75 protein-coding genes, 1 tRNA gene, 3 rRNA genes and 1 other annotated feature are annotated in these 86,415 nt (G+C 42.4%); of the genes, 18 read left to right on the top strand and 61 right to left on the bottom strand.

Going from position 1 to position 86,415, the window contains the following annotated elements; all coding sequences use genetic code 11:
• Positions 1-3: 3 nt before the first annotated feature.
• Together rrf (CZ434_RS18535) and CZ434_RS18530 are read right to left on the bottom strand one after the other, a co-directional pair.
• Positions 4-119, bottom strand: a 5S ribosomal RNA gene (gene rrf / locus CZ434_RS18535).
• A gap of 199 nt (positions 120-318) precedes the next feature.
• Positions 319-3,226: ribosomal RNA gene (locus tag CZ434_RS18530) — 23S ribosomal RNA — on the bottom strand.
• Between the two features lie 549 nt (positions 3,227-3,775).
• Between CZ434_RS18530 and CZ434_RS18525 the strand changes: the two genes are divergently transcribed.
• The 3 genes from CZ434_RS18525 (at position 3,776) to CZ434_RS18515 (ending at position 6,618) form a co-directional block, all read left to right on the top strand.
• On the top strand, positions 3,776-4,468 hold the full coding sequence (locus CZ434_RS18525; RefSeq protein ID WP_077624487.1) for an ABC transporter ATP-binding protein: 693 nt from the start codon (positions 3,776-3,778) through the stop codon (positions 4,466-4,468).
• On the top strand, positions 4,465-5,892 hold the full coding sequence (locus tag CZ434_RS18520; protein ID WP_077624486.1) for a hypothetical protein: 1,428 nt from the start codon (positions 4,465-4,467) through the stop codon (positions 5,890-5,892). The genes CZ434_RS18525 and CZ434_RS18520 overlap by 4 nt, the downstream gene beginning before the upstream one ends.
• Before the next feature lie 216 nt (positions 5,893-6,108).
• On the top strand, positions 6,109-6,618 hold the full coding sequence (locus tag CZ434_RS18515) for a DoxX family protein (RefSeq protein ID WP_077624485.1): 510 nt from the start codon (positions 6,109-6,111) through the stop codon (positions 6,616-6,618).
• Between the two features lie 262 nt (positions 6,619-6,880).
• Here CZ434_RS18515 and CZ434_RS18510 read toward each other — a convergent pair whose 3' ends face one another.
• From CZ434_RS18510 to CZ434_RS18475, 9 genes are all read right to left on the bottom strand, one after another.
• Positions 6,881-7,360, bottom strand: a complete 480-nt coding sequence (locus CZ434_RS18510) for a DUF4188 domain-containing protein (protein ID WP_077624484.1) — start codon at positions 7,358-7,360, stop codon at positions 6,881-6,883.
• Between the two features lie 19 nt (positions 7,361-7,379).
• Positions 7,380-7,925, bottom strand: coding sequence for a PadR family transcriptional regulator (locus tag CZ434_RS18505; RefSeq protein ID WP_077624483.1), 546 nt, complete (start codon positions 7,923-7,925; stop codon positions 7,380-7,382).
• 128 nt (positions 7,926-8,053) lie between these two features.
• Positions 8,054-8,299 (bottom strand): DUF4190 domain-containing protein, encoded by a 246-nt coding sequence (locus CZ434_RS18500; protein WP_077624482.1) that lies wholly within the window; start codon positions 8,297-8,299, stop codon positions 8,054-8,056.
• Positions 8,300-8,518: 219 nt separating this feature from the next.
• Positions 8,519-8,641, bottom strand: a complete 123-nt coding sequence (locus CZ434_RS22750; RefSeq protein ID WP_425442101.1) for a DUF6366 family protein — start codon at positions 8,639-8,641, stop codon at positions 8,519-8,521.
• 142 nt (positions 8,642-8,783) lie between these two features.
• Positions 8,784-9,980: a chromate efflux transporter gene (gene chrA / locus CZ434_RS18495; RefSeq protein WP_077624481.1), complete on the bottom strand. Its 1,197-nt coding sequence runs from the start codon at positions 9,978-9,980 to the stop codon at positions 8,784-8,786.
• Positions 9,981-9,994: 14 nt separating this feature from the next.
• On the bottom strand, positions 9,995-10,300 hold the full coding sequence (locus CZ434_RS18490) for a PadR family transcriptional regulator (protein ID WP_077624480.1): 306 nt from the start codon (positions 10,298-10,300) through the stop codon (positions 9,995-9,997).
• Between the two features lie 266 nt (positions 10,301-10,566).
• A 5S ribosomal RNA gene (gene rrf / locus CZ434_RS18485) occupies positions 10,567-10,682 on the bottom strand.
• A 199-nt stretch (positions 10,683-10,881) separates the two neighbouring features.
• Positions 10,882-12,380 (bottom strand) — a sequence feature (most likely nonfunctional fraction of RNA operon).
• Between the two features lie 364 nt (positions 12,381-12,744).
• Complete coding sequence (locus CZ434_RS18480) at positions 12,745-13,047, bottom strand: MGMT family protein (RefSeq protein ID WP_077624479.1); 303 nt, start codon at positions 13,045-13,047, stop codon at positions 12,745-12,747.
• Positions 13,048-13,124: 77 nt separating this feature from the next.
• A complete protein-coding gene (locus CZ434_RS18475) occupies positions 13,125-13,634 on the bottom strand; it encodes a DUF421 domain-containing protein (protein ID WP_077624478.1) in 510 nt (169 codons plus the stop codon).
• Between the two features lie 159 nt (positions 13,635-13,793).
• On the opposite strand from CZ434_RS18475, the gene CZ434_RS18470 reads away from it, so the two are divergent.
• Positions 13,794-15,188: an alanine/glycine:cation symporter family protein gene (locus tag CZ434_RS18470; RefSeq protein WP_077624477.1), complete on the top strand. Its 1,395-nt coding sequence runs from the start codon at positions 13,794-13,796 to the stop codon at positions 15,186-15,188.
• A 39-nt stretch (positions 15,189-15,227) separates the two neighbouring features.
• On the opposite strand, the gene CZ434_RS18465 is transcribed toward CZ434_RS18470, so the two are convergent.
• A complete protein-coding gene (locus CZ434_RS18465; RefSeq protein WP_245831083.1) occupies positions 15,228-15,740 on the bottom strand; it encodes a GNAT family N-acetyltransferase in 513 nt (170 codons plus the stop codon).
• A 155-nt stretch (positions 15,741-15,895) separates the two neighbouring features.
• Here CZ434_RS18465 and CZ434_RS18460 point away from each other — a divergent pair, with 155 nt between their 5' ends.
• Both CZ434_RS18460 and CZ434_RS18455 read left to right on the top strand, forming a co-directional pair.
• A complete protein-coding gene (locus CZ434_RS18460; RefSeq protein WP_077624475.1) occupies positions 15,896-16,645 on the top strand; it encodes a glucose 1-dehydrogenase in 750 nt (249 codons plus the stop codon).
• A gap of 279 nt (positions 16,646-16,924) precedes the next feature.
• Complete coding sequence (locus CZ434_RS18455) at positions 16,925-17,422, top strand: metallophosphoesterase family protein (RefSeq protein ID WP_077624474.1); 498 nt, start codon at positions 16,925-16,927, stop codon at positions 17,420-17,422.
• A gap of 62 nt (positions 17,423-17,484) precedes the next feature.
• On the opposite strand, the gene CZ434_RS18450 is transcribed toward CZ434_RS18455, so the two are convergent.
• Positions 17,485-17,862 carry a VOC family protein gene (locus tag CZ434_RS18450; RefSeq protein WP_077624473.1) on the bottom strand — a complete coding sequence of 126 codons (378 nt, stop codon included), beginning with the start codon at positions 17,860-17,862 and terminating at the stop codon, positions 17,485-17,487.
• 222 nt (positions 17,863-18,084) lie between these two features.
• Between CZ434_RS18450 and CZ434_RS18445 the strand changes: the two genes are divergently transcribed.
• Positions 18,085-19,095 (top strand): TIGR00341 family protein, encoded by a 1,011-nt coding sequence (locus CZ434_RS18445; protein ID WP_077624472.1) that lies wholly within the window; start codon positions 18,085-18,087, stop codon positions 19,093-19,095.
• Positions 19,096-19,136: 41 nt separating this feature from the next.
• Here CZ434_RS18445 and CZ434_RS22310 read toward each other — a convergent pair whose 3' ends face one another.
• Positions 19,137-19,547, bottom strand: coding sequence for a hypothetical protein (locus CZ434_RS22310; protein ID WP_245831025.1), 411 nt, complete (start codon positions 19,545-19,547; stop codon positions 19,137-19,139).
• Between the two features lie 151 nt (positions 19,548-19,698).
• Here CZ434_RS22310 and CZ434_RS18435 point away from each other — a divergent pair, with 151 nt between their 5' ends.
• Positions 19,699-20,280: a YitT family protein gene (locus CZ434_RS18435; protein WP_077624470.1), complete on the top strand. Its 582-nt coding sequence runs from the start codon at positions 19,699-19,701 to the stop codon at positions 20,278-20,280.
• A 44-nt stretch (positions 20,281-20,324) separates the two neighbouring features.
• Positions 20,325-21,221 carry a DMT family transporter gene (locus CZ434_RS18430; protein ID WP_077624469.1) on the top strand — a complete coding sequence of 299 codons (897 nt, stop codon included), beginning with the start codon at positions 20,325-20,327 and terminating at the stop codon, positions 21,219-21,221.
• On the opposite strand, the gene CZ434_RS18425 is transcribed toward CZ434_RS18430, so the two are convergent.
• The 5 genes from CZ434_RS18425 to CZ434_RS18405 all read right to left on the bottom strand — a co-directional run bounded on the left by CZ434_RS18425 (position 21,209) and on the right by CZ434_RS18405 (position 26,896).
• Entirely contained in the window at positions 21,209-22,270 is a 1,062-nt protein-coding gene (locus tag CZ434_RS18425; protein WP_143262144.1) for an ATP-binding protein, read from the bottom strand. The two genes, CZ434_RS18430 and CZ434_RS18425, sit on opposite strands and share 13 nt — an antisense overlap.
• A 126-nt stretch (positions 22,271-22,396) precedes the next feature.
• A complete protein-coding gene (locus CZ434_RS18420; RefSeq protein ID WP_077624467.1) occupies positions 22,397-23,239 on the bottom strand; it encodes an STAS domain-containing protein in 843 nt (280 codons plus the stop codon).
• 150 nt (positions 23,240-23,389) lie between these two features.
• Positions 23,390-24,802, bottom strand: coding sequence for a SpoVR family protein (locus tag CZ434_RS18415; protein WP_077624466.1), 1,413 nt, complete (start codon positions 24,800-24,802; stop codon positions 23,390-23,392).
• 119 nt (positions 24,803-24,921) lie between these two features.
• Positions 24,922-25,389: a PCYCGC motif-containing (lipo)protein gene (locus CZ434_RS18410; protein ID WP_077624465.1), complete on the bottom strand. Its 468-nt coding sequence runs from the start codon at positions 25,387-25,389 to the stop codon at positions 24,922-24,924.
• Between the two features lie 133 nt (positions 25,390-25,522).
• Complete coding sequence (locus CZ434_RS18405) at positions 25,523-26,896, bottom strand: dipeptidase (protein WP_077624464.1); 1,374 nt, start codon at positions 26,894-26,896, stop codon at positions 25,523-25,525.
• A gap of 301 nt (positions 26,897-27,197) precedes the next feature.
• On the opposite strand from CZ434_RS18405, the gene CZ434_RS21675 reads away from it, so the two are divergent.
• A protein-coding gene (locus CZ434_RS21675; protein ID WP_095742934.1) for an IS3 family transposase occupies positions 27,198-28,555 on the top strand; the annotation gives its coding sequence in 2 pieces (ribosomal slippage) (positions 27,198-27,666 and positions 27,666-28,555; 1,359 coding nt in all).
• Between the two features lie 235 nt (positions 28,556-28,790).
• Here the strand turns inward: CZ434_RS21675 and CZ434_RS18385 are convergent.
• The 5 genes from CZ434_RS18385 to CZ434_RS18365 form a co-directional block, all read right to left on the bottom strand.
• Positions 28,791-29,924 (bottom strand): bifunctional cystathionine gamma-lyase/homocysteine desulfhydrase, encoded by a 1,134-nt coding sequence (locus tag CZ434_RS18385; RefSeq protein ID WP_077624461.1) that lies wholly within the window; start codon positions 29,922-29,924, stop codon positions 28,791-28,793.
• Entirely contained in the window at positions 29,924-30,847 is a 924-nt protein-coding gene (gene cysK / locus CZ434_RS18380; protein ID WP_077624460.1) for a cysteine synthase A, read from the bottom strand. The genes CZ434_RS18385 and cysK overlap by 1 nt, the downstream gene beginning before the upstream one ends.
• Before the next feature lie 21 nt (positions 30,848-30,868).
• Positions 30,869-31,336, bottom strand: coding sequence for an S-ribosylhomocysteine lyase (locus tag CZ434_RS18375; RefSeq protein ID WP_077624459.1), 468 nt, complete (start codon positions 31,334-31,336; stop codon positions 30,869-30,871).
• Positions 31,337-31,384: 48 nt separating this feature from the next.
• Positions 31,385-32,020, bottom strand: a complete 636-nt coding sequence (locus tag CZ434_RS18370) for a class I SAM-dependent DNA methyltransferase (RefSeq protein ID WP_077624458.1) — start codon at positions 32,018-32,020, stop codon at positions 31,385-31,387.
• Between the two features lie 222 nt (positions 32,021-32,242).
• Positions 32,243-32,917, bottom strand: coding sequence for a YhcN/YlaJ family sporulation lipoprotein (locus CZ434_RS18365; RefSeq protein WP_077624457.1), 675 nt, complete (start codon positions 32,915-32,917; stop codon positions 32,243-32,245).
• A gap of 198 nt (positions 32,918-33,115) precedes the next feature.
• Between CZ434_RS18365 and CZ434_RS18360 the strand changes: the two genes are divergently transcribed.
• Positions 33,116-33,352 (top strand): YhdB family protein, encoded by a 237-nt coding sequence (locus CZ434_RS18360; protein WP_077624456.1) that lies wholly within the window; start codon positions 33,116-33,118, stop codon positions 33,350-33,352.
• A gap of 286 nt (positions 33,353-33,638) precedes the next feature.
• On the opposite strand, the gene CZ434_RS18355 is transcribed toward CZ434_RS18360, so the two are convergent.
• The 11 genes from CZ434_RS18355 to CZ434_RS18305 form a co-directional block, all read right to left on the bottom strand.
• Positions 33,639-34,280, bottom strand: coding sequence for a response regulator (locus CZ434_RS18355; protein ID WP_077624455.1), 642 nt, complete (start codon positions 34,278-34,280; stop codon positions 33,639-33,641).
• On the bottom strand, positions 34,277-35,701 hold the full coding sequence (locus tag CZ434_RS18350; protein WP_179107315.1) for a GAF domain-containing sensor histidine kinase: 1,425 nt from the start codon (positions 35,699-35,701) through the stop codon (positions 34,277-34,279). The genes CZ434_RS18355 and CZ434_RS18350 overlap by 4 nt, the downstream gene beginning before the upstream one ends.
• A gap of 80 nt (positions 35,702-35,781) precedes the next feature.
• The gene (locus tag CZ434_RS18345; RefSeq protein ID WP_077624453.1) at positions 35,782-36,507 is read right to left on the bottom strand and encodes an SDR family oxidoreductase; all 726 of its coding nucleotides are present in this window, start codon (positions 36,505-36,507) and stop codon (positions 35,782-35,784) included.
• A 10-nt stretch (positions 36,508-36,517) separates the two neighbouring features.
• A complete protein-coding gene (locus tag CZ434_RS18340) occupies positions 36,518-38,086 on the bottom strand; it encodes a bifunctional GNAT family N-acetyltransferase/carbon-nitrogen hydrolase family protein (RefSeq protein ID WP_077624452.1) in 1,569 nt (522 codons plus the stop codon).
• A gap of 32 nt (positions 38,087-38,118) precedes the next feature.
• The gene (locus tag CZ434_RS18335) at positions 38,119-39,036 is read right to left on the bottom strand and encodes a Gfo/Idh/MocA family protein (protein ID WP_077625252.1); all 918 of its coding nucleotides are present in this window, start codon (positions 39,034-39,036) and stop codon (positions 38,119-38,121) included.
• A gap of 198 nt (positions 39,037-39,234) precedes the next feature.
• Entirely contained in the window at positions 39,235-40,539 is a 1,305-nt protein-coding gene (locus CZ434_RS18330) for an anti-sigma-I factor RsgI family protein (RefSeq protein ID WP_077624451.1), read from the bottom strand.
• Positions 40,536-41,276 (bottom strand): RNA polymerase sigma factor SigI, encoded by a 741-nt coding sequence (gene sigI, locus CZ434_RS18325; protein ID WP_077624450.1) that lies wholly within the window; start codon positions 41,274-41,276, stop codon positions 40,536-40,538. Before sigI ends, CZ434_RS18330 begins: the two co-directional genes overlap by 4 nt.
• A gap of 309 nt (positions 41,277-41,585) precedes the next feature.
• Positions 41,586-42,356 carry a PRC-barrel domain-containing protein gene (locus tag CZ434_RS18320; RefSeq protein WP_077624449.1) on the bottom strand — a complete coding sequence of 257 codons (771 nt, stop codon included), beginning with the start codon at positions 42,354-42,356 and terminating at the stop codon, positions 41,586-41,588.
• 111 nt (positions 42,357-42,467) lie between these two features.
• Positions 42,468-43,280, bottom strand: a complete 813-nt coding sequence (locus tag CZ434_RS18315) for a S1C family serine protease (protein ID WP_077624448.1) — start codon at positions 43,278-43,280, stop codon at positions 42,468-42,470.
• 35 nt (positions 43,281-43,315) lie between these two features.
• The gene (locus CZ434_RS18310; RefSeq protein WP_077624447.1) at positions 43,316-45,343 is read right to left on the bottom strand and encodes an ABC transporter ATP-binding protein; all 2,028 of its coding nucleotides are present in this window, start codon (positions 45,341-45,343) and stop codon (positions 43,316-43,318) included.
• Positions 45,343-47,091 (bottom strand): ABC transporter ATP-binding protein, encoded by a 1,749-nt coding sequence (locus tag CZ434_RS18305; RefSeq protein WP_077624446.1) that lies wholly within the window; start codon positions 47,089-47,091, stop codon positions 45,343-45,345. Before CZ434_RS18305 ends, CZ434_RS18310 begins: the two co-directional genes overlap by 1 nt.
• A 1,009-nt stretch (positions 47,092-48,100) precedes the next feature.
• On the opposite strand from CZ434_RS18305, the gene CZ434_RS18295 reads away from it, so the two are divergent.
• The 4 genes from CZ434_RS18295 to CZ434_RS18280 all read left to right on the top strand — a co-directional run bounded on the left by CZ434_RS18295 (position 48,101) and on the right by CZ434_RS18280 (position 52,529).
• Positions 48,101-48,655 carry a beta-class carbonic anhydrase gene (locus tag CZ434_RS18295; protein ID WP_077624444.1) on the top strand — a complete coding sequence of 185 codons (555 nt, stop codon included), beginning with the start codon at positions 48,101-48,103 and terminating at the stop codon, positions 48,653-48,655.
• Between the two features lie 135 nt (positions 48,656-48,790).
• Positions 48,791-50,287 (top strand): spore germination protein, encoded by a 1,497-nt coding sequence (locus tag CZ434_RS18290; RefSeq protein ID WP_077624443.1) that lies wholly within the window; start codon positions 48,791-48,793, stop codon positions 50,285-50,287.
• 11 nt (positions 50,288-50,298) lie between these two features.
• Positions 50,299-51,411, top strand: a complete 1,113-nt coding sequence (locus CZ434_RS18285; RefSeq protein WP_077624442.1) for a GerAB/ArcD/ProY family transporter — start codon at positions 50,299-50,301, stop codon at positions 51,409-51,411.
• Positions 51,408-52,529 carry a Ger(x)C family spore germination protein gene (locus CZ434_RS18280; RefSeq protein WP_077624441.1) on the top strand — a complete coding sequence of 374 codons (1,122 nt, stop codon included), beginning with the start codon at positions 51,408-51,410 and terminating at the stop codon, positions 52,527-52,529. The genes CZ434_RS18285 and CZ434_RS18280 overlap by 4 nt, the downstream gene beginning before the upstream one ends.
• A gap of 36 nt (positions 52,530-52,565) precedes the next feature.
• Here the strand turns inward: CZ434_RS18280 and CZ434_RS18275 are convergent, their stop codons facing one another.
• The 3 genes from CZ434_RS18275 to CZ434_RS18265 form a co-directional block, all read right to left on the bottom strand.
• Positions 52,566-53,381 (bottom strand): aldo/keto reductase, encoded by an 816-nt coding sequence (locus tag CZ434_RS18275; protein WP_245831024.1) that lies wholly within the window; start codon positions 53,379-53,381, stop codon positions 52,566-52,568.
• 107 nt (positions 53,382-53,488) lie between these two features.
• Positions 53,489-53,821, bottom strand: coding sequence for a hypothetical protein (locus tag CZ434_RS18270; protein WP_077624440.1), 333 nt, complete (start codon positions 53,819-53,821; stop codon positions 53,489-53,491).
• Positions 53,822-53,891: 70 nt separating this feature from the next.
• Positions 53,892-54,962, bottom strand: a complete 1,071-nt coding sequence (locus tag CZ434_RS18265; RefSeq protein ID WP_077624439.1) for an undecaprenyldiphospho-muramoylpentapeptide beta-N-acetylglucosaminyltransferase — start codon at positions 54,960-54,962, stop codon at positions 53,892-53,894.
• Between the two features lie 115 nt (positions 54,963-55,077).
• Between CZ434_RS18265 and CZ434_RS18260 the strand changes: the two genes are divergently transcribed.
• Together CZ434_RS18260 and CZ434_RS18255 are read left to right on the top strand one after the other, a co-directional pair.
• On the top strand, positions 55,078-56,442 hold the full coding sequence (locus CZ434_RS18260) for an MATE family efflux transporter (protein ID WP_077624438.1): 1,365 nt from the start codon (positions 55,078-55,080) through the stop codon (positions 56,440-56,442).
• 262 nt (positions 56,443-56,704) lie between these two features.
• A complete protein-coding gene (locus tag CZ434_RS18255; protein ID WP_077624437.1) occupies positions 56,705-57,766 on the top strand; it encodes an MATE family efflux transporter in 1,062 nt (353 codons plus the stop codon).
• 703 nt (positions 57,767-58,469) lie between these two features.
• On the opposite strand, the gene CZ434_RS18250 is transcribed toward CZ434_RS18255, so the two are convergent.
• The 22 genes from CZ434_RS18250 to CZ434_RS18145 all read right to left on the bottom strand — a co-directional run bounded on the left by CZ434_RS18250 (position 58,470) and on the right by CZ434_RS18145 (position 84,944).
• Positions 58,470-59,048, bottom strand: coding sequence for a YIP1 family protein (locus CZ434_RS18250; protein WP_077624436.1), 579 nt, complete (start codon positions 59,046-59,048; stop codon positions 58,470-58,472).
• An 89-nt stretch (positions 59,049-59,137) separates the two neighbouring features.
• On the bottom strand, positions 59,138-60,565 hold the full coding sequence (locus tag CZ434_RS18245; RefSeq protein ID WP_077624435.1) for an aldehyde dehydrogenase family protein: 1,428 nt from the start codon (positions 60,563-60,565) through the stop codon (positions 59,138-59,140).
• Positions 60,566-60,696: 131 nt separating this feature from the next.
• Positions 60,697-61,887, bottom strand: a complete 1,191-nt coding sequence (locus CZ434_RS18240; protein ID WP_077624434.1) for a NupC/NupG family nucleoside CNT transporter — start codon at positions 61,885-61,887, stop codon at positions 60,697-60,699.
• Positions 61,888-62,132: 245 nt separating this feature from the next.
• On the bottom strand, positions 62,133-62,639 hold the full coding sequence (locus CZ434_RS18235) for a hypothetical protein (protein ID WP_077624433.1): 507 nt from the start codon (positions 62,637-62,639) through the stop codon (positions 62,133-62,135).
• A gap of 664 nt (positions 62,640-63,303) precedes the next feature.
• The gene (locus CZ434_RS18230; RefSeq protein ID WP_077624432.1) at positions 63,304-64,095 is read right to left on the bottom strand and encodes an alpha/beta hydrolase; all 792 of its coding nucleotides are present in this window, start codon (positions 64,093-64,095) and stop codon (positions 63,304-63,306) included.
• Between the two features lie 24 nt (positions 64,096-64,119).
• The gene (locus CZ434_RS18225) at positions 64,120-65,013 is read right to left on the bottom strand and encodes an ROK family protein (protein WP_077624431.1); all 894 of its coding nucleotides are present in this window, start codon (positions 65,011-65,013) and stop codon (positions 64,120-64,122) included.
• A gap of 116 nt (positions 65,014-65,129) precedes the next feature.
• Positions 65,130-66,290, bottom strand: a complete 1,161-nt coding sequence (gene yhbH / locus CZ434_RS18220; RefSeq protein ID WP_077624430.1) for a sporulation protein YhbH — start codon at positions 66,288-66,290, stop codon at positions 65,130-65,132.
• Between the two features lie 168 nt (positions 66,291-66,458).
• A complete protein-coding gene (locus tag CZ434_RS18215) occupies positions 66,459-67,583 on the bottom strand; it encodes a Ger(x)C family spore germination protein (RefSeq protein WP_077624429.1) in 1,125 nt (374 codons plus the stop codon).
• Positions 67,580-68,683: a GerAB/ArcD/ProY family transporter gene (locus tag CZ434_RS18210; protein WP_179107314.1), complete on the bottom strand. Its 1,104-nt coding sequence runs from the start codon at positions 68,681-68,683 to the stop codon at positions 67,580-67,582. Before CZ434_RS18210 ends, CZ434_RS18215 begins: the two co-directional genes overlap by 4 nt.
• Positions 68,680-70,188 (bottom strand): spore germination protein, encoded by a 1,509-nt coding sequence (locus CZ434_RS18205; protein ID WP_077624427.1) that lies wholly within the window; start codon positions 70,186-70,188, stop codon positions 68,680-68,682. The genes CZ434_RS18210 and CZ434_RS18205 overlap by 4 nt, the downstream gene beginning before the upstream one ends.
• A 126-nt stretch (positions 70,189-70,314) precedes the next feature.
• Positions 70,315-71,595: a 2-oxoglutarate dehydrogenase complex dihydrolipoyllysine-residue succinyltransferase gene (gene odhB / locus CZ434_RS18200; protein ID WP_077624426.1), complete on the bottom strand. Its 1,281-nt coding sequence runs from the start codon at positions 71,593-71,595 to the stop codon at positions 70,315-70,317.
• The gene (locus tag CZ434_RS18195; RefSeq protein ID WP_077624425.1) at positions 71,582-74,443 is read right to left on the bottom strand and encodes a 2-oxoglutarate dehydrogenase E1 component; all 2,862 of its coding nucleotides are present in this window, start codon (positions 74,441-74,443) and stop codon (positions 71,582-71,584) included. The genes odhB and CZ434_RS18195 overlap by 14 nt, the downstream gene beginning before the upstream one ends.
• Before the next feature lie 264 nt (positions 74,444-74,707).
• Positions 74,708-75,319 (bottom strand): DedA family protein, encoded by a 612-nt coding sequence (locus CZ434_RS18190; RefSeq protein ID WP_077624423.1) that lies wholly within the window; start codon positions 75,317-75,319, stop codon positions 74,708-74,710.
• A gap of 216 nt (positions 75,320-75,535) precedes the next feature.
• Positions 75,536-75,709 carry a 2-oxoglutarate dehydrogenase E1 subunit family protein gene (locus CZ434_RS18185; protein ID WP_425442100.1) on the bottom strand — a complete coding sequence of 58 codons (174 nt, stop codon included), beginning with the start codon at positions 75,707-75,709 and terminating at the stop codon, positions 75,536-75,538.
• A 318-nt stretch (positions 75,710-76,027) separates the two neighbouring features.
• Positions 76,028-76,639, bottom strand: a complete 612-nt coding sequence (locus CZ434_RS18180; protein ID WP_077624423.1) for a DedA family protein — start codon at positions 76,637-76,639, stop codon at positions 76,028-76,030.
• Positions 76,640-77,323: 684 nt separating this feature from the next.
• The gene (locus tag CZ434_RS18175) at positions 77,324-79,222 is read right to left on the bottom strand and encodes a PrkA family serine protein kinase (protein WP_077624422.1); all 1,899 of its coding nucleotides are present in this window, start codon (positions 79,220-79,222) and stop codon (positions 77,324-77,326) included.
• Between the two features lie 476 nt (positions 79,223-79,698).
• Positions 79,699-80,172 (bottom strand): tRNA (uridine(34)/cytosine(34)/5-carboxymethylaminomethyluridine(34)-2'-O)-methyltransferase TrmL, encoded by a 474-nt coding sequence (gene trmL, locus CZ434_RS18170; protein ID WP_077624421.1) that lies wholly within the window; start codon positions 80,170-80,172, stop codon positions 79,699-79,701.
• 91 nt (positions 80,173-80,263) lie between these two features.
• A complete protein-coding gene (locus CZ434_RS18165) occupies positions 80,264-81,127 on the bottom strand; it encodes an amidase domain-containing protein (protein ID WP_077624420.1) in 864 nt (287 codons plus the stop codon).
• A gap of 70 nt (positions 81,128-81,197) precedes the next feature.
• Positions 81,198-81,767 carry a methylated-DNA--[protein]-cysteine S-methyltransferase gene (locus CZ434_RS18160; protein ID WP_245831022.1) on the bottom strand — a complete coding sequence of 190 codons (570 nt, stop codon included), beginning with the start codon at positions 81,765-81,767 and terminating at the stop codon, positions 81,198-81,200.
• Positions 81,768-81,809: 42 nt separating this feature from the next.
• Positions 81,810-82,940 (bottom strand): tRNA epoxyqueuosine(34) reductase QueG, encoded by a 1,131-nt coding sequence (queG, locus tag CZ434_RS18155; RefSeq protein ID WP_077624419.1) that lies wholly within the window; start codon positions 82,938-82,940, stop codon positions 81,810-81,812.
• Between the two features lie 43 nt (positions 82,941-82,983).
• Positions 82,984-84,693: an ABC-ATPase domain-containing protein gene (locus tag CZ434_RS18150; protein ID WP_077624418.1), complete on the bottom strand. Its 1,710-nt coding sequence runs from the start codon at positions 84,691-84,693 to the stop codon at positions 82,984-82,986.
• A 177-nt stretch (positions 84,694-84,870) separates the two neighbouring features.
• A tRNA-Gly gene (locus tag CZ434_RS18145) sits at positions 84,871-84,944 on the bottom strand.
• A gap of 300 nt (positions 84,945-85,244) precedes the next feature.
• Between CZ434_RS18145 and dat the strand changes: the two genes are divergently transcribed.
• A complete protein-coding gene (gene dat, locus CZ434_RS18140; protein ID WP_077624417.1) occupies positions 85,245-86,123 on the top strand; it encodes a D-amino-acid transaminase in 879 nt (292 codons plus the stop codon).
• Positions 86,124-86,125: 2 nt separating this feature from the next.
• Here dat and CZ434_RS22405 read toward each other — a convergent pair.
• Positions 86,126-86,415: hypothetical protein (locus tag CZ434_RS22405; protein ID WP_218668314.1), on the bottom strand; the 290-nt coding region annotated here is incomplete at its 5' end.

The following is an 86,415-nucleotide window of genomic DNA, read 5'->3' as shown; positions in this document are numbered from 1 at the left end:
TTTGCCTGGCGGCGTCCTACTCTCGCAGGGGCAATGCCCCAACTACCATGGGCGCTGGAAAGCTTAACTGCTGTGTTCGGCATGGGAACAGGTGTGACCTTTCCGCTATTGCCACCAGACCTTAATTTTAAAGGATGTACCTTCAAAACTAGATAAGAGGGTGGAGACATCTAAAGGTGTTTTCATGTTTGTGTAGTCCAGCTACGGCTCCTAACAGCTAGTGTATAGTTCATCCATCACCAGGACTCCAAAAGCAGAGTCCTTTGTGCTGGCTGATCTATCCATACGCTGTTGGACAGTCGCCTTCACTTTCTTTTTATAGTTAAGTCCTCGATCGATTAGTATCCGTCAGCTGCACGTGTCACCACGCTTCCACCTCGGACCTATCAACCTCATCGTCTCTGAGGGATCTTACTCATTTAAAATGATGGGAAGTCTCATCTAGAGGGGGGCTTCATGCTTAGATGCTTTCAGCACTTATCCCTTCCACACGTAGCTACCCAGCTATGCTCCTGGCGGAACAACTGGTACACCAGCGGTGTGTCCATCCCGGTCCTCTCGTACTAAGGACAGCTCCTCTCAAACTTCCAACGCCCACGACGGATAGGGACCGAACTGTCTCACGACGTTCTGAACCCAGCTCGCGTACCGCTTTAATGGGCGAACAGCCCAACCCTTGGGACCGACTACAGCCCCAGGATGCGATGAGCCGACATCGAGGTGCCAAACCTCCCCGTCGATGTGGACTCTTGGGGGAGATAAGCCTGTTATCCCCGGGGTAGCTTTTATCCGTTGAGCGACGGCCCTTCCATACGGCACCGCCGGATCACTAAGCCCGACTTTCGTCCCTGCTCGACTTGTAGGTCTCGCAGTCAAGCTCCCTTCTGCCTTTACACTCTGCGAATGATTTCCAACCATTCTGAGGGAACCTTTGGGCGCCTCCGTTACTCTTTAGGAGGCGACCGCCCCAGTCAAACTGCCCACCTGACACTGTCTCCGGACCGGATCACGGTCCTGGGTTAGAATGTCCGTACAGCCAGGGTGGTATCCCACCGACGCCTCCACCGAAGCTAGCGCTCCGGCTTCTAAGGCTCCCACCTATCCTGTACAAGCTGTACCAACATGCAATATCAGGCTACAGTAAAGCTCCACGGGGTCTTTCCGTCCTGTCGCGGGTAATGCGCATCTTCACGCATAGTATAATTTCACCGGGTCTCTCGTTGAGACAGTGCCCAAGTCGTTGCACCTTTCGTGCGGGTCGGAACTTACCCGACAAGGAATTTCGCTACCTTAGGACCGTTATAGTTACGGCCGCCGTTTACTGGGGCTTCGGTTCAACGCTTCGCCTTGCGGCTAACGCGTCCCCTTAACCTTCCAGCACCGGGCAGGTGTCAGCCCCTATACTTCGCCTTACGGCTTCGCAGAGACCTGTGTTTTTGCTAAACAGTCGCTTGGGCCTTTTCACTGCGGCTTCTCGCAAAAGAAGCACCCCTTCTCCCGAAGTTACGGGGTCATTTTGCCGAGTTCCTTAACGAGAGTTCTCCCGCTCACCTTAGGATTCTCTCCTCGCCTACCTGTGTCGGTTTGCGGTACGGGCACCTCTTTCCTCACTAGAGGCTTTTCTTGGCAGTATGAAATCCGGAGCTTCGGTACTTATGTTCCCTCCCCGTCACAGCTTGAGATTGTTGGACGGATTTGCCTATTCCAACTCTCTTACTGCTTGGACGCACATTTCCAATCGTGCGCTCTCCTTATCCTCCTGCGTCCCCCCGTCGTTCAAACGGAAAGGAGGTGGTACAGGAATATCCACCTGTTGTCCATCGCCTACGCCTTTCGGCCTCGGCTTAGGTCCCGACTAACCCTGAGCGGACGAGCCTTCCTCAGGAAACCTTAGGCTTTCGGTGAAAGAGATTCTCACTCTTTTTTCGCTACTCATACCGGCATTCTCACTTCTAAGCGCTCCACCAGTCCTCACGGTCTGACTTCGCTGCACTTAGAACGCTCTCCTACCATTGTTCGCAAGAACAATCCGCAGCTTCGGTGATACGTTTAGCCCCGGTATATTTTCGGCGCAGAGTCACTCGACCAGTGAGCTATTACGCACTCTTTAAATGATGGCTGCTTCTAAGCCAACATCCTGGTTGTCTAAGCAACTCCACATCCTTTTCCACTTAACGTATACTTTGGGACCTTAGCTGGCGGTCTGGGCTGTTTCCCTTTCGACTATGAACCTTATCACCCATAGTCTGACTCCCAAGATCGAGTAGCTGGCATTCGGAGTTTGACTGAATTCGGTAACCCGATGAGGGCCCCTAGTCCAATCAGTGCTCTACCTCCAGTACTCAACTCTTGAGGCTAGCCCTAAAGCTATTTCGGAGAGAACCAGCTATCTCCGTGTTCGATTGGCATTTCACCCCTACCCACACCTCATCCCCGCGTTTTTCAACACGCGTGGGTTCGGGCCTCCAGTCAGTGTTACCTGACCTTCACCCTGGACATGGGTAGATCACACGGTTTCGGGTCTACGACCAACTACTACAGGCGCCCTGTTCAGACTCGCTTTCGCTGCGGCTCCGTCTATGCGACTTAACCTTGCAGGTGATCGTAACTCGCCGGTTCATTCTACAAAAGGCACGCCGTTACCCATTAACGGGCTTCGACTACTTGTAGGCACACGGTTTCAGGTTCTATTTCACTCCCCTCCCGGGGTGCTTTTCACCTTTCCCTCACGGTACTGGTTCACTATCGGTCACTAGGGAGTATTTAGCCTTGGGAGATGGTCCTCCCGGATTCCGACGGAATTCCTCGTGTTCCGCCGTACTCAGGATCCACTCCGGAGGAAACGGCTTTTCAACTACAGGGCTCTTACCTTCTTCGGCTGATCGTTCCAGATCGATTCGTTTAAACCATTTCTTGGTAACTCCGATGGAGTGTCCTACAACCCCAGAAAGCAAGCTTTCTGGTTTGGGCTGTTTCCGTTTCGCTCGCCGCTACTTGGGAAATCGCATTTGCTTTCTCTTCCTCCGGGTACTGAGATGTTTCAGTTCCCCGGGTCTGCCTCGGTTATCCTATGAATTCAGATAACCGTACTGCTCCATTACGAACAGTGGGTTCCCCCATTCGGAAATTCCCGGANCCATGCAGAGAAAAGTGTTATCCGGTATTAGCCCCGGTTTCCCGGGGTTATCCCAGTCTTACAGGCAGGTTGCCCACGTGTTACTCACCCGTCCGCCGCTCGTTCCACAAGCGCACACCCCGAAGGGTGATTGCTTGCTTCCCGCGCTCGACTTGCATGTATTAGGCACGCCGCCAGCGTTCGTCCTGAGCCAAGATCAAACTCTCCATAAAATGTGAGCTTGCTTGCTCGAAAACTTGACTAGCATTTCTTGCTTGACATAATGATTGTTTTGTTCAGTTTTCAAAGATCAAATTTCGTTGTTGTCGTTTTGACAGCGACTTTACTATTATAACATTTAACGAAATGCCTGTCAACAACTTTTTAAATTGTTTAATTGCCGTTTTTTTGGCGACTCAATTAATATATCATACTATCAAAATAAAAGTCAATATTTTTTCAAAGAAGTTATTTTTGCATCTGTATTCTCCCTCTGTTCTTGCGAGGGATTTATAATATACCATGTATAATGGAGGAACACAACACAACTGAAGTATGTAAAATCTTCCAAAACAAATGGCAATTCTATATTCTTATAATCCTGAAACCTCACAAGCATTCCTTCGTAGAAAATCTATACCTAATGAAGGGGGAAATTTAATGGATGGATTAACAATACACGACTTGACTGTCAGCATTAAAGACAATGTCATCCTGGATAATATATCTTTCTACATAGAGCCAGGTTCCATTCATGCACTAGTCGGTCATAATGGAGCAGGAAAATCGACAGTTATGAAAACAGTCATGGGATGGCAAGAAAAGCAAAGCGGCAGAATCTCCATCGGTTCTGCTGACCAAGATAAGGACTTTCTTATTTTCAAACAGAACCTCTCCTACATACCGGAAGAACCGTTTCTGTTGTCAGAACTTACGGCAATGCAGCATTTTCAACTATACGGTCAAAGTTATCAAATGCGAGAAGAAGAACTGAACAGCCGGGTTTCTTATTACATAGAACAATTTGAGATTAGCGACAAACTTCACGAATACCCTGAATCCCTCTCAAAGGGAATGAGACAAAAAGTGCAAACGATCTGTGCCCTTTTACCAGACACTTCCTTATTGTTAATCGATGAACCTTTTATGGGGCTTGATATTCATGCTTCAGATTTTCTTCAAGAAGTACTTATAGAAAAAGCCAAAAACGGAACTTCGATTTTGCTTACCTCGCATCAATTAGAACGCACTAAACAGCTGGCAAATCAATTCATCATGCTAAAACAGGGAAGAATCGAAAATCAGGGAGAGATCTCCAATTTTGAAGAATTGGCAAGGAGATTCGCCCCATGAGCCAAAATCCTTCCACATTGTCTGCGTACAGGTTTATAAAGAAAAGCAGATTTCAAAAAAAGAAGAAACTGTATAAGATGGCCCTGGGTGTAAGTTTCGATGTAGTTATTTGCGTTTATCTTGGAGCTTTTCTAGTATTGGGGGGATTTATTGCATATGACGCCCTTCAACAGTACCAAAATCTATTTGTGACAGCAGAACAGTTTCTCTCAAGCAATTATCTGCTCATAGTTCTTGCAATGATTGTCCGATCCTTGTTTCAATCCATCACCAAACCAGGCGTATTGTTTACAAGTGCCGAATTGAAGCTAAGCTCTCTTCCATATTCACGGGAGTATTTATGGTTATATTGTTTATTGGAAAAAGAGCTAAGCTTCATCTTTGCAGGATCAGTTGTTGCCATTATCGCTTGGCTGTTAACACCACTCTCTGCCATGTTCTTATTTACAACACTATCACTTGTGATCTTATTGCGGTTTGTACTTGCAATTCCACAATGGATTCTCTTTCAAATGAAAATGTGGCACAAATTAGTAGTTATCTACCTGGCAGCCGCCATATGTGCGGGGGGCCGTTTTATGATTTCCCTAATAACCAATCAGATCACAGGGCTGTATTTATTTTTTGGAATCCTTCTGATCATTAATCTTCTCCTGTGGAATAGGGCGTTCAAACAAGTTGACTGGATGAGAGTCATTCAAACAAACGACCTTTTAATATGGAACATGTTTTTCATTAATAAGATGTCCAAAATGGAAATAAAACCAGAAAAAAGAAATGGTTGGGCACAACAATTATTTCAAAGGAAGAAATACAGAAAACCCTTCGACTACCGCAAGAGAACCGTCATCTATAAGCGACTGTGGAGAAGATCGCTTTGGGAAGGAAAAGAACTGGTATTACAGACCATTGGCAGCATTTTAGTGTTGCTTGTCATGCTAAGCTTTCATGGCCCATGGGTACTCGGTGTTGCTGTTACTCTGGCTGTGTTCTTATATGGAAAAATGTCTGCAAGCTTTTTCGCCGCTGGTTTTGGAGAAAAATTGGTCCATAGTCTGCCATGGGATTTACATTCATGGAAAAGATCATTTCTTAGCTGGGCATACCTTGCGGGAATCTTCCTTCTAATTGTATTGTCTATTGTTTTATTACTTGTCAATCCGTCCATCTGGGTTCCTTTTCAGATCATCCTATATATTTGTGTAACCGACGCCTATCTTCAAGAACAATTGGAAAATCGAATGGCTCTGCTATCCAAGACACCGAGGAATTTGCCCATCTATGAAGAGCTCTTTCCATTCGCATGGTTCTGTTTGCTCTTCCTTAGCATTCCTTATCCGATTGTCTCGGTTGTTTCGATATTATTTTTCCTGAAGAAGACACGAAAAAAGCAAACAAAAGCCCCTATCCTCAGTCAAGGATAGGGGCTCTACCTACCATAAGATGATTTTCTACCTTGATACGATAATGTTCACAATACCGCCATGGATTTGTTTCTAATTTGTGAAACAGTGAACAAAGTTCTTTTTTAGAATTATATTCATGATAAGATATAAGTGTAGTAAGACAAAGGATCCTTTTAAGAAACAACATGTGAAATATTGAGCAATATTATACTACTATTAGAGGAGATGAGTAACATGTTTGTAGAATTTTTAAGAAAGAATAACATTGTTGCAGGTGTATTGGCGGTCATCCGGATTTATCTAGGGTATGCCTGGCTAACAGCAGGCTGGCATAAACTAGCTGATGGATTTGACGCCACCGGTTTCCTTCAAGGTGCTGTAGCAAGTGCCACTGGTGATCATCCAGCAGTCCAAGGATGGTGGGCAGCATTTTTAGAAACAGTTGCTATCCCAAACGCTGGGTTGTTCAGTTTCCTTGTTGCATGGGGCGAGATTCTTGTCGGTATCGCACTTATACTAGGGATCTTCACTAATTTCGCAGCATTCATGGGTATTACCATGAACTTCGCCTTCCTGTTCAGTGGTACAGTAAGTACAAACGCACAAATGGTTCTATTAACAGCATTCCTTTTGGTAGCAGGATTTAATGCAGGCAAATATGGTTTAGACAGATGGGTGATTCCTTTCTTAAAAGCACACAATCCTAAACGCCATCGCAAAACGAAGGAAATTGCTGCAGTATAAGAAAGGTCTTGAAACCGGCAATCGATTGATTGCCGGTTTCTTTTTCCCCCTGGGATAATCAGTCCTCCCAGTCTGTTCCGAAATAACCCAAACTGCTAAATAATCGAGTCCAAACTTCATTTTTCTGCAAAGCAATAGGTACCCATTTGGTGTATGCCCAATTCTTTGAAAGAATAACGCCCCACTTCCTTCACTGCTTTTGAATTTTCTGGTCTGAAGATGCATGTGAAGTTAACCGTATAAATAGGTACAAACTGAAAATTCAGTGTGCCCCTTTCCTTAAACGTTGACGCGCAGTCCTAGTTGAAGCCTTTACTGGCTCTTGGCCAAAAGCCTTAGCAAGTCCGAAAGTTGGCATATTGCCATAAAAACATTCAAAATTACTTTCCGTAACATTATACATTTCATGGTAGATTCCCACTGCATCGTTGTTTCCCACTTTTAGATTAAAATTTTTCCAGGCCTTTAAATGTTGAGCGTTCCTAGCATATGTTAATAAATCTTGTTCTGATTTCCAGTATTGAACCATTAACGTGGTACGAAAGCTGAAAAAGTTTTCTAAAGACAAACACCCTAAGTCCTTGTTTACATAAAGTTCTTTTATCATGGGAGGCATAGCGATCAATACCGGCAGCCACTTATGGACGGCCCACCATTTATTGATTCGCATACCAATAATAAATACCGTAAAATCCTGTTCTTGCTCAACGGTAAACTTCCCCGGAAACACCTGCACTCCCATCCCCATTCCTCCTTGAAGATTATTTAGTTAACTTTTCTTTTGCACTTTCACACCAATCGATAGCTGCGTTTGTCGTTAACAAGCCATAATCCAAAGTCATAATCCAATAAACCGCGTCTTCTCCATCACTTAAACGGGATTCAATCATTTCTTTTATTCCTTTATAAGTGTTATAGCGCTGTTCGAGTTTCTCTTTATGATTATCAAGAAGTTCCAAAGTCCTTACTTTGCCTTGATGACGGCTGAAAAATAATTTTAGAAGCGTTTCGTTCTTCTCTGTTGGAAGTTCTAATACTGGCATTTGGAGCCAGTCCTGCAAAAGTTGGATTCCGGCGGAAGTTATTTGGTATTCTTTTTTATCGGGTCTAGCCTCTTGTTCCGTAATCCGCACTGAAGCATATCCCTCCTCCACCAAGGATTTCAATGTTGGATAGATTTGACCGTAACTGATTTTCCAAAAGTGGCTCAAACTATTATCAATCATTTGTTTAATGGAATAACCAGTATTGCAGCCCGTAGTAAGAAGACCCAAAATGGCATATCGGGTATGATTATCTTTTTTCAATTTTCTTCACCTGTATCTTTTTGATATATATCTTAATGATATAATACTATTGACTGAAATATGTGTAAAGATATTTCCTGATAAAAACAAAAAAATAAACGTGTCCACACAACACGTTTATCCTTACCCTACCAAAAAAAGAAACGAGAAAAAACAATAAATAGACCGATTACTTCCAGAATGATTCCGGCTATGCAGCAAACAATCCCGGCAGAAGCAAACCCTTTTCCTCCCTCGTTCGTCTGTTCTATTTCATTCAATGCCTTTCTATAATAAATGATGCCCGCAATTCCAAATGCCAATCCAATGAAAGGAATGACAATACAAAGGATACCAAGTATTAAGGCGATCACCGCGTTACTGTTTGTTTTCATCGTGCCGATCAGCACTCCTCCCGGGAACCCATTTTAATACCATTATATAAAAATTGATGGAATAATATTTACGATTCAATTCTCTTTTAATAAGGTGAAGCATTATAGAGGAATTAAATGAAAGGAAAAATCATAGGACTCTTTATTCTTTGTGAATTTTAAGTTAAAACCAATTCCGCTAACGAAAGAAAATCGCAGATATCATTATTATTCCTAATATTACGAGCCTACAACCTTCCAGCCTAAACCACCCAATAAATCAGAAAGATTGCTCCCGTGCACACTACATGAAGGATTATTTAACTCCTTTTGTCTCAGCCTTTCTCTTCTTTCTTCCGGTATTTCTCTGTTTTTTGCAATTCCCCCCTCCTATCAGTTCAATTATATACTTTTCTAAAACTGAACCGATTGGTTAACACTTGAATTTTCTTTTCATTACAAAGAAGGGCATGTGATGTCACATGCCCTTCTTCTGAACTATAACCTATAACCCTAATACGCTGAGAACATAGCCGCCAGCAACTCCCAAAATAACGATCATCCATGCTGGCACTTTCCAAATATTCAATAATGCAAACAGAATTACAGCCAAAGCAAAATCTGAAGCATCAAAGATGGAGCTGCTGATCACAGGATCATAAAACGCCGCAAGCAAGATACCAACAACACTCGCATTGACCCCCATCAAGATGCCCTGGAAGGCCGAGCGTTTTCGTAGTTCATTTAAGAATGGAAGAGCAGCAACGATAAGCAGAAACGATGGCAAGAATATTCCCGCAGTCGCCACGACTGCACCAATCACTCCTTCCATCATCGTACCTAGATAGCTGGAAAAAGTGAATAAAGGTCCCGGTACTGCTTGCGCCATCCCATACCCGGCCAGAAACTCATCCGGTGTTAGTAAGCCTTGAGGAACAACTTCCCTTTCGATCATTGGCAGGACTACATGCCCGCCACCAAAGACTAAGGAACCAACCCGGAAAAACATATCAAAAATGCTAAGCAGTGGGTTGTCGGCTGCCTTCGCGAGAATAGGCAGAACGACAAGCAGGGTTACCAGTGTTACAAGAGACAAGACACCTGCCTTCTTGGAAATATTAATGGAGAATGGTTCCACTTTGGATTCCGCTCTATCTTTAAACATTTTCAAGCCGAATAGACCTGCGGCAAGGATAATCAAAATCTGCATCCATGCTGAAGGGTACAACAACATAATGGAAGCAGCAATAATTGCTACAGCGATTCTTGATTTGTCTGGGGTCAGCTTCCTTCCCAGCCCAATTAAGGCATGCAGTACAACAGCTGCAGCAACTATTTTAAGACTATGAATAAATCCGGCATCTCCCAGTGAGAATGTTTGGTATAACATCGCAAACACAACCAACACTATGATTGATGGCACCGTAAATCCAAACCAGGACACGATTCCTCCCAATAGCCCTCCACGAAGCATACCGATTGAAATACCCACCTGACTGCTGGCAGGTCCGGGCAGGAACTGACACAATGCAATAATATCTGCATAAGTTTTCTCCGTAAGCCATTTCCGTCGGTCGATATATTCATCTTTGAAATACGCCAGATGCGCTACTGGACCACCAAAGGAAGTCAAACCCAATTTGGTGGAAGCAACCAAAATTTCAAGTAATGACTGCCATCGTTTTTTATTTTCTTTTGCCACAAACTCACCCGCCTTTACTTTATCTCTTTGAAAAGTTCATAGGCTTTGGCACGGGCCTCTTGCAGGACAGCATCTCCCTTGGAAGTTATTCGATAATATTTTCTTATTTTTCCCCCTACCTTCACATCTTCTTTCTCCAATAATTCATCCTTTTCCATATTGTGAAGGATCGGATAGAGGGTGCCTGCACTTATATCGTATCCATGCTCATGCAATTCCTCCAGCATCCATGCTCCGTAAATGGCTTCTTCCTTCGCATGATGCAATACATGAATTTGAATAAAGCCTAAAAACAATTTTCGCAATACTTTGTTGTCCAAAAGTATTCCTCCTTTCCGATATCGAATGACAATATCGGAATTCGATATCGATTCTACAAGTTAATGATTATATTAGCAAGGCTATTTTACCGAATTTACAATTTCTTAATAAAATTTACATATGTGTAATCGTTATGATGTAATTCTTTTTCTTCTCTGCAAGGGTTGAGAATAAAGACCTATAATAATTCATTTATCTATAGGCTTTTTTAAATTTATTAACAAAAAATCCCCGAGAAGAAACATCTTCTCGGGGATTTCATTTTGCCTGGCGGCGTCCTACTCTCGCAGGGGCAATGCCCCAACTACCATGGGCGCTGGAAAGCTTAACTGCTGTGTTCGGCATGGGAACAGGTGTGACCTTTCCGCTATTGCCACCAGACCTTAATTTTAAAGGATGTACCTTCAAAACTAGATAAGAGGGTGGAGACATCTAAAGGTGTTTTCATGTTTGTGCAGTCCAGTTACGGCTCCTAACAGCTAGTGTATAGTTCATCCATCACCAGGACTCCAAAAGCAGAGTCCTTTGTGCTGGCTGATCTATCCATACGCTGTTGGACAGTCGCCTTCACTTTCTTTTTATAGTTAAGTCCTCGATCGATTAGTATCCGTCAGCTGCACGTGTCACCACGCTTCCACCTCGGACCTATCAACCTCATCGTCTCTGAGGGATCTTACTCATTTAAAATGATGGGAAGTCTCATCTAGAGGGGGGCTTCATGCTTAGATGCTTTCAGCACTTATCCCTTCCACACGTAGCTACCCAGCTATGCTCCTGGCGGAACAACTGGTACACCAGCGGTGTGTCCATCCCGGTCCTCTCGTACTAAGGACAGCTCCTCTCAAACTTCCAACGCCCACGACGGATAGGGACCGAACTGTCTCACGACGTTCTGAACCCAGCTCGCGTACCGCTTTAATGGGCGAACAGCCCAACCCTTGGGACCGACTACAGCCCCAGGATGCGATGAGCCGACATCGAGGTGCCAAACCTCCCCGTCGATGTGGACTCTTGGGGGAGATAAGCCTGTTATCCCCGGGGTAGCTTTTATCCGTTGAGCGACGGCCCTTCCATACGGCACCGCCGGATCACTAAGCCCGACTTTCGTCCCTGCTCGACTTGTAGGTCTCGCAGTCAAGCTCCCTTCTGCCTTTACACTCTGCGAATGATTTCCAACCATTCTGAGGGAACCTTTGGGCGCCTCCGTTACTCTTTAGGAGGCGACCGCCCCAGTCAAACTGCCCACCTGACACTGTCTCCGGACCGGATCACGGTCCTGGGTTAGAATGTCCGTACAGCCAGGGTGGTATCCCACCGACGCCTCCACCGAAGCTAGCGCTCCGGCTTCTAAGGCTCCCACCTATCCTGTACAAGCTGTACCAACATGCAATATCAGGCTACAGTAAAGCTCCACGGGGTCTTTCCGTCCTGTCGCGGGTAATGCGCATCTTCACGCATAGTATAATTTCACCGGGTCTCTCGTTGAGACAGTGCCCAAGTCGTTGCACCTTTCGTGCGGGTCGGAACTTACCCGACAAGGAATTTCGCTACCTTAGGACCGTTATAGTTACGGCCGCCGTTTACTGGGGCTTCGGTTCAACGCTTCGCCTTGCGGCTAACGCGTCCCCTTAACCTTCCAGCACCGGGCAGGTGTCAGCCCCTATACTTCGCCTTACGGCTTCGCAGAGACCTGTGTTTTTGCTAAACAGTCGCTTGGGCCTTTTCACTGCGGCTTCTCGCAAAAGAAGCACCCCTTCTCCCGAAGTTACGGGGTCATTTTGCCGAGTTCCTTAACGAGAGTTCTCCCGCTCACCTTAGGATTCTCTCCTCGCCTACNCCATGCAGAGAAAAGTGTTATCCGGTATTAGCCCCGGTTTCCCGGGGTTATCCCAGTCTTACAGGCAGGTTGCCCACGTGTTACTCACCCGTCCGCCGCTCGTTCCACAAGCGCACACCCCGAAGGGTGATTGCTTGCTTCCCGCGCTCGACTTGCATGTATTAGGCACGCCGCCAGCGTTCGTCCTGAGCCAAGATCAAACTCTCCATAAAATGTGAGCTTGCTTGCTCGAAAACTTGACTAGCATTTCTTGCTTGACATAATGATTGTTTTGTTCAGTTTTCAAAGATCAAATTTTCGTTGTTGTCGTTTTGACAGCGACTTTACTATCATAACATTTACCGAAATGCCTGTCAACAACTTTTTTGTTTTGTTTAAGCGCCGTTTTTTTGGCGACCAAAACAATGTAACATTTTCTTTCTGACCGAGTCAACATTTTTTTATTGACTGTTTGTTTTTAACGCCGCCGTTTGAAGCAACTCAAATAATATACCATGCATATAAACCAAATGCAACACTTTATGCCGAAAAAGTTTTAAAAAGAACTTTGTCCTTCCATATTGTTAGTTAAGCGAGTTCAACATCATTTGATTTCATCCTTTTTTGTCACGGGTGATACTGATATATTCCTAAATCAATCTTACTTCCAGACAAGCATACGCCTTCCATTTCCAGCAGAATTTTTTGTTCCTCATGTGATCCTTCCTCTTTTATAGCAACTTCGCCCTTGGCGTTGACAACCCGGTGCCATGGAAGGTTATGCTTTCCACTCATTGAATGAAGAATTCGAGCCACTTGCCTTGCAGACCGGGGGCTTCCGGCCAATGCGGCGATTTGACCATATGTCATCACTGATCCCTCTGGTATTATCTTAATAATATTGATCACGGTATTGGTGAACGGCTTCATGAACTGAACTCCCTAATCATCTAAGTAATAGTAGTTGTATTATATCAAAGAGCAGGAACAGACCGAAACCAAATCATCTAATAGCCTTTGACATTACTAAGCGTATCATGTTGCTTCCCTTCAGACTTTTGGATTACTGACATACTTCCATCAGTTTCAAGAATCACCGCTTCCACTTTATCCAGGGAATCTATTCCCTGTGAACGGACAGACTGAAGTATTTCTATTCTTTGAATGCGTTCCTTTTTCATCGCTCCTCTAAAATAGCGTCCATCCAAAAACAACAGCTTAGGTTCGGATTTAATCAACTTGTTAACAAATCCAATTCTTATGGAAGTCCAGGCAAAGATAAATTGCAATGAAATCAATGTCGCCAGAGCTGTGATTCCTTCCGCTAACGAAACATTCTTATTAAGTAAGATTGTTGCCAAGGTCGAACCTATCGCGACGGTGATAACCAAGTCAAAAGCATTCAGCTTGGTCAGTGTCCTCTTTCCAGAAATACGAAGCAGAATAATCAAAGCTATATATGCAAGCAATCCAATCAATGCTACCCTTCCAATATTGTTCCAATCAACTGCAAACATACTGAACACCTCCTAAGTCAGCAGGATTTTTTTAATGCTTAATATCCCCTTTCCACACATCTACCTATATATAAACCATAAGCAAGAAGCTTAGAAAGTAAGCGCACAGGGTAATAACAAACATACTGGCAAATAAACTAAAGATTGGGATGAAGAGGAATGGATCTTATCGAAGAACTAGTTGCACAAATATCTGACTTTTTATGGACTTACTTGCTGTCGGTCCTGTTAATCTTCACAGGCCTGTTTCTGACAATCAGGCTTAAATTTTTTCAATTCCGCTTTTTCGGACATGTGCTGAAAAACACGGTAGGAAAAATCTTTAAAAAGAACAAACAAAAAGGGTCGATCACCCCTTTCCAAGCGTTCACTTCAGCTCTTGCCTCTACAGCAGGTGCCACAAATATTGTGGGTGTTCCTGTTGCAATTTCGTTCGGTGGCCCCGGAGCACTATTCTGGATGTGGGTGGTTGCGTTAATTGGAATGGCAACAAAATACGCAGAAATCGCCCTCGGATTGAAATACCGCGAACAGAACAAAGAAGGAGAATGGGTCGGCGGCCCCCAATACTATATAAAGAAGGCTCTTGGCTGGAACAAAGTTGCTGCCATGTTCGCTTTCTTCCTCATGATTGAAGCCATACCGAGTACAATGGTTCAATCCAACTCCATCTCGACACAAGTTGAGGGAGCTTTCGGATGGCCGACGTGGTTGACGGGAGGAGTCATCACAATTCTGGTAGCCCTGATTGTTTTCGGGGGAATTAAACGGATCGGAAAAATAACAGATAAATTAATACCAGGAATGATACTCATATATATATCGATTGCCCTTATCGTAATTTTTGCACATATCGATCAACTTCCACATGTGTTCGGGTTGATATTCACACACGCCTTCACACCTATTTCAGCTGCAGGCGGGTTTGCCGGGGCAATGATAGCCGATGCGTTGAGATGGGGAATAGCTAGAGGCTTATACTCCAACGAGGCCGGTGTGGGTACTGCTCCGATTGCCCACGCAGCTGCGCAGACCGATCATCCAACCAAACAGGCAATGTGGGGAATCTTCAGTGTTTTTGTAGACACCATTATTATATGCACTATTTCCGGATTGACTGTATTGGTGACTGGCGCATGGCAGGATGTAGGACCCGATAATGCCTCCAATATGATTAATGTCGCCCTTTCCACAGTGTTTGGCGATTACTTCGGAGGACTGTTCATCACAATATTCCTTTTGTTCTTTGTGCTTACAACTACTGGTGTTCTCGTCTTTTATGGAGAGAAGCAAGCGGAGTATTTGTTTAATTTAAAGGTTTCAAAAGGGATGAGAATCGTCTATATTATCGCTATCTATGTAGGCGCGATTGGCGGTTTGCAATTCGTATGGCAATTTTTGGATCTGACGCTCGCTTTCGTAGTTTTGGCCAATATATTCCCGTTATTGTTCTTGAACAAAGAAGTAAAAGCTATTACGGAGGATTACATCGAGCGCATCTATAAAGGCAAAGGCGGGAAACCGTCCATTGAGCTTTTTGTCCACAAAAAATAGGAAAAGAGTCAGCCTGTAACCATCGGGCTGACTCTTTTTTTATATCAAATCTATCCAGAACCGGTTAACAACGTTACCGTCTTCTTCTATATGATCGTCGTCCCGGATTCCCCCGTTTCTGAGAATCGTTTTCTTGGATCCGACGTTGGTATCATCACAAACTACCAGGGCCCGGTCAATTCCCAGTTCTTTTGCCTTTTCCAATGATAAAGCAAGCAATTTAACCGCAAAGCCTTTCCGGCGTTCACTGGGTCGTATTCCATAACCGATGTGGCCGCCTTCATATAACAACTTTTCTGTCAAAGCATGGCGGATATTGGCAACACCAATAACCTTTTTCCTTTTATCCACAAGCCAATAGGTGGAATCGGGCACCCATCCATCTGGCAGGTTTTCCCCTCTAGCTTGTTCATGCAATGAATCGACCATCTGGGAAAAATCAGTTGGATCTTTAGCGATAACCCATGGGATCATTTCTTCTCCACTGGCCTTCCACTTCTGATAGAATTCTTTATATGAATTTCCAACTCTGCAACCGGTGCAGAAAGATATATTTCTTCCTCCATCCAATGCTCCCCCTTTATCTATAAAGTTCCATCATTCTATCATACATTCAGCAAACTTAATACGATTATTGTGCTGATTGATTAAAGTCAATATCAAGCTGTGGTATGTTAGTATCAATAAATCGAAGGAAGGTGCAGCCATTGGATTTCAAAGATAAAGTTGTCATCGTCACAGGCGGAGGTCATGGAATCGGAGAAGCTGTTGCAAAAGCATTCGCCAGTGCAAGTGCTAAAGTAATCATAGCCGACATGGACAGAGAAGCCGCTGATAAAGTAGTCAAGGAGATAAAGAAAAGTGCCGGAGAGGCAACTTCTGTAGAGACGGATATCCGTTTTCCGGATCAGATAACCACCTTGGTGAACTCTGCCATCGACACTTACGGCAAAATCGATATCTTGATTAACAATGCAGGGGTCTCCAGATTCAAACCTGTTTTCGACTTAACAGTGGAAGAATGGGATGATGTCATCAACACAAATTTGCGAGGTACCTTTTTGTGCGCCCGGGAAGCTGCAAAGAGGATGAGGGAAAATCCAAACGGCGGATCGATCGTCAATATAGCGTCGACCCGGGCATTCATGTCAGAAAAGGATTCAGAAGCATATGCAGCGACAAAGGGCGGAATCTCTGCACTTACCCACGCTCTTTCTATGTCGTTAAGTGATGATCGAATTACGGTCAACGCTATCAGTCCAGGTTGGATTGACACAGGTGATTATCAGAAGCTTCGTGAAATTGACCATGAACAGCACCCATCCAAACGGGTCGGCAAGCCGGATGATATTGCTCGTACTTGTTTATTTTTAACCAATCCGGAAAATGATTTTATAACTGGGGAGAATATTATCGTGGACGGCGGAATGACGAGAAAGATGATTTATGAACATTAAAAAAGCCTCTCCCCCTGTACCGAGGAAAGGCTCTAAAGCAATAGGTTGATGCTCATCGGCTAAACTCCTTTGCAATTAAAATTTGTACAGGTTATCTAGGTCGGCGAGCATCAATGATTTGTTGGATTTCATATTCGTTTAACATGTAGATCCCTCCTTTGTCTTTCATGTCTTCATTATAGACGGAGGAGGTTTCTTTCATAACAGCTGACGGAATGAAATTCGCTCAGCCTTTAGTCTGAGTAATACTAAGACCGATAAAATGAAGGGGGATAATTGATGCTGGTTGTGATTATAGCCGATACCCACATGCCGAGACGGGCTAAAAAACTTCCGGAAAAACTGAAAGAAGATTTAAGGACGGCAGATTTGATCCTGCATGCGGGCGACTGGCAGACCTTGGATGTTCTGGAAGAATTGAAATCCTTCGCCCCTGTCGACGGGGTGGCCGGAAATGTAGATAACGAAGAAATTACCAACAAGTTCGGAAAAAAGAAGATTTTCGATTTGGATGGAACGCTTGTCGGACTTACACATGGGGATGGAAAAGGGAAGACAACAGAGAAGCGGGCAATCGAACAATTCGCCGGAGACGAAATAGATATATTGATATACGGGCATTCCCACATTCCGGTAAAAAAAGAAATGGACAATTTCATCCTTTTCAACCCGGGGTCTCCTACAGACAAGAGAAGGCAAGATCAATATTCTTATGGGTTGCTGAAAACGGGAAACAACCCTACATTAGAGCATGTATTTTTCCAAGACAAATCATGAGATGACAAAAAGCGATGCCGAATAGTCGGAATCGCTTTTTTATAAATAATAAATGAATAATTTCATTGGCAGGCGCCTAAAGGATTCCCATCGGGGTCAAAAAAAGTAAAGAACCTTGTTTCACCTTCTCCGCCTATAGGCATGACTGTGACATCATGCTTCTTCAAAAACTGATGAGCTTTATCAATATCTTCCGGAATAAAATTATAATACTTTCCAACCCCGAATTCATTCTCCGGAAAAACCATCGGGTGATGATTTGGTGTCCTGACAAGGGTGATTACCGTCTGGGCTTTATCTGAAATCTTCATGGTGACAGCTTCTTCATCCACATAAAGCTGCTTAAACCCCAATATCCTTTCATACCATTCTGCAGACTTGCGCGGATTCCTTACCGGAATGAAAGCTCCTTCCATCCCTTTTAAGAGTGGTGCTGTCATAATATTCGTCATACCTCCATCCAGGATAAGATTATATAGTCTATTTCGATAAAAAGAACAAAATATCCTGCTGCCCAGGGCCCATTTCAACAGAAACATTTCGACACAAACCGCTTTCTGAAGGGATTTTTTGTCGGAATTCCCCAGCAGATAAACGCATAAAATTCAATTGATTATGCACATTAACAACGAACAGGCTTTTTTAAACCGGAGGAATATCTGATGAAATTACAATTGATAGAGGTTTACCTGCCAAAAGATAAAATAGAAGAATTCCATGAGAGCCTCCTCGACCTTCCAACGGTAACCCACTGGCATTCTGATGAATCGGAACAATATTCGCTGCTGAGAATTCTGGTGGAAGCAAAAGATTCGGAAGCACTCCTGAATTTTCTTGAAATGAAGGCAAAATATAACGAGCATTTTAAAGCACTTCTGTTTAACTTACAAACATATATCCCCCATATTTCCAAAGAGGACGAGGAAAAAGATGAAACAAAGGAAGAAGAGGAACCTAAGAAAGCAGAATTAGTACGAGCAAGCCGCCAGGAATTATACAATGTCGTCCATACATCAAGCCAAATTTCCAGAAGTTTTACCTGGTTTCTGTTCTTATCTTCCATTGTCGCCACAGCAGGAATTATAAAAAACAGTCCCGCAATCGTTATCGGGGCTATGGTGATTGCTCCCTTGATCGGCCCGGTCACATCGACTGCTTTTGCTTCCGTTCTGGGGGACTTTAAACTCATGCGGCAATCGGTGATCACTTCTTTGTATGGCCTTTCTATTCCTTTATTAATTGCGGCAGCCTTCGGTTTCTTTTTCCCCCTCCCTTTAAGCAGCCAGGAATTTTTGTCCAGGACGGATATACAAATAATCGATATTGCCGTTGCTCTTGCAGCCGGGGCAGCAGGAGCCATCTCTTTCGTCAAAAGAGCTTCCGAAGCACTAGTGGGTGTGATGGTTTCCGTTGCACTTTTGCCGCCCGCCGTCGTTCTAGGAATGATAGCCGGTTCCTTCGAATGGGAGAATACAGTTACACCGCTGCTTTTGCTGTTAGTGAACGTCAATTCGATCATTCTTTCAGCGATATTAGTCTTCTGGTTCAGCGGTATAAAGCCGATAAACTGGCGGGAAATCCAAGCAGCCAATACGTCAAGAAAATACTCCTTGATTTTTGTTAGCATTGTCATTCTCGTCCTATTCATCGTCATTTATTTCATTCGCTTTTAGGTAAAAAAAGGGACCTATCTTTTATGATAGGTCTCTTTCGTTTATACACATTGAAAAGATTCAATCCTGTTCAAGTCAATCCCGAAATAAACCCAATTGAACCCGGTCCAACGATATCCGGCTATTGATTGCCTGCCGACAAATGTCGGATAAAACCAGAAAGACTGGAAACGGCTTAGCCAAACATACGTAAAGCGGAATAAACACCCTCTAATGCCGCCTGGATCTACTGCAAAGGTTTGCAGTTGTTGTTGTGGTACGTAAGAAGGTGGCGGACTTGTCGGCGGGCCAGTTGGAGCTCCTCCTCCGGGCTGCCCTGGCGGAGGGCCGGCAGGAGGTCCGGGGAACCCGGGTATGCCTGGAACTCCAGGTATGCCCGGTTGTGTCCCCGCCTGTCCCCTATATTGTCCAAACGCATGAAAATACGGTGATTGAAAATAATAATCTTCCAAAATATCTCCCCCTTTACTTCTTCCCTATCACTATATGTCAATCGTCCCAAGTAGTAACTTGTCTGATGGAAGTCTGGTTTAATCCCTTTTTCATGAAGGGGGCTTTCTTGGCATAAACTGTTATATGTGTCTTTAATTGGGGGATCCGTCTATGTTTTTTCTAAAAAAAGCCGTCATTATACTTCTTGGCAGCCTGCTGTTATCGATCGGGATTAATCTTTTTTTAGTACCATACGAAGTACTTGACGGAGGGATAATTGGCATTGGTCTGATTTCAAGCTACATATGGGGGTTTCAGGCCGGCCTTGTTATTATCTTCGTCAGCATTCCTATCTTTCTAATTGCCTGGTATCATTACCGTAACTATTTTTACAACAGCCTGCACGGTATGCTTGTTTCTTCCTTTTTTATCGATTTGCTGAAACCCCTGGCCCATCTCCTCGAATTACCGGAAATATTCAGTGCAGTGACAGGCGGCACGCTGATAGGGATCGGAATCGGAATAATGCTCAGATATCGGACAAGCACCGGTGGGACAGACCTTCTGGCACAATTCATTTCAGAAAAGACTGGATGGAATGTCGGTTTGTTGATATTTTCCATTGATGCTATTATTATAATTTCAGGTGGTATATTTATATCGACCGAAACCATATTCTTGTCTGTCATTGCAATTTTATTTGTCGGTATTGCCACCAGCTGTATCACGAGGAAAGTCAAGCCAGTAACTTAACCGGCAAATCATGCTGTAGGAGACAAAACATTAGGGGGATAAAATTGGACAGCAGACTAGCCTATATATATATAATTTCAGGGGCTTCTTTATGGGGAATTATCGGAATATTCGCAACATACCTTTACCAGTTTGGCTTCACTCCGATTCAGGTGGTTGCCATCCGGACAACCACAGCAGCGCTTGCTTTGTTCCTTTACCTGCTCGCTACCAATCCAGCATTATTAAGGATAAAAGCCGCTGACAGCAAATATTTTGTCGGGACAGGAATTATCAGTATTGTATTTTTTAATTGGTGTATGTTCAGTACCATTCAGGAAACATCCGTCTCGATTGCGGCGATATTATTATATACGGCCCCGGCATTTGTAACGATCCTTTCAAGGATAATTTTCAAGGAAAAACTGACAGCAAGGAAGCTTGCGGCCCTGGCGATCACGTTTGCCGGCTGTACATTGGTTGTCGGCATATTTCCGGACCCAAATGGCTCCATTTCTTTTTATGGACTGCTATTAGGAATAGGCTCTGGATTGTTCTATGGTCTTTACAGTATATTTGGCAAATTTGCCCTTCAGAAATATCACTCGATGACAGTTATCGTATATACCTTCCTGTTCGCAGCTGTCGCCATTGTTCCGTTCAGCGGGTTATGGCATGCAGGTATATCTTTTGCCAATAGTCAAATTTGGTTCCACATTTCCGGTTTGGGGTTGATGTCCACAGTTTTTGCCTTTGCCTTATACACAAGGGGACTGCAAGCAATGGAGTCAAGTAAAGCGTCCATTTTAGCCACAGTGGAACCAGTGACAGCAACCATTTTAAGTTTCATTGTTTTCAAGGAATTGTTGAGTATCTGGCAGTATATTGGAATCATAATGGTAGTGACGGCCGTGATTCTTGTCCAAAGGCCGGCAAGGTCCCGTAGACATCAACTAACTTGATACGGTAAGTCAATGGTGAAAGTGGTGCCTTCATTAAGCTTGCTCTCGACAGAAATGGAACCATGATGACTTTTGATAATATTATAAGTGACAGTCAGACCCAGGCCGGTTCCATTTTGTTTCGTAGTAAAAAAAGATGAACCGATTTCTTTGAGCTTATCTTCAGGTATCCCGCATCCCGTATCAGCTATTTCTATGCAAAGTTTGTTGTTTGCCGAATTTTTCCGCAAGTAGATGTTGATTTCCCCTTCTGCCGGAGTTGCTTCGATGGCATTTTTTATAAAATTGATAAAAGCTTGTTTCAACTGCATCTCATCACACAAGATTTCGATATGGTCTTCCTCGTGGTGAAAGTTCAACATAACACCCTTTTTAAATGCTGTGTTATTCATTAAAAAAATGACATCCTTGATGACTTTGACAATATTTTTGGGATTTAAAATTTGGGGGCGGGGTTTGGAGAATAACAACAAATCATTTGCGATGGATTCGATTCGTTTCACTTCATCTGCCATCACCGACAAATATTCTTTCCCCCTAGGTGTTGTTTCGATATTCATGATTTCGATAAACCCATTAAGAATGGTAAGAGGATTCCGTATCTCATGGATAATGCTTGCAGCCAATTCCCCCATCACAGACATTTTCTCTGTCTGCATGATCAGCTCCTGCATTTTCTTTTTTTCGGTAATGTCCGTGACAATTACTTGGGCAAGTACTTCATCACCGAAATAAAACGGCCCGACATATGTCTCCACATCTACGATTTCTCCCGTTATATCGATAATTTTATATTCGACAGGATCAAGCATTGTTTCCTCTTCGAAAACTTTGTTCAGTCTCCAACTGCTTAAAGAAGTATAGTCTGGGTGAAGAAATGTATCGATACTTTGATATAAAATTTGTTCCGGATCTTCTGCTTTCAAGAGACGAAGACATGCATTATTGGCGTAGACAATTTCATTTCCTCTAAGGATGAATTTTGCAGTAATTGAATGTTGCAGCAATTGATGGAAGTCTATCTTCTTGCCGTTTATTTCTGTAATCAAAAAACTTCCTCCTCGAAAAAACAAATATAGTAATAAAGTACAATATTTCCCTGCATAAATCCAGTTTTCCTGCCGTTTTAATCCACCATATTACAAAAAAAAGCGGGGATATTTCCCAGCTTTTTTCTATTCAGGAGCAATCACTGACAATGCTTGATTCAAACTGCTGAATGTCCTTATATTTTTCATATCGATTCCCAATTGAACGGCCGTTTGAGCTACCTCAGGTCTAATGCCGGAAAGTGTAGATGTGATGCCGAGCAGTTCCAATATCTGTATCAGCTGGAAAACCTGATGAGTTACCATAGTATCGATGACAGGCATTCCCGATAGGTCGATAAATAGATGTTCTACCCCTGCATCGACACACTTTTTCGGGATGGATTCAAAAATCCGGTCCGTCCGGTTGATATCAAACTGGCCAGTTAGCGGCACGATTGCAAAAGCATCGGAAATTGGTATAACAGGAGTACTTAATTCATTGATTAGTTCCTGCTGGGTAAACAGACGATCCTTTGTGATACGATAGTACACTTCCGAAAAGCTCGTAATCAACTCATTAAAAGCACCGTTAATTAGAGAGTTCCACCTCATGACATCCATTTTGGACAAAAACGATTCATTTTCCTCTATATAAACGGTCACGAAATCCATGATGGTTTCTTGAACTTTGTTGACTGCTTCGATCACCTCGAAGATCGGCGTATCAGAATCCACCCTGCTTTCAGCAACCGTTTTTGCCCAACTATCAACGTTTTCCCTAAGGTGTTCTTTATCAGGCAGCAGGGAACTTACAATCGTTTTGATGGTAAAACTGTTTTGTTCACGAAGCATATTCTCAATTTCCTGCTCTATATCGGCAGAGTAAATCGAGCCCTCGATTTTTTCCCTCTTACTCAACCATTTATCGGTAATATCCTTGGCATTTTCGGTTAAAAAATCATATAGTGCTTTATCTTTTTCATTCATCGTTTATATGTCCTCCATATTAAAACCAGTATTGTCAGGAAAATGTGTAAGAAATAGCCGTGTAGTATAAGTGTATCATAACAAAGAAGAGCCGGATAGAAATTACCCATTGACTCCAAACACAAAAAACAGAGCAGGACAAGTCCTGCTCTATAGATATCTTTTTACTACTTTATTACCTTCATACCCGAACAAGGTGCGTTTCTCCTCGATTACCGTTTCCAGGTGGACATTCCTTCCCCATAATTGATAAATATACGGAAGCGTCCTTTCCAAATAAGAAAGGTCCAATTCCACTCCCTCATAGTGATGCTTGATATAAAGTTCGCCATTGTTAAGGTAATCGCCGTTTTGAACCGTCAAATAAGGGAATCCTCCATTGACTCTCATCGTGATAAGTTGATCCCTGACAATTTCCCAGTCTTTATCCGTGATTTTGTATTCGCTTCCCTGCTTCTGAAATAAATAAAGATCTTCACGGTCGACTAAGTCTTTGGTTAAATAATTGCGAATAAATGATATATCCGATTCTATCTCCCTCACTTCAAACATCTTTTCTCTTCCTTTGCCGGGTTCGGCACCCCACCTTTTCATTTCCTTTGTCGGATTGTCAAAACGCTCCTCAATATCTTCAAACATTTTCACTCCAAGATAATAGGGGTTGATCTGTGTCCTCGATGGTTGTACAACACCCGCATTAAGTTTGGCAAATTCTATTGATTCGTCTGTTGTAAGATCCATTTCTCTCAAGATGCGCTGATGCCAGTAAGAGGCCCAGCCTTCGTTCATGATTTTGGTTTCCAGCTGCGGCCAGAAATACAACATTTCTTCCCTCATCATCGTCAAAATATCCCGCTGCCAGTCTTCTAAATTCCGGCTGAACTCTTCGATAAACAATAAAATATCCTTCTCGGGCCTTGGCGGGAGTGCTTTCTTCTTCTTAACTGGCTTTTTGCTTATGTCCTTGTCGTCTAATTTCCATAAATCATCATAGGGACTCGCCTTCGCCGGTCTATCTTCTTCAGTCTCTTCCCCATCCTTCTGCCAATCGAGCTGCGGTTTTATCAAGGTCGGATCAATATGTTCTTGAATAGCTAATACTGCATCAAGGAAGGACTCTACTTCTTCGATTCCATGTACCTTTTCATATGCAGCAATCCGCTCTGCAGTTGCTGACATGCTCTCCACCATATCCCTGTTCGTATTTTGAAAACGGACATTGTTCTTAAAAAAATCGCAATGGGCAAGCACATGGGCCACTATCAATTTATTTTGAATCAAACTATTGGAATTAAGTAAAAATGCATAGCAAGGGTTGGAGTTTATGACTAATTCGTAAATCTTGCTCAATCCCAAATCATACTGCAGTTTCATTTTGTGAAATTGCTTTCCAAAACTCCAATGAGAGAATCGAGTCGGCATACCATATGCTCCGAATGTGTAAATTATTTCAGCAGGACATATCTCATAACGCATCGGGTAAAAATCCAATCCAAAACCTTCGGCAATTTCGGTAATCTCTGCAATCGCCCTTTTCAGCTGGTTTTGATCTGCTTGTTTCAAAAACGATCTCTCCTTTAATTGTAGTTATATCAATATATGTACAACACCATGCAATGATGAAGAGATTTATGATATCCGCGCTTCAAAAAAACACTCCCATTATGCGGGAGTGTTTGGATCTATACACCTGGAGTAGGAGTCGGGGCAGGATAATCCTGCTGATATGTTTCATCTATGGTGGCACGAATCTCGCCAATGTCTGTTCCCTTTTGGTATTCGTTAATAGAGTACACAGCAGTATCAATGCATACCTGACAGTTAATGCCATGACTGTCCCATATTACTTCTCCGTTTTTATCATTATCAAATACAAAACAATCATAATTGTCTCTGTGACCGATCTTCTCGTCCCCGCAGCCGCAGTAACAAGGAATCTGCTCCAGCAGTTCTTTCTGTTGGGCAACTGCTAGATAGACGTTTCTCATATCCTGAGATGACTGATCTAAGAAGGAGGGCAATACTTCGATTCCTTCTGTCTGCTCATGGTTGGGAGCAAGCTTTTCCTGCTTCTGCGACTCTGTATTACTGCTGCATGCTGTTAATACGATAATTAGCACAATAAGCAGACTGAAATATATTCTTTTCATTGTAGTTTGCCTCCTGTTTCACTCTTTCCTCTATTATAGCGACCTTATATCCATCATATATTAGCTTCCTTCATGATTCAAAAATTTGTAACAACTATAAGAAAAGCAGAGTCAAAACGGACTCTGCTTCCAGTTATAGACGTGTTTCTTTTATATTCGCCCAGTAATAAACAAGTGTCTCCATACCCTTATAGAAATTCTCGATTGGGAAACTTTCATTAGGTGAATGAAGCCTGTCTTCAGGAGTGCCGAATCCAAGTAGTACTACCGGCATTTGAAAAATAGAATCTATCCACTCTACCACCGGGATGGATCCGCCTAACCTTGCGTAGACTGCCTGCTTTCCGAAAGCTTGTTCAAGCGCTTGTCCTGCTTGTTGGATAAGTGGGTGATCGGGATTTACTTTGTAAGCTTTGGCAGAAAGTGGTTCCCTTTTAATTTCGAGTCTCACTCCGTCGGGAACGTGTTTCTCCAAATGGTCGACAAGCAATTGCTGAATCTGGTCGGGTTCCTGTCCGGGCACCAGTCGGCAAGTCAATTTGGCAGTCGCCGATGAGGGAATAATGGTTTTCGTTCCTTCTCCCTGGTACCCTCCATATAATCCGTTGACTTCTAGAGTTGGCCTTGCCATCATGTGTTCTTTTGCTGTATAGCCTTTTTCCGATACCGTCTGATCTACTCCTGTTGTCTTTTTGTAGTCCTCACCGGGTACTTCTTCAATAAGCTTTCGTTCCCCCTCATCCAATGGGTCGATTCCTTCATAAAAACCTTCCACCTGCACTACTTCTTCCTCATTTTTCAAAGTGGCTAATAGATGGGCCATGGCCATGGCGGGATTACGTACGACTCCGCCGTAAATTCCGGAATGCAAGTCACTGGAAGGCCCGTGGACGGTAAATTCCAATCCTGTAAATCCTTTAAGTCCATACAGAATGGTCGGTTGGCCTGTATCCACCATTCCTGAGTCTGAGATTATGGCGAAATCAGCGGAGAACTGTTCCTTTTTCGCTTTTAGTACTTCATACAAGTGCTCGCTGCCGATTTCTTCTTCGCCTTCGATACAAACTTTTACGTTGACAGGAAGTTGTCCATGTACTTTCATATAGGCTTCAAACACGGCCAATTGCATGAAAACCTGGCCTTTATCATCGCTGGCTCCTCTTGCGTACAGCCTGCCTTCTCTTATCTCTGGCTTAAATGGCTCGCTTTCCCATAATTCGATTGGGTCTGCTGGCTGTACGTCATAATGGCCATAAAATAGTGCTGTAGGAGCGGAATCTGCTCCTGTCCATTCGCCATATACTAATGGATGGCCTTTGGTTTCTTCGATATTGACTTTGTCGAAGCCGATTTCTGTTAGGTAGTCTGCTACAAACCGCGCTGCCTCTTCTACATCCTGTTTATGTACACTGTCTGTGCTCACACTGGGTATTGATAAGAAACGATTTAACTTTTCCAGCAACTGTTCTCGATTTTCCTGTAGATACGCCAACACTTCTTCTGTCATGCCATCACTTCCTTTGTTCTGATTGGTATATATTTTATCACAACCAACCAAAATCCTTCACGGAACAAGTTAACTTGTTTAGACCATGGCTATAGAAAAATTCTATTGTATTTGTGCCGTTAAAACCATAAACTGCGACATAACTTTTTCTGGCTTCCTTCCATTCTTTTCGAATTGAGTGGTAGTCCAGCGCTGCGGAAAAATACTCCCTTTCCGGGGGCAGCACCTCAGCCTCCTCTTGAGCAAAAATGCACTGCACCCCTATTGTTGGACACATCATCTGACAATAGGAGGTACCTAAATGAGAAAGCTTTCCGTGTTGGAAAAACATTTTGCTGTGCAGCGTTATCTAAACGAAAGGATTAGCTACCGGGACCTAGCGAAAGAATTGGGGATTGATAACTCTTCCTTACGTTATTGGGTCAAATTATACGAATACCATGGAGATACTGCTTTTCTATTTCCCTATACAAACTACACGCCTGCCTTTAAACTGAAAGTAATTCAGTTTATCGAAGAGAAAAATTATTCAATTCGAGAGGCATCGGCGCTCTTCCATATTCCGGACTCTTCCATGGTCCGGAGGTGGAAGAAAAAGTGGGAGACTGGCGGATTCGATGCCCTTAAACCAACCGGAAAGGGGAATTCCCGTATGACTTCCCAAAAGAAAAATTCCAAGAATGACCAACCAGATAAGCACTCTGTAGAGGAAATGCAGAAAGAACTGGAATATTTGCGTATGGAGAATGCCTATTTAAAAAAGTTGAGAGCCTTAGTTCAAAACAAGGAAAAATCACCAAACAAGACAAAGCGAAAGTAGTCTATGAACTAAGGGGCGAATTCTCGGTGAAAGAACTTTTAAAGCTGGCAGATATCCCTCGCAGTACGTATTATTACTGGGTGAGCACATTTGACTGCCCTGACAAAGATGCCGAATTAAAAACGTTGATTCAGTCCATTTATCATGAACATAAAGGGCGTTATGGCTATCGCCGTATTCAAGATGAGTTAGAAAATAAAGGACATAAGGTGAACCACAAAAAAGTGCAGCGATTAATGAAAGAGTTAGGTTTGAAAAGCATCGTCCGCATGAAGAAGTACCGATCATACAAAGGCAAAGTTGGCAAAACCGCTCCAAATATCCTGGAACGGAACTTCCAAGCAGACAAACCAAATGAGAAATGGGTTACCGATATTACAGAATTTAAATTACTAGGAGAGAAACTTTACCTATCTCCCGTTCTGGATTTATTCAATGGCGAAATTATCACCTACACCATTGGTTCACGTCCAACTTACTCCCTAGTCTCAGAGATGTTAGAAAAATCTTTTGAACGCTTGAAGGATAGGGATGAACTATTGATCCACTCGGATCAAGGCTGGCATTACCAAATGAAACAGTACCGGGATGCTTTAAAGGAGCGAGGCATCACACAGAGTATGTCACGAAAAGGAAACTGTTATGACAACGCCGTTATCGAGAATTTCTTTGGCATTATGAAATCTGAATTTCTTTACTTAAATGAATTCGAAAGCATCGAGCAATTTAAAAAGGAACTGGAAGAATACATGGATTACTATAATCAAAAACGGATAAAGACCAAATTAAAAGGCAAGAGTCCGATCGAATATCGAACTCTATACCAACAAGCCGCTTAACCAAAATCTGTCCAACTTTTCGGGGTCACTTCATTTTTGCCAGCGAGGAGGCTGAAGCGTTCCCCGCGGAAAGCGAGTATTTTACCGCAGCGTTGAGTTAGCACACAACTAACATCAGAAGGAGTGAAAACTTCACAATGCAGAATTGTCTCTATGTCGCAGTTTCTCTCAACTTTGACATACTATAAAGGCCTGTAAAAGAAAAACAGGGCCTTTCGGGCCCTGTTTTGTTCTTTTATTCCATTGCCTGCTTAAGGTCTTCGATTAAGTCTTCGACGTCTTCCACTCCGACGGATACACGGATTAGGCCATCGGTTATTCCGAGTTCCTGTCTGCGTTCTCTTGGAATGGAGGCATGTGTCATTTTAGCCGGTACTGATATCAGGCTCTCAACTGCACCAAGGCTTTCAGCCAAGGTAAAGTATTTAACTTTGGACAGAACTTGATCGGCTTTTTCAGCACTCCCGACATCAAACGAAATCATTGCACCGAATCCGGATGCTTGCTTTTTGGCAATGTCGTGCCCTTTATGTTCAGGCAATCCCGGATAATAAATAGTGCTGACTTGATCATGTTTCTTTAGGAATTCTACAAGCTTTTGAGAATTCTTTTCAGCGGCTTCCATTCTTAATCCAAGCGTTTTGATTCCTCGCATTAGCAGCCAGGAATCCTGAGGCCCCAAAATTCCCCCGACGGAATTTTGAATATAATGCAAGTCCTCAGCCAGTTTATCGGTGTTGACTACGACGAGTCCTGATACAACGTCACTGTGTCCGCCGATGTACTTTGTTGCACTATGGACGACAATATCAGCTCCAAAGTCGATTGGCTGCTGCCAATATGGAGTAGCAAATGTGTTGTCTACGATCAACAATAAATCATTTGCTTTAGCAATCTCGGACATTTTCTTCAAATCGGTCACTTTCAACAACGGATTTGTCGGAGTCTCGATATAAAGTGCTTTTGTATTAGGTTTTATTGCTTCTTTTACCTTATCGGGATCACTTGTATCGATGAAAGAATGATCTAATTTAAACCGGTTCAAAACACCTGTCATCAAACGATAGGTTCCTCCGTATACATCATCCGTCATAATAATATGATCACCAGCGTCCAGCAGCATCATAACAGAAGTGATGGCAGCCATACCAGACCCGAAAGCAAAACCTGCTTTTCCATTTTCCAATTCCGCAATAGTTGTTTCCAAGGCATTACGTGTCGGGTTTCCTGTACGGGAATATTCATAGCCAGAATGCTTTCCGGCAGCTTCCTGTGCATAGGTGCTTACTTGGTATATAGGAACAGATACCGCACCCGTTTTCTCATCGCCTGTAATCCCGGCGTGAATCATTTTCGTTTTAGATCTCATCATACTCCTCCTCTGTAAATTTGCTTACTTAAATATCTTTCACTGCTATCAGGAAAAACCGTTACAATATTTGTTCCTGGTTTAGCCTTTTTCGCTTCCTGGAGTGCGGCAAAACAAGCCGCTCCAGAAGAACTGCCGACCAGCAATCCTTCTTTTTGGGCCAGTTCTTTCACATATGCAAATGCTTGGTCATCAGGGACTGTATGGATGGCGTCGAAGTAAGACCGATCCATATACTCTGGTAAAAACTCCATGCCGATGCCTTCCGTTTTATGTGGACCCGATTTGCCTCCTGCTATGACAGACCCTTCTGGTTCGACAATTACAGTCTTTATATTCCTGTCCTGTTCTTTCAAGAAACGTGCCGTGCCCATGAATGTTCCGCCGGTCCCTGCCCCTGCGATAAATACTCCAACATCTCCCTTTAAGTCCTTCCATATTTCCGGTCCAAGTGTCTTGTAATACGTCTCAGGATTTGCAGGATTGGAAAACTGGCGGGGTGAATAGCTGTCCGGGATCTCTTTTAGAAGCTGGTTGGCTTTCGTTATGGCACCACGCATTCCGTCTTTTGTCGGTGTATGGACAATCTTGGCACCGAGAGCCTTCATCAATTCTTGTTTCTCCATGCTGAATTGTTCAGGGACACAGAAGATGACCTTGACGTTTTTATCAAGTGCAGCCAAAGCGAGACCGATACCCGTATTCCCCGCAGTGGGTTCTATAATAGTGCCGCCTTCTTTTAGATGGCCGGAAGCAAGCGCTTCGTTGATCAATTCCTGTCCCAGGCGATCCTTCACACTTCCACCAGGGTTATAAAACTCCAGTTTCGCAAAAAAACGAACCCCCTCGGGAAGGGGGAACTTGGTCAGCTCTACTAACGGGGTATTACCGATCAACTCTTGGGTATTACGGTATAATGTCATGTCGATTCCTTCCCCTTTTTATTATTCAGCAAAAACTTGATGCCACTCGTCTTTTCTTTCTAACATTTCAGCAGCTATTTCTTTTGCCCCTTCCAAGCTATGGTTTGCAGCCCATCCGCATTGTACTTCATTACAAGCCGGTACTTCATCGGCTTCCAGTACATCATTCAACGTTTTTTCCAAAGCTTCGGCAATGTCCTCATAGCTGTCATTATTCAGTACAGCGAGATAAAAACCAGTTTGACAGCCCATCGGCCCTATATCCAGCACATTATCGATATGATTACGGATATTCTCAGCCATTAAATGTTCGATAGAATGCAGACCAGGCATATCCATGTGTTCCTTGTTCGGCTGTTTGAAACGGACATCATATTTGTACACCTTGTCACCGCTCTGCCCCGTTGTCACGCCAACTAGACGGATATAAGGCGCCTTTACTTTCGTATGGTCCAAATTAAAGCTTTCTACGTTCATTTTCTTAGCCATTATTTTTCCACTCCTTGTATAACAAATTAATAATTCATGTATCCATTACTATTTTTCCGCTACCATCAACCAAACAAATTCATTCATTTGTTGAAATTCCGCGTGGAAACCATGTTTCTTGAACAGTTGATGCAATACGTCGATCATTGGGTAATATTCTGTCGTTAAATCAAACAGAAGATCGTCAAATCCATTATCCTTTGCTGTCTGGTGGATTTGCTGCTTTTCCTGCTCATTCCTATATGCCGTGTCGGCAAAAACAATTTTTCCACCGGGTGATAAAAGCTCCTTGAATCCGGCAATTGCTTCATCTTTTTCTTCATCTGTCAAATGATGAAAAGCATAGGTGCTTACAATAGTCGAAATTGGAATTCCTGGTTTTGGGTAAGAAAGAAAGTCTCCATCCATTACTTCCAAATCAGGATATTTGGCAGTAGCAGCATTTCTCATTTCAGGTGAAGGTTCAATTCCTATTACTTTAAGACCGGAATCCAACAACTTCTTTGAAAGGTTTCCAGTACCTACTCCAAATTCCAATACATTCCCTTGAGAACGTTTTGCTACTTCTTCTAATATTGTATCATATTTATCAAATACGGCTTGATATTGAGGATCGTGCCCTGTAACACTTTCATCATAAGAAACAGCCCACTTATCAAATAAATCAACAAATTCCCGACCCATTCATCTCAACTCCCATTTTCAATTCATACTATTACACTATGTTTTATCGGGATTATTGACATAAATATATCATAAGGAAAAACGACTATCAATTTGTAATATTTATCAAAAAATATCAATAATATTTTATGCCTTCAGGGGCGGTGTTGGTGCTGGCTATGGTAAAATAAACCAATGTCTTGTTCCGAAAAAAAAAGCGAGAAATTACTCTCGCTTTTTCTTCTATCTATTCTGCGGAAAGATTCGTTCAATCATTTCTCCGAATTGTTCAAAGAACCCTTCGATCGGCTCACCGTTTCCTGCGTCTTCCACATAATTGTTAGTCAAATTGACGAAATCGGGATTTGTCGATACGTAAACATTTTCGATTTTTTCGTCCTCTTGCTTGATGACTTTTGAAACTTGTTGTTTTACCTCTTGACTGACTTCGCCGTTGTTGCCTCCATTATTGCCATTGTTTCCGTTGTTTCCATTGTTACCATTGTTTCCATTAGTACCTTTATTCAATTCGGCGGCTACATATGCGTTGTTATCCATTGTCAGTACATAGGCACGGTCAATATCGTCCACTTCTTTAGAAACTTTGTCCGCCAGTTTTTCTGCAACTTCATAATTGTCTTCATTGTTTTGATTTTGATTTTGATTATTCCCACCGTCATTGTTTGCATTGCCATCATTGGCCATATTACGGTTATCCAGCCAGTCGTCATCGTTTTGTCCCTGGTTATTTCTAGTCCCTGTTTGATTTCCGTTATCAGGGTAATCTGTTGTCGTATTGAACCTTGTCTGTTGAATACCGTCATTTGTCCCCTGACCTGTTTCATTATTATCATTTCCCTGACATGCAACAAGCATAAATGAGCCTAGCAAGGTAACTCCTGCAGCTTTCCAGTTCATAAATAATCTTCCTCCTTGTACTCGGTTTGAGGTTAGTATGCAACAAGGAAAATTCGATTATTCGCCGGTATTTTTTGCCAATTACCGGTAAGAAACTAAACCGTAATCTTTTGGTAATAACACCATAAACATGGACCGATTGAATTTCGGCTTAGGGAAACAATACTAATATCCCTTTCGGAAAGGGGCAAATAAAAAATGATTATCCCTGATTATGACAAAGCCTTGTATTTCACTTTATGGGGACAGTGGGACGACTTGCTTGTCCTAATGGTAAGAACCCAGGATGATATTTTGTCAAAGAAAATCGAATCTTTTCTTCACGCTTTTCATTACAATTCAAATGAACAAAAAGTAATTACTACCCATGAAGATTTACTCCACTATATTGACCATGCAATGGCACATACACCAGTGGTGACCATGCAGGTATAGATAACAAAAAAGAGGTTGGGACATAACAAAAGTGTTTAATTGAGATATGAACAAAGAACGAATTTAGCGGATGAAATATACGCAGACTCCTGCGGGACGAGTGGGATAGGTGAGATCCCGCAGCTGGAACAGCGAGGAAGCTCACCACCCGCCCCGCGGAAAGCGAAGTATATTTCAGAAGCGATTATACGCACCGCATTTGTATTGTTCGGATTCTTCACTAGTTAAAATACTTTTGTCCCAGCCTCAACAAAAAAGGGAAGTCATCAGACTTCCCTTTCTTTCATCAGTCTTTCATGAATTTCACTGCAAAAAGTGCTGCCTGTGTCCGATCATGGAGTTCTAATTTAGACAGAATGTTGGAAACATGTGTCTTCACTGTTTTCTCTGCAATAAAAAGACATGACGCTATCTCTTTATTGCTAAGCCCTTTACTTATTTCCTTTAATACCTCTCGCTCCCGTTTGGTCAATTCATTTAGCCGCCTTTTTTCCTCATCGGCAGGTGTAGAACTAATATGCTTCATTAAATGGGCGGTGGCTTTCGAATCGATCACTGTTTCCCCTTCATAAACCTTTCGAATTGATTCTGCAAGTTTCGACGGATCGATATCCTTTAACTGATAACCATTGGCTCCAGCCTGTATTGCAGGAATAACGGTTTCATAATCGGAAAAACTCGTCAACATCAATATCCTGGTATCCCGCTGCAACTGCCGGATTCTTTTTGTTGTCTCAATCCCATCCAATCCAGGCATTTGTATATCCAATAAAATGACGTCAACACTACTATCGGCTAAATAATCGATTACTTCCTGGCCACTTGATGCTTCGGCAACAATTTCAATACCTTCTACTGATTGAAAAAAGTACACCAGTCCCTTTCTGACAACTTGGTGATCATCTGCTATTAGTACCTTAATCGTCATTCCCCTTCACCTCTCATCGGTATCCAAACCTCCAATGTCGTCCCGGACCCAGGTTGACTGATAATCCGGAGGTCGCCTCCAAACATCCAGGCTCTTTCTTTCATTCCGCTCAATCCATAGGAGTGGAATCCGGCACATTTACTGACATCGAACCCTCTTCCCTTGTCTGCAATCGCCATCCTTACCTCTCGATCGTTCCGCTCCAGGAGGATGTCAGCATGTTTCACAGCCGCATGCTTGGCAATATTATGTAATCCTTCCTGCCCGATTCTCCACAAAATTTCTTCGATAGAGTAGGGAATGGAAGCAGTTCCCCTCGTCTTTGTAGTAATCTCCAGATCAAGGGTTTTTGCATAATCTTTCAAACCTGCGAGCAGGCCTTTGTCCATCCCTTCTGTTTTATGCTTTGATATCAATGAGCGCATTTCCTGCAATGCCTGTGTCGTAAGTTCATGGATATAGGTGATTTGTTCTTTCAGCGCAGGATCTGATGCCAAACTTATAGAAGCTTTAGACGTCAGTACAGCGGAGAAAAGAAGTTGACTCACTGAATCATGCAAATCTTGAGCTAAGCCTGCCCTCTCCTTGAGTTTAATGACTTCTTTCTCTTGATCAAATACTTTTAACTGTAAAAAGACAATGTCCAAATACTCCAGGACCAAACCAAAACTTTCTTTTTCCCACTTGGTAAAGGGATAGCTTCTGCTTAGCGCGATATATTGCCCTCCATCGAGGTTCCCTTCTAATATAAAGCCACGCAGTTCTCTTTCTGACAATACAAGTGACTCAAACACAATAACTTCCGGAAGCTTGTTAAGTAAACATTGGATAGCTTCCTGCCTGGATTTGGTTTGTTGGAGATGCTGGGTAAAAGTGTGAAGCTTAGAGAGGATGACAGCTCGTTGTTCTTCTTCCTCGAACTTCTCCATCCTTTCCAAAGCTGATCCTGCTTGAAACGCAATGGCCTCTAATAAATCAAGCTCTTCTTGTTTATATGACGATTGATTTGGGGCTGCTACATTTAGCAATCCGTACTGGCGTTTTGGCGTTCTTAGCGGAACCGTAGCATGATGGGTGATTTCTTCTGTATCCATTCTCCCCTCTTTCAAAGCTTTTTCTATTCGATGACAGCCAATAATGTTTGTAGCTTTGGTAAGTTTGCCTGCCTTGTATCTATTTATACAATAACAGTCCTGTCCGCACATGGGCTGTTTGTTATTCCGGTTCAATGCAGGTGGTAGTCGGTAATCAGAAGCAAGACTCATTTCTCCATTAGTTTCTGTAAATATCCACCCCGAACTGAAATGAGTGATCTCAATCAGCTTATGGAGTATATGGTTCAACATTTCCTGTCGATCTTGTGACTGGTTTAAATGCTCCGCAATCGTTTTGAGTGTATTCAGCCTCTTCCTCTCCTCCATATACGGCCACCTCCCTTTTTCATCCATTATAACAGCCTATGAGCTCAATGGAGTTAATAAAAAAGAGCCGTATCGGCTCTTTATGTTCTTGGATATTTATCTGCCAACGGGTGAAGATACATCTCATCGATAAGCATATGTTTAGGAGCTGAAGCCATATAAACACAGGCTTCAGCAATGTCTTCTACTTTAAGCCAATCTGCTTTTGATTCATCGCCTTGCATGCTGTCACCGAAATTGGTATCCACCTTTCCAGGGTTTATCGTGCTGACACGGATTCCATATTCTTGCAGTTCCTGTGCTGCAGACCCCATGAAGCCCTGGACTGCGTACTTGGTAGCTGTATATAAAGACCCTTTTTCCGGAAGTGCAAAACGGGCTGCATCAGAAGAGAGAGTGATAATGGTGCCGGATTTTTGCTTCTTCATAATCGGGGTGACAGCCTTCACACATAAGAAAACTCCTTGAACATTTACTTCAAATGTTTTTCCCCACTCTTCCACGGTTATGTCTTCGATATCTTTAAAAAGTCCTACACCGGCATTATTGACGAGTATGTCCACTGAACCGAACGCATTTTTTGTTGCTCCGATAACATGATCTACCTCATTTTCCTTGGTGACGTCTGCGCGGAAGGAATAGATATCCGTTATCCCTTCATCGACCAATTCCTGCTTTGTTCTATGCACCTCATCAGAACTTCCCATGATCGTGAGCTTTGCTCCTTGCTTTCCGAACTGCCGTGCTATTTCTTTTCCGATCCCCCGTGATGCTCCTGTTACGATAGCTACTTGGTCCTTCAGCATGTTGTATAAGTCATCCCTTCTTTTCCGGTTTTACTTCTGTTTGGATATTCTTATAATTAATTTCAAACAAATCTCTTCTCCGGTCACGCAGTTGTCTGACTGTCCCCGATTTGCGTTGTCTTCTCAAAATTTCCAAGTCAACATCCCCGACAACAACCGTTTCGATGTTCGGGTGGCATTCACCGATAATTCCATCCCGCGCAAACTCAAAATCGGACGGAGTAAAAATACCGGATTGCGCATATTGTATATCCATGTTTTCTACTTGTGTCAGGTTTCCTACAGTGCCAGCGATAACCGTGTACACTTGGTTTTCCACGGCTCTTGCTTGTGCACAATAGCGAACGCGAAGATAGCCTTGGCGGTCATCCGTACAAAATGGCACAAAGATAATATTCGCTCCCTGGTCGACCGCATAGCGGGTAAGTTCAGGAAATTGAATGTCATAACAGATTTGAATGGCAATTTTTCCACAGTCAGTGTCGAAGACTTTCACCGCATCTCCGGGCTGAATGCCCCACCATTTTCGTTCATTGGGCGTGACATGGATTTTGTATTGCTTTTCAATCGTGCCGTCACGCCGGAATAAGTATGCAATATTGTATATATGTTCGTCTTCCTCTACAAAGTGAGACCCGCCGACGATGTTCACATTATATTTTACAGCCAGATGTGTAAACAGCTCGATATAATCCTCAGTGTATTCGGATAGTTTACGCACTGCTTCGGAAGGGACTTTTTCTTCCAGGAAGGACATTAACTGGGTAGTGAAAATTTCCGGAAATACTGCAAAGTCCGAACCGAAATCATAAGCGACATCTACATAATATTCCACTTGTCGCGCAAATTCTTCAAATGACTCAATATTTTTCATCATGTATTGAATCACAGTAATTCTGACAGGATAAGCCGTTTTAAAATGACGTTTCGATTTTGCCCGGTAATCGATATTGTTCCATTCCATCAGTGTGGCATATTGTACAGACTGCTTGTCGTCAGGTAAATAGCCCGGATTGATTCTCATCACTGAAAAGCCGTTCATTATTTGGAATGTCAGTACTGGATCATAAATATTTTTGCTGCTTACTTCCTCCACGTACTCCCTTGGCGTTAGTTCCTTTGCATGCTTATGGTAGTTAGGAATGCGTCCCCCGATAATGATACTTTTCAAGTTTAGTTCGCGCGCCAATTCTTTACGGGCTTCATACAGTCTCTTACCGATTTTCATTCCCCTGAATTCCGGGTCCACCATCACTTCAATGCCATACAGATTGTAGCCTTCCGGGTCATGGTTGGTAATATACCCTTCATCTGTAATGTCATCCCATGTGTGTTTATCATCATATTCATCGAAGTTTACGATTAAACTGGAACAACTGCCGATGATTCTGCCATCGAATTCCACACAGAACTGGCCATCCGGAAAAATTTCTATATGGCTCAACAAATGTTCCCTTTTCCAGGGATCCATATCTGGAAAGCAATCCTGCTGTAATGCCAGTAATTGGTCGATATCCTTCTCTTCGATGTTTCTGACGATTAACTTTTTTTCAAACTGTGTAAGATCCAACTTGGACATATAAATCTGTTCCTTTCCGGCATTTCATTCTTCTAAGTATTATCTATCATTTCCTGGACAAGTAGTTGGGACTTCAGAGCTTCCCAGCCGTCCACCTCTGGTTTTGAGTCTGTTTCCACACACATTAAGAAATGTTCCACAGCTCCTTGGAATCCTTTCGTCTTTAAAATCGTTTCCCAAGAAGGCGGAAAAGCATTTTGCACCATTTCTTGTTTTTCTATTTCCAGATTATTTAAATTCAATACCCTCATTATGGAACCTTTATTCATCAATTCCAACTTTTCTGCGTTTGAACCAGATTGCCGGTGCATGGCGGTTGTAAGCAGGCGATCGCCAACACGATAATTATGCTTGGCCAATAACAGTTGACCATTTTGATTCGTTTTCAAAAAACTGTCCGTTATCTTAAGCTCCTGATTGCCGCCAAGCCAACGGACTGTATCGACTAGATGGAGATAATCGTCCAACATCGTGAAAGCAAAATCTCCTGGTCCGACACTGTCGGCTCTGTGTTTTTCCATCACTACCCAGTCTACACTTTCCGACTGCTCTTTTGCCTTTACATAGAAAGGAGCAAACCGGCGATTAAAGCCTACCATCAACTTTTTGCCTTTGCTGTCACTTAGAGAAGCAAGTTGTTCTGCTTCATCTGTGGTAGCGGCCAAAGGCTTGTCCACGAAAACGTGTTTTCCTTGCTTTAGTAGTGATGAGACGACTTGGTAGTGGGATGCCGTAGATGAATGAACAAATACGACATCACATTCCCGGCTCAAGTCTTCTAAACTGGAAAAACTTCGCATTCGGTACTGCCCACAGATTTCTTCCCGTTTCTGACTGTTCGGAGAAAAAGCACCTGCCAACTCCCAATGATCCTGCTTGGTAAGTATGGGAATATATGCCTTCTGCGCTATATTTCCCAAACCTACTATTCCTACTCTGGGCCGATCGATTTTCATTCTGTTCTCCCCCTTATATAAGCCAGGCAAAACCACGCTAATCGCACAATTTAGAAATGACAAAAAAGCGTTTGTCTGTTTTTCCATTTCCCCGGCCACCTACCTTGATTGTATCAGGAATGAGCAATTGTTTCCTGTAAAGAGTAGTCGCAGAAATCTTCAAAATAGTAAAAGACAACGCTTCAATCATTTTTATTCACTTTTAGGGGCAGGGGATTTTTGTTGTTCTTTCTTTGCAAGACCTGGAGGGTGTTTCTTATTTTTATCTGAATGCATAGTCGGTTGTTTGGAATGTCCTTTTTTGTTCCTATTTTCGTCTGCACGATCGGCATCTTTCTTTTTCTCGAGACCAGGGGGGTTTTTCTCTCTATTACCATTCTCCCCATTTTGATGTGCGCCTTGCTTGGCTTTTTTCTCCTGCCATTGGTCATTATGCTTATTTCGAACTTTAGTTTCCGGCTTTTTCCCGTCCTTACTTTTTATCTGGACAGGAGGTTTATGATCCTTATTTTTTTCTTCCTTTTCTTCTTCTTTGTTCCCTTTGGTTTGTTGTTCTTTGTTACTTTCGTCCCGCATTTCCTGGGTGGTGTTCTCCTTGCGCTCAACTTGCCCCGTGTTTAACTGTGATATATTTAGGTTGTTTCTCCCCAGTTCATCCTGCCTGGAAGATGTTGATTTATTTGTAAAACCGGATTGGTTATTTGCCTCGTCTTGTTTCTTTTGAGTGGAATCTTTTTCGTTCTTTGTATTATAAAAAGATTGAATAATTTCTTTTTCCCTGCTGTCGATATTAGGTTCTTGATTTTCCGTCTGCATAATCGCAGCTTCTTCATTTGTCAGTTCTTCAGCCATCAATTTATTCATGGATACTTTTTCACTCTGAGCTTCCTGCCGGATTTTTTCAGGGACTTCAAACGTGGCTACTCTCAAATCTTTGTCTGGGTGATTGCTGAAGAATTCGTCCAGCGCTTTAGTGATATATTTATCTTTCTCACGATCCTTAAGATAACTTACTCCGATAATCACCCTGTTCGGGTTATCAAGCATGTCCTCATCTTTTGTTTTGTCGATAATAAGGGACGTGACCTGCTCTACAGATTTATCCTGCCATGCAGGACCAATTTGTTCTAATAACCGTTCAGCTTCTTCATTGAGCGGGTTTATATCCAGTACATACATTTCCTCATTGATTTTCATTTCCAGACTTGGGTTGAGATCTACATTGACATAAGCATACGCTTTATTGCCGTTATACCAGGAATACAACGGGAAAGTAATAATAATCACCAGTGCCGTCATCGCAGCGATGCGTGTACTTGTTTTTCTTTTTCGGCCTGAAAAGAAAAAGTGCATAATATTGTTAGATTTTTTTGGTACATACGATATTTCCAATCCGATTTCTGCATCATCCACCGGATTTGCCTTATGGAAGGTTCCATCCTCATCCATTACGACAATGTAATGACGATGCAACTCCATAACGACTCCTCTTCTCACTGACCCACCCCCTTCAGATAATCTTTCAAATAAAGATAGTCTTCACTTAAAATAATAAAGATTGCTAAAATATATTTCCTGTTTCTTTCCAATGTTTTCTTGCTTACATCGACGATATCCACTAATGCTTTTATCGGTATTTTTTTCTTTTTATAAACATATTCCCTCAACTTTTCGTTTTGGAACAACTGCTTGGCCACCTTTATAGCCGATTCTCTTGCATCCCGATGTTTCGGTGATACCTCCGTAAGTTCCTCAAATGATAATTTATATTGTTTGAGTTTTGCTTGCAAGTCTTTGATTTCTTCTTGTCGGTACCATTTATCCACTTCTTCTTGATATAAAACCTTTGCGGCCAAAATTTCGGACGGATTTTCCATTTGATCTTGTTCATCATTTTTTTCGTCGATTGAGGCCGCAACCAATTTATTTTGCTCCTGCCTGATAAAGTCGATGACCCTTCTTTTGACAACCAGACGGGCAAACGATAAAAATGAGCTCCCTTTTTCAGATGAATAAGATAAAATAGCTTCGTTGAATGCTAACAGACCTACGCTAAATTCATCGTCTGTCTGCGGATCGATATATCGCTTGCATACTTCCGAAACACTTTTGGCGATAAAGGGTTGATACGTTCGTAAAAGATCATTCTGAATTTCTTCATTTCCTTCTTGAACTAACTTGATCTGCTGCTCAAGCAGCGATTTATTTCCTTTAGCAGAGCGATGAGATATCAACCTTCATCACCTCCAGCTTTTATATTTTTCGTTTCTTTGTATTTTTTTGTGGGTGTATTTTCAGTCAATTCTTTTAAATATATTTTTCTAGATGTGTGATTTCCCATTGGCATATGAATCTCCAGTTTCTCTTAATATGAACAATGATACAGAAACTGCAGTAGGGAATCTATCACAGGAAGATTACATTTTGTTTAAAAATAATGTCACATCTTTACGAAAAATAGTTTATATCCGAATATTATGTAGTTATGGAAAATAAAAAAGGCAGGCAACAGAATAACTGTCGCCTGCCTTTTTTCAATAAGATCAAAACCAATATTCGCTTTTCCCGAATGCCGAGTATATTTCATTTTCCTGTGCTCTTGTAACTTCTTGTTTTTCTTTGAGGCCTGGCCCTTGTCGGACTTCTTCTCTTCGGATGTCGACATAGACGTTGCCCTCTGTCCAATCAATCGATTCTACCCAATCGGGAGAAAACAAATAATAATTCTCCGGAAATTCCTGAGCAGATTCTGCCACCAGATAACGTATTTTCCAATTATCCCCATCGATCAGCACATCATTTATGCTGCCAATTTTTCCATCATTTGCATGAATCGTAAAACCTTCTGTCAGGTCTGTGACCGCACGCAATTGGTGCTTCACCTCATCTGCTGTTTCTTCCATTCTTGGAACAGGCTCCGTTTCAACAGGAGCATCTGGAGTTTCGACGAATGGATTATCTTGTGTCCCCCAAAGAAAACCTCCAGACCAATATGGTGTCCAACCATAGTACCTGGTAAGCGCCAGTTCGTAATCCGGGGTCATGGACGAGTTTTCTTCTAAGGATGGGCTATTTCGGACAGTTTCCTTATCACTGGTTACTTCTACATGGCCATTGTCTCTATCCACCTTTTTAAAAGAGGATGGGGACAATAACACGGTACGGCCTGGAAGCCACTTCCGTGTATCCACCCCCAAATAACGGACCACCCATTTGTTGTCATCAAAGTATAATTCTTGAACTTTGCCAAGTTCACCGTCACTTGCCTGTAAACGATAGCTCTCTAAATTTGTGCCGTAATAAAGGATAATCATCCCTCCAAGTTGTGATCTATATTATCAAAATACCCCCAGCCTCTCCCTACAAAACGTATGGTACTATTACTAAAAAGGACCCGGTGCAATACCGGATCCTTGAATTCCATGCTATTTATTCTTCTTGTGATAATAATCGATTGGAACTGCCAGCCCTATGCGGCCATGTTCTTCATGATTGAGGGTGGCAAATACCACACCGATCACTTCGCCATTGCCATTGATTACAGGGCTGCCACTATTCCCCCGGTAGACCGGAGCTTCCAGCATGAGAACCTTCTGATTCCAATCTTCCAACTTGGTATAACCGAGGATTTCCCCTTCATTAGCAATACCCTGGAACCTAAGTGGATTTCCAATAAAATAAAAGTGTTCCTGCTCTTCAAAGGAAGTTCGGTCTGCTAAATCCAGATGTGGGAGCTTGCTGCCTTCAACCTGGAGTACGGCAAGGTCGATTTCGGGATAGCTTTCTATAACTTCTGCCGAATATAAGCCTTGTTCGGGAAAAGCTGCCATGATTCTATTTTCATCCTCGATAACATGATGATTCGTTAAAATGAGCCCATCAGCAGAAATAGCAAAACCCGTGCCCCTGCTATCTCCAGCTTCGATGACTACTACCGCCTCTTTGTAATCACTGATTGTTTCATTAGATGATAGTTTTGCCGAGGTAATCAGAAAATCGACAGCCGGAACGGAAAAAGTATTTGGTAAAAGCGCGATGACATTGATAAACATCGCAATAGCAACGAGCCAGAAAGCCCATTTAGGAAAAGGGCGTTTTGGTTTATTTCTCTCCTCCCTTTCCTTCATCAGCGCTTTTTGCTTTTCTTCTTCCAATATCTCCAGCAATTCTTCCTCATCGATTTCCTCATATAAATCTTCATCGATTATGTCTTGATTCCGATTGTCTGAATCCTTCATCGATCCACCCCGCAAACGTCTCACCCATTGATCCTTCAGACTGCTTTTTCCGCTAATTTCCCCTGCTGCATTTGGTACATTTGATAATATTTCCCTTGCTGTTCCAACAATTCCTGATGATTTCCTTGTTCCTTGATTGTACCATTATCGAGTACATAAATCTTGTCAGCCTGTTGAATCGTAGATAAGCGGTGGGCGATAACTAATGTCGTCCTGCCTTGCTTCAGTACTTCCAATCCTTGTTGAATGATAGCTTCTGTCTCCGTATCAATATTGGCAGTAGCTTCATCCAGAATCAGAATAGCCGGATCAAATGCCAAAGCACGTGCGAAAGAAATCAGCTGGCGCTCCCCCATGGACAAAGTACTTCCTCCCTCTTTCACCGGCTCTTCATAACGATTCGGCAATTTCTCTATAAACCGATCTGCCCCTACAGCCTTTAGAGCATTTATCGCCATTTCCCGGGAAATAGTCGGTTCATTCATCGTTACATTCGACAATATGGTGCCAGTAAATAAGAAAGGGTCTTGCAGGACAATCCCCATATGGCTCCTCACCTGTTGTCTCGACAGCGTCTTGCTGTCGATACCGTCCAGCCGAATGATGCCTTTTTGCGGGTCATAAAACCGGAATAACAAGTTCATAATAGAACTTTTGCCAGAACCGGTATGGCCCACAAATGCAGCCGTTTCTCCTGGTTCAATTACCAAGTTTATGTCTTTCAGTACTTTATCCTTCCCATTATACGCGAAGGAAACAGAATCAAATTGAACGTGCCCTTTATAACGATCAACCGGGCTGTTATTTACTTTTTCACCCTTCTCATCCATTAGCTCAAAGACTCTCCCAGCCGCGACTCGAGCCTGTTCCAACAATGGCAATTGGTTGACGATATCGGTCACTGGATTGAACAATCTTGTCAGATAATCGACAAAAGCATACAGCACACCGGCTGTCACTATCCCCTCTGGCCCGATCGAAGAGGAGCCAAAGTACCAAATAAAGGCTACGAATGCCATGTTCCGCAAAACATTCACCAGGTTGTGCGAGGTGAGGGCGCTTAGTTTGACTAACTTTTTCTGATAAACGAAATGCCGTTCATTTAATTGTTCAAATTCCTCCAGCGTATCTTTTTCCTTTCTAAAAGCCTGGATGATACTCATTCCCCGGATGGATTCATTAATGTTACCGTTAATTTCACTAACCGTGGACCTGACAACCTTGTTGTACTTTGACCCGAATCGTTTATAGATTTTCATCCATAACACAATTACAGGCAGTAATATTAAACATAATGTCGCCAGCTTGAAGTCTAATAAAAACAGAGCTACATATATTCCAGCCATATAGATGATACTTGTTACAAAAACAGACAACACTCTCTCGTACAAGTCCCTGATTGCTTCCGTGTCATTTGTGATCCTTGCAACAATCCTTCCCGCCGGCTGATCAACATAATAATTGATCGGCACTTCCTGCGTATGTTCGAATACATCATTTCTCATCTTTTCGACCACCCTGTTCGAAGCTTTCTGGAGAAGGTAGGTCTTTCCGAATTGAAAAATCGCCGCAATCAAAAGCAATATTACATAAAGAACCAACAGCCCGACGATGGGACCTTGTTCCGGTGCAAAGAAATGGTAAAGCTCACTTACACTCAATCTTTCCGCCTTTACTTGCGTGCTGCTGTCATTTGTCTGGACAGTGATCATCCCATTATCAACAGACCTCTCGCCATTAAGCGGAATCGCTTCCTCCGTCATATAATAAGATCTGCCTACTTGAACAAGACTGACTTCACCAAGTGAAGTGTCTGACTGCACGCGATCTTCTCTTTTGTAAAATTCGCCATTGTAAGAAACAGTATATTTATCGTCATTTTCTTCGACCAAATGCCAGGTCGTCTCTATACCCGTAATATGTTCATCAATGACTCTTTTCGCAATCAAAGGGCCGGCAAGTTCCAATGCTACAGCCACAACCAAACATAAAAGCCCAATGAAAATGATCTTCTTAAATTGCATTGCATAGTCAAATAAACGTCCTTCGGTTGATTTATTCATTAGGAGATCACCTCCTGTTCTTCCAGCTGCTGCTGTTTGTACTGTGCAGCATACCAGCCATCAATCTCCAACAATTGCTCGTGTGTACCGATTTCCGTTATCTTTCCTCCGTCCAGGACGATAATCTTATCTGCATGTTCTACCGCAGATAGCCTGTGCGCAGAGATAAAAGTAGTCTTGTTGTTTCTCACTCTTTTTAAGTGTTTGATAATGTTCGCTTCTGTCTTACCGTCAACTGCAGACAATGCGTCATCCAGAATCAGGATTTCCGGATCCTTGATAAATGCACGGGCAATAGCGACCCGTTGTTTTTGCCCCCCGGAAAGAGTAACACCACTTTCCCCTACTTTCGTATCAAGACCTTGCGGGAGAGCTTTCAAATCATCAAGGAAATGAGCGGCATCCATCACCCGGTAAATTTCCTTGTCTTCTGCATTCTTCTTTCCAAATCGAATGTTTTCTCGAATCGTTTTGGAAAATAGAATTTGTTCTTGCGGTACATAGCCTATCCACGACCGGATATGTTGAAGATCCAGCTCCTCGATAGGAATCCCGGAAATAGATAAACAACCTTCAAGCCCGGGATACTCACGCAAAAGCAGGCGGAAAATCGTCGTTTTCCCTGCCCCAGTCTTGCCGACAATCCCGATTGTCTGCCCTTTCTCCACCGAAAAACAAAGATCGTCCAGCTGGTATTGATTACTGCCGGGATAGGAAAAACGGACTCTATCAAAAAGAATTCTGTCTGGTTTTTCCATTAAGACAGGGTCATCGGGACTCTCAACATCTGCGCTGTAATCCAGTGTTTCATTCACCCTGTCTAAAGAGGCATTCCCCCGCTGCATCACATTGATCAACTCACCTACTGCAAACATCGGCCATATCAGCATTCCAAGATAGACATTGAAAGATACAAGCTCTCCCAAGGTCAATATGTTTTCAAATACCAGCATGGCACCATATCCAAGACCGACTGTATAGGCAAGCCCCACCAATATCTTCATTGTCGGCTCGAACAATGCATCCACTTTGGCTACTTCCAAATTTTTTCTATAAACATCGGCCGTCATTTGATTAAAACGTTTTAAATCTTGTTCTTCCTGGACATAAGCCCTGATTACCCTGACTCCTCTGATTGATTCCAACACTTCGTTATTCATGTCGCCAAACGCATTTTGGGCTTTCATGAATCGCTCGTGGATAATGTTTCCATATTTTTGCATCACCACCGCCATAACCGGCAGCGGAAGCAATGCAGCCAGCGTCAGCTTCCAGCTGATTGTGAAACCCATTACTGCGATAATCATAAACATGAAGATACTAGAATCTACGAGTGTCAGAACCCCGAAACCTGTAGTCATCGAAATAGCTTTAAGATCATTTGTACTCCGGGCCATCAGGTCTCCTGTCCGGTATTTACCGAAAAACGTGGGCGTCATTTTCAAAAAGTGGTTCATCAATCTGGTCCGAATCAGCTTTTCCATTATCGCTGCCCCGCCAAATAGATTGTAATCCCACAAATACGAAATCGTATAGCTTAAAATGATCAGGACACCATATAGCAGAAGAACATTCCATAAGCTCTGCCAAGTCAATGTCCCGTACTGAATATTGTCAATAGCCATACCTATCAGTTTGGGAGGAATCAAATCGATCATACTCGCCAGTACGAGAGCGACGATCGCAAATGTGTATCGTTTCCAATACGCCTTAAAAAACCACTTTAATTTCTTGAATACACTGAACATTTCTGCCACCTACTTTGTTTTGATTCCGATAATTGCTAACCGCTTTCTTTCCAATCTTCCATCAACATTCTGACTTCCTTACCTTTCAACATCATACTTCTCCTCCTTTAATTGATATTTATGAGAAACAGGGACGGAATTCTACCGTCGCACTGCAGCCAAACAATTCTAAAAAAAAACGCACACATCCGAAGACGTGCACGTAATCATGCAAACATAAAAAGGCCACGGAGTTATAGTACGTGACCTTTGGATAGATGTATTGATATGTAACCATAGACGAGTACTTACATATTTTTAATCTGCTTCATGGAGGCCACGTGTATGAAGTTGTTTGAATGAATTCCTTTAATTACTTTTTCCATCGTTTGTGACCTCCTTTCGTATTTATGCTTCATCATTATATAATTGTGAACAATCTGTGTCAATGCGATATTTCATTTTTCTGAAAAAAATGGCAAATTTGGGTTTTTGACCATTCTTGCACACATAAAAAAACTTGCCCGAAGACAAGCTTTTTTCTCATATATTTACTTGCTAATTCCTAATTTCACCATGTTGGATACCTTAACTTTAGAAACATTAGTCGCTTCAGCAATTTGTTCCGGGGTTACATGTGGATGTTTCAGGATAAATAATCTTACTCTTTCACTCTCGGCTAAACAGACTGGACATGTCATGAACGGAGAAGGCTCCATTGGTTCTTTACACAATCTGCAATTTCTCTTTATTTCATCCATCTAATCACCCTTTCTTCCCCCAATAATCTATTATAGCTATTCGACCCCATTTGCAACTTTCGGGGTGCTTGGTCAAATTATTTTAATTAAGAAAAATAATCCATCCTTCTTTTGGTATTATTTCTATTATATCATCTACTCAATATAATAAAAATTGAAAGTTTTCAGAACTTTTTTGTTTTTGTGTCGAATTTTGTATTAATTGCATTAAATATTTGTATCCCTTACATTAATACCAGCTTTTTAATAATAAAAAGGATGGTATGCAAATGTTACTTGAGGATTTTGTTCGATTCAATGAGCAATTTGTGAAGGAAGAAAAATATAAATCAATCGAAACAGACAGTTTCCCGAATAAGAATGCTGTCATTCTGACATGCATGGATCCGAGACTGGAGGAACTTCTTCCCCAGGCACTAGACCTTAAAAATGGCGATGTGCACATGATCAAGACAGCAGGTGCCTTACTGACAGATCCTTATGACAGTGTAATGCGCAGCCTGCTGATGGCTGTCTATGATTTGCGTGCTGATGAAATTTTCGTTATCGGCCACCATGATTGTCAAATGACTGGGTATCAATCGAAAGAAATCATTGAGAGAATGGAAGTTCAAGGGGTTGATCAGCACAGATTGGATTCGATAAATAATAATGAGAAAGACCTTCATCAATGGCTGCATGGTTTTGAATCTGTGGAAGATGGGGTGAAAACTACAGTCGAACTGATTCAAAAACATCCCCTTCTGCCGGAAGATTTGCCAGTACACGGTCTGGTTATGGACCCAGCCACAGGGAAAATCGACATTGTCGTTTTCGGATACTAGAGCTTAATTCTATTGTTTAGAAGTCTCTTTGCATGTGGAGGCTTCTTTTATTTTTCTATAATCACCTCTGTTCCCCTCATAATTCGTTCAAAATACTCCATACTAAACATATCTGCAGAATGGAGTTGGTTTACTATGAGGAGACGGATAAAATCGAGTGCAAGTTTACCAATAACAATTGAAGAAATGAAGGACCTATTGAATAAAAAACTTCCAGATACCCCTGACTTGCAGATTCAAGAATTTGAAGTAAAAGGCGGAAAAATTCTGGTCTTCTTTATTACCTTGCTGGTTACAACGAAACAGCTGAACAACAATATCCTCTCCCCACTCCTTACCAAGGATGAAAATTGGGATACCCAAAAAATCCTAAACGAATTGCCATTAGGGGAATCTTCTTCCCATACCGATTTTAGTGAGGTTATTGATGTCCTTATTAAAGGTTCTGTAGGTATTTATATTGAGAAAGCGTCAGAGGTGATCACCTATTCCATTCCTAATCGTGAACACAGACAAGTAGAAAGAGCTGAAAAGGAATCGACAGTGCTTGGCCCGCGTGATGCTTTTACAGAGTCATTGACAACTAATCTAAATATTGTTCGTTGGCGTTTGAATACTAGTGATCTTGTAACAGAAAAAGTTATAATCGGTGAAAGAATTCCCACAGAGGTCCGACTTGTCTATTTAAAATCCCTTGCCAATGAAACCGATGTGCAGACCATGAGACAACGACTAAAAGAATTGGTTGTGGACAATATTGAAGATACGATGCCTCTTATCCACTTTATTGAGGACTCGTCGACCTCCCTCTTCCCGCAATTCTATATTACGGAACTTCCTAGCCGGTTTACATATTCCGTTTCCAAGGGAAGGGTTGGTGTTCTTGTCGATAAGAGTCCGAGCGGATTTGTCGGTCCCACTTCCTTATTCAGTTTTTTCGAATCCACTGAGGATGTCTTCATGCGCTGGAATGTGGGTTCTTTTATACGGCTTTTGCGGTTCATTGCATTGATTATTTCTGCCTTGCTGACGCCTGCATATGTCGCAGCTGTTACCTTTCATTACGAAATCATTCCCACCCCATTACTGACAACACTTGGGGAGTCGCGTGCTGCTGTCCCATTCCCCCCTATCATGGAAGCTGTTCTGCTTGAACTATTAATCGAGCTGCTCAGAGAAGCTGGAGCAAGGCTTCCTACCAAAGTGGGGCAAACAATTGGTATCGTAGGTGGTATCGTCATCGGACAAGCAGCAGTGGCAGCAGGATTAACAAGCAATATACTCATCATAGTTGTTGCCATGAGTGCTCTTGCATCCTTCACCGCACCGAGTTATGCGATGGGATCCACCATAAGAGTTATCCGGTTCCCAATGATCATCATTGCAGGGATGATTGGCTTGATCGGTGTAATCGGCGGTGTCAGCTTCATAGTTATCCATTTACTGCGGACAACATCTTTAGGCAGACCATATTTACTTCCAGCTTACCCGTTAAATCTTAAGGATTTCGATAATTCCTTTTTCAGGTTACCTGCTTTTGTCAGCAACCTGAGAAGTATCTCATATCGTCCGAAAGATTTGACAAGATACAAACAAAGAAGGGCCCGGATGAAAAAGGATATTGATGAGTAGGAGGAAAAACAATGGGACCAAATCTGACCATAAAACCCAACAAACAAATAAAAGCTTTCTACTTATTTTTCCTCCTTATATCCATTCAAACAGGGGTGGGGATCATGGGGGTTCCCCATCATATTTTCTTAGAGTCCAAACATGATGCCTGGATTTCCGTGCTTATAGCCGGGGCTGCTTTGCATTTAGTTGTCATGGTCATGTTCTTCATCTTAAAACAATATAAAAATGCGGATATCGTGAGCATCCAGACTGATATTTTCGGCAAATGGATCGGCAAACTACTAGGAAGCTTCTTTATCGTCTATTTTTTTGTAGTTACGTTAAGCGTGTTGGTTGATTATATAGAAGTGGTCCAAGTCTTCATCTTCCCTACTATGTCTCCATGGGTAATGAGCATTTTAATGATTTTACTTACTGTGTACACTTTGCTAGGAGGAATCAGGGTTGTTGTTGGTTTAATCTTTATATTCTTCTTTTTTTCCTTGTGGCTGCTCATTTTTTTGTATAAGTCAGTTATATTGATGGATTTATCCAATTTCTTGCCTATTTTCCAAGCGACAACAGGAGAATTGCTCTCCGGGGCTTACAAAACATCCTTTTCTTATGTAGGAGTCGAACTCATTTTTTTCATCTATCCTTTTATCCAGGACAAACAATCTGCACATAAGTCTGCACAGCTCGGAGTTGCTTTCACGACCTTTTTACTCCTGCTCGTGACAGTCATTTCGATTGGTTACTTCAGCCCTTTAGGATTGGAAACTTTACTTTGGCCGGTCCTCGTCCTGTTTAAGATTATTGAATATGCCATCATCGGCAGGTTTGATGTTTTAGTCGTTACTGCATGGTTTTTTGTAGTACTGCCGAGCATTGTCTTATTTACATGGATAACCACCTATACTATTAAAAGGACTTTCAGGGTGCAACAAAAAAAAGCGGTTTATTTTGTCGCTTTGCTACTTATCGTTTTAGGAGCATTGATGAAAGACCAGACAACAACTAACTTCCTTACCGATCTTATTGCCAGAGTTGGATTCTGGGTGGGATTTATTTATCCATTGGTTCTTTATCCACTAGTCTTGATCAAGAAAAAGGCAGAAAAAAAGAGGAGAGCGAAGAAATGAGCAAGAAATTAGCCTTTCTTTTGGTATTCTTACTGTTTTTGTCTGGGTGTGCTCAAATATATCAAATAGAGAAGCTCGGAGTAATCAATACTCTGGGGATTGATAAAAAGGAAGAGAACGAAGACTTTCATTCAAGCTTTATTTATTTTCAATTCGACCCAGAATCGAAAAGAATCAATGAACTGGTAAAAGCATCCTCAGAAACAATATACGGAACCATACAAAATGCAAATTTGGAGGCCAATTATCAACTAGTAATCGGAAAAGCACGGATGATGGTGTTGGGAAGATCTCTTGCAGAAGAAGGTGCTAGTCAAGTATTAGATGCATTGAATCGAAATGCCAAAATACCAGATACGTTGTTCGTAACAATGGCGGATGGCCAGGCCAGTGAAGTCTTACAAAGTGTTTATGATAACAGTACAACAAATGCAGGAACGTACTTAGAGCAAATTATCGATACAAATACAAGGCAGGAAATTGTGACTAGGAGTACATTAAGAGATTTCCTTCATCAATACTTTACGATAGGGTTGGATCCTGTATTACCAATGGTAAGCATAAATAATGGAATGCCGAAAATTGATAAACTTGCCTTGTTCAGAGACGATAAATATATAGGTAATATTAATACTAGAGAGGGATTTTTTGTAAAACTACTGACAGATAATTATAAAACCGGAAGAGTACAGACTTCCGTACCCTCAGAAATCTTCAAAGAATATAAGAAAGGGGTAAATGGGGGTCATGCTAAACAGCTCGACCTTGTTTTAAGCGAGATAAGAAGCAAAACAAAAATAAATGTTCAATCGATTGAAAAAGTGAAGTTCAAAATAGATGTAAAGATTGAAGGAAGAATCATGGAAACGACGGACTCCATCAAAATAAACGATGAAGTGATGAATAAATTAGAAGAGGAAATATCAAAAGACTTATCCAAAAACCTAAAGGAACTCATTACAAAACTCCAGGAGTTAAAGGTGGATCCAATTGGTTTTGGGCATATTTATAATACTAAACGACCAATTACAGATGAAGAGTGGCAGGCAATCTACCCAAATATGGAAGTCGATATAAACATTAAAACAAAAATATTAAGACATGGAATGATTCAATAATCTATCCGGGATGATCATCCCGGATAGATTTAACCATTAAAAATCATCAGGATGCAGCCCGAGCCGATTGTCATTATCCATACTGTTGATTTTGTCGATATCATCCTGAGTCAGTTCAAAATCAAAAATATCGGCGTTCTCCCGCTGCCGCTCTTTGCGGACAGATTTCGGAATGGTGATGATTTCATTTTGAAAATCCCAACGAAGAATGATCTGGGCAGCAGTCTTATTATATTTTTCAGCTATTTCCTGTAAAACAGGGTGATCCAAGTAAGTGCCCTTTGCAATCGGAGACCAAGCCTCGACTGCGATGTTATGCTGCTTACAGAACTCCCTTGTTTCCACTTGGGAAAGTTGTGGATGAAGTTCGATTTGATTGATCATCGGCATGATTTCAGAATCTCTCATTAAGTCATCCAAATGATGAGGAAGGAAATTGCTGACACCAATTGCTCGTGCTTTTCCATCTCCATAGACCTTTTCTAAGGCACGCCAAGTATCTTTATACTTATCGGACACCGGCCAATGGACAAGATAAAGATCAACATAGTCAAGGCCGAGCTTTGTCAAACTACGGTGAAAAGCTTCAAGCGTTTCTACAAACCCTTGTTCATCATTCCAGACTTTCGTGGTGACAAATATCTCCTCTCTCGGAATACCACTGTCTTTTATCGCCCGTCCGACACCTTCTTCATTTTCATAAAAAGAAGCAGTGTCGATATGCCGATAGCCAAGTTCTAAAGCAGTTTTCACAGATTCATAGACTTCGTTCTCTGCCATCTTATAAACTCCCAACCCCACCGAAGGAATCTCCACTCCATTATGTAACTTGGTTGTCGTAGTCAAACTCATCAAAACTATCCCCTTTCTCTAATGAAAACGCTATATTTATTTTAACCCAATAAACTTTCAAAATAAAATGTAACACCCCTTTTAGAAAAGGGCTGTTTTCTCCCAACTTAAACTTTCGGAAGCTTTCGCTCTATCCACAGAAAGGATGCGACTCTCACCATTACACGACCGAGTGCCACCAATCCAATTAAATCCCCTATTATTCCCCAAGTATTTGTCGCCAGCATCCAAATAGCGAGGACCAACATGATAAGGAATGTTATATTGCCAGCAGTACCGTTTACCGGCCTCCAAGCCGTATGAATTGTGGCAGTCTCTTTATCTTTTTTATTGAAACAAACATAATGGAATGGATGAATCCGCAGCCAGTTCGAAGCTGTAACCAATTCGTCCCTGTTTTTAATCTCTTTATGACAATACCTGCATATCGTAGGTTTCATCCTGTCTCCCCTATTCAGTCTGTTATAAAAGTAATAAAGGCAGATCCCGGCAGGATATGCCTTTATCCGGTTACTTACCGGTTTTTTTGATTATATCGATTACTTGTTCTTTCGCTTCCCGGCTTTCATATTTCCGCATGTTTTTGAGGTATGTCTCTTTATTCTCTTTGAGATCCTTCAATTCCCTTACAAGACGCTCATCTGTCAGTTCTTCCTCTTCGACCATGGTGGCATACCCTTGTTTCTTAAAGGACTGGGCATTCAAAATCTGGTCGCCTCTGCTCGCATTTCTGGATAAAGGAATAAGCAGCATCGGCTTGCGTAAAGCAAGGAACTCGAAAATGGCATTAGAACCGGCCCGTGACAACACATAGTCCGTGGCCGCAAATAGATCGCTAAGTTCCTCGTTGACATATTCAAACTGGGTGTACCCTTGACGATCAATCGACCAATCGGCATTGTTTTTCCCGCAAATGTGAATGATTTGAAATTCCATAAGCAGTTGATCGAGCTGACCTCGAACTGTTTCATTTATTTTGTGGGAGCCGCCGCTTCCCCCCATGATCAATAATACCGGCTTTTGATGGTTGAGCTTGGCAAGGGCCAAACCTCGTTCCCGGGAACCTGTAAATAATTCTTCCCTTACGACAGCACCTATCCATTCTGCTTTCTTTTCAGGTAAATACTGCATTGTTTCCGGAAATGTGGCCAGGACTTTTTTCGCAAAAGGGATCGCCAACTTATTGGCAAGCCCTGGGGTATAATCCGACTCGTGAATTACAGCCGGTGTTTTGCGCATCCAGGCTGCCGCCAGTACCGGTACTGACACAAAACCGCCTTTTGAAAAAATAACCGAAGGCTTCTTCTTGCCGATGATCCTGTAGGCCTCCATCGTTCCTTTCAACACTTTGAATGGATCTTTAAAGTTTTCTTTGGAAAAGTAACGGCGCAGCTTTCCGGTAGAAATTGCATGATAGTTAACATTATCAAGACGGCTGATTAATTCTTTTTCTATCCCGTTCTTTGAACCGATATAATCGATATCCCATCCTTCTCGTTGAAAATAAGGGATAACGGCCAGATTGACAATGACATGTCCTGCCGTTCCTCCTCCAGTAAACAGAATTCTTTTTCCTTCCATGGTAATGCTCCCTCTCTTTTCTTTCCAATCTTGATTGGCAAAGTATATTAATCATTTCAACTATGCTATAATCCTCTCTGTTATAGACGAAATCAACAGATAAAGGAAGAACCTCATGTACCAGACAGATACAATCCGTCAAAAGCTAAAATTGTTCATGGTAATCCTCATTCCCATTTTAATCACTCAATTAAGCCTGTATGCCATGAATTTCTTTGATACCGTCATGTCCGGGAATGCCGGGACAGGCGACTTGGCTGGCGTTGCAATCGGTTCAAGCTTATGGGTGCCAATTTTCACGGGGATCAATGGGATTTTACTTGCCCTATCACCTATTGTAGCCCAACTAACCGGAGGTGGAAAAGACAAACAAGTTCCTGAAACTGTCCGTCAGGGAATTTATCTTTCAGTCGCTTTGGCGCTTCTTGTCTCTTTGTGCGGATATTTTCTATTAGATCCAGTGTTAAACCGGATGGAACTGGAACCGGAAGTCCGCCATGTTGCGAAGTATTATCTAATCGCCATCGGCACCGGGATTATTCCTTTGTTCCTTTTTAACATTGTCCGTTGCTTTATCGATGCTCTAGGACAAACGAGGGTTTCTATGTTTATTATACTCATATCTCTGCCGCTGAATATATTATTCAATTATATGTTCATTTTCGGCAGGCTAGGAATGCCCGCACTCGGAGGAATCGGTGCCGGAGTTGCCTCATCGTTGACTTACTGGCTTACTTCAGTTATTGCATTTCTGATTATTTTAAAAGTACGGCCGTTCAAACAGTATAAAATCCTCAAGGTTTGGAGCATCCCATCCGTACATGCATGGTGGGAGCAATTAAGGATAGGCATCCCAACCGGTTTCGCCATTTTCTTTGAAACGAGTATCTTTTCAGCAGTTACATTGTTTATGAGTGTGTACTCCACAGAAACAATAGCTGCACACCAGGCAGCCATTAACTTTGCTTCATTTCTTTACATGATACCTTTAAGTATTGCAATGACACTGACGATAGCGGTAGGATATGAAGTCGGCGGAAACCGGATTAACGAGGCAAAGACTTACTCCTATCTGGGTTTAGGCGCCGGGATTTCGGTTTCTTTTTTGGCCGGGTTTATTCTGTATGTCCTGGATGATACTGTAGCCCGGCTCTATAATGATAATCCAGAAGTGATTACGCTGACGAAGCAGTTCATTTTCTATGCGATATTCTTTCAATTCGCCGATGCTGTGGGGGCTCCTCTTCAAGGTGCACTACGGGGCTACAAGGATGTCAATATTACGTTGATCATGGCATTCATTTCTTATTGGGTGATTGGATTGCCTAGTGGATGGGTTCTTGCCAATTATACAGGATTCGGGCCTTTCGGTTACTGGATCGGAATCATCATCGGCCTCAGCGCAGGAGCCATCACATTATACGGCCGGCTCCTTTCCCTGCAAAAATCCCTTTCCAGAAAAGCAATACACAACACCTAAAAAAGACTGTCCGCTTCATTCAACCATGCGGACAGCTTTTTTCTATACGTAAAATTCATAAACTACGACCTAACTCTCTATAGCGTGACTTCCTTCCATCCTTTTCTGATTGAGTGGTATTCCAGCGCTGCGGAAAAATACTCGCTTTGAATAGAACTTTTGATCAAGTGGGAAGTGGTCCTAAATTTGTTTAACAGATATTCCTTAACCAAAATTCAGAAAAAATCTAATATCGAAGGCTGAACACGCAGACTCCTCGAAAATGAAAAACGATTTTCTTCGTGCGATTTCTTGCTGTCGAAGCATTCCTTATCCTATGGGAACAGCGNCGGAAGTCCGCCATGTTGCGAAGTATTATCTAATCGCCATCGGCACCGGGATTATTCCTTTGTTCCTTTTTAACATTGTCCGTTGCTTTATCGATGCTCTAGGACAAACGAGGGTTTCTATGTTTATTATACTCATATCTCTGCCGCTGAATATATTATTCAATTATATGTTCATTTTCGGCAGGCTAGGAATGCCCGCACTCGGAGGAATCGGTGCCGGAGTTGCCTCATCGTTGACTTACTGGCTTACTTCAGTTATTGCATTTCTGATTATTTTAAAAGTACGGCCGTTCAAACAGTATAAAATCCTCAAGGTTTGGAGCATCCCATCCGTACATGCATGGTGGGAGCAATTAAGGATAGGCATCCCAACCGGTTTCGCCATTTTCTTTGAAACGAGTATCTTTTCAGCAGTTACATTGTTTATGAGTGTGTACTCCACAGAAACAATAGCTGCACACCAGGCAGCCATTAACTTTGCTTCATTTCTTTACATGATACCTTTAAGTATTGCAATGACACTGACGATAGCGGTAGGATATGAAGTCGGCGGAAACCGGATTAACGAGGCAAAGACTTACTCCTATCTGGGTTTAGGCGCCGGGATTTCGGTTTCTTTTTTGGCCGGGTTTATTCTGTATGTCCTGGATGATACTGTAGCCCGGCTCTATAATGATAATCCAGAAGTGATTACGCTGACGAAGCAGTTCATTTTCTATGCGATATTCTTTCAATTCGCCGATGCTGTGGGGGCTCCTCTTCAAGGTGCACTACGGGGCTACAAGGATGTCAATATTACGTTGATCATGGCATTCATTTCTTATTGGGTGATTGGATTGCCTAGTGGATGGGTTCTTGCCAATTATACAGGATTCGGGCCTTTCGGTTACTGGATCGGAATCATCATCGGCCTCAGCGCAGGAGCCATCACATTATACGGCCGGCTCCTTTCCCTGCAAAAATCCCTTTCCAGAAAAGCAATACACAACACCTAAAAAAGACTGTCCGCTTCATTCAACCATGCGGACAGCTTTTTTCTATACGTAAAATTCATAAACTACGACCTAACTCTCTATAGCGTGACTTCCTTCCATCCTTTTCTGATTGAGTGGTATTCCAGCGCTGCGGAAAAATACTCGCTTTGAATAGAACTTTTGATCAAGTGGGAAGTGGTCCTAAATTTGTTTAACAGATATTCCTTAACCAAAATTCAGAAAAAATCTAATATCGAAGGCTGAACACGCAGACTCCTCGAAAATGAAAAACGATTTTCTTCGTGCGATTTCTTGCTGTCGAAGCATTCCTTATCCTATGGGAACAGCGAAAGGTCTTCGATGGGGCGAGTAACCGCAGTCCCAAAAGGTCTTCGATGGGGCGAGTAACCGCAGTCCCAAAAGGTCTTCGATGGGGCGAGTAACCGCAGTCCCAAAAGGTCTTCGATGGGGCGAGTAACCGCAGTCCCAAAAGGTCTTCGGTGGGACGAGGAATCACAGTCCCAAAGGCAGCAAGGATGTTAATTCAAGTAGTCCCCTGGCTGAGGCCGTGCCCATGGAAAGAGAAGTATTCTGCCGCAGCGAGGCCATACCAGTCATTTATAACAAGAATGAGAGGAAGTCTCCCTAGAATGAAATTTCACTGTATCACAATTCCCCTCTAATGTGATTAACTAAAGTCCAACCATAACTGGTGAGATGGATCTTATAGAAAGATAAGTAAACCTATTAATAACAAGATTAATGTGACAATGATAAGCGGGAACAGGACAACTAGCAGCGATTTCCATATGGAAAATTGATAGAAAAATTTTACCGTTATAAGATAGTAAACAAAATAGACAACACCTATCACACTATCTATGGAAAAATAGACAGCATTGTCAAATTCAGTCGTAAAGTAATCTGCTCCTGATATGGAAATGAAGATAAAAGCCAATAAAACCTGTAACCAAATGATCAAATGTGCCCAGGAAAAGGCCATTCGGAACCCCCGAAGATTCCGCTCTCCTTTAAAAAGACCGGCTACAAGGTCGGTAATCCACGAACCGATCATGAAAGAAATATACCCGACTACAGGACCGACAAGAACCAATAAGATAAGCAATGTTGATAAAGACAAGTCTTCCCCAAAACTCTCTGACTGCATCGTTCCGGCAAAATCGGATATACCAGCTATTAATACAAGCATCATCGGATATCTATAGGTATTCTTATCCACTTGTTCTTGCATCACTTTATGGGGATGCCGCCAATAATCTAAAGCCATTCTCAAATAACCCAATACTCTCCCTCCTTCCATAAGTACCCAATTATCATCCTATCATATATGTAAAAACCAACCACTCCTCAGGTGGTTGGTTTCTAAGTTATTTACTGGTTAAGATTCAGGACGACCAGCCGCTCTTCGGTCATTTCTTGAATGGAATACTTAGGCCCTTCCTTACCGGAGCCGCTGTCCTTAACCCCGCCGTATGGCATCAAATCCACCCGGTATTGCGAGGAATCATTAATCATCAAACCGCCTACTTCCACTTTCCTCGCTGCGTAAAAGGCTGTATCCAAGTCTCTAGTAAAGATGCCACCCTGCAATCCATATGGCGACTCGTTCACTTCTTCAATACATTCCTCTAAATCATTGTAGGTAATCAGGCTTACTACAGGAGCGAAAATTTCCTCACAGACAACTTTCATATTTTTGTGCACATTGGAAACGATTGTCGGTTGGAAGACCGGACCGTTCCTCTTGCCGCCGACAATCACTTCTCCCCCGTCATCGACGGCTTCCTTCACCCAGTGCTCCGCTCTTTCGGCCTCTTCTTCGGCAATCATCGGTCCTACATCTGTATCCGGATCACTTGGATCACCGACTTTCAAATCCTTTATTGCCTGAACCAGCTTTTCTTGAAATGCCTCTTTCACTTCTTCATGTACATAGACCCGTTGAACAGATATACAAACCTGACCAGCATATGCAAACCCTTTTTGGGCAATGTTGTTTGCAGCCAGCTCGACATCGGCATGTTTATCAACAATGACCGGCGAATTGTTTCCAAGCTCCAATATCAATTTGTTCAATCCTGTCGTTTGTTTCAGCTTTAAGCCTATCTTCGCACTACCAGTAAAGGTGTACAGGCTAATCCTGCTATCCTTCATCAATTGCTCCCCAACTGTTGAACCAGAACCGACTACCACATTAAACAAGCCATCCGGCAGCTCTGCTTCTTGAAAAATCTGCGCAAGCTTGAGGGCAGTTACCGGAGTAGCGCTGGCCGGCTTAAGAACTACGGCATTTCCTGCAGCGATGGCAGGAGCAACTTTATGGGCAACAAGATTCAGCGGAAAGTTAAAGGGACTGATAGCGCCGACAACCCCGACAGGCACCTTGATAGTGAATGCCATACGGTTCTCCGATCCTGGAGCTGCCTCGACCGGAACCCCTTCACCACTTATCCTTTTCGCCTCTTCAGATGCAACTTCAAAAGTTTGTGCAGCACGTTCCACCTCTGTTCTCGCTTGTTTAATGGGTTTACCTGCCTCATTCATGATGACTTGTGCCAACTCTTCTTTCTTTTCCAACAGCAGCTCACTGACTCTTTTAAGTATTTGATAGCGCTTATACGGAGAGAGTGGATTTTTTTTAAAAGCAAATTCTGCACTGGCCACAGCCTTCTCGACTTCTTGCCCTCCCGCTTTACTGACAACTGCATAAGTATCCTGCGTATATTTATTGATTACTTCCAGTGTTTCACCTGTCTCCATCCACTGTCCGTTGATAAACAACTTGAATTTTTCAACCATGGTAATCGTCCTTTCTTTTGGTTATGTTATATGTAATTCCACCTCTTATTTAAATAAAACGTTGCCAAATTCCTTTTTCATACACAAAAAAAAGACCGTGTCTTTCAACGGTCTTTTTCGGCTTGTCCAATTTATAGAAATAGTCCTGCCATGGTCGCGGACAAAATCGAACCTAATGTCGCACCGATCAATAACTTCATTCCGAATTTCGATACAGATACAGCTTTTTCAGAATCGATCCCCTGTACAGTACCAGCTATAATTCCAATGGAAGAGAAGTTGGCGAAACTTGTCAAAAATACAGCTACAATACCGACTGTCTTTTCTGATAATGTATTGACTAATGGCTCAAGTTCCAACATAGCAACGAATTCATTTGTAACAATTTTTGTCCCCATAATTCCCCCAGCCTGAATTACTTCTCCTGGAGAGATTCCCATTAATATTCCAAGTGGAGCGAGGATATACCCTAAGATTTGCTGAATGGTAACACCTGCGAAAATGGCTTGAATAATCCAGTTAACCAATTCTAAAGAAGCGATAAAGGCAATCAGCATAGCTGCTACAATCAATGCGATTTTACCACCATCGAGTGCCCCAGTTCCCATCGCTTCAAAGACACTTTTAGATGTCGAAACGTTAGCGACATCAACTCTGTCTTCTTCTTTTTTAACTTTTACAGGTGCAATAATGGAGGCGACAATCAATGAACTGAACATGTTCAATGGAAGGGCCACAAGAACATATTGAGCAGGAAGCATTTGAATGTATGCACCGACAATGGATGCAGAAACAGAACCCATTGCAGAAGCACTGACAATGTACAAACGATTACTGTTCAAATGGTGAAACTGCGATTTAATCGCGATTAAAGCTTCCGACTGTCCAAAGAAAATACTGTTTACGGCATTAAAAGATTCAACTTTTGGAAGGCCGGTGATTTTCGACAGAAGACCACCAAGATACTTGATGATAACAGGAAGAATCTTCAAATGAGTAAGTACTGCCAAAATAGTGGAGAAGAAAACAATTAATAATAAGACATTGAAGAAGAATATGCTTCCGCCTTCTTCAATTACGAACCCGCCGACAACAAAATTAATACCAGCCATACCAAACTCGATTAATTTGTTGAAGCCATCGGAAATCCGATTGATGATCCAACTACCTATTTCTGTTTCGAACATGAACCAAGTGGTAATCACTTGTGCAACCAACATAATTCCTATGCCCAAATAATTAATGTTTTTCCGATCGTTGGACATTAAGAATGCAATCCCAAGCACGACTAAGATTGCCAGCAAACCAAGAAGAATATCCACGGCATAAGCCTCCTTAAAAGAATCGTAATAAAAAAACTGAAAATGCTTTCAGCACAATAGTCCATAGTGGATTTTATCAGGTTGTCAGACTTCACGCAAGTGGTCTTATAAGAAAAATTGCTTATATTTTTGGATAAGTTTATTTGTTCCCTATTTAATCAGACAATAACCAAAACATTTTTCCAAGGTAAATGGGCATTTAGTTTCATTTGCTTCAAAAAAAGAAAACCCAGTAATTGTCTATCCTAGGAATGAAAAGATTCAGCTACCTTGACTAAATCCTGTTTGGTTACATTGCCTGAAGCCTGTTCCATACTGTTGCCCCGGAACGACATTCTGTAGGTAATGTCACCCTTTTGCCAATAAAGGATTTGGGCAAACGAGTTATCAACGTAATCACCTTTTATTTGATCGTTTAAGACGACTGTGTCTGAGGCAGGGATAGATTCGAGTTCGCCTTGGAAAAACTGGATGGAAAGCAAATCGTTATTCTTAGTATAAAAACTTACATCCATTGCTTCTTTTTCTGTTTCGTTAGCAATATACTTGTCCGAAATAATGAATTCTACTTCAATCGGCATATAACCAGGAATTTCCGGAGCAAAGGAAAGTGTGTCTATTGCTTGTTCTACTTCGGCGGTTTTATATGAATAGAAACCAGATGGGATGGATGAAGCATTTTGAGAGTTGTGGCAGCCTGTAATGGTACCTAGACAGAGGAATGATAAGACAATTGAGGCGAGTAATTTCATTAATTTCCAATTTTCCCTCCCTTCACTGCTTTATTTTACCATTTTGAGACAAAATTCGAAATATTTTATCGGGATTTGTTGAACTTTTAGAATAATACTTTTTGGCACTATAAACATAAACTGCGAACTAAGACTTCCTCTCGTCCTGATTAAGGCAAATGCTAAACCACCGCTTCTGCAGCATACTTCGCTTTCCTAGGGCACGGCCTCAGCCTCCGCAGAAGCAAAGAACGCTTCTTTACGGGGTCTTCGGACGCGTGGGACTGCGGTTACTCGCCCCATCGAAGACCTTTTGCTGTTCCCTCAGGAGTCTACGTATGCTGTCTACGCTGATAGGGGTGTTCTGAATTTTGGTAGGAGTACCCCATGTTAGACATTTTTAGGACTTTTTCTCACCATCCAGAAATCTAACCAAAGCGGAGGGAAAATGCGAGACTCCTGTAGGAAAGGAACAGTCTGAAGACCACGCAGGGTGCACTTTTACGCAGCGTCGGGTTCGCACTCAGCTTGAAAAGAACATGTGGAAGTCTCGCCTTAAGTAAAATTTTCACTAGTTCGCAATTCCTCTCTATGGTGAAGCTCTAAAAATGTTTTCCATGGGCGGAGTTGTTGTATTCAAAAAATGCCGGCTTGTCTTTTTTCGAGACTAGCCGGCATTTTTTCGTTATCTGGTCTTTAATGGCAACCATTCAAGCACTTTTTGAATTTGGTTATCCCAATAACCCCATTCATGGTCACCAGGTCCGAAATCCGTGGTCAATTCATAATCGGTTTGATTGCACAACTGTTGAAAAGTAACATTCTCCTCGTAAAGAAAGTCTTCCGTCCCGCATGCTTGATATAGCAATGGTTTCGGGTTTGATGTGCTATTTTGCTGCTTTATTACTGCTAATAAATCTTCATAAGTACCTTCTACTCGATCTTCACCGAAAGCAAGGAATAATGGCCCCTCGAATGGTGACTCATTGTTTTTCACTTTGTCCAGATGCGAGACCATATCTGTGACCCCTGATAAGCTGGCTGCTGCCGCAAACCGATCAGGACAGTTAAGCGCCCATTTTAATGCCCCATATCCACCCATCGACAACCCTGCGACAAAGTTATCTTCCCGTTTATCTGATAAAGGAAAAAATGATCGGGCAATTTCAGGGAGTTCTTCCGTTAAAAATGTCCAATATTTTTTTCCATATCTCATATCCGTATAATAACTGTGATCAGCATTCGGCATGACAACAGCGAGCCCATACTCGGCAGCATATCTTTCTATCGAAGTACGCCTTGTCCAGATTGTGTCATCATCACTGAAGCCATGCAGTAGATATAGAGTTGGATGAGACCCTTTTATTTTCTTGTTCTGCATGCCGATTTGCCCGTTGGTCTCCTGCGGCAAAATGACCGTCATAGAAGTAGATAATCGAAGCATTTCCGAAAAGAATTCACACTTAATCAATGCCATATTCTTCACTCTCCCCTATTACAATTAAAACTCAATGTTTTCATTCGTCAAAAAGCCAAAGACAGCTCCCAAAAGGTTGGCATGCTGCCGGTAATGACAAACATCAATTTTAGGCCGCACCGTGGCAATATCAACTTTACTTAAGATAATGGAAAGCTTTTCATTAATATGATCGATAAGATCGTTTCTGGCACTTACTCCCCCTCCGATCAGAATGACTTCTGGATCATAAACGTATTGCAGGTTGTAGATACCCACTGCAAGCATATGATAGAATTCCTCGATCGCTTTTAAACAGATTTCATCACCTTGATCTGCCAAATCAAATATCTGTTCTCCCGACAACTCACTTTCTTTCTGTCCCTTTGTTTTTGCCACCCTTCGAATGATAGAAGAAGTTGCCGCAGTATTGCTCCATGTTTTATATCCATTCTCACCTGTGTCGACAACCATGTAACCGAACTCGCCGCCATGTAAGTTAGCACCTTTGTGCAGCTTGCGGTTTTTGATCACCGCTCCCCCAATGCCTGTCCCAATCACCACCAGCAGAGCATCTTTCATGTTTTTGGCTGCGCCTTTCCATACTTCGGCGAGAGCAGCACAGTTTGCGTCATTTTCCATGAAAACAGGCAGCCCTGTTTTCTCTTCCAGCAGTTTTTTAACATTTGGGCCATGGATGTAGGGAAGAGCACTCGATCCATAAATGATCCCTTCCTCTGACACTGCTCCAGGAGCACTAACTGCTACACCGGCCAGGCTACAGGATTTTCCGTCGATAATTTTGCAAATCGTGTCCAGGAAATCTTCCATTGACTTCGGTGTCGGTACTTTTCCCGCATCGTTTATTTCTGCCTGCTCGTTCACAATTCCGTGTTTCATATAAGTGCCGCCAATATCGAATGCCATGTAATTTTCCATTCTATCACCTGTATCTCCTGAATTGTCTTTTTATTATCATAACGAATTTACCCCGTTCAAGCGAACAAAAACAAAAGCCACCCCGATAATATTTCCGGGGATGGCTTAGCTGTTCCTTATACAGTCATCTCCTCTTCCTTGTTGGAGAAGAATGCATTCATCGCATGGAATACATCTGCCTTTTTCCTCAATACGTAGTATTTAAACTTGGGAGAATCAATTTTGTTATATACTTGCATCAAAGTTGAATGCCTGTTATATTGGTTGACTTCCCCGTACCCAAACAGGCTGGATTTCTCCATCAACTCTTCCACCAAAGTCAAACACCTGCGGTTGTCGGAAGTCAAATTGTCTCCGTCAGAAAAATGAAACGGGTAAATATTATATCTTTCGGGAGAATATTTCTGTTCAATAAGTTCTAATGCTTTTCGATAGGCGGATGAGCAAATCGTACCGCCGCTCTCACCTTTTGTAAAAAACGATTCCTCGTCAACAACTTTTGCTTCTGTGTGATGTGCTATAAACTCAATTTCTACTGTTTCGTACTTGGAACGTAAAAACCTGGTCATCCAGAAAAAGAAACTGCGGGCCATATACTTTTCAAACATTCCCATCGAACCACTCGTATCCATCATTGCGAGCACAACGGCTTTTGATTCTGGTTTTTCAATTTCGTCCCACGTTTTAAACCGCAAATCATCTGGATAGATAGGATTGAATTGCGCATTGCCTGCCATGGCATTTCGTTTGTATGCTTCGAGCATGGTCCGTTTTTTATCAATGTTGCCCTGCAGCCCTTTTTTCCTAATATCGCGAAACTCGATGTGGGAAGTGACAATATTGTCCTTTTCCTTTTCTTGGAGGTTTGGAAGCTCTAACTGTTCAAAAAATGTTTCTTCAAGCTCTTCGAAGGAAACTTCTGCTTCATAATAGTCTTTACCAGCTTGATCACCAGCTCCAGAACCTTGGCCGGCACCTTTTTTAGGACTGCCGTCTCTGGCTACTACATCACCAACACTGCTTTTACCGTCTCCTTGGCCCGCATGCTTATTCTTTTCCTGGCTGTAGCGGATTTTATATTCATCAAGGGATCGGATAGGAATTCTGACGACGTCTTTCCCTCTTGACATGATGATGTTCTCTTCTGTTATTAAATCAGGAAGCTTCTTTTTAAGCACATCCTGAACCTTATCCTGATGTCGTTTTTGATCATCATACCCTTTGCGGTGGAGGGACCAATTTTCTTCTGAAATCACAAAATTCTTGGAATCAGCCAACTATAACCCTCCTCATGAGTTTTAATGGCAAAACAGAAACACAAAGATTGATTTGACACATGTTCAGCCCTCTTTCTACATAAGAAAGACAACTTTCTTTATTATTTCTATAATATGCGGCAAACCGTAATTTGATTAAAGATTTCGAAAATTGGACGACTAGCCTTGTTAATTGATGATGCCGTGGGATTGAACTTCGACTTTTATATCCGGTTTGATGGATAACTCTGGATATACAGTATTCCAATCAAGTGACTTCCATACCTCAGGATGAAAAGCTTTTACCCTGCGACCAATGCCAAATGCATCACTTCCTGCCTCTTGGAGCTGGGCAAAAAGACTTTCTGCTTCCTCAGTCAAATTGGCAGACAGCTTGGATTCCAATTCTCTAACCTTTTTCAATCTATTCAAGCTATCAGGCGGAAATTCCATGATGTCAACCTTGAAGGTTAAATCCATATCCACTGATGGGGCACCATTATTTACATTGATATTCAGTTTCCTCTTGATCTCCTTCACATCAATCGTAATGAAATTCTCTGTTTCTGTTTTTCCGTTGTCACTCACCTTTTTAGTGAGGAAGGCATCAGAACCTCTTTTTCCCTTCATCAATAGGTACAACACAGACCTTTGCGGAGTTAGAACACTCCCTGTAAAGGTTTTTTCTTTAAACAAGGCAAGTCCTTGATACTGCAGGAACCCCTCCTCTTTATTGACTGTCAGATATGGCAATACAAAATCCTGACCGGGTTCTAAAAGTTCAGCACATACCAACTGAATATTATTGTCGGGTGTATGAGTGGAAGAAATTTCTCCTGTTAGCATCCCGTTAATATATTCGCTGATCCTCGGTTCCCCTGGTATCTTCAGGGAAAGTGCTTCTTCGACACTCCCCCCTAATACGGCAAGCCGGGAATGAAGATTACTTTTAGGGTCACGGTAAAACATATCCAAGAATGGATAAATATCTGTTCTGGCAAGTTTTTCACCCAAAAGCAAAACAGTTAATTTGGAGGCATCGTACCTTTTGGAAATCTTTTGATCAATGATTGTACGGGTATCAAGTGATGTACTTCCCACCGCATTGACAACCTGGACCTGTTCCCGCCCGGATCCTTGGTTTCCCCCCTCTACGTTTGAGATAACGACAGTGGACTTCACTTTACCGTCTTCTGTTATATCCAAACCACTCGCTAGTACCAATTTGAAGTTTTTAAATTGACGTTGATCCCAGCAGCCCGCAAGCAGTACCAAAGAAATTAACAATAGCATTGCTTTATACAGCAGCTTCATGCTTCCTTCCTCCTGTGTCTTCTAAAAAAAATCAATGAAATAAGCGTCATTACAAACGGTACACATACAGATAACAAGGTAGCTAACCATTTAATCATTACACTGTAGCGATCGATTGTAATTTCTTCAATACCTATGGTCAAAGACAGAATCAAAGGCAGGAAGACGGTAAAATACATGCAACGATCAAATTCATTTGTCTGGAATATAACGGATAGCCCCCTGCTTGCCATATAAAAATATGTAGAGAATGATGTGGCCACAGACACAATCCACATAGATATTAAAAACAAGTCAACCCTGCCGATCAGATAAAACTCGATGGATTTCAACAAGAACATCACTGGTTGAGGTACAAGCTCAATTTCTGCAGTGCTGAAATAACTGAACGCCATAAGTGTGATAAACAAATAGAATGACGTTACAAAAGCATTGGCCAAACTAGCCGATTTTAGTTTTTGGCGGGATGTTCCTTCAACATGGGGATAAACGATAAAAAGGGATATAAATCCGAGCATGGCAATCATGGCTGTATGAGCTCCCTTTCCGATTTGAGGGATGGATGCTTCTCCGATGGGAAGCAGGTAGACCAATTGAATATCCGGAATGATGTACAGTGTAAGGCAAAGCATGATTACTAAAAGGAAACTGACGAAAGTATAAATCCGGGCCATAACTACAAGCCCGCTGGATATCAGATAAATACATGTCACGGCTAAAAGGGAAGCAAGCAGCCAGAACGGGGTGTTCGGAAGGATCCACAAGTGTATCATTCTCCCAAACAACATCAAAATCAACGCGCTGACAGCAACAAAATAAAGATAATAAATTAGATTAAATAAATTGCCGATCCATTTACCGAACATTTTTGTGAATATTTGAAATAGATCACAGCCAGGAAACGCCTCTAACGTTAACCAAATAGTCAGGATTACAAACTGAATAAATATTCCAGACAAAATCAGGGATATCCAGCCGTCCTGACCGGCCTCCAAATGTAAATCATAAGGAAGTGCCAGAATCCCGACCCCAATTTGAGTTTGTACTAAAATAAAAAAAAACTGACGTCTGGATATTTTGCTATCAGGACTCATCTTCATCTTTTCCTCCATTCCCTGGATCTTTTCTGAGCAGTCTTCTTGATCGATCTAGTATCTTTTGGTCTTCTATTCATCTTAAATAAAGGAAATCGGACAAATGTATCCTTTAAATATCGGATATGCAACGGAGCCATTGGTGAAAAATATGGCGTTCCGAACGATTCCAAACGGCATAAATGAATTAACAATAGCAACATACCGAAAACAATTCCTACAAACCCCAATGTTGCTGAAAATATAATTAACGGAAAAGTTAACAGTCGAAGCGTCGTACTCATTTCATTAGAAGGAACCACAAATGATGCGATAGCTGTTAAAGCTACGACGATAATCATAAAGTTGGAAACAAGTCCTGCCCGGACTATCGCATCCCCGATCACCAAACCTCCGACAATCCCGATTGTCTGTCCGACCGGTGTTGGAAGCCGTATACCAGCTTCCCGGATCAGTTCTATAATGATAACCATAACCAATGCTTCCACTATTGGCGGATAAGCAATGTCATTAATGGAACTTTTGACAGGAATAACAAGATCTTGCGGAATCACTTCAAAATGAAACCCGACGATCGATATATAAAATGCCGGAAGTCCAATAGCAATAAGAAAACTGAACAACCGGATAAGGCGAATAAATGTACCTGTGAACCAGCGTGAATTATAGTCGTCAGGTGATTGATAAAAGGCAAAAAAAGTAGCTGGAGCCAATAACATGGTGGGACTGCCTTCTGCAAGTATGCCTACTCTTCCATCCATTATATTGGCCACTGTCCGGTCAGGCCGTTCTGTATACAGCATTTGCGGAAATGGAGAGTAGGCATGATCTTCAATGAACTCTTCTATATAACCAGGGCTGATGATCGAATCGGTGGAAATAGCCATCAGGCGTTTTTCTACTTCCTTCACACATTTCGGATTTACAATACCATCCATATAAATCACAGCTATTTTGGTTTTCGTCTCTTTACCCAAATCCATAAATTTCACGACCAGTTTCTTGTTTTCAATCCGTTTTCGGATCAAATTGATGTTGATTATGATGTTATCGACAAAGCCCTCGTGCGAGCCACGGACCACTTTTTCACTGTCAGGTTCTTCAACACTGCTGTTAAAGGAAGCTGTCGTGTTAAACGTCAACATATAAGTACTTCCTTCCCATCCAAATGCCAGATGACCTTGGAGCAGTACTTGGATGATTTTTTCCCGATCGTCCATTTTTTTGCCACTACTGGCATTTACCAGGTCGGCATTTGGCGTCCTGCTGTATGCTTCAAAAAATTTTTCATGAATTTTATCCTGGTCTGCCAGGGATTCCAGATACACAATTACCGCCTTTCCTTCTTCAAGGATTCGCAGCTTCAAGTCATTGGAATTACGTAACTCTTTTGTGATATATTCGATGTTTTCCTTAAGGGAACTTGTTACAGGAACGCTTGGTTTCTGTTCTGATTCCGAGGTCAGGGGTTCGTTGATGTCCTTTTTTCCCGTTTTTCTCAATTTACCAATACCTCGCTTTTTATTCAGTTGCTGTTACTATTTGCTTTTATTAAAGAATTAATCCCTCAAACTGCACCTATTAATAAAAAAGAGCGCCCCGTTAATGGGACGCTCTCTCAAGTTATACAATTTCTATTAACCTTCTAACAACAGGTCGTAAGGATCTTCCAGCAATTGTTTGATTCTTACAAGGAACTGTACCGCTTCTTTACCGTCTACGATTCTATGATCATAGCTCATAGCAATGTACATCATTGGGCGAACTTCGATGGAATCATCCGGCATTACGATCGGACGTTTCTGAATCGAGTGCATTCCCAATATTCCCACCTGTGGAGTATTCAGGATTGGAGTCGACAGTAAGGAACCGAAAATCCCCCCGTTAGTGATAGTGAAGGAGCCTCCTTGAAGGTCGCCAAGCTGTAATTCTTTCGCTTTCGCCTTTTGTCCAAGACGGCCGATCTCTTTTTCGATACCCGCAAAGTCGAGGCGGTCTGCATCACGCACCACTGGAACTACCAGACCTTCATCTGTTGATACAGCAATACCGATATCATAAAATTTCTTCAACACGATTTCATTTCCCTGAATTTCTGCATTGATCAGCGGAAACTCTTTCAAAGCACCGACAACGGCTTTTGTAAAGAAAGACATAAAACCAAGTTTGACGTCATGCTTTTCGGCGAACTTGTCCTTTCTTTCACTGCGAAGTTTCATGATAGCCGTCATATCCACTTCATTGAAAGTAGTAAGCATTGCTGCTGTTTGCTGAGCTTCTACCAAACGGTTGGCGATTGTCTGGCGTCGTCTGCTCATTTTTACTCGTTCTACAGGTTTTTCAAACTCTGTTTTCTCAGAAGTTTTTGCTTCTTTTTTCTCTTTTTTAGGCTCCTCTTGCTGCTTTTGATTTCTGCCTGCAGCTGTCTGTTCTACATCTTCCGGACGGATTCTGCCTAAAGGATCTTTCGGATATACTTCCGATAGATCGATTCCAAGCTCCCTGGCCCGCTTTCGTGCTGCAGGTGAGGCAACGGTATCCTGCTTGTTTCCTGTTTCTTTTTCTTCTGAAGGTTGTGGTTGTTCCTGGCTTGGCTGCTCTTCTTGCTTTGCTTCCTGCTTCGGTTCTTCCTTTTCTTCAGAACTTTCCGGCTGACTTGCTTCGTCTGAGCCTCCAGCTTCCCCGTTTTCATCGACTTTGGCGATAATGTCTCCGACTTCCACGTCTTCGCCTTCTTCTTTCAATATCTCTGTAAGTACACCGCTGTATTCTGAGTTGACTTCCACATTTACTTTATCAGTTTCCAATTCTAGTACCGGATCGCCTTTTTCCACTTTATCGCCCTTGCTTACGAGCCACTCTGCGATAGTACCTTCGGTGATTGATTCTGCTAATTCTGGGACTTTAATTTCCTTCACTGGAATCTCCTCCTTTAGACAGCTTTAAGGCTTCGTGTACGATTCGTTTTTGCTCCGTTTTGTGTACGTTCGGTTCTCCTACTGCTGGCGATGCCCGATCAGGGCGGCCCGCATAGTGCAGCTCCTGGTTTTCTTCCAGAAGGTTGAATAAAATCTCTTTGACGAAATTCCATCCGCCCATATTCCTCGGCTCTTCCTGAACCCAGATGATTTCCTCTACATTCGGACAGCCTTTTAGAACTTCTTTTAATTCTTTTTCAGGGAAAGGATAAATTTGTTCTAAACGAAGCACGTGGACATCGTTGACTTTCCCTTCGTTATTGCTCATTGTTTCTTCAATATCAACCATTACTTTTCCACTGCCGATTACCAGTGTTTTAGCTTTTTTGGTTGTTTTCGGAAGACCTGGCTGCGGGATAAGCTTTTGGAATCCGATATCTGTGAAGGCTTTTGCTTCGGATGCCACCCGCTGGTTCCGCAGCAGACTCTTCGGTGTCATTACCACTAACGGACGGGCCGAGTCTTTTCCGCCGAGAGCAGCCTGTCTGCGCAGTAAATGGAAATATTGCGCACTTGTTGTCACATTGGCGACAATCCAGTTATTTTCTGCAGCCAACTGCAGGAATCTTTCCAGTCTGGCACTGGAATGTTCAGGTCCTTGTCCTTCATATCCATGAGGAAGTAAAAGAACCATATTTGATTTTTCTCCCCATTTGGCACGTCCCGCGGCGATGAACTGGTCAAAAATCACCTGGGCAGCGTTGGCAAAGTCTCCAAACTGTGCTTCCCAAAGTACTAGCGTATTCGGGGATTGCACACTGTAACCATACTCAAAACCTAAGACTCCAGCCTCTGACAATGGGCTATTATGAATGGCAAAAGAAGCTTTAGCTTGTTCCAGTCCATGCATCGGACAATATGTTTCCCCTGTTTCTACATCATGGAGTACAAGATGTCGGTGGGCAAAAGTACCGCGTTCAGAATCCTGACCTGTCAGGCGGATAGGAATTCCATCTTCCAGAATAGAAGCATATGCCAGCGTTTCGGCAGTAGCCCAGTCCGCTTTCTTCCCTTCTTCTAAAGCATCTCCACGCTTTTTCAGAATCTTTTCCAGCTTTTTGAAACCGTTGAACCCATCAGGACGCTTTAATAAGCCTTCATTCAACTTCTTAAGCCTTTCCAATGGAACTGCCGTTTCCACATTGTCCAGGCCATTAGCTAATGCCTCTGGCGCCGGCTTCGGTTCAGGTTCATCCGCTTCATTTTCTTTCATGTTGTTATAAATATCGCGCAATTTTTGCTCCACTTGCGTTTTCATGTTTTCAAAGCTTTCTTGGTCGACAATTCCTGCTTTCTGCAGCCGCTCTGCATAAACGTGAGCAACTGTCTGATGGCTGTCGATATCCTTGTACAGCTGAGGCTGAGTCGCTCTTGGTTCATCCATCTCATTATGGCCGTACCGCCGATAGCCAACCAAGTCGATCAGGAAATCCTTATGGAATTCTTGTCGGTATTCGTAGGCAAGCGCCATTGCAGACACACATGCTTCCGGATCATCTGCGTTAACGTGGATGATTGGAATTTCAAACCCCTTAGCCAGATCGCTTGCATACCTTGTCGACCTTCCCTGATCCTGGCCGGTCGTAAATCCTACCAGGTTATTGGCGATAATATGCAACGTTCCACCTGTCCGGTAGCCAGGCAAATCACTCATATTCAGCGTTTCAGCAACTACACCTTCACCGATAAAAGCTGCATCCCCATGAATGAGAATACTGAATGCCTTGTCCTGTTGATGTTCAGGGTTTCCCGGAGTGCTTGTATCGTCTTGTGCAGCCCTTGTAAAACCATTGACCACAGGATTGACGAATTCAAGATGGGAAGGGTTATGTGCCAAGGTCACTTTTGTTGGGGAAACTTGGTCTTCTCCCAATTCTCTTACAGCACCGAAATGGTACTTAACGTCTCCAGTCCATCCATAGTTAATTCCTTTTGATCCAGCAGAAGGAATCAACTCTTTATCTGAAGAATGGTGGAACTCAGAGAAAATTTTATCAAACGGTTTGCCGAGAACATGTGTCAGTACGCTTAGTCTTCCACGGTGTGCCATACCGAGCATAATTTGTTCGGTTTTGTCGGAAAATGAATTTCGCACTGCCTTGTCGAGCATCGGCACCATCATTTCAAGTCCCTCGATGGAAAAACGCTTTTGACCGACAAAGGTCTTCGCAAGAAAACCTTCAAACCCTTCCACTTCCGCTAAACGATTAAGGAGTTCTTTTTTTTCTTCATCTGTAAAGGATACAGAAAACTCTCCAGTATCGATTTTGTCTTGCAGCCATTTCCGTTCAGCATCGTCATTTACATGATCATATTCAAAGGAGGTAGTTCCTGCATAATTCTTCTTTAACAGGTTGACAACCTCTAATGCATTGTTCACATTTGCCGGTGCTTGTTCCCAAATCCAATTGGCCGGAATCGCTTCCAAATCACTGTTCGTTAAACCGTATGAATCTGGGTCAACCAACGGTGTTTTTCTGTCTTTGTCTTTCCCTACTGGATAAATATCAGCTTCCAAATGACCGTAACGACGAATAGCCTCCACAAGTTTCATTGTCGAGGTTAATTTCTTAATATCCTTCGTTGAAGTTTCAGCTGATACCAGTTGTTCTTTCTCCCCTGTTTGACGCATCCATTGAGGTGCCCCATGCTGATCAAACATCTCTTTCAAAGTCGGATCAACTGCACTGGAATCCTCTTTGTATTTGTCGTATTGTTCTTCGATATACCCCATGTTAGGTCCATGAAAATTTTTCCAGAATCTTTCACTAGATTCTTGCTGTGTCACGACTTATACCCCCATTAGAAGTTCACTTTCTCCACTTACAGCGTTTTCAAATAAGTACGATAGGTTTATAGAAATTGACTGCTTTCTACAACAACTAATATACCCTATTTTCTACAGGGAAACAATATCTCTGTTCACTAAATTCTAATGAATTCGATAATTCCAATAAATTTGCCCTGAATTAAACCTTCCTTCCCTGAATTCTCTCCGGTTGCTATGGTAGAAACCAGGGAGGGAAGCCAATGCAGTCAGCTTAGATGGGGGTTATTTCTTGTTATGGCGTTTAGTTATATAAAGAACCAGTACCCATACAATCACAATTCCGATTGCCATATATATACCATTTGAGTAAATTTTCATATACTTGAGGATTTGCGGCCATGCCTCCCCTAACTGGACGCCCGAAAGGATTAAGAAACTGTTCCAAATAAAAGTACCTGCGCTGGTCAAAAAGACAAAAAGAAACCACTTCATTCTTGACATGCCAGCCGGTATAGAAATCAAACTCCTTAATAGAGGTACCATTCGGCATAGGAATACTGTCCAGGGGCCATATTTTTCAAACCATTTCTCCGCTCTTTCGATATGCCGTTTTTCCAACTGCAGCACTTTGCCCCAGCGTTCCACGATATAATCGATCCTGTCCACGTTTAAGGCAGTCCCAATGCTGTAAAGGATGACCGCACCAATAATCGAACCGCCTGTCGCTGCTAATATCATCGTAAAAGTGTCCAGATTTGTCTGAGTAGTGACGAAGCCGGAAAAAGGAAGAACTAATTCGGAAGGTATGGGTGGAAACACGTTTTCGATTACTAAAATGAGAAAAACGCCTATGTAACCAAACTCCTCAATCATGTACAATATCCAGTTTTCCATCCTCTTCCTCCCCGATTGTTTCCATATATTATATTTCGGATAATCTCCAACCGCAATCTTTTTTAAAAGACACTACCACTATTCGCATGCTGCATTTTAGCTCCCAGCACTCTAAACACTAAAAACGCCTATATGGTTACATAGTTGAGGCAAACTGCGAACTAGTGAAAACTCTACTTTGGTGTTGCTTCTTGCTATCCTGATTTTAGTTGTATGCTAACCCGGCGCTGCGGAAAAATGCTCCCTTTCCGGGGGCAGCACCTCAGCTTCCCCTTGAGCCNGACGCATCCATTGAGGTGCCCCATGCTGATCAAACATCTCTTTCAAAGTCGGATCAACTGCACTGGAATCCTCTTTGTATTTGTCGTATTGTTCTTCGATATACCCCATGTTAGGTCCATGAAAATTTTTCCAGAATCTTTCACTAGATTCTTGCTGTGTCACGACTTATACCCCCATTAGAAGTTCACTTTCTCCACTTACAGCGTTTTCAAATAAGTACGATAGGTTTATAGAAATTGACTGCTTTCTACAACAACTAATATACCCTATTTTCTACAGGGAAACAATATCTCTGTTCACTAAATTCTAATGAATTCGATAATTCCAATAAATTTGCCCTGAATTAAACCTTCCTTCCCTGAATTCTCTCCGGTTGCTATGGTAGAAACCAGGGAGGGAAGCCAATGCAGTCAGCTTAGATGGGGGTTATTTCTTGTTATGGCGTTTAGTTATATAAAGAACCAGTACCCATACAATCACAATTCCGATTGCCATATATATACCATTTGAGTAAATTTTCATATACTTGAGGATTTGCGGCCATGCCTCCCCTAACTGGACGCCCGAAAGGATTAAGAAACTGTTCCAAATAAAAGTACCTGCGCTGGTCAAAAAGACAAAAAGAAACCACTTCATTCTTGACATGCCAGCCGGTATAGAAATCAAACTCCTTAATAGAGGTACCATTCGGCATAGGAATACTGTCCAGGGGCCATATTTTTCAAACCATTTCTCCGCTCTTTCGATATGCCGTTTTTCCAACTGCAGCACTTTGCCCCAGCGTTCCACGATATAATCGATCCTGTCCACGTTTAAGGCAGTCCCAATGCTGTAAAGGATGACCGCACCAATAATCGAACCGCCTGTCGCTGCTAATATCATCGTAAAAGTGTCCAGATTTGTCTGAGTAGTGACGAAGCCGGAAAAAGGAAGAACTAATTCGGAAGGTATGGGTGGAAACACGTTTTCGATTACTAAAATGAGAAAAACGCCTATGTAACCAAACTCCTCAATCATGTACAATATCCAGTTTTCCATCCTCTTCCTCCCCGATTGTTTCCATATATTATATTTCGGATAATCTCCAACCGCAATCTTTTTTAAAAGACACTACCACTATTCGCATGCTGCATTTTAGCTCCCAGCACTCTAAACACTAAAAACGCCTATATGGTTACATAGTTGAGGCAAACTGCGAACTAGTGAAAACTCTACTTTGGTGTTGCTTCTTGCTATCCTGATTTTAGTTGTATGCTAACCCGGCGCTGCGGAAAAATGCTCCCTTTCCGGGGGCAGCACCTCAGCTTCCCCTTGAGCCAAAAGCGCTCACTGCGGGGTCTTCGGAAGCTGCTCTTCCCCCAGGACTTTGAAAAGACATCCATGCATTTACACCGCACGCAGAAAATCGAACTTTATTTTCAAGGAGTGTCGCATTTTTCCTCCGCTTTGGATAGATTTCTGGTCAAGTGAGAAGAGGTCCTAATGTATGTCTAACATGGGTTCTTCCCACCAATTCAAAGAACTTCGACCAGCGTAGGCAGAACAGCGAAGTGTTCTGCCGCAGCGGTAGTATTATAGCACTCGCCTTAATCAGGATGGGAGAAAGTCAAACTGAAGTTAGTTCGCAGTCTATAGATTATGCGAATAGTAAAAATAGAAAAAAATGAGCCGGCTTTGGCTGCCGGCTCATTTTTTCTGGAAAAGATTTATTAGTCATCAAAACTATCTGTTTAACAAACTTCCTACATATCGGAGCAATTCATTGGCAGAGGAGGAATTATAGCCGTATTCGTCGATCAACGTAGCAACAACTTCATTGATTTTCTTCAATTGCTGCTCATCTGGTGTTTTCGTGGATGTGGTGATTTTCACTACATCTTTCAAATCTGCAAAAAGTTTCTTTTGGATTGCTTCTCTTAATCGTTCATGTGACTGATAGTCGAATTTCTTTCCTTTCCGGGCATATGCGGAAATCCGGATCAATATCTCTTCACGGAATGCCTTTTTCGCGTTTTCCGAAATGCCGATTTGCTCCTCGATCGACCTCATCAGTTTCTCATCAGGATGCATTTCATCTCCTGTAAGCGGGTCGTGCAGTTTGCTTTTGTTACAATATGCTTCGACGTTATCGAGATAATTGTCCATCAACGTTTTAGCGGACTCCTCATAGGAATAGACAAATGCTTTTTGCACTTCCTTCTTGGCAATTTCATCATATTCCTTACGGGCTACCGAAATAAAATTCATATACCTCTCTTTATCGTCTTTCGAGATCGATGGATGGCTGTCCAGACCGTCTTTCAAAGATCGCAGGACATCCAAAGCATTGATAGAAGTCATTTCTTTTTTAATGATGGTCGAAGAAATCCTGTTGATTACATAACGGGGATCAATCCCGCTCATCCCCTCATCGGAAAACTCCTTGCGCAAATCTTCTACATCTGCATCACTGAAACCTTCGACATTCTGGCCATCATACAAATACATTTTCTTCAATAAACTAATGCCGCCCTTGTTTGATTCCTTCAACCTTGACAAGATGGTAAACATGGCAGCGACCCGAAGTGTGTGCGGCGCAATATGAACATCTTTAATATCGCTTTGCCCGATCATTTTTTTGTAAATCCGTTCTTCCTGTGAAAGTCGGAGATTGTAAGGAACAGGCATGACAATCATTCTCGAGTGCAGTGCTTCATTTTTCTTATTGGATATGAACGAGCGATATTCCGATTCGTTCGTGTGCGCCACAATAAGCTCATCAGCGGAAATAAGAGCGAATCTTCCTGCTTTGAAATTCCCTTCCTGTGTAAGCGAAAGGAGATGCCATAAGAACTTTTCATCACATTTCAACATTTCCTGAAATTCCATCATACCCCTGTTGGCCTTGTTTAGTTCTCCGTCAAATCGGTAGGCACGCGGATCAGATTCCGAGCCATATTCAGCAATCGTTGAAAAATCAATCGAACCGGTCAAATCGGCAATATCTTGTGATTTTGGATCAGACGGGCTGAACGTTCCAATGCCCGTACGCTTGTCTTCTGAGAAAAATATTCTTTCAACTAATACATCCTCAATGCGTCCCTCGTACTCTGTTTCGAGTCTCATCGTGTTCAGCGGTGACAAGTTCCCTTCAATCCTTATTCCATACTCATTTTCAAAATCCGGCCGTAAATGCGGCGGGATGAGATGGAGAGGATCTTCGTGCATCGGGCAGCCCTTAATGGCAAACACTGCACCTTCATCTGTTAACGTGTACTCCTCCAGTCCGCGCTTCAATAAAGTAACGAGTGTCGACTTACCACCACTTACTGGTCCCATCAGCAGCAGGATTCTCTTTTTGACATCAAGTCGGCGTGCAGCAGGATGAAAATATTCCTCCACCAATCTCTCTAAAGCACCTTCCAGTCCATACAATTCATTTTCAAAGAAATTGTACTTCTTGTGCCCCTCCTCGTCTTCTGTCACACCTCTGTGCTTTATCATGTTATATACTCTGGAGTGAGCAGATTGTGCCAAATACGGTCGTTCTTTCAGCAACTCCAAGTAATCAGCCAGTGTTCCTTCCCATTTAAGCCTCTCTTGGTCTTCTCTATGGTCCTGGATCTTTTTAAGAATATCCATCTCGTCGACCTCCCCGGATAGTGAATTGAAAACTAAGCTTCCCGCAAGTTCTCATGGCGGAATCCTGAGTTTCTCTTATACTTCGTTTCAAAAAGTATAAATAAGATGGTTAATATAATCTATGTAGGCAACCCCCGGAAAATGAGTATAGCCTGCCATTGGGATAAAATATTCTTTAAATTGATTTAAGTTTTACTTATCTGAGCGCTGTTATATCGTTAATCTTCTTCATATAGTTCACATCAGGAAAAAAATTGGTTATAATAATAGCAGTATTACTTGTACATATGCTGCTGTCTCTGGATTTATTTATCAAAGGAGGAAGTCTTCCATGAAAATAACATTGCTTATAGGAGTAACTATCGTATTTTTAACCTCAATCTTCTCTGCGGGGCGTGACTCAAAGCAAACAGCCAAAAAATAGGTATAAAAAAAACGTCAGCCATCTTTGCTGACGTTTTTTGTTCCTGACTCTTTTACGTTAAACCTGGGAACCCTTGCTGTCTCAATGCCTCGTAAACAATGATAGCTGCTGTATTCGACAGATTGAGGGAGCGCACTTTGTCTGTCATATGAATACGGAGGCACTTATCCTCTTTACCTTCAAGGAGCTCCAATGGTATTCCATTTGTTTCTCTTCCGAACACAAAAAACAAGTCTTTTTCCACATTGCTGAAATCATGATCCGTATAATGACCTTCTCCGAAGTTCTCGATATAATAGAAATCCCCTTCCGGATATGTGCCGTATAACTCTTCTATCGAATCGTAATACCGGATATCAACATCCTGCCAATAATCCAATCCTGCCCTTCTCAACATTTTGTCCTCTGTAGAGAAACCCAACGGCCGAATTAAATGCAGAACCGTTCCAGTAGCAATGCAGGTACGTGCAATGTTCCCTGTATTGGCGGGAATTTCTGGTTGGAATAATACTACATGTAACGCCACTTTTTTCACCTCGTACATTATTTTAACTTGCTTATTATATCACATATCAGCTCGCTATATGTTCAAGCTGTGCTGCTTCCATTTCCAATGGTCATTCGCCAATCCGAAAAAATTTGTATTGGCAATTTTCCGTCCACGCCATCGAATCTTCATAGGACCAGTACCTATGCCTGCTGTTATCTGTATGAGCATTTACAAGAGGCATTCCCTCGGTGTCTTTTGAAACGACGATCGTATTGTGATCCCAACGCCCGTCCCCTTGAAAATCATAGCAAATCACATCCCCGGGTGATAAATCGTCCGGTCTTTCTACTTCTGTGCCTTTCAAACCCTGTGCAGACCCGCTTAAATACCAGCGCAGGGAATGGGCTACAGCCCAGCTGAAGCTCCAGCTCCCATTCTGATACCACCAGCCGCTTCCTTTGTCAGGTGCTCCTCTCATCGGCGCTCCCCCTGCATGAAGACACTGTGACACAAAGTTTGTACAGTCGACCGTCAACTCTGTATAGGCAGGGTTGTAATCATTCCACCATCGTTCTGCATAACGTACAGCCGCCCGCCTGTCATAACCAAATCTCGCCTCGCGCATATTTTCCAGACCCTTCACTTCAATCACCGGCAAATCAGCTGGCTGATATTCTTGGACGATGGGTTCATCATGGATGACTTCCCCTTTCTGAATAAGAGCGGTATGTTTTCTGTTCTCTTCTTCATGGTAAAAGGAATGTCCTTGTTTGACGAAAAAAGTTACAGTCAAATCATAATTCACTCTCACTTTTCCTCCATCTATAGGCGAACTATTAAAAATCCGTCCTTCTCCCCTTACCCTTGGCACGTTGCTGCCTCTCTTTTCATGCAGCTGCTTCTTATTCAACACCCATGCAGGTGGATTTCCCCCGATTCTCTGCTCCAATATACTTTGCCAATACTTTTTGAGAATTTCCGTCCGTTCCATTATGGCACCCCTCCCACTCTCAATATATGAACATATTTCAAGTGACATGTACCTATAAAAACAGCACCGATCACTTCTGTGTGATCGGTGCTTCCTCTAGATGAAGCAAATATTTCTTTTTGTCCATTCCACCATTATAGCCGACAAGGGAACCATTGCTTCCAATGACCCGGTGACAAGGGATAACAATTGAAATGGGATTTTTGTTGATGGCTCCGCCAACCGCCCTGATAGCTTTCGGTGCCTGAATGGATTCTGCCAGAGATTTATAAGTTTGAATCTCCCCATAAGGAGTAGAATCATATAAGGCCTTCCAGACCTTTCTTTGAAAAGGGGTACCGTATAAATCGAATTCAAGAGAAAAGGCGGTTCTTTGTTTATGAAAATATTCTTCAAGCTGACACTTTGCCTCAAAGACCTTATCTTCATTCTTGATGAATTCCCCACATAGAAAGGATTTCTTCTTCCAATTGTTCCATAAAGAAGTCAAGTCCCTGACATTGCCGAAGTCGATGCGGCAAAGCCCCTGATCAGTAGATACCAAGGATATCGGGCCGACAGGAGTCTCTAATTCCCCATAATATAAAAAGGAACGTTTATTCATAAACAACCCCTTCTTCTTCTTACTAGTTTTCTTCATTGTACTAGACTCCCAGAAGATGAGGAAGGGCTTTTTGCAATTTTAGGCTTGGAAACTCAAGCCTTTTTCCATCTCAAGTAACACCTCTTCATCGGTCTCTTTTTCCTGTGCCGACTGAATCGCTTCGATCCCTTCCTGTGTACCGATTTTTCCAATTGCCCAGGCAGCAGTTCCACGGATTACCGGCCGAGGATCTTCTTGCATTAATCGGATCAATTCAGGAACAGCGCTCTTTTCTTTATAGTGGGCCAAAGCAATAATGGCATTCCGCTGAATAGGCTTTTTCCCTCTCCATGACCCTGAAATATCTCCGAATTTCTCTTTGAATTCCCTGTTGGACATAGATAATAGCGGGATTAACTTTGGCTTTACCACATCAGGATCTGGTTCCATTCTTGGATGAAGATGAAAATCTTTCTTCTGGTTTTTCGGGCAAACCAATTGGCATGTATCACAGCCATAAAGACGATTACCGAGTTTGGTTCTGTACTCATCCGGCAGGAAGCCCTTTGTCTGTGTCAAAAACGCAATACATTTCTGCGCATTCAACTGCCCTCCTTGGACAAGTGCACCTGTTGGACATGCATCAATGCATTTCGTACATTCCCCGCAGCTGTCTTCGACGGGCTGGTCAGGCGTGAAAGGAATATTGGTAATCATTTCACCCAAATAGACATAAGAACCGAATTCCGGCGTGATGATGGTCGTATTTTTGCCGCTGAAGCCGATTCCGGAACGTTCAGCTACAGCCCTGTCCGATAATTCTCCCGTATCGACCATCGATTTATAATGGAAAGAATAGATTTTATCCCCAATAAATTCAGCAAGCATTTCCAGTTTCTCCCGCAGTAAGTCATGGTAGTCCTTTCCCCATGAGGCACGGCAGAACAATCCTCTTCTCTCACCTTCCCGGCTTTTCGGAGCGTCTTTCATTCTTGATGGATAAGCAAGGGCAATGGAAATAATGGATTGGGCATCAGGCATTAACCTGACCGGTTCTGTGCGTTCCTCGACACTGCCTTTTTCAAAACCCGACTGGTATCCCAGCTCTTGTTGTGTTTTCAACCGTGATTTCAATTCTGAAAAAACATCAACAGAAGCAAATCCGATTTTGTCGATGCCAATGCTTTTGCTGTATTCGACAATCTCTTGCTTCAGTTTTTCATAAGACATTTTCCATCCCCTCCCTTCTTGGTTGTTATTTATATAGGAGATTTCATGTTAAATCTTTAACGTTTGCTGTTCTGATCCTGTTCAATGTTGCGGCAATTTCAAATCGGCGCGGTCTCGCCAGATCGCCCGGATGTTGGTCAGGAAAAGGCGCAAAGGATGCAAGGCCCTTGTCAGCTATTTGTCCTTCAATTTCATCCAACAACTCGTATAAAGATCTTTCCTTCCCGAGTTGTTTATGTTGATCCAGATAACGAAGAATTTCTGCAATCATCCGCGTTTGCGAATTGTCTACCAACTGCTCTACGTAGTGAAGCGAAATATCATGCCTGCCCATGATAATGGTAGACATGCCTTTTGCCTGGATTTTCGACTTTCTGCCTTGTTTTATTTGCAGACTGTTTGGCTGAAAATACCGCCTAGGAAGTGATCCGAATGACACGTCGTTCTCTTGCTGGCGGGCATAAGGATACTTTTCCGCAATGCGTTTCGCTTTTTCCGTAACGTTATATGGCCGGTACTGATCCATCATAATCACTTGATCAGCCGGCTCGAAGTAGTCACCGGAACCACCCATTACAAGAATGGTGGATACATCCAGCTGTTCTCTCATTTGTTTCACTTTATCAATAAACGGTGTGATTGGTTCTTTTTCCTTCACCACTAACTCCTGCATCCGCTCATCGCGTATCATAAAATTGGTGGCACTAGTATCTTCATCAATTAAAATAGTTGATGCCCCTGCTTCAAGGGATTCGACCACGTTTGCAGCCTGTGACGTACTTCCACTCGCATTCTCTGTTGTAAACTGCTTTGTATCCTGCTTATGCGGCAAATCGTTGATAAACGGCGAGATGTTTACTGTTGTAACCTGTCTGCCATCCTCCGCACGGACTTTGACAGCATCAGGGTCTGTCAACACAAACTCCCGTCCATCTCCTCGAACATGATGATAGACACCTCTCTCGATTGCTGTAAGCAAGGTACTTTTCCCATGATAACCGCCTCCGACAATCAGGATGATTCCTTTTTTCAATGCCATTCCTGTGATCGGCTCTTCTTGATGAGGGATATCAATCGATACCCTGTTTTCCTCCGGGCTTTCGAAGGGGATGGCTTTTTTCATCGGACGGTTGCTGATCCCGCTTTCCCGCGGCAAGATGGCTCCATCGGCGACGAAAGAAATCCAGCCATTTTCTCTCATGGCATTACGGATAGCCAGATGTTGATCAGCTAGTTTGACACTTTTCTCTATCTCCTCATCCTTAATCTTGAAAATGGACTTCTCGAGAATGGAAGGAATGGCATCAAAAAACAATTTTTCCGCTTCTTTGCCGTTAATTCTCCTCCCGTTTGCCGGGAGTCCCACCGATAAGCAAATCGTCACTTGTCCCGATTCGATTCCTACCGCTGTGCGCTCTAAAATTTCCTGACCAGGGGCATCGACCGCAATCAGCCCACTCTTCCCGGAACCTTTACTGAAAATAGTATTGCCTGCGATCGCACTTGCTACCTTTCTTGCGATGGCATCCTCTGTATAAACTCTTCTATTATAGTTCTGTTTCCATTCACTCTTAATTTTCCGGTAGGCGTCAGGAACTACAATTCGTATTTTCGAAGGAGCTGCAAAAGGGTCCCCTTGTACATAGTCAATCAATAATTCATATCTATGAAATGAGTATCTGCCTTGAATAGACTTATACCCCTTATAACTTTTTCCGTCAATTTGCTGGAGTTTCTTTTGCAAGTTTTTCATTTCACATCACCCTCTTTTAAGCTAAAGCTATTTCTAGGATACATTCTGTCCATTTTTGTATCAAGCAAGCAAAGCTTAAAGGAGATGGTAAATGAATTTCCTGGATGGACCCCACAATAAAAAACGCAATGCCTCGTTGCTTTTAAAACGAAACACTGCGTTAGGTCATAAGTAAAATGGAGCGGGTGAAGGGAATTGAACCCTCGACATCAGCTTGGAAGGCTGAGGTTTTACCACTAAACTACACCCGCATATTATGAGTGATATTAAATTGATATTGTTCGATTTCTTTGTACTGTTTGTGAGATTTCTTTAGTTATGTTTTGTTGATGTTTTTCATTATAACAATCTAGTAAATAGGACGCAATAGGCAATTATCATTTTTTGTCGAATTTCTGTAAAAAAGTCGAATAATCTTTAGAAAGACCGGGTAATACAGTATGAAGGTTTTCAGGGATCGGCCCATATTTCTGAAAATTACATAGGATAATGTATCTAATATTGATATAATCTTTCCATAACAGTCTTAAAGTATTAAAGGAGGCGCCATCTTGAAAGTATATCCAAATGTTTTATGTGAGTCAGGAATGGTTGATCAAGAGAAGTTGACTTATCATTTCCAAGAACGGGGACTCCAATTCGGGGATGGAATATATGAAGTAATCAGAGTGTATAGCGGGAAATACTATCTTCTGGAAGAACACATTGACAGAATGTATCGATCAGCACAGGCGATTAAGCTGAGACTCCCCTTTCAAAAGAAAGAACTATATGAAAAACTTGATTACTTGCTGGATGTAAATAATATAAAAACAGACGTTAAAGTTTATCTGCAGGCGACAAGGGGTTCGGCCCTTCGCGACCACGTTTTTCCCGACGTAGAAGCGAACTTTTATGCATATGTCCAAGATATGCCTCGTCCTGAAGCATTGCTCTCTACGGGAGTGTCTGCAATTACCCTGCCTGACACGCGCTGGCAGAATTGTTACATCAAAAGCCTTAATCTGCTGCCGAATGTTCTGGCAAAACAAGAAGCAAAAGAAAACGGGGCCTTTGAAGCTATTCTGCACCGTGACCAAACTATTACAGAGTGCAGTGCTTCCAATGTGTACCTGGTTAAAGACAATAATGTTTATACACATCCGGAAACCAACCAGATTCTGCATGGTTGTGTTCGTTCCAGGATAAAAATACTGGCAGCTGAAGCCAATATTCCTTTTTATGAAGAAGCGTTCACACTTGAACAATTACAGAATGCGGATGAGGTATTTCTCACCAGCAGTACAGCTGAAGTAATGCCGATTATAGAAATAGATGGCAAGCCTGTGAACGGTAAAACTCCTGGAAAAGTAACAAGAGAACTACAAAAGGCATACCAAAGAGATGCACACTTAATCGACACACCAAATGTACAAAGCACCTCCCACTAATATCAAAAACCCGTCCCAATCAGGACGGGTTTTGATAAATTAGAAAGATCAGCTGCCCCGGCATTAATCTCCCCAGCAAAAAGACTTACTTTTACACAATATATATAAAATGCGACATAACTAACTTCACTTAACGGGACTTCCTTCCATCCTTTTCTGATTGAGTGGTAGTCCAGCGCTGCGGAAAAATACTCGCTTTCCGTGGGGAACGCTTCAGCCTCCTCGGGAAAAGCGCCCTGCGGGGTCTTCAGACTGTTCCTTTCCCACTGGAGTCTCGCATTTTTCCGCAGCT

This window comes from Sediminibacillus massiliensis (genome assembly GCF_900156915.1).
Classification (GTDB): domain Bacteria; phylum Bacillota; class Bacilli; order Bacillales; family Amphibacillaceae; genus Sediminibacillus_A; species Sediminibacillus_A massiliensis.
The sequence above is the reverse complement of the archived record's forward strand: the minus strand, read 5'-3'. Positions and strand labels throughout refer to the sequence as shown.

Coding starts and splice junctions, on each gene's coding strand:
- CZ434_RS18295 (WP_077624444.1), top strand. CDS start 48,101: ATGTTACTTGAGGATTTTGTTCGATTCAATGAGCAATTTGTGAAGGAA.
- queG (WP_077624419.1), bottom strand. CDS start 82,940: ATGTCTTATGAAAAACTGAAGCAAGAGATTGTCGAATACAGCAAAAGC.
- CZ434_RS18525 (WP_077624487.1), top strand. CDS start 3,776: ATGGATGGATTAACAATACACGACTTGACTGTCAGCATTAAAGACAAT.
- CZ434_RS18230 (WP_077624432.1), bottom strand. CDS start 64,095: ATGGCATTGATTAAGTGTGAATTCTTTTCGGAAATGCTTCGATTATCT.
- CZ434_RS18365 (WP_077624457.1), bottom strand. CDS start 32,917: ATGAACTGGAAAGCTGCAGGAGTTACCTTGCTAGGCTCATTTATGCTT.
- CZ434_RS18470 (WP_077624477.1), top strand. CDS start 13,794: ATGGATCTTATCGAAGAACTAGTTGCACAAATATCTGACTTTTTATGG.
- CZ434_RS18510 (WP_077624484.1), bottom strand. CDS start 7,360: ATGGGAGTGCAGGTGTTTCCGGGGAAGTTTACCGTTGAGCAAGAACAG.
- CZ434_RS18290 (WP_077624443.1), top strand. CDS start 48,791: ATGAGGAGACGGATAAAATCGAGTGCAAGTTTACCAATAACAATTGAA.
- CZ434_RS18370 (WP_077624458.1), bottom strand. CDS start 32,020: ATGGGTCGGGAATTTGTTGATTTATTTGATAAGTGGGCTGTTTCTTAT.
- CZ434_RS18210 (WP_179107314.1), bottom strand. CDS start 68,683: ATGAAGATGAGTCCTGATAGCAAAATATCCAGACGTCAGTTTTTTTTT.
- CZ434_RS18315 (WP_077624448.1), bottom strand. CDS start 43,280: ATGAAGGATTCAGACAATCGGAATCAAGACATAATCGATGAAGATTTA.
- CZ434_RS18340 (WP_077624452.1), bottom strand. CDS start 38,086: ATGTCCAAGTTGGATCTTACACAGTTTGAAAAAAAGTTAATCGTCAGA.
- CZ434_RS18260 (WP_077624438.1), top strand. CDS start 55,078: ATGTACCAGACAGATACAATCCGTCAAAAGCTAAAATTGTTCATGGTA.
- CZ434_RS18475 (WP_077624478.1), bottom strand. CDS start 13,634: ATGTTTGCAGTTGATTGGAACAATATTGGAAGGGTAGCATTGATTGGA.
- CZ434_RS18420 (WP_077624467.1), bottom strand. CDS start 23,239: ATGAATGAAAAAGATAAAGCACTATATGATTTTTTAACCGAAAATGCC.
- CZ434_RS18385 (WP_077624461.1), bottom strand. CDS start 29,924: ATGAGATCTAAAACGAAAATGATTCACGCCGGGATTACAGGCGATGAG.
- CZ434_RS18280 (WP_077624441.1), top strand. CDS start 51,408: ATGAGCAAGAAATTAGCCTTTCTTTTGGTATTCTTACTGTTTTTGTCT.
- CZ434_RS18345 (WP_077624453.1), bottom strand. CDS start 36,507: ATGCTGAAGGACCAAGTAGCTATCGTAACAGGAGCATCACGGGGGATC.
- CZ434_RS18310 (WP_077624447.1), bottom strand. CDS start 45,343: ATGAATAAATCAACCGAAGGACGTTTATTTGACTATGCAATGCAATTT.
- CZ434_RS18270 (WP_077624440.1), bottom strand. CDS start 53,821: ATGAAACCTACGATATGCAGGTATTGTCATAAAGAGATTAAAAACAGG.
- CZ434_RS18305 (WP_077624446.1), bottom strand. CDS start 47,091: ATGTTCAGTGTATTCAAGAAATTAAAGTGGTTTTTTAAGGCGTATTGG.
- CZ434_RS18235 (WP_077624433.1), bottom strand. CDS start 62,639: ATGAAATTACTCGCCTCAATTGTCTTATCATTCCTCTGTCTAGGTACC.
- CZ434_RS18160 (WP_245831022.1), bottom strand. CDS start 81,767: ATGAAGAAAACTAGTAAGAAGAAGAAGGGGTTGTTTATGAATAAACGT.
- CZ434_RS18150 (WP_077624418.1), bottom strand. CDS start 84,693: ATGAAAAACTTGCAAAAGAAACTCCAGCAAATTGACGGAAAAAGTTAT.
- CZ434_RS18350 (WP_179107315.1), bottom strand. CDS start 35,701: ATGGAGGAGAGGAAGAGGCTGAATACACTCAAAACGATTGCGGAGCAT.
- CZ434_RS18265 (WP_077624439.1), bottom strand. CDS start 54,962: ATGGAAGGAAAAAGAATTCTGTTTACTGGAGGAGGAACGGCAGGACAT.
- CZ434_RS18500 (WP_077624482.1), bottom strand. CDS start 8,299: ATGAAAACAAACAGTAACGCGGTGATCGCCTTAATACTTGGTATCCTT.
- CZ434_RS18245 (WP_077624435.1), bottom strand. CDS start 60,565: ATGGTTGAAAAATTCAAGTTGTTTATCAACGGACAGTGGATGGAGACA.
- CZ434_RS18275 (WP_245831024.1), bottom strand. CDS start 53,381: ATGAGTTTGACTACGACAACCAAGTTACATAATGGAGTGGAGATTCCT.
- CZ434_RS18165 (WP_077624420.1), bottom strand. CDS start 81,127: ATGGAACGGACGGAAATTCTCAAAAAGTATTGGCAAAGTATATTGGAG.
- CZ434_RS18410 (WP_077624465.1), bottom strand. CDS start 25,389: ATGAAAAGAATATATTTCAGTCTGCTTATTGTGCTAATTATCGTATTA.
- CZ434_RS18190 (WP_077624423.1), bottom strand. CDS start 75,319: ATGGAAAACTGGATATTGTACATGATTGAGGAGTTTGGTTACATAGGC.
- CZ434_RS18405 (WP_077624464.1), bottom strand. CDS start 26,896: ATGACAGAAGAAGTGTTGGCGTATCTACAGGAAAATCGAGAACAGTTG.
- CZ434_RS18180 (WP_077624423.1), bottom strand. CDS start 76,639: ATGGAAAACTGGATATTGTACATGATTGAGGAGTTTGGTTACATAGGC.
- CZ434_RS18450 (WP_077624473.1), bottom strand. CDS start 17,862: ATGACAGCACCACTCTTAAAAGGGATGGAAGGAGCTTTCATTCCGGTA.
- CZ434_RS18520 (WP_077624486.1), top strand. CDS start 4,465: ATGAGCCAAAATCCTTCCACATTGTCTGCGTACAGGTTTATAAAGAAA.
- CZ434_RS18285 (WP_077624442.1), top strand. CDS start 50,299: ATGGGACCAAATCTGACCATAAAACCCAACAAACAAATAAAAGCTTTC.
- CZ434_RS18375 (WP_077624459.1), bottom strand. CDS start 31,336: ATGGCTAAGAAAATGAACGTAGAAAGCTTTAATTTGGACCATACGAAA.
- CZ434_RS18515 (WP_077624485.1), top strand. CDS start 6,109: ATGTTTGTAGAATTTTTAAGAAAGAATAACATTGTTGCAGGTGTATTG.
- CZ434_RS18320 (WP_077624449.1), bottom strand. CDS start 42,356: ATGATTATCCTTTATTACGGCACAAATTTAGAGAGCTATCGTTTACAG.
- CZ434_RS18215 (WP_077624429.1), bottom strand. CDS start 67,583: ATGAAGCTGCTGTATAAAGCAATGCTATTGTTAATTTCTTTGGTACTG.
- CZ434_RS18455 (WP_077624474.1), top strand. CDS start 16,925: ATGCTGGTTGTGATTATAGCCGATACCCACATGCCGAGACGGGCTAAA.
- CZ434_RS18175 (WP_077624422.1), bottom strand. CDS start 79,222: ATGGATATTCTTAAAAAGATCCAGGACCATAGAGAAGACCAAGAGAGG.
- cysK (WP_077624460.1), bottom strand. CDS start 30,847: ATGACATTATACCGTAATACCCAAGAGTTGATCGGTAATACCCCGTTA.
- CZ434_RS18360 (WP_077624456.1), top strand. CDS start 33,116: ATGATTATCCCTGATTATGACAAAGCCTTGTATTTCACTTTATGGGGA.
- CZ434_RS18355 (WP_077624455.1), bottom strand. CDS start 34,280: ATGACGATTAAGGTACTAATAGCAGATGATCACCAAGTTGTCAGAAAG.
- CZ434_RS18445 (WP_077624472.1), top strand. CDS start 18,085: ATGAAATTACAATTGATAGAGGTTTACCTGCCAAAAGATAAAATAGAA.
- CZ434_RS18435 (WP_077624470.1), top strand. CDS start 19,699: ATGTTTTTTCTAAAAAAAGCCGTCATTATACTTCTTGGCAGCCTGCTG.
- CZ434_RS18225 (WP_077624431.1), bottom strand. CDS start 65,013: ATGGAAAATTACATGGCATTCGATATTGGCGGCACTTATATGAAACAC.
- CZ434_RS18480 (WP_077624479.1), bottom strand. CDS start 13,047: ATGAAGCCGTTCACCAATACCGTGATCAATATTATTAAGATAATACCA.